Consider the following 113,838-nt stretch of genomic DNA (forward strand, 5'->3'; position numbering starts at 1 on the left):
GGTCAGCTCGGGCAGTTCGCGTATCGCCCACAGTGCGCGGAACGAGGCCCAGGCCGCGTTCCGCGCGGCCTCCAGCGTCCAGGAGCCGACGAGATGGGTCAGGGGATCGGCGACGTCGAGCACGTCCGGCCCCGGCATCAGCTCCTCGCGGATCCGCTCCTCCAGGGCGACGAGCGTCTCGCCGATCCGGTGGAAGTCCCCCTGGAGGGCGCACGGCTCGACCTCCAGCGCCCGGCAGGTGTCGACGAGCGCCAGCGCCAGGTCATGACCGATGTGGGCGTTGATACCCGCCAGCGCGAACTGCAGCGGCCGGACGGCCGGATGGCCGCGCAACTGGAACAGCGGCCGCCAGCAGGCGGGCTGCCGACGCCCCCGCGCGGCCTGGTCCACGGCGCGCAGATAGCGCTCGGCGAAGCGCACGTCCAGCTCGGCCGTGGCCGTACGGTCCCGGAAGCCCCCGGCCGCCGCCCGCCGGCCGACCTCCTCCGTGACCGCCAGATACACCCGGTTGAAGACGGCCACCCCGTCCTTCGGCGGCAGCGCGGCTTCCAGTGCCCGCATCCGCGCCAGAACCCCCTCGATGCCGGCGGCCGCCGCCGGCTGTACCCGCGTCATCGTCATACGCACAGAGTGACAGACGAACACGGAGAGTAGGCGGTCTGGTCTGATGGTTAACCAGAACGGGTGAACGAGCGGGCCATCAAGCCTCACCGCGCGCGGGAGCCCCGCCCTCGGCGGCCCCTCCCTCGACCGGGTCGTAGCTGCTCGTCCCCTCGTCCAGCAGCGGCTCCTGCGCCTTGAGGTGTGCCGGGGCCAGGGCGCGCAGGACGTGGTAGCCGGAGAGGACCACGATCGTGCCGAGCGCGATCCCGCCCAGCTCGAAGTTCTTCCCGAACTTCAGGGAGACGCCGCCGATGCCGATGATGACGCCCGCGGCCACCGGCACCAGGTTCAGCGGATTGCGCAGGTCGACCTTGTTGTGGACCCAGATCTGCGCGCCCAGCAGGCCGATCATGCCGTACAGGATGACGGTGATGCCGCCGAGCACCCCGCCCGGGATCGCCGCGACGACGGCCCCGAACTTCGGGCAGACGCCGAAGAGCAGCGCGAAGCAGGCCGCGGCCCAGTAGGCGGCCGTGGAGTAGACGCGGGTGGCGGCCATCACGCCGATGTTCTCGGAGTACGTGGTGTTGGCCGGTCCGCCGACCGCCGTGGAGAGCACCGTCGCCACGCCGTCCGCCGCGATCGCCGGGCCCAGCTGGTCGTCCAGCCGGTCACCCGTCATCTCGCCGACGGCCTTGACGTGCCCGGCGTTCTCCGCGATCAGCGCGATGACCACCGGCAGCGCCACCAGCGCCGCCGACCAGCCGAAGCTCGGCCCGTGCAGCGAGGGCAGGCCGACCCAGTCCGCCTTGGCCACCCCCGACAGGTCCAGCCGCCAGTGGTCGACGGCCTCGACGCCGCCGTTCACCGAGTGGATCTTGCCGAAGAACCGGTCGGACACCCAGGACAGGGCGTAGCCGAAGAGCAGGCCGAGGAAGATCGCCACCCGGGACCAGAAGCCCCGCAGGCACACCACCGCCAGCCCCGTGAACAGCATCGTCAGCAGCGCCGTCCACTGGTCCTGCGGCCAGTACGTCCGTGCCGTGACCGGCGCCAGGTTGAAGCCGATCAGCATGACCACCGCACCGGTGACCACCGGCGGCATCGCCGCGTGGATGATCCGCGCGCCGAACCGCCGCACCAGCAGGCCGGCGAGGAACAGCACCACGCCGACCACCAGGATCGCCCCGGTGACCGCCGCGCTGTCGCCGCCCTGGGCCCGGATGATCGCCGCGACTCCGACGAAGGAGAGGCTGCACCCCAGATAGCTGGGCACCCGGCCCCGGGTCGCCAGCAGGAACAGCATCGTGGCGACGCCCGACATCATGATCGCGAGGTTCGGGTCGAGGCCCATCAGGACGGGCGCCACGAAGGACGCCCCGAACATCGCCACCACGTGCTGGGCGCCCAGCCCCGCCGTCCTCGGCCACGAGAGCCGTTCATCCGGTCTGACGACGGCGCCGGGGGCGGGGGTGCGCCCGTCCCCGTGCAGGGTCCAGCGGACGCCCAGGCCCATGACTGCTCCCAAAATGTTCGCGTTGTGATGATCCGGACCATGCTAAGCGCGGCCGACGGGTGCTCCCGCGCGCCCGGAGTCCGGCCGGGGGCTGTGTGCCGGGTCCGCTCGCGGTGTTGCTGCGATCGGCGCAATTAACACCTCGTAGGGCTGTATGGCCACGCTTGCCAGATGTTTATCGGTTCATGCGAGGTATGCGTCCGGTGTCCGATTTCCTGCAATTCAGGAGACACACATGCGCAAGCACGTCGGCCGCACCGCGGCCGCCGCGATCATCGCCGCCGCAACCGTCGTTCCGGTCGCCGGGGTCGCTCAGGCCGCGCCGCAGATCGCGTCCGGCAACCAGGTCCAGGGCTGGGACGACGACCATGACTGCGACCGCGGCCGGGACCACGGCCGCGACCGCGACCGCGACAAGGGCCGTGACCACGACAAGGGTCGCGACCGCGACAAGGGCCGTGGCGACCGGGACAAGGGCCGCGACCGAGACCGGGACTGCGACCGGGGTCGTGACCGCGACCGGGGCCGTGACCGGGACTGCGACCGCGACCGCGGACGCCACCACGAGGACTGCGACCACCACTCCCACCACATCTACCGGCACGTCTGGACCCACCACAACAACTGGTGGAACTGGGGCGGCAACTGGTTCGGTGGCTGGGGTGGCCACAACAAGTGGGGCGGCCACCACAACCGCTGGGGCGGCGGCGGCTGGGGCGAGGAGGACTGCGGCGGCGGTGGCCGCTGGGGTGGCCACCACAACCGCGGCTGGGATGACGACGACTGCGGTGGCGGCCACCGGGGCGGCCACCACGAGCGCTGGGGCGGCCACCACGGTGGCTGGGAAGACGACTGCGGTGGCGGCAAGTGGGGCGGCCACCACGAGCGCTGGGGCGGCGGCGACTGCAACCGCGGTGGCGGCCACTGGGGTGGCGGCATCTTCGGCGGCATCGTGATCTGACCCCTCGCGCCTGAACAGTCCCCCTCCACCGCGGGCCGTCGTCGCACCCTCCGGGGTACGGCGCACGGCCCGCGGCGGCGTGCGCGGCGGCCCGCCGCCTCAGCGGCGCTCGACGGCCGGCGCGGCCCGGTCCGCCGACGCGGCGCGGGCCGGGGCGCGCAGCACGCCCGCGCCCGCCACCAGCCCCGCGGCCCCCGCCGTCACCACGGCGAAGGACATCGTGAGCGAACCGGCGTTCGCGATCTGCCCGATGACGGCCGGCGCCACCAGCCCCGAGGTGTAGGTGATGGTGGCCACGCCCGCTATCGCCCGGCTGGGCTCGGGCCCGCTGCGCCCCGCCGCCGCGAAGGCCAGCGGCACGACGACCGCGATGCCCAGCCCCATCAGGCCGAACCCGGCGATGACCGGCACCGCCGAACCACCGGCGACCACCAGCACCCCGCCGGCCGTCGCCAGGACGCCCCCGGCCCGTACGGCGCGCACCGGCCCGAAGCGCCGCACCGCCGCGTCACCCGCCAGCCGGGCCGCCGCCATCGTGCAGGCGAAGGCCGTGGTGCAGCCCGCCGCGACGCCGGCGCCGGAGCCCACGACGTCCCGCAGGTAGACCGCCGACCAGTCCAGGCTCGCGCCCTCCGCGAAGACGGCGCAGAACCCCACCGCCCCGATCGCCAGCGCCGAGCGCGGCGGCAGGGCGAAGCGCGGCGGGGGATGCTCCTCCGGCTCCGCCCGCAGGTCCAGCACCCAGTGACAGACGACCGCGCCCAGCAGGACGAGGACGCCGGCCGCCACCCCGAGATGGACCCGCGCGTCCGTACCGGCGTGCGCGGCGACGGTGCCCGCCGCCGAACCGGCGAGGGCGCCGACGCTCCACATCCCGTGCAGCCCGGACATGATCGACCGCCCAAGCCGCTCCTCGGTGCGCACTCCCAGCGCGTTCATCGCGACGTCCGCCAGCCCGGACGTGGCCCCGTACACCGCCAGTGCCGCGCAGAACGCGATCATGCCGGGGGCGAGGGCGACCGGGACCAGCGAGGCGCACCACAGGGCGAGCAGGGCGCGCAGCGCGGTCCGTGAGCCGTAGCGGTGACTTATCCGCCCCGCGAGCGGCATCGCGAGCGACGCGCCGATCGCGGGCAGGGCGAGCGCCAGGCCGAGCCGGCCGGAACCGATGCCGAGGTGGTCCTGGAACCAGGGGACGCGGGTGGCGAAACTGCCGGTGACCGCGCCGTGGACGGCGAAGATCGCCGCCATCGCGACCCTGGCCCGGCGGACCGCCGGGGGAGTGCCCCGCTCTCCGCGTCCCGTGCTGCCGTCCATACGACCCCTCCTCGGCATCGGCCCGTCGTCCGGACCTCAGTCCATCAGCAGGCGCCGAGGTCCTGCCATACGCCCCATTCGCCGGTGGTCCCGGGCTCCTCGCCCTTGGTCCACCACTTGGCCTTCCAGTTGTGGGACTTCCAGGAGACGGTGGCGCCGCCGTTGTAGGCGGTCGCCGCGTCCCAGGCGGGGGCCGCGCAGGCGCCGCCCGTCGGGGTGGCGGTGGGCGTGCCGGTCGGGGTCGCCGTCGGGGTGGACGTCGGGGTGGGCGTCGGGGTGGCGCCGCCGGGGTCGACCACGGTCGTGCCCCGGGCCAGGTCGCCGGCCAGCGCGTACGTCGTCCCGCCGACGGTCACCGTCCAGTTGGACGGGGTGGCGGCCGGGAGGTAGTAGACGAAGTCGACGACGGCCGTGGCGCCGGGGGCGAGCGACTGGTAGGAGGGGAGCTTCAGGGAGACGCGGTTGTAGTCGCCCTTGAGGCCGCCGATGTTGTTCGCCGCCGTGTGGTCGCTACGGACGACCTTCAGGCCCCAGCCGGACTGGTCCTTGGCGTTGCCCGGTGCCGAGTTGCCGTAGTCGAACTGGAACTCGGATCCGCCGGGGATGGTGGTCTTGCTGTTGTTGGTGATGCGCAGCTTGGGGCTGATGGGGTAGTTGGAGTCGCCGAGGGGGAAGTCGGTGAGGCTGACGTCGATGTCGAGGGCCTGGGTGGGCAGGTCGGTGGTCGCGCGCCGGGCGCCATAGGCGGGGGCGGACTTGAAGGCGTCGTACATCGCCGAGGTGAGGGTGCTGCCGGGCTCGTACTGGCCCTTGGCGGCGTTCCAGCCGTAGTCGCCGGCGAGTTCCCAGATCATGGTGCCGCCGAGGCCCTTGTCCACGACGTACTGGGCCTTGGCCTTGACCGACTGCTCGTCCTCGGTGGAGAGGAAGACCTTCTTCTCGGCGTTCCACAGCCAGGGCGCGGTGAGCGTGGCGTCGTAGCGGCGGGCGTAGCTGCCGGTGAGCTTGGTGCCGGCGGGGAAGCCGTAGCGGGTGAGGTAGTCGCCCGCGACGCCCTTCTCCAGGTTCTTGGCGTGCCACATGGGGTTGGAGCCGGCGGGGGACTCCTTGCCGGCGTCGTCGAGGTCGTGCCAGAGGTTGTCGATGCCGACGGCGCCGTCACCGCAGGTCGTCAGCCCCGAACCGGCCGGGCAGGCGGTCGTCTTCGCCTGGCCCCACAGGCCGTCGGTGCCGCCGGTGACGTTCTTCCAGCCGCGGGTGTAGTACGGCAGGCCCAGGTTGACCCGGCCGGGCGGCAGGGCGCCGCGGAAGTAGTGGTAGGCCCAGTCGCCGTTGAGGTAGCCGATGCCGCCGTACTGAGCGGTGGTGTAGACGCCCCACTTGGCGAGTTCGGCGTCCTTTCCGTCGTCGTAGAGCGCGGCGTTCGGGCCGACGAATTCGTTCCAGGCGCCGTGCAGGTCGTACGACATGACGTTGACGTAGTCCAGGTACTTCGTGGCCTGGTACGTCTCCATGCCGCGCAGGAGGTATCCGGAGGAGGGCGCGGCGACGGAGAGCAGATAGTGCTTGCCGTCGGCGGCGCCGGCCCGGTCGAGCTTTTCGCGGAGGGTCTTCAGCAGTGCCGTGTAGCCCTTGTTGAGCCCGCCGCGCCGGGCGTTGGCGAGCGCCCAGTCCTTGGGGTTCCCGGCGTCCTTCATGGAGGTCGGGTACTCGTAGTCGATGTCGACGCCGTTGAACCCGTACTTCTTGACGAACGCGACGGCGGAGTCGGCGAAGGTGTCGATGCCCGCCTGGTTGACCGATCCGTCGGCGTTCGTCGCCGTCTTGTAGAAGCCGCCGGAATCGACGCGCCTGCCGTTCTCGTCGATGTATCCGCCGGTTTCCGCCCAGCCGCCCACGGAGATGAGAGTCTTCACGTCCGGGTGCTGTTTCTTGAATTTGTTGAGCAGGTTGAAGTGGCCCTTGTAGGGGAGGGCCGGGTCCATTTCCGTGCCCGCCGTTCCGGGCCAGGTCATTCCGGTCGCGGGATTGTCGGGGCCGTCCGCGCCGACGGATATCTTGTCGTCCTGCCCGACGTGCGCGAAGGCGTAATTGAGGTGGGTGACCTTGTCCCAGGGGATGTCGGGGGCCAGATAGGCGGGGGTGCCGTCCTTGCCGGTGCGCCAGCCGGTGAAGTAGCCGATGACGCGGCGCTGGTGGTCGGCGCCCATCTTCTCGCGGCCGGCGGTGTCGTAGACCGAACAGTAGGGGACGTCGACGCCCGGGGTGGTGTAGAGGCCGTCGGGGCGACAGGCGGACTGGTCCTGGGCGTGCGAGGCGGTGGCCGAGAGGGTGCCGACGAGCAGTCCGGCCAGCGCGGTGCCCGCCGAGGCGAGCGCGAGGCCGCGGCGGGCGCGGCGGGGGTGTCCGGTGGGTCTCTTCAGGGACAACACGAGCGTGTTCCTCACAGTGGGGGCTCTTGCGAGCGCGGTGCGTGGGGGGCTTGCGACGTGCTGTGGCCCGTGGTGTGCGCCGACCGGCGGGCCCTTACTCCTCGGAGGTGTGGCAGAGGTTAAGAGGACTAGACCAGTGCGTCAATAGGTCCGGACCAACGTCCCTTATTCCTCCGTCGCCCTCGGTGTGAGCCTCGGCGCACTGTGTCAAGTCCCCATGGACATCGCGCCGCCGCCCGGCGTACGCTCGGAACGTCCGGCCTACGGATCAAGAAACCGCAGGTCAGGCGCCTTGTACTATTGAGCGAACAGTTTTTACGCAGCGCACTCCGGGGTCGGTGAAAATCCGAACCGGCGGTTACAGTCCGCGACCCGACCGCAGCCGGCGGCCGGTTGACCAGGTGAAATTCCTGGACCGACGGTTAAAGTCCGGATGGGAGGCAGTGCGCGGCGGGCACGCATCGGCACCACCGCCACAGGTGACGCGGATGGGTGGCGGTTCCACCGGTTTCACCACTGGCACCGCCGTACCCTCTCCCGTCCCCCGTCGGACGGTTCCCGCTGCTGTGGTCCCGCTCATCGTCGTTCCTTACGACGCCCCGGAGTCCGTTGCCCGATGAGGCAGGAGGACCCCGGTGGCCACCGCGACCGAAGCAGACGCGATGCGACGCGCCATCGCGCTCGCCGCCCGCGCCCTCGGCTCGACCAGCCCCAACCCCGTCGTCGGCTGTGTCGTCCTCGACCCCCACGGCCGGGTCCTCGGCGAGGGCTGGCACCGGCGGGCCGGCGGCCCGCACGCCGAGGTCGACGCCCTGCGCGCCGCCACCGACGCCGGCCACGACCTCCGGGGCGCCACCGCCGTCGTCACCCTCGAACCCTGCAACCACACCGGCCGCACCGGCCCCTGTGCCCAGGCCCTCATCGAGGCCGGCGTCGCCCGGGTCGTCTACGCGGTCGCCGATCCGAACCCCACCGCCACCGGCGGCGCGGCCACCCTCGCCGCTGCCGGCGTCGACGTCGAGGGCGGCCTGCTGGCCGCCCAGGCGGCCGAGGGCAACGCCGCGTGGCTCACCTCCGTGCGCCGGGCGCGCCCCTTCGTGGTGTGGAAGTACGCCGCCACCCTCGACGGCCGCAGCGCCGCCGCCGACGGCACCAGCCGCTGGATCACCTCCACCGAGTCCCGCGAGGACGTCCACCGGCTGCGCGCCGAGGCCGACGCCGTCGTCGTCGGCTCCGGCACCCTCCGGGCCGACGACCCCCACCTGGCCGTACGCGGCGGACCGCTCCGCCGGGGCACCGTCACCCAGCCGCTGCGCGTCGTCGTCGACACCCACGCCACCGTCAAGCCCGGCGCCCGTGTCCTGGACGACGCCGCGCCCACGCTCGTGGCCGTGGCCGAGGACGCCGACACCCGCCACCTCACCGGCGTCGAGACCGTACGGCTGCCGCGCGCCGAGGACGGCACCGGCCTCGACATCCCCGCGCTGCTCGACGTCCTCCACCGCCGCGAGATCCGCTCCCTCCTGCTGGAGGGCGGACCCACCCTCGCCGGCGCCTTCCTGGCCGCCGGCGCCGTCGACCGCGTCATCGGCTACCTGGCCCCCGCCCTGCTGGGCGCCGGACCGGCCGCCCTCGGCGACGCCGGCATCACAACCATCGCCCGGGCGCTGCGCCTCGACGTCACCGACGTCTCCCGCCTCGGCCCCGACCTGCGCGTCACCGCCACCCCCCTCGCTCCCGCCACCGCTCCCGCCACCGAGGAGAACTGACAGTGTTCACCGGAATCGTCGAAGAACTGGGCGAGGTCGTCGCCGTCGAGGAGCTCGGCGACAGCTCCCGCTTCCGGCTGCGCGGCCCCCTGGTCACCGAAGGCGCCAAGCACGGCGACTCCATCGCCGTCAACGGCGTCTGCCTCACCGTCGTGGACACCGAGGACGGCGAGTTCACGGCCGACGTGATGGCCGAGACCCTCAAGCGCTCCAGCCTCGGCGCCCTCTCCGCCGGCTCCCGCGTCAACCTCGAACGCCCCATGGCGCTCGGCGGTCGCCTCGGCGGCCACCTGGTCCAGGGCCACGTCGACGGCACCGGCACCATCGTCGAGCGCGTGCCCGGCGAGCACTGGGAGATCGTCAAGATCGCCCTCCCGGCCCCGCTCGCCCGCTACGTGGTGGACAAGGGCTCCATCACCGTCGACGGGGTGAGCCTGACGGTGGTCGAGGCCGGTGACGACTGGTTCACCATCAGCCTCATCCCCACCACGCTCGCCCTGACCACCCTCGGCGTCAAGCGGGCCGGCGACCCGGTCAACCTCGAGGTGGACGTCCTCGCCAAGTACGTCGAGCGACTGCTCGGCAAGCCCGGCGCCGGAGCGAACGCCGCTGAGGAGGTCGTCGCGTGAGCGCCCTCGACTGGCTCAGCCAGGAGGCCTTCTCGGCCTTCGGCCAGAAGGTGATCTGGTCCGACATGATCGGCAACACCATCGGCCTCGCCGCCCTCGCCCTCGGCTGGCGCCGCTCCATATGGACCTGGCCCGCCCAGCTGCTGTCCGGCCTCATCCTCGTCACCGCCTACGCCTCCGCCCACCTCAGCGGTGGCGTCGGCAAGCAGCTCCTGGTCATCGGGGTCGCGGCGTGGGGCTGGCGGCAGTGGACCCGGGGCAGGCGGCAGGCCCAGGACGGCTCCCTCGCCATTCGCTTCGCCACCTGGCGCGAGCGCGCCGTGCTCCTCGCCGGCACCGCCGTCGGCACCGTCGCCGTCGGCGCCCTCTTCACGGCCGTCCCCGAACTGTCCTGGAACCCCTGGCCGGACGCGTACATCTTCGTCGGCACCCTCGCCGCGATGGTCGCCCAGGCCCGGGGGCTGGTGGAGTTCTGGTTCGCCTGGCTGCTCGTCGACGTCGTCGGCGTCCCGCTCGCCTTCGACAGCGGGCTCGCCTTCTCCGGCCTCGTCTACGTCGTCTACTTCGCCCTCGTCCTGTGGGGCATGCGCGACTGGTGGCTGCGCTCGCGGATGAGCGGCGCGGCCACGGCAACTGTTACGGAAGGAGTGGCGGCATGACCGCCCTGCAGAGCTGGTACGCGAGCGACGAGATCGTCCTGGACCCCGTCGAGCGCGCCATCGCCGACGTCGCCGCCGGCCGGCCCGTCGTGGTCGTGGACGACGCCGACCGCGAGAACGAGGGCGACCTCATCGTCGCCGCCGAGAAGGTCACCACCGAGATCGTGGCCTTCATGATGAGCGAGTGCCGCGGCCTGATCTGCGTGCCCATGGAGGAGCCGGACATCGACCGGCTCGACCTGCCGCAGATGGTCACGCGCAACACCGAGTCCATGCGCACCGCCTTCACCGTCTCCGTCGACGCCACCCGCGCCCACGGCACCGACACCGGCATCTCCGCCGCCGACCGCGCCGTCACCATCCGGCTGCTGGCCGACCCCGCCGCCATCCCCGGCGACTTCGTCCGCCCCGGCCACGTCTTCCCGCTGCGCGCCAAGCCCGGCGGCGTCCTGGCCCGCAACGGCCACACCGAGGCCGGCGTCGACCTCGCCCGCCTCGCCGGGCTCCGCCCGGCCGCCGCCATCGTGGAGATCGCCGGCGAGGACGGCGCCATGCTGCGCCTGCCCGAGCTGGTCCCCTTCGCCCGCAAGCACGGCCTGTCGATCATCTCCATCGAGGACCTGATCGCCTACCGCCGCGCCTCCGAGCCCACCGTCCGGCGCGAGGCCGAGACCCGGCTGCCCACGGCCTTCGGCGACTTCACCGCCTACGGCTACCGCTCCACCGTCGACGGCGTCGAGCACATCGCGCTGGTCGCCGGCGAGCTCGGCGACGGCGAGGACGTCCTGGTGCGCGTCCACTCCGAGTGCCTCACCGGCGACGTCTTCGGCTCGCTGCGCTGCGACTGCGGACCGCAGCTCCACGCCTCCCTGGAGCGCATCGCCGACGAGGGCCGGGGCGTCGTCCTCTACCTGCGCGGCCACGAGGGCCGAGGCATCGGCCTGCTGCCCAAGCTGCGCGCCTACCAGCTGCAGGAGGACGGCCACGACACACTCGACGCCAACCTGGAGCTGGGCCTGCCGGCCGACGCCCGGGACTACGCCGCCGGCGCGCGGATCCTCACCGATCTCGGGGTGCGCTCGCTGCGGCTGATGACCAACAACCCCGACAAGACCGCCGCCCTCGTCCGGCACGGCCTCAAGGTCAACGGCCGCGAGCCCATGCCCGTACAGGCCGGCGAGCACAACCTGCGCTACCTGCGGACCAAGCGGGACCGCATGGGACACGACCTGCCCTGGCTGGACGGCGAGCACGTGTCCGCCTGCGGCAACCAGTGATCGACAGACAACGAAAGAGGAGACGGTACGTGAGCGGCAAGGGCGCCCCCCAGCTGAGTGTGAAGAACTGCCAGGACCTCCGGGTGGCGGTCATCGCGGCACAGTGGCACGAGAAGGTGATGGACGGTCTCGTCGACGGCTCCCTGCGGGCCCTCCACGAGCTCGGCATCGACGAGCCGACGCTGCTGCGCGTCCCCGGCAGCTGGGAGCTGCCCGTCGTGGCCAAGGTGCTGGCCGGCCGGGGCTACGACGCCATCGTCGCCCTCGGCGTCGTCATCCGCGGCGGCACCCCGCACTTCGACTTTGTGTGCCAGGGCGTCACCCAGGGCTTGACCCAGGTCTCCGTCGACACCGGCGTCCCGGTCGGCTTCGGCGTGCTGACCTGCGACACCGAGGAGCAGGCCCTGGACCGTGCCGGGCTGGACGGCTCCGCCGAGGACAAGGGCCACGAGGCGGTCACCGCGGCCGTCGCCACGGCGGTCACCCTGCGCTCGGTCTCCGAGCCCTGGCACTGACCCGGGGCGGGAGCGGCGTAGGGTAGGGGGACCATGTCCAAGAAGACGTTCGAGGAGCTCTTCGTCGAGCTCCAGCAGAAGGCCTCCGGCGACCCCGCCACCTCCCGCACCGCCGAGCTGGTGGGCAAGGGCGTTCATGCCATCGGCAAGAAGGTCGTCGAGGAGGCCGCCGAGGTCTGGATGGCCGCCGAGTACGAGGGCGCCGAGGCCACGGCCGAGGAGATCTCCCAGCTGCTGTACCACCTTCAGGTGATGATGGTGGCCCGGGGCATCTCCCTCGACGACGTATACGCTCACCTGTAGATCCACCGGATCCACGGACCACACCCCACCCGTTCTTCTCTCCGTACAAAAGGAAAACGACCTCATGCTGCGCATCGCCGTTCCCAACAAGGGTTCTCTCTCCGAGCCTGCGTCGGCGATGCTCCATGAGGCCGGCTACCGCCAGCGCAAGGACCGCAGGGAGCTCGTCCTCGTCGACGCCGAGAACGACGTCGAGTTCTTCTTCCTGCGGCCCCGCGACATCGCGGTCTACGTCGGCTCCGGCCGTCTCGACATCGGCATCACCGGCCGTGACCTGCTGCTCGACTCCGGCTCCCAGGCCGAGGAGATCATGCAGCTCGGCTTCGCCGGCTCGACCTTCCGCTACGCCACCCGCCCCGGCACGGCCAAGGACGTCAGCGAGTTCGGCGGCATGACGATCGCCACGTCCTTCTCCGGCCTGGTCACCAAGCACCTCGCCGACAACGGCGTCGACGCCTCCGTCGTCCACCTCGACGGCGCCGTCGAGACCGCCATCCAGCTCGGCGTCGCCGAGATCATCGCGGACGTCGTCGAGACCGGCACCACCCTGCGCAACGCCGGACTGGAGATCATCGGCGAGCCGATCCTCAAGTCCGAGGCCGTCGTCATCCGCCGCCACGGCGCCCCCGCCGACGACCCCAAGGTCCGGCAGTTCCTCCGCCGGATGCAGGGCGTCCTCGTCGCCCGCCGCTACGTGATGATGGACTACGACATCCGTGTCGAGCACGTCGAGCGCGCCGTCTCCCTCACCCCCGGCCTGGAGTCGCCCACCGTCTCCCCGCTGCACCACGAGGGCTGGGTCGCCGTCCGCTCGATGGTCCCCGCGCAGGACGCCCAGCGCATCATGGACGAGCTCTACGACCTGGGCGCCCGCGCCATCCTGACCACCGGCATCCACGCCTGCCGCATCTGACGGCCCCCCAGGACCCCGAGCGCTCAGGACCCCCTCACGACCCGAGGAAGAACACCGACGTGACCTCCCCCGTGCCGCCCGCCGCACCCCACCGGCTGCCCGTCACCTTCCGCCCGACCCGCACCCGCGCCGTGCTCCTCGGCATCGGCGTGGTCCTGGTCGTCGTGCTCACGGTGATGTCGCTGCTGCTGGAGTCGTTCACCACGGGGGACCGGGTCACGTTCATCACCACCGGGCTGCTCGGGCTCGGGGTCCTGGCGCTGCTCAGCCGGCCCAAGGTCGTCGCCACCGAGGACGGCGTCACCGTCACCAATCTGACGACCGTCCGCCGGCTCGCCTGGGCGCAGATCGTGCGGGTCAACCTGCGCTCCGGCGACTCCTGGGTCCACCTCGACCTCTCCGACGGAACGAGCCTGCCCGCCATGGGCATCCAGACCGGCATCGACAGGCAGCGGGCCATCGCCGACGCCCGAGCCCTGCGCGCGCTCGTCGACGCCCACGGAACCGTCCACTCCGCGGACTGACGCGCGACCCCCACCGTTTCCCCGCATGAACGATCCCGTTCATGACGTGAGCGATCCGGTTCACGACCTGACGATGCCGTCGACGGTTCCTTGATTACTCTGGTGCCACGGGCACACACGTGCCCGCCCCGCACCGGGGACACCCGCGAACCGAGGAGTGACGTACTCCGGCAATGGACGGATCGTCCTGTAGTACCTGCGCCGCCCCCCTCAGCGAGGCGGCGTCATGAGTATCACCGTGTCTCTACTGCTGCTCGTGGCAGCGCTCCTGCTGATCCTGGCGAACGGCTTCTTCGTCGCCGCCGAGTTCGGGCTCGTGACCGTCGAGAGGCCGGAGGCCGAGCGGGCCGCCGCCGACGGTGACCCCCGGGCCCGGACCGTGGTCGCGTCGCTGCGCGAGCTCTCCTTCCAGCTCTCCGGCACCCAACTGGGCATCACCATCACCTCCTTGGTGGTCGGCATGCTCGCCGAGCCCGCGCTCGGCAGGCTGCTCACCGGCCCCCTCGCCGCCACCGGGCTGCCGGCCTCCGCCGCGCCCGGTGCCGCCGTCGTCACCGGCATGCTGCTGGCCTCGGCCGTGCAGATGGTCGTGGGCGAGCTGGTGCCCAAGAACTGGGCCGTCTCCCGGCCGCTCCAGGTCGCCCGCTTCGTGGCCGGCCCCCAGAGCGTCTTCGCCCATCTCTTCCGGCCCGTGATCACCGGGCTGAACACGGTCGCGAACCGGCTCGTCAAGGCCCTGGGCGTGGAGCCCGCCGAGGAGCTGGCCTCCGCCCGCACCCCCGGCGAACTCGTCTCGCTCGCCCGGCACTCCGCCCGGGCCGGTGCCCTGGAGCAGGACACCGCCGACCTGTTCGTACGGACCCTCTCCCTCGGCGGGCTGACCGCCCAGCACGTCATGACCCCCCGGGTGAAGGTCAGCGCCCTCCAGTCCGGCGCGACCGCCGAGGACGTCCTCAACCTCACCCGCGCCACCGGCCTCTCCCGCTTCCCCGTCTACCGGGAGCGCCTCGACGAGGTCGTCGGCATGGTCCACCTCAAGGACGCGCTGGCCGTACCCGGCCACGAGCGGCTGCGCACCCCCGTGACGCGCATCGCCGTCGCCCCGATGCTCGTCCCCGGCACCCTGCCGGTGCAGCCGCTGCTGGAGCGGCTGCGCAGCGAACAGCCGATAGCCGTGGTCGTCGACGAGTACGGCGGCACGGCCGGGGTGGTCACCCTGGAGGACATCGTCGAGGAGCTCGTCGGCGAGGTGCGCGACGAGCACGACGCGCTCGACGCGGGCCGTCCGGCACTGGTACAGGTGCCGCGCGGCGACGGGCACGTCGTCTGGGACGCCGACGGCGACTGCCGCGTCGACGCGCTGCGGCGCATCGGCCTGGAGGCGCCCGACGGCCCCTACGAGACCGTCGCCGGTCTCGTCGCCGGCCTGCTGGGGCGCATCCCCGCCCCGGGCGACGGCGCCGAGCTGCCCGGCTGGCGGCTGAAGGTCCGCCGCGTCGGGCACCACCGCGCCGAGCGGGTGCGGTTCGTCCGTACGGACATCCCGGCGACCTCGGCGACCTCGGCGGGGGAGCGGCGATGAACGTGCTGCAACTCCTCTTCGCCGTGCTGCTGGTGCTGGCGAACGGCTTCTTCGTGGGCGCCGAGTTCGCGCTCGTGTCCGTACGGCGCAGCCAGATCGAGCCGAAGGCCGCCGAGGGCTCGGGCCGCGCCCGTACCGTCCTGACCGGGCTGGAGAGCCTGCCCGAGATGATGGCGGCGGCCCAGTTCGGCATCACCATCTGCTCCCTGACGCTGGGCGCGGTCGCCGAGCCGACCGTGGCCCGGCTGCTGGAGCCCGCCTTCCACGCGATGGGTCTCCCCGAGGGGCTGATCCACCCGCTGGGCTATGTGATCGCCCTGGCCCTGGTGGTCTTCCTCCACCTGGTCATCGGCGAGATGGTGCCGAAGAACCTGGCCATGTCCGCCCCCGACCGGGCGGCGCTGTGGCTCGGCCCGGGCCTGGTGACCTTCGCCCGGCTGTGCCGGCCGGTCACCCGGCTGCTCGGCGCCTGCGCCCACGGGGTGCTGCGGCTCTTCCGCGTCGAGCCCAAGGACGAGGTGGAGGCGGTCTTCACCAGCGAGCAGCTCAACCGGCTGGTCGACGACTCCCGGCAGGCCGGCCTGCTGGAGCCCGAGCAGCAGGAGCGGCTGGAGGACGCGCTGGGCCTGGGCAGCCGCCCGGTCACGGACGTCCTGCTGGACCCGGCGACGCTGGTGACGGTCGACCCGTCGGTCACCCCCCGCCAGGTCGAGGAGCTGACGGTCCGGACCGGCTACTCCCGCTTCCCGATATGCGCCTCCCCGGGCGGGGCCTTCATGGGCTACCTGCACGTGAAGGACGTCCTCGACCTGGAGGACCGCGAGCGGGCGGTGCCGCAGCACGTCTGGCGCCGCGTCCAGACGATCCGCGCCGAGCTGCCGCTCGACGACGCCCTGACCGTGATGCGGCGGGCCGCCGCGCACCTGGCCGCTGTCGCGGACTCGTCGGGGCGGGTGCTGGGGCTCGTCGCCCTGGAGGACGTTCTGGAGATGCTCGTGGGCGAGGTGCGGGATCCGGCGCACCGGGTGGTGCCGGTGGCGGTTCCCGAGCAGCGGGCCGCTGTCATGACGGGCTGACGGCGGTCCGGCACCGCCGGGCCGGTAGCCGGTGGCTGATCGCCGTCGCGGCGGAGGGCATGCCCCGGTCCCGCCCTTTCACCGTTTCCCGGGGCTGCGCCCCGGACCCCGGGGGTCTGGGGGCTTGCCCCCAGGAAACGGGAAGGGGCGGGACCGGGCCCGTCACGGCGCCGGATCCTGTGGCGCGTCGCCCTGCCGGCGGCGGGGTGACCCCCACCCCGGCCCCGAGAGAACCTCCCCGTACGCCTGCATCAGATCCGGCAACCGCAGCGTCGCCAGATCGTCCCGCGTGGGCGTCCCCGCGTACCCCGAGAGCCGCAGATCCCGGTACGCGCAGCTCTTCTCGTACAGGGTGCGCAGGAAGCGACCGTTGCCGAGCTCGTCGATCCAGCCCTGCTCCACCACGTGGGCGCTGATGCTGCGCAGTTCCTCCAGTGCCTCCTCGTCCCAGGCGTCGCCGTTCTCCGCGGCCAGGACCTCGCCGATGCTGGTGAGTTCGGCGGGGCGGTAGCTGGGGAAGTCCACTCGGGTGGTGAAACGGGAGTGGAGGCCGGGGTTGGCCGCCAGCAGGCGGTCCATGCCCTCGGGGTAGCCGGCCAGGATGACGACGAGGCGGTCGCGGTTGTCCTCGGCGCGCTTGAGCAGGACCTGGAGGGCCTCGTCGCCGTAGGCGTCGCCCTTGCTGTAGCCGGAGTTGGAGAGGCTGTACGCCTCGTCGACGAACAGCACCCCGCCGAGCGCGGAGTCGATCAGGTCGTTGGCCTTGACGGCCGTCTGGCCCAGGAACTCGCCGACGAGATCGGCCCGCTGGGCCTCGACGAGGTGGTCGCCGCCGAGCAGCCCCAGGGCGTAGAAGACCCGCCCGAGGATCCGGGCGACGGTGGTCTTGCCGGTGCCGGAGGGGCCGGAGAAGACGAAGTGGCGCTTGGGGGGCTGGACGGGCAGCCCCTGGCCGGCCCGCAGCCGGGCCATGTGCAGCTGCGCGGACAGCGCCCGCACCTGGCGCTTGACGGGTTCGAGGCCGACCATCCGCTCCAGTTCGGCGAGGGCCTTGGCCAGCAGCACCGGGTCCGAGCGGCCGGGCGCGGGCGGCGGGCCGCCCTGGGCCGGGACGCGGAACTTCTCCCGTACGCCGTCGGCCTCGACGGGGGCGTTGCCCGGCGTGCCGCCGGGGGCGGGATCCGGATCGGTGCCGGTCAGCAGGTCGAGGGGGTCGGTGAACGGCTGGGGCTCCGGTTCCACGCCGGGCTCCTGCGGCTCGGGGGCGACGGGCCCGCCGAGCGGTACGGGCGCCAGGTCCACTGGGACGTCGTCCAGGCCGTCCCCGTCGGCGATGGCGGTCAGCCGGGCGGCGGTGTCCATGAAGGTCGGGTCCACCCGGTGGACGGCCCGATAGAGGGGGAGGGCGGCGGCGCTGCGGCCCGTGCCCTCGTGGGCGCGGGCGAGCCAGTAGCGCAGCTCCTTGCGCTGGGGCTGCTCGCTGCGGCAGCGCATCAGCGCGGCGGCCAGCAGCGGCTCGGCCTGCCCGTACATCTCCAGGCGCACCCGGGCCATGCCGCCGAACAGGCCCGCCTCGATGCCGAGCAGCGCGTCGTCGAGGAGGGGCTCGGTGTGGCGGACGAGGTGCTCCCAGTCCTTGACGAGATAGGCGCGGCAGGCGTGGAGGAAGCGCACCTGGGCGTCGGTCTCCACGGGCGGGCAGCCGGCGAGGGCGCGGTCGAGCTCGGGGACGTGCCGGCTGTCGAGCCAGTGCGAGGCATGGGCGAGCAGCAGATCGCGATGGCTCTCCAGCACCGGCTGTACCCACCAGCCCAGCCAGTACCAGGAGTTAAGGGGCCGCCGGTGGCGGGCGCGCTGCTCTCCGAAGCGGTCGCGGTGCCGGTACATCCGCAGCAGCGCGGTGGTGGTCTCCGCGCGCAGCGCGTGGAGGCCGAGCCAGGCGTCCGCCATCCCCGGATCGGCGCGGACCGCCGCCCGGAACTCCTTCTCGGCCTCGGTGTACGCGCCCATGGTGTAGGCGTCGACGGCGCGCAGCCAGGCGAGATCGGCCGGGGCGGGCGGGCCCTGCATGCCGAGATCCATCACGTCCCCCACAAACCTGCCCCCGTAGCGTGCCGTGCCGACGGGCGAGTGCCTTGGCCGCGCCTTTCCGAACCGCTGTGCTGTGGACGGGAGTTGACCATCAATGCCGACGCGTCCCGCGCGGCCGGCCCGGGGCCGCCCGCCGTCGGGTGCGCCGTCTCGCATCGTACCTGCGCGATCGGTGTCGGCCGAAGGGTGTGGAGGAGCGGTTCGCGGCACGGGAGTGAGCCGGGGGCGGCCGGGAAAGCGATCCGGAGAGCGATCACCCAGGGTGACTCCGTACGGCGGTGCGAGGGAACAAACGGCGCGAATCGCCGGGCGGGGGCAGTACGAAGCCCCCGATCACGGGGGAACAACCGGGGGCTTCGCGTCTGCAAGCGGCCTTGGGGGGCCGCACATTGAGAACGTAAGTCCTGTAAGCCCCCTGGGTCAAGCCGAGTTGGGGCAGTAGGCGGGGAACCTACGCACCCTTGGCGCGGTTCGGGCGTGGGTGTGCACGGAGAGTGAAGGGAAGCGCTGGTCAGTCGGTTTTCGGATGCCTCTCCAGCACCTCGTATCCCTCGTTGCGCTGGAGTACCAGTAGTCCTGCGTAGGGCCGGGACGGGTCGGCGGCGAAATGCGCGCGCTCCGCTCGCTTCCAGCCGTCCCAGAATTCGGTCAGTTCGGGGCCGTCGCGGAGTTGACCCCTTTCCCAGGAGCCCTCATGCGTCAACTCCATCCACAGCAGGCACGCCAGAAACGGCCTCAGTTCCGCGCGTCCCGCGCCCACGCCCTCCAGCAGGACCACGGGCGCGGCGGGCAACTCCCGTTCCTCCGGCGTAAATCGGCGTGCCACCCAGTCGTAGGCGCGGTACCGCGCTGTCTCGCCGCGCGCGAAGGGCTCCAGTACCCACGACCTCAGCCGCCCGGTCCACTCGAACAGCTCCTCGTGCGTGGCGAGGTCGTCGAGGTGGAGGACAGGGGCGCCGCCCAGGGCCGCCGCCAGCCGTTCGCTGAAGGTGGTCTTCCCGGAGCCCGCGTGCCCGTCCACCGCCACCAGCCGCACGGGGCCGACGGACGGGGGCAGCGCGCTCAGCCGGCGGGCGAGGCCGCCCAGCGTGGTTCGTTCGTTCACCGCACCACCCTAGGTCCGCACCCCGCCCCCAGGTCCGCACCCCGCCCCCCTACGACCGCCATCGGCGGTATGGGGGACGCGCCGTGCGGGAATCACTGGCCTGGGCCGTCCGGTGGCGCGATAGTGGTCCGGCCCGCCGGGCCGGTCCGGCAGCCCGCGGCACCGACCACACACGACTGGGGGCCACATGTCCAGCAGACCCACACCGCGCCGCACCGTGCTCACCGCCGCCCTCGCCCTCACGGCCGTGACCGGGCCGCTCGCCTCGGTCTCCGCCGCGAGCGCGCCGGCCGGCGGCTCCGCCCGCCCGGAGGGCTCCGTCGACTACGGGGCCTGGTCCACCTTCCCCCAGTGGTCCGGCGGAAAGGGCGCGGGCACCGAGGTCGTCCGCGGCGACCGCCCCGGGCTCGTCATCGACCGTCCCCTCGGCCACGTCGACTACACCGACCCGCACACCGGCACCACGGCCCGCTGGGAGTACGCCACCTGGCTCTCCCCGCTCCGCCGCCTGGACACGCCCGCCACGGAGATCGTCGTCTCCTGGAACGCCCGCACCCCCGCCGGCACCTGGCTCCAGGCCGAGCTGCGCGCCTCCTACACCGACGGCACCCGCACCCCCTGGTACGTGATGGGCCGCTGGACCTCCGGCGACGCGCCCGGCGACATCCGGCGGACCTCGGTCGACGGCCAGGGCGACAAGCGCAGCAGCGTCTCCACCGACACCCTCGCCGTCGACGACCGCGCGAGCGGCACGCGCCTGGCCGCGTACGAGCTGCGGCTCACCCTCTACCGCCGGCCCGGCACCCGGCTGAGCCCCACCGTCTGGCGGCTGGGCGCCATGGCCTCCGACATCCCCGACCGCTTCACGGTGCCCGCCTCCCGGCCGGGGGAGGGGACGGGCCACCGGCTGCGGGTCCCGCGCTACTCGCAGGAGATCCACAAGGGCCAGTACCCGGAGTACGACAACGGCGGCGAGGCGTGGTGCAGTCCCACCTCCTCGCAGATGGTGATCGAGTACTGGGGCCGGCGGCCCTCGGAGCGCGACCTGGCCTGGGTCGACCCCTCCTACGCCGACCCCCAGGTCTGCCACGCGGCCCGGTACACCTACGACAACCAGTACAAGGGCTGCGGCAACTGGCCCTTCAACGCCGCCTACGCCGCCACGTACCACGACCTGCAGGGCGTGGTCACCCGGCTCCGCTCGCTGAACGACGCGGAGCGGCTGATCCGCGCGGGGATCCCGGTCATCACCTCGCAGTCCTTCCTCGCCACCGAGCTCGACGGCGCCGGATACGGCACGGCGGGCCATCTGATGTGCGTGACCGGTTTCACCGAGAGCGGCGACGTCATCGCCAACGACCCGGCCAGCCCCTCCGACGCGGCGGTCGAACGCGTCTACAAGCGGCGGCAGTTCGAGAACATCTGGCTGCGGACCAAGCGCCACAACGCCCAGGGGCAGGTCAGGAGCGGCTCGGGCGGGGTCTGCTACCTCTACTTCCCGGTGCGCCCGACGACCCGCCAGACCCGTGCGCTGGCCTCGGTCGGGGTGCGCTGACCGGCCGGTCCCACCGGGGCCGCCGTCCGGCCCCGGTGACGATCCCTCTCATCACGGACCCCCCACGTGTACCGCACATACACCCTCCATGTGATCATTTGCAGCGGTGGCCGGTAAGCGGCCGATAGCGATCGATTTCGTGATCATCGACACGTCCCGCCACCACCGCAGTCGCGGTGAACCCCTGGGGCGGAAGAGATGCATGTCACGCGATCGGGTGGTTTCGAACCGCTGTGGAGAACAACCCGCAGGAGGCGAAGGTGGCCGGTGGCCGAATGCGGATGAGCCATTTCCGCTTGACGCTTCCATTCGAACGAACGATCAGTAGCCTCTGCTCATCACCCCCCGACACCCTTGTGATGAGCTGGAGACACAGTCTGATGGAGCGTCCCACCAGGGCCCCCCGGGGCAGCGGCCCGTTCTCGTCCCACGCGTCGGGTCTGCCGAGGGTCACGTCGGAGAAGAAGCGGTACGGCATCGACCGTGCGGTTTGTTCTTCGTCGCTGACGCGCCCTCAACAGGACGTCATGACGGTGACCGCGGCCCGCATCCGGAAGCGGAATCCCATACGGACGCGGCACGCCGGGGCGGGGTGGCAGCCGTGACCGGACGGTTCAGTGGCAGAATGCTGCCCGTGAAGCAAACCGCCTCCCCGGTTTCGTACGCCGCGAGGGAACCGGCCATCGGGACCGCCCGCTGCGATCTGCGTGACGACCGGCTGCGGCGGTTCGCCGCCATATGGAGCCGGGCGGTCCACCCGACGCTGTCCGCCCCCGTCTCCCGGGCCGAGTTCGAGCGCCATCTCGTGCCGCTGGCCGCCGTGCTCCGCGACGCCCTCCACGCCCGGCCGTTCGACCCCCGCCCCGCCCATGACGTCGGTGCCGCGCTCGTCGCCGCGCACTGCACCGAGGCCGCGGCGCTGCCCCAGATCCTCGGCGTCATCGACGCCTATCTGGTGCTCTACCTGCCGCCCGGTCACCCCATGCCCGCCGAGGAGAGCCGCGCCCGCTGCTCCCGCCTCCAGCACGCCGTGGCCGCGGGCTTCGCCCAGGCCCTCGCCGAGCACGCCCGCGCCGAGGAGGAGGCCGCCACCAAGGCGGCCCGCGCCGCCCTCGCCGAGGCCGAACGGGCCCTCCACACCAGCGAGGCCCGGTTCCGCGCCGTCTTCGAGGACACCTCCGTGGGAGTGGGCATCGCCGACGTCGACGGCCGCATCATCGACGTCAACGGCGCGCTCCAGGGCATGTTCGGCAGCCCCGGCCGCAAGGTGACCGGCCGCAACGTCGGCGAGCTCGTCCACCCCGACGACGCCCCCGAGTTCTGGAGCCTCTACCGCGAGCTCGTGCGCGGCGACCGCGACCACTACCGCGTCGAGAAGCCGTACTACCGCAGCGACGGCAGCGTGGTGTGGACCGACATGTCGGTCACCCTCCTGCGCGACGCCGCCGGCGAACCCCAGTACCAGCTGGCGCTGATGGAGGACATCACCGAGCGCCGCCAGCTCCACGCGCGCCTGCGCTACGAGGCCACCCACGACCCCCTCACCGGCCTGCCCAACCGCACCCTTTTCTTCGAACGCCTCGACCAGGCGCTGGAGACCGGGGCCGGCACCGGGTCCGGCACCAAGTCCGGCACCGATTCCGCCGAGGAGGGAGCCGGCCGCTTCGGCCTCTGCTACCTCGACCTCGACGGCTTCAAGGCCGTCAACGACAGCCTCGGCCACGCGGTGGGGGACCGGCTGCTCGTCGCCGTCGCCGAACGGCTGCGCGCCTGCGCCACCGGGCCCCGGGAACTCGTCGCCCGCCTCGGCGGCGACGAGTTCGTCGCCCTGATCACCGGCCCCTCCGCCCCCGGCGAGGCGACCGCGCTGGCCCGGCGGATGCTGGCCGCCCTCGCCGAGCCCGTCCACCTCGACGGCCGCGACCTGTCCGTACGGGCCAGCATCGGCATCGTCGACGGCGCCGCCGGCGAGCTCGGCGCCGCCGAGGTGCTGCGCAGCGCCGACATCACCATGTACCGCGCCAAGGCCGCCGGCGGGAACCGCTACGAGCTCGCCGACGCCGACTCCGACGCCCGCGCCATCGCCCGCCACGGCCTCACCAACCGGCTGCCCGCCGCCCTCGACAACGGCGAGTTCTTCATCGAGTACCAGCCGCTGGTACGGCTGGAGGACGGCACCGTACGGGGCGCGGAAGCGCTCGTCCGCTGGCTCCACCCGGTGCACGGGGTGCTCGGCCCCGACCGCTTCATACCCCTCGCCGAGAGCACCGGCCTCATCGTGCCGCTGGGCCGCTGGGTCCTGGCCGAGGCCGCCCGCCAGGCCCGCTCCTGGCACACCGACGGCCCCGACGGCACCCCCTTCCGCGTCAACGTCAACCTCTCGCCCTCCCAGCTCCGCTACCCCGGCCTCGTCGCCGACACCGTCGCCGTGCTGGAGGACGCCGGCCTCGACCCCTCCGCCCTGTGCCTGGAGGTCACCGAGAACGCCCTCATCGGCGCCGACGAGGAGGAGCTGCGCCCGCTGCGCCAGCTCGCGGACCTCGGCGTCGACATCGCCCTCGACGACTTCGGCACCGGCTACTCCAACCTCTCGTACCTGCGCCGGCTGCCCGTCAGCACCCTCAAGTTCGACCGCTCCTTCACCCGCGGCATGCAGTGCGCCCCCGCCGACCCCGTGGACGTGAAGATCGTCGAGGGCATCGTCTCGCTCGCCCACACCCTCGACCTGTCGGTCACGGTCGAGGGCGTGGAGACCGGCACCCAGGCGGACCACCTGCGGCTGCTGGGCTGCGACACGGCCCAGGGCTGGTACTACGCCCGCCCCGGCCCGCCGGACCGGCTCCACACCCTCTCCCTGGCGGACGCGGCCTCCGTCTGATGGACGGAGGCCGGTGGACGGAAGCCGACGGCGGTGGCTCAGCCGGGCGGGGGCGTGGCGGCGGCCCCGTCGAGGGCGCGTGCCTCCCGGTCCGTCAGCAGCCGGGAGCGGATCAGGAAGCGCACCCCCTCCGGAGCCTCCAGCGAGAAGCCGCTGCCCCGCCCCGGCACCACGTCCACCGTCAGATGGGTGTGGCGCCACCGCTCGAACTGCTCGGCCGACATCCAGAAGCGGACCGGCTCCGCCACCCCGTCGACGACCAGCTCGGCCAGGAGCACGTCCGAGCCGCCCGTGCGGAACTCACCGCGCGGGTAGCACATCGGCGAACTGCCGTCGCAGCAGCCGCCCGACTGGTGGAACATCAGCGGCCCGTGCCGCTCGCTCAGCCGCCGGACGAGCTCGGCGGCGGCGGGGGTGAGGGCGATCCGCGAGACGCCCTCCCCGTTCCGGTGCCCGTACCCGCTCATGGGTGGCGCCCGTGCTGCCGGCATAAGTGCGGATTCATGGAATATCCCTCCTCCATGTGCGCCCACGTGCTGAGGGACGACAGCCTGCCCCGAGCCGGGAGCTGATCGCCAGAGGAACGCACGCCGCCGCCCGCCGGCGGCCTCACCCCGGGGCCGAGTACCAGTCGAACTCGTGCCCCATGAGCCGGTAGGTCCCCGCCGGCCGGATGAGTGCCCAGTCGTAGTCGGGCATCACGTCCAGGGACCGCTGGAAGTCCGCCAGCGCCTCCTCGGTGCGCCGCTGGGCGCAGTACACCGCGCCGCGCCGGGCCAGCGCCCAGTCGTTGTCCGGCTGGATGCGCAGGGCGTGGTCGAGATCGCGCAGCGCCTCCTCGAACCGGCCCTCGCGCCGGTGCACCTCCCCGCGCCCGGCCAGGCACCAGTCGTAGTCGGGGCGCAGCTCGATGGCCCGGGTGAGGTCGGCGAGCGCCTCGTCGTTGCGCTCCATCAGCCGGTACGTCGCACCGCGCACCGCGTGCGCCCACCACGAGTCCGGCTTGAGGCGCAGGGCGTGGCCGCAGTCGGCGAGCGCCAGCTCGTAGTGGCCGGTGAACCGGTGGGCGCAGGCCCGCCCGATGAACAGCCGGGAGTCGTCGGGCCGGTGGCCGAGCGCGCGGGTGAAGGCCGTGAACGCCGCCTCGGGCTGCCGGGTGGCGAGGTAGGACCAGCCGCGTTCGGCGTGGGCCCAGTGGAGTTCGGGGTTGATCTCGATGGCCCGCTGGAGGTCGGTCAGCGCGTCGCCGTAGCGCCCCATGAGCCGGTGGGTGGCGCCCCGGCCGGCCAGGGCCGCGGGGTCGCCGGGGGTGAGCTCCAGGGCGCGGGTGAAGTCCGCGCGCGACGCGGCGAGACGGGACATGGCCCGGTAGAGGATGCCGCGGCCCGTGAAGACGCGCGGGCAGGACGGATCCAGTTGCAGGGCGTCCCGGTAGTCCGCGAGCGCGTCCTCGGCGCGCCCGGCCCTGCGGTGCCGCTCCGCCCGGGCCACGAGCGCCGTGACCCGCTCGTCGGTGTCCAGGCCGGGCTCGCCCAGCAGGACGTCCAGGGCGGGGGTGACGTCGGCGTGCTCGTCCGGCAGGGCCGCGAGGAGCCGCTGCCCGAGACCGCGGGCCCACTCCAGGTCCGCCGTCTCCCCGGCCTGGGCCAGCATGTCGGCGCACCGCCGGATCCGGGGCGGCTCGGCGGCACAGGCGTCGACCAGGAAGCGCGTGACCGTACGCGGGGAGATCCGGGGGAAGGCGCACAGGTGGTGGTACCGCTCCTCCAGGGCGTACTCCACCCAGCGGTCGTCGGCCCACCGGTCCTCCGGGGCCAGGGCCTCCTCCAGCCGAAGCCGCCACTCCTCGAACGTGCCGGCCAGTGCCCGGTGCCGGTCGTACCAGCGCCGGGGCGAGTGGTGGCGCTGGCGGCGCAGGAAGGCCGCCCGGATGGGCTCGGTGTACTGGTAGGTGCCGCCCTGGTCGGTGACGAAGGGGCGGGTGCGGAGCCAGTCGAAGTGACCGGCGGCCTCGGGCTCGACGGCGGCCCGGTACACCTCCTCGTCGAACCGGCGGGGCAGGGCGCACGCCGCCGCGGCGGCGTGCCGGACCGGGTCGGTCTCGTCCTTGAGGGCGCGTTCGACCGTGGCGTCGCTGACGTCGGCGATGTGCGGGTCGTCGGGGCCGTTGCGGGCCATCAGGACCAGCTGCCGGGGCAGCCGGCCGGACTCGCGCAGGATCAGCCGGACGCTGTGCTCGTCGCCGATGCCCTTCGCGGCCAGCAGCTGCCGGGCCTCCGCCTCGGTGAAGACGTCGAGCGGCATGTGCTGGACGACGCCGAGCTGGTCGCCCCAGCCGGCGTGGCCGAGCGGCTGCTGACCGGCGAGGGCGAGCACGGCGTTGCCGGGGAGCGCCCCGTGGACGTCGCTCAGGAGTAGCTCGCGCAGCCAGTCGTCGAGCACCGGCGCCGTGCGCTCGTAGTCGTCGAGGAACAGCGCCACCCAGCTCCGGCGGGCCGCGACGTCGCGGAGGTCCTTGGTGAAGGCGGGCGTGAGCGTGCGCACCGGGGACATCACCAGGTCGACGTCCTCGCGGTTGTGGAAATGGCCGCCGAGCCACTCCCGCAGCCGGTCCGCCGCCTGGGCGACCTCGGTGGCGTCGGCCGCCTCGGCGACGAACCCGAGACCGGGCACCAGCCCCAGCGACGCCAGCCCGATCCGCGCCGCCACCCGGCTGGAGGCGGAGGGGGAGCCCTCCCGCTCCCGGCCGGGCGCCGGCCGTTCCGCGTGGGCGAGGGCGTCCGCCTCGCGCAGCTTGCGGTGGTAGGTGGCGAGGAGACCGTCGAACTTCCGCAGGGGGCAGCCCTGTCGCGCGAGCTCCGCGCCGATGGCCGCCATGGTGTCGACGACGGTGCGGGCCGCGTCGGTGACGTACGCGGTCAGGGCCTGCTGCGCCCGCGCGCCGCTGATCATCTGCTGGAGCAGAAAGGTCTTGCCGACGCCGCTGACGCCGTGGAGGTGGAAGACGAAACGGTGGGAGGGGTCGTCGGCGGGCTGCCGCAAGTTCTCCTGGAAACAGGCGAGCTCGGCCTGGCGGCCGACGAGTCCCGAACGGTGTTGACGGGCTATCAGTTCCTGTAGTGACGTGCCTTGCTCCGGCATCGAACCCCCCGTGCCGAGTCGGTACGGGCCAGTATGCGCGCCGGGGCGAACGGTGGCGGACGCAGCGAAGCGCTCCGGACCGGAATCCGGGGCGCGCGGTGAATGTGCGAGTGGAGTGGTGTGGCCTAGGTGTCGGAGGTGCCCTGGCCCTGGCTTTGGCCCTGGCCGTCGGAGGAGCCCTGGGTGTCGGGGGTGACACGGGGCTCGGGCAGGGTCCGGCCGGTCCCGGTGAGATAGGCCGAGACCACCAGGTTGGCGGTGTACTCGTGCTGGGCGCGGTCGTACTCGCCGCCGCAGGTGATCAGGCGGAGCTCGGCGCGGTTGGTGTCGCGGGAGCCGTAGACCTTGTCGTCGTCCCAGTGGTCCTTGTCGACGACGGTGATGTCGTCGACGGTGAACTCGGCCGTGGAGCCGTCCACCCGGGTGACGTTGATCTTCGCGCCGCGCTTGAGGGAGCTCAGCTCGTAGAAGACCGCCGGTGAGGTCTGGGTGTCGACGTGCCCGACGAGCACGGCGGTTCCCGTGCTTCCGGGCGCGGGGCCGTCCTGGTACCAGGAGACGGCGTTGGGCCGCTCGTACGGGGGCGGTTCGACGCCGCCGCGCGGGTCGAGCCCGTGCCCCTCGATCGGGGCCTTCAGCCCCACCGCCTTGATGGCGAGCACGAGGGGGCCCGCCCCCGGCAACGGTTCGTGTGCCGGGGGCAGGCCGCGCGCAGGGGGGCGGCCCTCGGTGGCCACGGCACCGGGCCTGGGGGCCGAGGCTATCGGCTCCTCCACGGTGTCGTGACCCCAGAGCCACAGGGCCAGCAGCAGAGCCACCCAGGCCACCCCGGTCAGCAGGCGGCGGTTCGAACCGCCTGTGCGCGCTTCTGACATGACGCCGGTTCGCTCCCTGTCACCGCTTGGCCGCGTTGACGCGGCGCCGGTACCAGATCAGCCCACCGGCCATACCCACCGTGGCGCCCGCGAGGGCGAGCGCGGGGGCGTCGACGGACGTGGACTCGGACGCGGCCACCGGCGCCGTGGCGCCACCGCCCGTGTGGTTGCGGCCGTGCGGGCGCTCGTGCTCCCGGCCGTGGTCCTCACGCCCGTGGTCACGACCGTGCTCGTGGTCGCGCCCGTGGTCCTCGCGCCCGTGGTCACGGCCGTGGTCCTCACGTCCGTGGTCACGGCCGTGGTCCTCACGCCCGTGGTCGTGGTCCCGGCCGTGTTCGCGGCCGTGGTCCTCGTGGTCCCGGCCGTGGTCACGCCCGTGGTCGTCCCGACCATGGTCGTCGTGGTCGTCCCAGTCGTGGTCGCGCCCGTGGTCCCGGCCGTGTTCGCGGCCGTGGTCCTCGTGGTCGCGGCCGTGGTCGCGCCCGTGGTCGTCGTCGCAGTCGTCACGGTCGCGATCGCGGTCGTGACGGCCGTGGCCGTGGTCGTGGTCACCACGGCCGTGGTCGTCGTCGCAGTCCTCGTCATGACCGGTGTGCTGCACGACGCTGCTTTGGGGCGGCTTGACCGGGGTGTTGGAGGAGCCGAGGGCATACGCGGCGGGCGCCGCGCAGACGGCGACTGCCGTCAGGGTGCCGCAGAGAGCGGTACGGATTGACTTCATTGGGTGTACCTCCTTCGTTTCCGAGGTTCACCCCGCACTCCGGACGGAGCATCCGCAGGGTAGTCGTATTGCTCCATTCGGTAAGCAACATGGGCCGGTCGGGGGAGAGGGCCGGGCTCCGCGGCTGAATCCGGGGCCCGCACGGCGTGGCGGAGGCGCGGGAAGCGCGGGCGGAGGTATGCCGTCGCGGCCCGACAACCGCCACCCCGCGCGCCACCCGGGAGCGGGGCGTTCGGGCCCTCGGCGGCGTTCCGGCTGCTGGGGAGGGGTGGCGAAGGCATGGCGAGGCATGGCGGACGGTGGGCGTTTGACGTGGCCCGTTGTGGCCGGATTGCCTTCGTCGCAGGTCAAAGGGGTAGCAGGCGCTTGACCAATTGCTACAGTGACGTGCGCGGTCAGCCGGCGCCGCCGGGCGGCCGCGGGCGACCGAACTCCGCGGAACGATCGGCGGAGGCCAGTCTCTCGTACGGAACGCGAAGGGCCCGGCTCCGGATGTCGCCGAGAGCCAGGCCCGTCCCGTGCGAGGCATCGTGTGGACCCGGCCGACCTAGCACCGGCCGGGTCCACACCTCCAGGTGGGACCGACCCGTCGTCCGGAACCGCCCCAGCCGGTACGCGTCAGCGCAGCAGCTGGTCACAACACCGCGCGATGGCGGCAACCGCGTTCACAAGCACGGCCGAGAGCGTCACCCAGTCCCGCGGACCCTGACGATCCGGACCGGGAGGCCGTCCCCGACGCCTCCTCCTGCTCCTCGGCTTCCCCATCAGCCGGCTCCTCACCTCTTGACGATCCCGGGTACGCGCCGGGGCCCCGCCCGGCCGGGCGAGGCACTCAGGGGAGGCAGAGCCGTTGCTCCCAGTAGCCTAGCGGGCGCGGTGAGTTGAACGATCCGCGTGGGGGATTTCGCCGCCGGGTGGGCCGGGTTGCGGCATGATGGAAGATTTTCGCGGGCGCGGCGGGTCCCGGCGGGGCGCGTCCGCGTGACGACCGTGCCGTGTCCACGTGACGGCGGCGGCGCGTACCCCACAGGGTGAACCGGCCCAACTCCTCCCGCACAGCAGCACCTTGTTTCCGCTGCATTACGCCATGCTGAGCTGAGCGTTCGCGTGGGCGACACGCTGCGCGGCCACACTGCGGCGACAGCCCGCGCCACGACATGGAGAGGGCAGGGAGGAAAGTGGTGAAGATCAGACGCACGCGCCGGTCGGTGCTCACCGCCGGCCTGGCCACACTGGCACTCGTTCTGCCCGCCACGGGCCTGCAGGCCGGGGCCCAGGCGGTCGTTCAACCCGCCGTTCAATCCTCTGTTCAACCCGCCGTACAGCGACTCCCCTTGGGGGACGCGAACCTTCCCGAGACCCGCACCACCACCCAGGTGGCCCCGGGTGTGACCTGGACCCGGATCAAACGTGGCCGCCCCGACGCCCGTGACCACTGGACCGTCGAGGTCGCGCTGCTGAAGGACGAGAGCGCGGCGCGCTCCCTGGCCGACCGGCTGGACGACGCCGGCTTCGACCCCTCCGTCAGCCGCGTGGACGAGCGCCCCCAGGACCTGCCCTCGAACCAGCCGTGGGGCTGGCGCGTACGGGTCGGCGAGCTCGCCGACCAGGGGGCCGCCGCCCGGCTGGTGAAGGACCTGCGCGCGGCGGGCTTCAACCCCACGCACACCTACTTCACGGGGGAGGACGGCACCGGCCGCACCGGCCCCTGGGTCGTCGACGTGCTGCGGGTCTCCGCCGCGCAGCGGCAGCGGGTCCAGGTCCGGCAGGCCCAGGACCGGGTGCCGGGCGGCGAGACGCTGGCCGACATGGTCAAGCACATGGGCGGCATCGCCGGGATCAACGGCAGTTACGGTTCGGACGAGGAGGACGGCACCTTCGGCGACGTCGCCGGCCTGTCGGTCGTCGGCGGCAAGCTCGTGAGCGAGGCGGTCCAGGGGACCAGCGCCCTCGTCCTGCCCTCCGACCGGCGCGCACGCCCCTCCGTCCAGCGGCTGAGCACCAACCTGCGCCTGCGCTCCGCCGACGGCGCCCAGCGCGAACTCGACGGGCTGAACCGCTCCCCGGGCAAGATCCGCAACTGCGGTGGCACCGGGGGCGACGTCCCCACCGAGCGGCCGCGCCACGACGTCCTGTGCACCGACGACTCCGAGGTCATCCAGTACACCGACTTCTTCTACGGGCCCACGCACGCCGGTGACGGCGTCGCGGTCGTCATCGACAAGAACGGCAAGGTGCTGGAGGTGCGCGACCGGCGCGGCGGCACGTTCCCGTCCGGCACGACGCTGCTCGCCGGCACGGGCGACGGCGCCGACTGGCTGCGCGCCCACGCCCGCAAGGGCCAGGTGGTGAACGTGACGGCCACCGTCCTCGACCGCGACGGCCGGCCCCTGACGGACACCGCCGGACGCGCCATGGACGTCGCCTCGGGCGGCCCGCAACTGCTCCGGAACGGCCGTATCGACATCCCCGCGGACGCCGAGGGCTTCAACTACCCCGACGACCCCGGCTTCTTCGACTACTTCGGCATCCACCGGCACCCGCGCAGCCTCGCCGGCGTCACGGACGACGGCTCCCTGCTGTTCGTCGCCGTCGACGGCCGCCGCCCGGGGTACAGTTCGGGACTGACCTTCCGGGAGAGCGCGGCCGTCATGCGCTCCCTCGGCGCGGTGAACGCCCTCAACCTCGACGGGGGCGGATCCACCACGATGGTGGTCGGCGGCCGGCTCATCAACAGGCCCTCCGACAGCACGGGTCCCCGGCTGATGGAGAACGCGCTGATCATTCGCTGACGGCGCCCGGGTGGTGACCGTGGTCCTGACGGGCGCGCTCCCGTCAGGACCACGTGTGCCGGTGATGGTCAGCGGGCGACCGCTTGTCCGCCGGATCGGTCGGCGGAATCCATGAAGCGGAGCATCCGGCGGTTGATCTCGTCGGCGTGGTCGATCTGGGGGCCGTGGCCGGTGTTCGAGACGATCTCGGCGCGGGCCCCCGGTATCAGCCGCGGAACGCGCTCCACCTGCCGCTTCGGGTGCACGAGGAGGCTCCGCTTGCCGAGCACCAGATACATGGCGGTGCGGATGGTGCTCAACTCCTCCTCGGACAGGGGCAGCGGAGCCGGGCGGCGGATGCGGTAGGCGCGGATGCCCGCCCTGACCATCGCGCGGAGTTCCGGCTCGATGAGCACGGGCTGCTCCAGCCAGCGCGCGAGCCGGGGGCGCAGCGCCTTGGGCGCGAAGGTCGCGAAGAGACTGATGAAGATCCAGACGAAGAAGCGCAGCCCCACCTTCTCCAGCCCACCGGGATCGAGCAGGGTGACGGAGGCGAGCCGGCCGGGCCCGCGGTGCGCCTGGTTCAGGGCGAGCCATCCGCCGTACGAGGCGCCGACGAGGTGGACGCGGTCGAGGCCGAGCCCGGCGAGCGTCTCGTCCAGCCAGCGCGCGGCGTCCTCGGGTCGGTGGATGGGCTCGCGCTGCACGCTGCGGCCGGGGTCGCCCGGCGTGTCGATGGCATAGACGGGCCGTTCGGCGCTGAGCGCGGACGTGTTCGGGTACCACATCGCGGAGCAACTGCCGGCGCCGTGCACGAGGACGACCGGGGTGCGGGAGGCGCCGGCCGGGTCGTCGGGCCCGTAGCGGTAGACGTGCGTCGTCCCGAAGGAGGTCTCCACGTCCGTCTCCGCGACGGCCGTCGCCCCGAGGGCGAAGACGGCGTCGCACGTCGCGAAGTAGCGCTCCCGCAGGGCGTCGTTGACGTAGCGGCCGACGTCGGGGCGGTTGCGGGCGGGGATTCGGTCGCGGGCCGTGGTCTGGGGCACGGGTGGCCTCCTCGGTAACGATCACCTGGTTCGTGATACGACCGTACCATCAACTTGATACGGCGGTACCATAAAGAGGTAGTGGTCACTGAGGACCCTTGTCATCGAAGAGCGGAGTCGAACGATGCCGAAGCGCGTGGACCACGCGGAACGGCGCACCGAGATCGCCGAGGCACTCCTCCGCGTGGCCGGCCACCGCGGGCTGCACGCCGTGCGGATGCGGGACGTGGCGGCGGAGGCGGGAGTGTCGCTGAGGCTGGTGCAGTACTACTTCGAGACGAAGGAGAAGCTGCTCCTCTACGGTCTGGAGCACCTGACCGAACGATTCGGCGAACGGGTGGCCGCCCGCCTCCGGGCGGCCGGCGACGCCCCGGGCCCGCGCGCGGTGATCGAGGCCATCCTGCTGGCGTCCCTCCCCACCGACGAGGCGAGCCGCACCTTCCACCTCGTCCACACCTCGTACGCCGTCCTCGCCGTGACCGACGAGGCCCTGGCCGCCCAGCCCTTCATCCGCAGTCCCGAAGCGGCCGAGAACCACCTGACGGAACTCCTCCGCCAGGCCCAGGAAGCGGACCTCACCCACCCCGGGGTGGACCCTCGCCAGGACGCGATCGCCCTCCTGGCCCTGTCGGCGGGGCTGGGCACGAGCATCCTCGTGGGCCACCGCACCCCGGAGTCGGCGGTGGCGGTGCTGGAACGGCAACTGGACGGGATCTTCGCGGCGTGAGAAATCCGTGGCGCGGTTACTGCTTCTTCGGCGAATAGCTCACCAGAAGGTCCTTCGGCAACGGTCCGGATCTCGGCGTGTGCGGTGCTCGGGCGGACAGGCGCGCCCTGTGAGGAGGCCGACACGCGACTGGCCGAGGGGATCCCGCTCGGTTGGCCGCCGACCGGCGCGCCACTACGGCCGTGCCGGCGCCCGCTCCGCACACACCCGCCGTCCGCGAACCCCGGGAGACGGCGGTGCAGGGCGTCGAAGGGGAGGGGCGGCCAGGGCCACTAGGCGTTGCTCCACCCGGCTGTGCTGGAATACGAGTCGAGCAGGTCCACGACGAAGACCAGGGTCGAGCCCGGCGGGATCAACGGCGAGGGCGACTGCTTGCCGTAGCCGAGACGCGGGGGAACGATGATCTCGCGCCGACCGCCGACCTTCATCCCCCTCACCCCCCGGTCCCAGCCCTTGATGACCCTGCCGCTGCCCAGAGCGAACTTGAACGGCTCGCCCCGGTCCCAGGAGGCATCGAACTCCTTCCCGGACTCGAAGGTCACCCCGACATAGTGGACCCTGACCACCATGCCCGGCTCCACCTCGGGCCCGTCCCCGACGACCAGGTCCCGGATGGTCAGCTCGGTAGGAGCGTCACCCTCCGGAACGTGGACTTCGGGCTTCGTCAGTTCACTCATTGCAGCCTCATCACTCTTCATCGAAAGCTCCGCCCGGAGACCAGCCGGACACGCGGGCCCCTCGTGCAGCAGATGGCCACGCTACCGAGAATGCCGATTGCCGGAGCACGGTAAATCCAGCGGCCGCATGTGGTGATCTTTCGCGTAGCCGATGCACGCGACCCCGCACGCACGGGTCGCGCAGCAATCGCCGGCTCTGGCGAATATCAGTGGCCTGGCCCACGACTGGGAGTGGGCGGCAGGCCGTCATGAGCCAGGGGGAGACCCGCCTGGACCTGACAGTGCTCGGCTACGAGCGGGTGAGGCTCTCGTGGTCCCACTGTTCGAGCAGCACTTCCGCGGGTAGGGCGCTGCCTTGGGGAGCCAGGAGCTGGACCGGCATGTCGTCGGAGGCGCATGTGAGTAGTTGCTCGGCGATGAGGTGGGGAACAAGCAGGGCCGTGGTGCCGGCCTTCCGGTTGAAAGCCACTTGGTAGGTGGCGATGACCGATGCTTCCCATATGGTGAGGGGGTCGCGTTCCGGCTCGCTGTGATGGGTTCGGGGGAGGGCGGGTGCCTTGACGGCTACCAGCTGCCATGGCGTGCTGGCGGGGCTGCCGGCTTGTTCGCGTGCCTGGCGGATCCAGTCGGCGGTGAGCTGGCGGAAGGCGGAGTGGGCTTCGGGCTTCCCCTTACGGCGACGCCCGAATGCGTCGCTGACGACGGTGTACACCGAGAAGTGCTGATCTTCCAGGCGCCGCCAGGACCAGGCAGCTCGGCGACTCCACTCGTACCACGCTCGCCGGAAGGTCTTCTCCGCCTCCGCTCCCAGCCCGGCGAAGCCGGGATCGCCGGAGAACCGTGGCGCGGGCAGGACGCGTACGGCAGCCGCCTCCAGCAGATGGGCCGGCTGGACGAGGGCCACGAAGGCCCGACGCTCTGCGTCGAGGACGCCAGTGAGGCGACTCTGCAGGCCGTCGGCCCACGGGGCGAGGAAGGGGTACTCGGCTACCGCCTCGTTGCTCCGGGCTAGGTAGGAATGCAGTCGGCGCCAGTGCTCATGGCGTCCGGAGCGCAGGTCGCGGGCGCGGTCGTAGCGCTCCCATTCCTCGTCGCGCCCAGCCTCGTCGTCTTCCTCTTCCTCTTCCTCGTCGCTGGCGTCATCTGCGTGGGGCGGGTAATCGCCGGTGGCGAGGGCCATGGCGGCATCGCGCTCGGCCTCGACGTCCTCCTCGTCCTCGGGCTCCCGGTCCAGCCAGATGGTGAGCGAGTCCACCTCGTTGACCGCTGCACCGAGCGGCAGGATGGGGCTGTCCGTGGGTAGAGGCCACCGGCAGTTCGCGCAAAGCCGCTCGACGGCTTCGCCGAACGGGATGTCGATCTGGTTTACGGAGGCGGCCGACCGCAGAGTGCGGCACTCTGGGCTCCCGTGGAGCTTGCCCTTGCCTGTTGCCGAGGCGTGGCAGGTGATGAGGATGTCCCGGGTCGGTCCCAGGGGAACCTCGGGCTTGAAGATCGAACCGAGCATGACGTGCCGGAGCTCACCGAGAGTCGAGGACATGTCGGTAGGTTATGTGCAGGCGCTGACAGTCCGCCGGGTGATCGGTTCCCTCCGCTCTGCGGTGAGTAGACAAGGTGGTGGGTACGCCGCATCGCGGGCTGCGCGGCGGGCAACGATCGGCTTCATGCGGAAAGGGCCTCCGGCCGCGCTTTGCGCAGGTCGGAGGCCCTTTCCGGCGCCTCTAGAAGAAGCCGAGCTTCTTCGGCGAGTACGACACCAGAAGATTCTTCGTCTGCTGGTAGTGGTCCAGCATCATCCGGTGTCCCTCCCGCCCTATGCCCGACTGTTTGTAGCCGCCGAAGGCGGCGTGGGCTGGGTAGGTGTGGTAGCAGTTGGTCCAGACGCGGCCGGCTTGGATGGTGCGGCCGGCGCGGTAGGCGGTGGTGCCGTTGCGGGTCCAGACGCCGGCGCCGAGGCCGTAGAGGGTGTCGTTGGCCAGGGACATGGCGTCGTCGAAGTCGGTGAAGGACGTGACGGCGACGACCGGGCCGAAGATCTCTTCCTGGAAGACGCGCATGCGGTTGTGGCCCTCGAGGATGGTGGGCTGGACGTAGTAGCCGCCCGCGAGTTCGCCGCCCAGGTCGGCTCGGGTGCCGCCGGTGAGGATGCGGGCGCCTTCCTGCTTGCCGATGTCGAGGTAGGAGAGGATCTTCTCGAGCTGGTCGTTGGAGGCCTGGGCGCCGATCATGGTGTCGGTGTCCAGGGGGTGACCCGGGATGATGGCCTCGGTGCGGGCCTTGGCCGCTTCCAGGAACGTGGCGTAGTGGCCGCGTTGGATGAGGGCGCGGGAGGGGCAGGTGCAGACCTCGCCCTGGTTGAGGGCGAACATCGTGAAGCCTTCGAGGGCCTTGTCGAGGAAGTCGTCGTCCGCGGCGGAGACGTCGTCGAAGAAGATGTTCGGGCTCTTGCCGCCCAGTTCGAGGGTGACCGGCTTCAGGTTCTCCGAGGCGTACTGCATGATCAGGCGGCCTGTCGTGGTTTCGCCGGTGAAGGCGATCTTGGCCACGCGGGGGCTGGAGGCCAACGGCTTGCCCGCTTCCACGCCGAAGCCGTTGACGATGTTGACCACTCCCGGCGGGAGCAGGTCCGCCACCAGGTCCAGCCAGACGTGGATCGAGGCGGGGGTCTGTTCCGCCGGCTTGAGGACGACCGCGTTGCCCGCCGCCAGCGCCGGGGCCAGCTTCCAGGCCGCCATCAGGAGGGGGAAGTTCCACGGGATGATCTGGGCGACCACGCCCAGCGGCTCGTGGAAGTGGTAGGCGACGGAGTCCTCGTCGAGTTCGGAGAGGCTGCCCTCCTGGGCCCGTATCGCACCCGCGAAGTAGCGGAAGTGGTCGATCGCGAGGGGGATGTCGGCGGCCAGGGCTTCCCGGACCGGTTTGCCGTTGTCCCAGGTCTCCGCGACGGCCAGGAGTTCGAGGTTCCGCTCCATGCGGTCCGCTATGCGGTTGAGGACGAGGGCGCGTTCCGCGGGGGAGGTGCGGCCCCACGCCGGGGCCGCCGCGTGGGCGGCGTCCAGGGCGCGTTCGACGTCCTCGGCCGTGCCCCGCGCGATCTCCGTGAACGGGCGGCCGTCGACCGGGGACGGGTTCTCGAAGTACCCGCCCTGCTTGGGCGGTACGTACTCGCCCCCGATCCAGTGGTCGTACCGCGGGCGGTACGTGACGATCGCGTCCGGGGAGCCGGGGTTGGCGTAGCGGGTCATGGCGGCCCTTCGGGTGGGTGGGGTTCGTCGCGCGTTCAGGGGTCGTTCGGTGCGCGCGTCACGCGACGCTAGTCCTCGCCACGTTGCGCGAACGTTGCCCGCAGCCGTCCCGTCCGCGCCGCCACCCGGCCCCGGTGCCTCGCGTCCTCGGGGAGCGCGGCGAGCAGGCGCTCCCACACCTCCAGGTCCTCCTCGCCCCACGGGCTGTCCGCCCACAGCTGGAGCGCCCCCGCGTCGTCGCCTCCCAGCACCGCCCTGCGCAGCCGGTCCTCCAGGAGCCGGCGCATCCGGCGTATCCCCGGCGCTTCGGACTGGGGGAGCAGCGGGCCGGCGTAGGTCCGCAGCGCGCCGCTCAGGTCACCCGCCGCGAGTTCGCGTTCGACGTCCGCCGCGTCCGTCTCCACGGGGACGCTCAGCCGGTACGGGCGCGAGTGCAGCAGCCCGCCCACCAGCCGCCGCAGCCGGGAGAGTTCCGCCCGGAGGGTCACCGGTGGCACCGGGCGTTCCCCGTAGAGGGCGAGGGAGAGCTGGTCGCCCGTCAGGCCCGCCGGGTTGGCCGCCAGCAACGCCAGGATCTCGCTGTGGCGTCTGCTCAGGCGTAATCGGCGCCCGTCCGCCGTCGTCAGGAGCGCCTCGTCCCTGCCCAGGGCGGACAGCGTGGGTTGGCCCCCGGTGGGGCCGGTCGTCAGGTGTGCCTCGGCCGCGCGGGCCGTCGCCTGGACCAGGGCCAGGCTGTGCGGGCCGGCCAGGTGGTCGCCGCCGGTGATGTCCACCGCGCCCAGCAGCCGTCCGGTGACCGGGTCGTGGATGGGTGCCGCGGCACACGTCCACGGCTGGACCAGGCGGTTGTAGTGCTCGGTGGCGAAGATCTGCACGGCGTGGTCCAGAGCGAGGGCCGTGCCCGGGGCGTTGGTGCCGGCGTGCCGCTCGTCCCAGCGGGCGCCCGGGACGAAGTTCATCCGCTCGGCGCCCCTCCGCACCCCCGCGTGCCCCTCCACCCACAGCATCCGGCCCGCCGCGTCACAGACCGCGAGCAGATGGGCGCCGTCGTCCGCGATGGTGCCGAGCAGTTCGCGCAGGAGCGGCATCACCCGCGCCAGCGGGTGCGCGCGCCGGTAGCGGTCCAGTTCGTCGTCGGTCAGCTCCACCGGAGCCATGAACTCCGGACCGGGCAGCACGGCCGCCGAGCGCCGCCACGAATCCGCGACGACCGCGCGGACCCGGGGGCTCACTACCCCGTCCGAGACGAACGCCGAGTGCGCGCCGCCCATCGTCCGGCTCCGCTCGGCGGGGTCGGCGCCGGACGCCATCGCCAGCCAGGGGTTGACCACGTGGACCCTCCCGGAGGTCGGCCGCCTCCGTGACCATACCGCCGGGCGGTGGCTTGTCGAACGCCGGACGAACCGGAGGAAGCGGTGGGGAGGGCTGCCGTCGGCGGTCGGTGGGTAGGACACGGACAGCGGAGAGTTGCGGTGGACACGTCACAGCGGTGACGCTGCTGCCACCCGTCACGACCTCCGCACGCACATCAGAGACTCCCGAAACGGAAACACAGTGAACCGTAAGGTACTTCTCGACATAGCCGAGCGAACCCTCGCCGCCTACGTGACCACCTTCCTCGGCATCATCATCGCCGACGGGTTCGACCTCACCAGCATCTCCGCGCTCAAGGCCGCGGCCGTCGCCGCGCTCCCCGCCGCGCTCTCCGTGATCAAGGGCGCGATCGGCAGCCGTTTCGGGGACAAGAACAGCGCCGCCTGGCTGCCCGAGCGCGACAAGGCGGGCGGCGGGGCGGCCGCCGGTCCTGCCGGCGGCCGGTAGCGGCTCCTCGCCGCGCCCCTGCGGAAGCCGGCATTTCACACGGGGTGTGCGCGGCGCACCCGCGCCCACCCCCTCGCACACGCTCCCGCCCGGGCCGCCCGCGCGGTTGACTCGAGAACGCGAGTCCCACTGGCGCGACGGGACCGGTGCCGCCGGTCATTCCCCCCGAGCCTGGCGGCCCGCCGCCCCGTACCGCCGGGCGGACGGTACGGGGCGGAGCCGTGCGCCCGGGCGGGGGGTCGTACGGGCGTCAGCGCGCCCCCCGCTATCGGCCCGCGCCGGGCGGGTGCAACGATGTCTCCGTCATGAGAGCAGGGCACCAGCAGACCGGACAGGTCCCGCGCGCGCTGCGAGCCGGTGTGTTCGCAGCGGTCTGTGTGCTGCTCGCGGCCCTGGGCCACGCCGTGATGTCCGGCACCACCGTCCCGTGGTGGGCGATAGCCGTCGCCTTCACGACGACGGGCGGCTGCGCCTGGTTCCTGGCCGGTCGCGAACGCGGCCCCCTGCTGATCACGCTCGCCACGGTGGGCGCGCAGACCGGGCTGCACTCCTTCTTCACCGTCGCCCAGAGCGTTGCCGCTCGCGCGGTGGACGCGGGGATGTCCGCGTCCTCGGCCGTGTCGTCGGGCGCGTCCTCGGGCGCGTCCGTGTCCGCGTCCGACGCCGTCTGCGGTGGGTTCGCGGGCTCCGCGTCCATGCCCATGCCCATGGACCACGGGGGCATGCCGCCCATGAGCCACGGCATGGGCGGTATGAGTGGCATGGGTGGCATGGGTGGCATGCACGCCGGCCACGGTGCCCTCGGCATGTGGTCCGCCCACGTGCTCGTCGCCCTCATCTGCGGCATCTGGCTCGCCGGCGGTGAACAGGCCGCCTTCCGGCTCGGCCGGACCATCGCCGCGCGGCTGCGCGGCCCGCTCGTCCTCCTCTTCCACGACGTACCGGCGCGGCCCCGGCCGCCCCGCGTGCGGGCCGGTTTCGGCCGCGCCGCGCAGCGGCTGCGCCAGCTGCTCTACGCCCACGTCCTCGCCACGCGCGGTCCGCCCGGACCCGTCGTCGCCGTCGCCTGAGCCCCTTCCGGGCCCGCGACCGCGACCTACCGGGCCGAATCACCTCACCGGGCCCCGCCGCCGTCCGCGGGCCACGCCTCGCCGTACGGCCGGGCGCCCGGATTCCAGGAAGGACCCAGGGCGATGACCCCTGCCCTCACACCGGCGGTCCGCTCGTGCGGGACGCTGCCGTCCGGGACACACCCGGCCGAGACGCATCCGTTCGGGACGCTCCCGTCACACGAGCCCCAGACGCGCCGTGAGCACCTTGAGCCGGTGCACCCGTTCCTCCCAGTCGCGGCATTCGGCACAGCCCCGAAGGTGCGCGTCGAGCGCCGCGCCGGACACCTCCGGCGGCAGGTCCTCGCCGTCGGCGCGGGCGGATATGGCGGTACGGACGTCAACGCAGTGCACCCCGCCATCGTCCCCGGCACCGGGCCGGCCGCGACCACCGGGGGCCGCCGTGCGTGACGACGAGACCGTGACCGCCTGGGCGCTGGCGGCGCGCGGCGGCGACGCCGACGCGGTGGAACGATTCATCCGCGCCACCCAGACCGACGTCCGCCGGTACGTGGCACGGCTCAGCAACGACCCGCAGGGCGCCGACGACCTCGTACAGGAGACGTTCCTGCGCGCCCTGCGCTCGCTGCCGCGCTTCGAGGGCCGCTCGTCGGCCCGCACCTGGCTGCTGTCCATCGCCCGCCGCACCGTCGTGGACCGGCTCCGCTTCCAGGCGGCGCGGCCCCGGCTGTCGGACACGGACGACTGGCAGTCGGCGGCCGAGCGCACCCAGTCCCCGGCGCTGCCCGGCTTCGACGAGGGCGTCGCCCTCTCGCAGCTCCTCGACCGGCTGCCGTACGAGCGCCGCGAGGCGTTCGTCCTGACGCAGCTGCTCGGCCTGCCGTACGCGGAGGCCGCGGTCGTCGCGGGCTGCCCGGTCGGTACGGTCCGCTCGCGGGTGGCGCGGGCGCGCGAGGCGCTCATCGTGCAGTTGGACGCGGCCGAGCGGGGGGCGTCGGCGGTACGGGCGACGGCGGTACGGGTGCCGGCGCTCGCCGGGTGATTGCCCGCCGGGTGACCGGCTGACGAAGTGAGGGGCTGTGGTGCCGGCAGGCACCACAGCCCCTCACTCGTTCCGGTTCGGGTCAGTGCTGTGTGAGCGGCCTGTTGCCGGGGCGGACCACCACCGCGTCCACCCGTACGACGCCGCTCTTCCGGAACCGGAACACGAACGGGAGCCGCTCGCCGACGCGCACCAGGGGCGGCCGGTAGACCATGACGTCCAGCTCGTGCGGGGACATCTCCACCGTGCCGCGGGCGGGGACGGTCGTGGACGCGATCATCTTCATCTTGCCGGCGCCGTTCTTTACGACCGTACGGCTCAGCATCGCGCCGCCCGCTGTGGGAACGTCGACGCCGATGAGCTCGTCGTCCGCGTCGCCGGTGTTGCGCAGGCGGAACATCGCCGCCGTGCTCTCGATGCCGAAGGGCTGGAAGACCCGGCCGTCGTCCACCGTCACGGACGCGGGGCGGCCCGCCGCGCCGGACGCCGTCCAGGCGGTCAGCCCGCCCAGGGCCACGGCGCAGGCCGCGACCGGGACGAGGGCCGCTCGGGCGGTGCGGAGGAGGGAGTTCTTCGTGTCGTTCATCGCAGCGTCCTCCGCTTGTTCGCAGTGGTGCGCGCGGTGCGCGGCTGCCAGCCGCGCAGCCGCAGGCTGTTGCCCACGACCAGCAGCGAGCTGGCGGACATCGCCGCCGCCGCGACCATCGGGCTGAGCAGTCCGACCGCGGCGAGCGGCACGGTGACCATGTTGTAGCCGAAGGCCCAGAGGAGGTTGGACCGTACGGTCACGGAGGTGCGGCGGGCCAGCCGGACGGCGTCGGCCAGCGCGCCCATGTCCTCGCGGACGAGCGTCACGTCGGCCGCCCCGATGGCGGCGTCCGTGCCGCCGCCCATGGCGATGCCGAGGTCGGCGCCGGCCAGGGCGGCGGTGTCGTTGACCCCGTCGCCGATGACCGCGACCCGGTGGCCGCGCTCGCGGAGCGTGCGGACGAGCTCCGCCTTGTCCTCGGGGGTGGCCCGGGCGTGGACCTCGGTGATGCCCAGCTCGTCGGCCACGGCGTGGGCCGCCGCCGCGCCGTCGCCGGTGGCCAGCACGGGGCGCAGGCCGAGGCGCTTGAGGTGGTCGACGGCGCGGTAGCTGCCGGCGCGGACGGTGTCGCCGAGGGCGATCACGGCTCGGGGCTCGCCGTCGACGCGGGCCAGGACGGCGGTCCGGCCGGTTCGCTCGGCGCGGGACAGGGCGTCGGCCAGGGGGGCGGGGAGTTCCGGTCGGTCGGGTCGGTCCTTCCCGTCCGGACGCGTCACCTCCACCACGTGGCCCTCCACCAGCGCCCGTACGCCCACGCCCGCCGTCGCCGTGAAGTCCGTCGCCGGCGGCAGGGGCGCGTCCTGCGTCGTCGCCTCGCGCCCGTGGGCGTGGATCGCGCGTCCCACCGGGTGCTCCGAACCCGACTCCGCCGCCGCCACCAGGCGCAGCGCCTCCGCGTCGCCCGTGACCTCCGTGACCGTCATCGAACCGGTCGTCAGCGTGCCCGTCTTGTCGAGAACCACCGTGTCCACCCGGCGCAGGCCCTCCAGGGCCTGTGGGCCGCTCACCAGGATGCCCAGGCCCGCACCCCGGCCCGTGGCGGCCAGCAGGGCGGTGGGGGTGGCGAGGCCCAGGGCGCAGGGGCAGGCCACCACGAGCACCGCGACCGCCGCCGTGACCGCCGCCTGGGGGGCGGCGCCCGCACCCAGCCAGAAGCCGAGGACCGTGACGGCCACGGCCAGCACCGCCGGGACGAAGACGCCCGCGACCGCGTCCGCGACGCGCTGCACCCGGGCCTTGCCCGCCTGCGCCTCCTCCACCAGCCGGGCGATCCGGGCCAGCTGGGTGTCCGCGCCGACGGCCTCGGCCCGTACCTCCAGCAGCCCGCCGGAGTTGACCGCGCCGCCCACGACGGCCGTGCCGGGAGCGGCCTCGACGGGCGCGCTCTCGCCCGTGACCAGCGACAGGTCCAGCGCCGAGCTGCCCGCCACCACCACACCGTCGGTGGCGACGCGCTCCCCGGGACGTACGACGAACACGTCGCCCACCCGCAAGCGGGCGATGGGAACGCGCCGTTCCGTGCCGTCCGCGTCCCGGACGACCGCGTCCTTCGCCGCGAGCGACGCCAGCGCACGCAGCGCCGAGCCCGTGCCGCGCCGGGCCCGGGCCTCCAGCAGCCGGCCCGTCAGCACGAACAGCGGTACGCCGACCACCGCTTCCAGGTAGACGTCCGCCGTACCCCCCGTCATCGAGGGCACCAGCGTGAACGGCATCCGCATCCCGGGCCGCCCGGCACCGCCGAGGAAGAGCGCGTACGCGGACCAGCCGTAGGAGGCCAGGACGCCGAGCGAGACCAGGGTGTCCATGGTGGCGGCCGCGTGCCGCAGCCCGCGCAGCGCCCGCTCGTGGAACGGCCAGGAGCCCCATACCGCGACCGGCGAGGCCAGGACGAAGCACAGCCACTGCCAGTTGTCGAACTGGAGGGCGGGGACCATGGAGAGCACCAGGACCGGCACCGACAACAGGGCGGTGACGATGAGGCGGGTGACGGCGGGTCCGTCCGGCTGACCGATCTCCTCCGTGGCCTCGGCGTCCGTCGCCGTCGCCGGCTTCTCCGGTTCCGGCAGCGCGGCCGTGAATCCCGCGCCCTCCACCACCGCGATCAGGTCCGCCACCGGCACCGCGGCGGGGTGGCTGACGCGCGCCCGGCACGTCGCCAGGTTGACGGTGGCGCTCACACCCTCCAGCCGGCCGAGCTTCTTCTCGATGCGCGCCACGCACGCGGCGCAGGTCATCCCGCCGATGATCAGCTCGGTGACGACAGTGGCGACAGCGGCAACGGTGGCATCCGTGGCGTCCGTGCCGCCGGTGGCGTCCGTGCTCGTCGACGTACTCATCAGTGGCCCATTCCGGGCATGCCGCCCATGTTCCCGTCGTTGCCGCCGCTTCCGCCATCCGAACCCGTGGTCGCACCGCCGACGCGGTGGAGGCCCGGCGCGACGGGACCGGCGGCCGAACCGGCCGCGTAGGAGACGCCGAAGAGAACGGCCAGCAGCAGGACGAAGCCTGCCAAAGTGGCATAGGGGAGGGGACGTGCCAGACGTGCGGTCATCGCCGCATCGTGGCACGGCGCGAGCCCGTGTCCCGGCGCTTCGGCCACTTCCCGGCGCGTGAGGATTGTCCCTTTCCCGGCCGGGAACCAGAGCGCCTCCGCGCCCGACTACCCGGAGATCGAGGCCCCCTCCCCGAACCCGGCGAGCCCCTCGCCGAAATGGCCGGGAACTCACCCCCGGAGGCGTACGACTCCTCAAGGGTCCATCACTTCGCGAGGAGACTCCCACCGTGCCGCTGCCCGACCCCGTGCCCCTCTACGGCCCCGAGTACAAGCGCGATCCGTACCCGCTGTACGCACGGATGCGCGAGGCCGGCCCCATCCACCGGGTGCTCTTCCCCAGCGGGGTCACCGCCTGGCTGGTCACCGGGCACGCCGCCGCGCAGCGGACCCTCGCCGATCCCCGGCTGGGCAAGAACCACGAGCTCGGCAACGACCGCTGGCGCGCCCGAGCCTCGATCATGCCCGAGCCCCAGCACTCCCAGCTCCAGGTCCACCTCCTCCACCAGGACGCGCCGAAGCACACCGCCATGCGCCGCCTGATCACCGATGCTTTCGCGCCACGGCGCGTGGAGGCGCTGCGGCCGCGGTTCCAGGAGATGGCCGACGCTCTCGTCGACGCCATGCCCATCGACGCGATGCCCACCGAAGGGCCGGACGGCATCGACCTCGTGCGGTGCTTCGCCGCCCGCTTCCCCTTCCAGGTCCTCGCCGAGGTCATCGGCCTGCCCCCGCACCTCGCCGCCCGCTTCCGCCGCGAGTGGGGCAAGGTCGTCGCGCCGGTCGGCCCCGCGGACCCCGGCCGCCCGGCCTACGAGGCGCTACTGCGCGGCCTCCAGGAGTACATCGCCGAGGTCGTCGCCGACCGGCGCGAGCACCCCGGGGACGGCCTGCTCTCCCGGCTCGTCACCGCCCGGGACGAGGGCGAGCTCAGCCCGGAGGAGCTCGACTCCATGATCTTCCAGCTGCTCGTGGCCGGTCAGGAACCGGTCACCAACCAGATCACCACCGCGCTCGTGGCCCTGACGCGCCACCCCGGGGCCCTGGAGCGGCTGCGCGCCGAACCCGCGCTCATGCCCCGCGCCGTCGAGGAACTCCTCCGCCTCGACAGCGCCTTCGAGCTCACCACCTGGCGCTTCCTCGCCGAGGACGCCGAGCTGCACGGCACGCGCGTCCCCGCCGGCGACTCCGTGATCGTCTCCCTCTGCGCGGCCAACCGCGACCCCGAGCGCTTCCCCGACCCCGACGTCCTCGACCTCGACCGGGCCCAGGGTCCGCACCTGGCCTTCGGCCACGGCACCCACTTCTGCCCGGGCGCCGCCCTGGCCCGCATCGAACTCCAGGTCGCCCTCGGCACGCTGATCGCCCGGCTGCCCGGGCTGCGGCTCGCCGTGCCCGACGACGAGCTCGAGTGGATCCCCGCCGTCCTCGGCCGGGGCACGGCCGCGCTGCCCGTCGCCTTCGACACGTCCGGCACGTCCACCCCCGCGCCTGTGCCCGCGCCCACCCCCGCATGCCCCCGCGACCTGAAGTGGCCCCGCACGTGATACCCGCCATGACCGCCACGGCCCGCGCGGCCGCCACCTCCCCCGAAGCCCGGATCCTCCGGCTGCTCCTGCCCTTCCACCGCACCACCGGGGCGTCCTCCCCGGACCCCGCCGACCATCCCGAACAGCTCGCCCAGATACGCGAGTTCACCGACGCGAACGAGCCGGTCGTCCTCACGCTCCCCGGCTTCCCCTGCAAGTCGCCCAATCCGGCCAAGGTCCTCGGCCATCTGCCCGACGAGGGCGAGCGGCTCTCCCTGGCCTTCCTCGACCGGCTCTGCGACCGCGTCGGCGAGGTGTACGCCCCTGGCGCTCGCCTGGTCATCTGCTCGGACGGGCACATCTTCGGCGACCTCATCCACGTGCCCGACGAGCACATCGACGCCTACGGCGACGAACTGCGCGCCCTCATCGAGCGGGAGGGCCTCACCCATCTCGACACCTTCGACCTGCGGCAGGTCCACGGCGATCTGCCGCACGACGAGAAGCGCCGCCTCGTCGTCGACGCGTACGCGCCCTCCCTCGACTCCCTGCGTGCCCTGACCCGTGCCGATTTGGAGACGGCCCGGCTCTACCGGGGCATCACCCGGTTCCTGGTGGAGGACACGGCGGACTTCGAGGGCAGCCGGTCGGCGCTGCAGCGGGAGTGCCGCGCACGGGCGTACGGGGTGATCGCCCGCAGCCGGGCGTGGGGCGATCTCATCGCCGATCACTTCCCCCGGTCCGTGCGGCTGTCCATTCATCCGCAGCGGCCCGGCTCCGCCAAGTTCGGGATCCGGCTGCTGGACGCGGACGACGCGTGGGCCACGCCCTGGCACACGGCGGTGCTGCGGACGCCCGACGGCGCGGCGCGGCTGGTGCGGCGGGAGGAGGCCGAGCGGGCGGGACGGCTCGTCCTGCGGGACGGGCGGCCCAGCCACTACGTGGCCGGTTCTCTGCCGTGTGGGTGAAGGGGCGAGCAACCCCTCGGGGGTGTGGAGAGTCTCAACCGGCACCATGCCACTCGCGACTTCCACGGAGGACACAGTGAAGCGTGCTGTACGTACCCGCGTCGCGGCGGCCGCGCTGCTCGCCGCCGCCACGAGCGTCACCGCGGTGGTGGCGGGCACCGGGACGGCCGTCGCCGCCCCCGCCGCCGCGTACAACCAGGAGTGCGGCGCCGGATACAAGCAGGTCAACCAGCTCCCGATCCCGGACCGGGGGACGGTGTTCCTGGCCTACAACGCCGCCACCGGCAAGAACTGCGTGGTCACCAAGCGGAACGCCTCGACCGGCTCGCCGCTGTGGGTGGGCTCCTGGATCCAGCGCAACACGGAACTGAAGTCGAAGCAGGAGCAGTACGGCTTCTTCACGTCGTACTCGGGGCCGGTCTACCTGGACGCCAAGGGCAAGTGCGTCGACTGGGGCGGCGAGATCGACGGCTATGTCGTGGCCCGCTACAAGACGAACTGCGGCACCCTGGCCCCCACCGGGCAGCAGAACCGCTGACGCGACGAAAAGGCCGTCGGCCGGGTTTCCCGGCCGACGGCCTGGAGTCGCCTCGTGGGGGTGTCCCTTACCTGAACAGGCGGTCCGCGCTCGTGGCCATGCGGTGGGTGCCGCTGTGGCGGTTGACCCAGTCACGGATGAGGCTGACGGCGTTGGCGCACTTCCAGTTGTCGTCGTACTCGCGCACACCAGTGAAGGCGCCGTAGCCCGCGATGATGCCGTCCACCCGCGCGTCGCCCAGGAGTTTGTCGACGTACCAGGGGTCGTTGTAGGTGGTCGTCCAGGACAGCGTGGCCGCGATCCGGCCGGCGGCGCGGTCGCCGGCGCCCTTCTTCAGCTCGGCGCACGTGTTGTACGTGGCTTCCGTGCAGTTGCCGAAGCCCTTGGTGATGTCGCTGTCGCCGTAGTCCATCGCCCGGTGACCGGCCGGGAACCCCGGACCGGACCGGTTGAAGGCACCCTGGGCCTGGTCGCGGGTCCCCGTCGTCGTGATGCCCTCCAGGCGGCCGAGCCTGCCCTCCAGGCTCTTCCAGCCCCTGCCGCCGACGTCCGGGGTGCTGCCGCCGTGGTACTCGTAGAAACCGTAGAGGACCTGGATCCCGGCAGCCGTCAGCCGCTGCGCCTTGTCCCGCAGGCCGGCCACACTGCACCCGCGGTTCTGCGCCTCCCCGCAGTAGTTCGGGTCCTTGATGTCCAGCCACACCAGCGCCAGCCTGCGTCCCGCGTTCGCGTGGGAGATGATGCGGTCCATCATGCTGTCGAAGCTGGGGCCCCGCCGGTTGTCACCGGCCGAGGAACAGTCGTGATAGGCGCGCCATTCGTTCGGGTTCCACCAGGCGCACACGTCGATCTCGATGGCGTTGGCGCCGTGCTTGAGCGCGGCGTCCACGCCGTCCAGGGTGTCGACCCGGTGCGCGATGGCGTAGATCGCGTGCCGCTGATCGGCCGCTGCCGCCGGGGCCGTGCCGAGCCCCGTCGCGCCGACGACGATCCCGCACAGCGCCGCCAGCAGCGCCAGTAACTTCCTCGGGCCGGCACGGTGTCGAAGGTGAGTGGTCAAGAAACGTACCCCTTCAGGTCGGTCATGACGGTGTCATGTCGGTGTCCCGACGGACGCCCCCGAGCCTGCCGGTGTCCCGGCCGCGTCCGCCAGGGCATTCCAGCCGTTTCGGGACGCCGGAACGCGGAAACGGACGGTGACCCGGGGGATGCGAGCCGCCTGGAACGCGGGAACGGGACGCGGGAACAGGAGGGGTCCTCGTCATCACCCTGCCCTCGTCAGACGGCCGTCGTCAGATCCGCCCCCGCCGGCGCCCTGTGGTCGAACGCGATCAGCGGGTCACCCGTCAGCGGGTGTTCCACCACCGCCGCCCGCACCCCGAACACCTCCGCCAGCAGCTCCGCCGTGAGCACCTCGCGGGGCGGGCCCGAGGCGACCACCGCGCCGTCGTGGAGGACGTGGAGCCGGTCGCAGACGGAGGCGGCCGCGTTGAGGTCGTGGAGGGCGAGGAGGGTGGTGCGGCGCTGGGCGCGCAGCAGGGTCAGCAGCTCCACCTGGTGGCGGACGTCCAGGTGGTTGGTCGGCTCGTCCAGCACCAGCACCTCGGGGGACTGGGCCAGCGCGCGGGCCAGCAGGACCCGCTGGCGTTCGCCGCCGGAGAGCGCGGAGAAGCGGCGCCGCGCCGCGTGGGCCATGCCCACGTGGGTCAGGGCCTCGCTCACCACGTCGCGGTCGGCGGCGTCCTCGCCCGCGAAGGCCCGCTTGTAGGGGGTGCGGCCCATGGCGACGACCTCGCGCACCGACAGCTCGAAGTCCGTGCCCCGCTCCTGCGGCAGCGCCGCCACCCGCCTGGCGCTCTCGACGGCCGACAGCTCCCGGATGTCCGCGTCCCCGACCAGCACCCGGCCCGCGTGCGGGCGCAGATGCCGGTAGACGGTGCGCAGCACGGTCGACTTGCCGCTGCCGTTGGGGCCCACGAGGCCCGCGATCTCGCCCTCGGCGGCGAGCAGGTCGACCCCGGAGACCACCGTCCGGCCGGACAGCCGGACCTCCAGGCCCTCGACGGAGATCCTCATGGCCGCTCCAGACGTCGGTCCAGCAGGTACAGCAGGGTCGGCGCGCCGATCAGGGAGGTGACCACGCCCACCGGCAGCTCCTGGTCGGGCAGGGCGGTACGGGCCACCAGGTCGACGACGGTGAGCAGGACGGCGCCGAACAGCGCGGCCACCGGCAGCAGCCGGCGGTGGTCGCCGCCCACCAGCATCCGGCAGGCGTGCGGGACCATCAGGCCCACGAAGCCGATCGCCCCGGACACCGACACCAGCACGCCCGTCAGCAGGCTCGTGGCCACGAACAGCTCGCGCCGCAGCCGGGTGACGTCGACGCCCAGGCTCGCGGCCGTCTCGTCGCCCATCAGCATCGCGTTGAGGGCACGGGCCCGGGCCAGCAGCACTGCCGTGGTCGCCACGACGGCGGCGGCGGGCAGCGCGAGGGTCGCCCATTGGGCGCCGCCGAGGGAGCCCATCAGCCAGAACAGCGCGCCGTGGGTGCGCTGTTCGTCGCCCGCCTGGAGCACCAGGTAGTGGGTGAAGCCGGACAGGAACTGCCCGATGCCCACCCCCGCCAGCACCAGGCGCAGCGGCCGGAAGCCGCCGCCGCGCCGGGCGAACGCCCACACCAGCGCGAACGAGGCGAGCGCCCCGGCGAACGCCGCCGAGGACAGCCCGATGCCCAGCGCCCCGCCCGCGCCCGCCCCCAGCACGATCGCCGAGACCGCGCCCAGCGAGGCGCCGCTGGAGATGCCCAGCAGGTACGGGTCCGCCAGCGGGTTGCGGACCAGGGCCTGGACGGCCGTGCCGACCAGCCCCAGGCCCGCGCCCACCACGGCCGCCAGCAGCGCGCGCGGCACCCGCAGCCGCCAGACGATCAGGTCCTGGGTGCCGGGTGCGGGCTCCTGCCCGCTCACTCCGCGCACCACCGCCGACCACACCTCGCCGAGCGGCACCCGCGTCGAGCCGAGGCACACGGACGCGGCGAGCGCCGCCACCAGCAGGACGCCCAGGGCCGCGCAGGCCCACCCGGCGCCCACGGTACGGACGCCCGGCTCCCCCTCCTCCGCCGTCCCGGCGGTGGCGAGCGCCGTCATCTACTTGACCCGGTCCGGGTGGAGGGTGTGGGCGATCTCCCGCACGGTGTCCGCGCTGCGCACCCCGCCGATGGTGGTGCGCTCGGAGTTGATCCGCACGAAGTGCCCCTCCTGGACGGCCTTGAGGCCGGCGGTCGCGGGGAAGGTCCTCAGGAACTCGGCGGCCTCGTCGAAGGCCTTGTTGTTGGCCTCCTCGCTGCCCCGGTTGCGGACGGCCAGCTGGATCCAGTCCGGGTCCTTGGCCACGACGTCCTCCCAGCCGACGGGCTTGAAGTCGCCGTCGCAGTCGGCGAAGACGTTCCGCCCGCCCGCCATGCCGATCACGGCGTTGGCCACCTGGCGGTTGCACACGGCCATCGGCTGCTTGGTGCCCGCGTCGTAGTCGAAGAGGAAGTAGGTGGGCCGCTTGTCGGCCGGCACGTCCTTGAGCGCGTCGCGGACCCCGTCCGTCTTCTTGCGCATCCCCGTGACCAGCTCGGTCGCACGGGCCGAGGTGCCCGTCACCTTGCCGAGCTCCTCGATGTCGGCCTCGACGCCGGAGAGGTCCGTGCGGGGGGCCTTGGCCATGGAGGCGCAGGCCGTGGACTTCAGGAAGACGTGCTTGATGCCCGCCGCCTTGAACTCCTCGGCAGTGGGGGCGTCGCCCATCTTGCCCATGTTCTTCATGGAGGAGAACGCGTCCACGTACAGGTCGGCGCCCGAGCCGAGCAGCTTCTCCTTGGGGATCACGCTCTTGCCGAGCACCGGCACCTTCGCCCCCGCCTCGGTGTACTCCCGCGGCAGCGCGCCCTTGCCGGGCGGGAAGCCCGTACCGGCGACCTTGTCGCCCGCGCCCAGCCACATCAGCAGCTCCAGGCCGGCGGCGTTGCTGGTGACGATCTTCTTGGGCGCCGCGTCGAACGTCGTCTTCATCCCCATGCAGTCGGTGACGGTCACCGGGAAGCCGGCCCGCGCCGAGGCGGCCGCCCCGGCGCCGTCGGTCTTCTCCGCCTCACCGCCACCGCCACCACAGGCCGTCGCCGACAGGGCCACAGCGGCCAGCACACCGCACCACGCACGAGGGCGCATCAGTAACTCTCCACAAGCTCGACGTTCCGGGGCCATTGCAGCGGACCCGGACCAGATAGTCGGACCGCGCGTCCACCTGGTTCCCGCGTGTCGCGAGGAAGAGTGAAGAGGAACGGCGCCACCGGCCTACGCTGCCGTCATGAGCGTCCCCAGCGCCCCCCTCGCCGAGATGCCCACCGACTGGACCCGTGCCCTGGCGATCGTCGCCCACCCCGACGACCTGGAGTACGGCGCCTCGGCCGCCGTCGCCGCCTGGACCGATGCCGGCCGCTCGTGCGCCTACCTGCTCGCCTCCTTCGGGGAGGCGGGCATCGACGCCCTCTCGCCGAACGAGGCCGCGCCCCTGCGCGAGGCGGAACAGCGGGCGAGCGCGGCGGCCGTGGGCGTGACGAGCGTGGAGTTCCTCGGCCACATCGACGGCGTCATCGAATACGGGCTGCCGCTGCGCCGCGAGTTCGCCGCCGCGATCCGCCGCCACCGCCCCGAGCTGGTGCTGACCCTCAACCACCACGACACCTGGCCGGGCGGTGGCTACTGGAACACCCCCGACCACCGGGCCGTCGGCAGGGCCGCGCTGGACGCCGTCGCCGACGCGGGCAACCGCTGGATCTTCCCCGACCTGGTCGAGGACGACCTGCCGCCGTGGAACGGCGTGCGGTACGTGGCCGTCGCCGGCTCCCCGCACCCCACCCACGCCGTCGACGCGGGCGCCGGCTTCGAACGGGCCGTGCGGTCCCTGCTCTGTCACCGCACCTACATCGCGGCGCTCACCGAGGAGGAGCCGGAGACGTACTGCCGGACGTTCCTGACGGGCACCATGGAGGCGGTCGCCGAGCGGTTCGGCGGCCGGCCGGGCGTCGCGTTCGAGCTCCTCCGCCGCTGAGCTCCCTCTCACCGCCGTCCGCCGGAGCCCGTGCCGGACCCCGGCGCCCGCTCCACCACCAGCACCGCCACGTCGTCCTGGAGCCTGCCGCCCGTGTGCGCGGCGAGGTCCGCGCGCAGCCGCTCCAGCAGCTCGGGGGTGGGCAGGGCGGCCCACGCGTCCAGCCGCTCGGCCAGCGGGTAGAAGCCGCCGTCCCGGTCGCGCGCCTCGGTCACCCCGTCGGTGCAGGCCAGCACCCGGCAGTCCGGGGGCAGCGTGACCTGCTGCCGGGACCGGGGCGCGTCCACCAGCTCGCCGAGGCCCAGCGGCAGCCCGGGCTCCGCCGCGCGCAGCTCGCGCACCCCGCCGTCGGCGCCGATCAGGAAGGGCGACGGGTGCCCGCAGTCGACGAACACCACCGGCACCTCGCCGGGCGCCCCGTCCCGCGCGGCCGGGTCCTCCTCGGTGCCCATGACCAGCGCCGTGACGAACTCCTCGGCCGCGTGGGCGTCCGCCGTGCGCGCCTGGTACTCCGCCGAGCGGTGGTAGCGGGTCAGGCCCTGTTCCATCGCCGCGACCCCGCTGTCCAGGTCCCGCCGGTGGTAGGCCGCCTCCCGGAACGCGGTCAGCACCGCCGCCCCGGCCCCCAGCGTGCCGAGCCCCTTGCCCCGCACGTCCCCGATGAGGACCCGGGTGCCGTACGGGGTGTCGACGACCTCGTAGATGTCGCCGCCGACCAGCGCGTCCCGCTGCGAGGAGACGTAGAAGCCGTCGACGACCACGCTGTGGGTGCGCAGCGGCAGCGGTCGCAGCAGGGCCCGCTGGGCGGCCTCGCCGGTGGCCCGGACCCGTTCCAGCAGGGCGTCGCCGTCGCGCCGCAGCCGGGCGACCGCGATGGCGGCGCCCACGATGAGGATGTTGCCCAGCACCGACCCGACGCGGTTGACGGGCGAGGACTCGGCGGTCAGCACCCCGTGGTGCGCCACCATCAGGAAGAAGTCGACGAGCCCGACGAACACCGTCTGCCGGTAGGTGCAGACGGCGGCGGCCGTCACCGGGGCCAGCGCCGCGTAGACGTCGAGCCGCAGATAGGCCGGCGTCCTGAGGTCGACGACCACGACGGCCACGAGATAGGCCAGGACCAGTGCGAACGGCAGCAGTCGGCGCGACACCGCGGCTCGTACCTCCGCGCGGGTGGGGGAGCGGGACACATAGACATTTCCAGACTTTCGCCGTGAATGCCCGTCGCCCGCCGCCGTGTCGTGACGGCCCGCCGTCGAAGAGCCCCCCAGAGCTCCCGTCAGAGCTTGCGGTACGTCCGCGCGTCGTCCGTCGCGGCCAGGACCGCCGCGAGGTCGCCGCCCGCCGAGGCCGTCACCACGGCGGCCACCGCCCCCTCGACGAACGGGGCGTCCGCGATGCGCGTGTCCCCGAGCTCCCCGGCGTCCAGGAGCTCCTTGACGGTGAGGACCGCGCTGCCCATGTCGCACAGCACGACCGCGCCCGCGCCCTCGTCCACCCGCGCGACCGCCCGGCGCACCAGCTCCGCGCTGGTGCCCACCCCGCCGTCGGGCAGCCCGCCCGCCGGGGCCACCGGCGCCGGGTCGCCCGCGCCGAACAGGGCCTTGGCCAGCGCGGCCGTCGACTCGGCCACGGCCTTGCTGTGCGAGACCAGCACCACGCCGACCCGCCCGGCGGGCCGCTCGCTCACGGGGGCATTCTCCTGAGCCGCTTCCCCCTCCGGGGCCACGGCGCACAGCTCCGGGTCGGTGGCCTCGAACAGCGCGGTGACCAGCAGCGCGGAGGACGTGGCGCCCGGGTCCTGGTGGCCGACGCTGCGCTCGCCCAGATAGCTGGCCCGCCCGCGCCGGGCGCGCATCGGCACCGTCGCCTCCGCCCCCGCGCGGGCGGCCCGCGCGGCCGCCTCCAGCGCCGTCGTCACCTCGCCGCCCTCCAGAGCCTCGGCGTAGGCGTCGGCGGCGGGCTGGAGCGCGTCGACCATCGTCTTGTCGCCGGGCGCGGAGTCGCCGAGCCGCCGTACGCTCGCCACCGCCGCCGCCAGCGCCCGGCCCAGCGTCTCGGGCGCGACGACCGCGTCCTCGCCCAGCACCTTGCCCATCCGGCGCAGCACCGTCCCGTACAGCGGCCCGGCCGCGCCGCCGACGGTGTTCGTCAGGTGCGCGCCGACGGCGGTCAGCAGGGCGCCCGGCGTGGCGGGCGGCTCGGCGGCGACGGCCTCGGCCGCCGAGGTGAAGCCGCGCTTGAGGTTCGCCCCGTGGTCGGCGTCGCCGATGGCGGCGTCGAGGTCGGTCAGGTGCCGGGCCTCGGCGACGACGACCCGGGTGGCGCGGTCGAGGAAGCGGCGGAAGAAGTCCAGGTCGAGCGGGACGGTCATGACGGCGGCTCCTCGGCGCTGGGGCGGGCTGAACGATGATCGACGCGGCCCAGGGTAGCCCCGGCGGCCGACGACGGGTCAGCGCTCCTCGTCGCGCACCCGCAGCGCCAGGAACAGATCCGCCAGGTCCTCCGCGCACCCCACGTCCCGGCCCGTGAGGGACTCCAGCTTCGCCAGCCGGTTGCGCAGCGTGTTGACGTGGATGTGCAACGAGTCCGCCGCCCGCCCCCACTTCATGCCCGATGCCAGGAACGCGTCCAGGCTGCGCAGCAGTTCGCTGTTGTGCGTCGCGTCGTACGCGATCGCCGGCCCCAGCACCGCGTCCGCGAAGTCCCGGCGGGTCTGCGGGTCCACCAGGGCCAGGACGAGCCGGTAGGAGCCCACGTCCGCGAACGACACCACGCGCGGGCCCCGCCGCCGCGACCGGGCCACCCGGGAGGCCTCCCGCGCCTGGAGCAGCCCGCGCCGCAGCTCCTGGTGCCCGGCGGCGACCCGGCCCACGCCGATGCGCGGCCCGGGCGTGGTGGACCCGGGCCCCAGCGCCGCCGCCAGCCCCTCCGCCAGCCGGGCCGGGTCGGTGTCGGCGGCGGGCAGGCTGACGATCGCCACGACGTCCTGCCCGCTGCTCGCCGCCACGGACGCCAGGCCCCGGGCCACGAAGTGGTCCGTGACGGCCGCCGTGTCGGGCAGCGGCCACGCGGCGCGGCCGGGGGAGTCGGGGACGATGACGGAGAACACGGCCAGCGCGCTGTCCGGATTGACGCCGAACGACCGCAGCCGCGCCACCAGTTCACCGGAGCGGTGCGGCCCGCTCTGCACCATGTCGAGGATCTCCCCGGCGAAGCGCATCTCGATCGCGCGCAGCGCCTGCCGGTGCGCCAGCTCCACCGTCAGGAAGCGGACCCCTTGCTCCAGCACCAGGCGCTCGGCCGCGCCCAGCTCCGCCACCGGGAGGCCGTAGACGACGGCGAGGTCGAAACCGGCGACGCCGCGCACCGGGATCACCGTGGCGTCGGCGCCCGAGGCCAGCCGCAGCGGGTACTCCGCGTACTCCTCGCCGTCCGCCCCCAGCCGGTCCGCGACCGCCCGCACGTCCTGCTCCGCCGGCGGCCGGCCCACGGAGTCCAGGACGGTGCCGAGCCCGTCCACCAGCGCGACCGGCGTCCGGGCGGGCCCGGCGAGCACCGCCAGCACCCCCCGCAGGCCGTCGCCCGCGGAGACCGCGCGGGTCAGCGCGTTGCTGTGCCGCAGGGCGTCCAGCAGGTGCCGCTGCCGCTGCTCGGCCTGGGCGCTCGCCACGGCCCGGGTGACGGCGGTGAACGGCACCTCGACGGGCAGCCGCAGCAGCGGCAGCCCGGCCTCCCGGCAGGCCGCGACGAGCTCGTCCGGCACGGCGGGCATGTCCGTCCGCAGCCCGAAGACCAGCCCGGCGGCGCCCGATCCGGCCAGGCGGCGCACGTACGCGGCGCAGTCCTGCCGGTCCAGCCAGAGCCCGTTGGTGAGCACCAGCTCGTCCGGCCCGGCGTAGGGGCCGGGATCGGGCAGCTCGGTCACATGGGCCCAGCGGACCGCGCGGCCGGTGTCCCCGGTGCCCGGCACGGCCTCCAGGCCGAGCCCGGGGACGCCGAGCAGGTCACGGACGCGCAGCGTCGTCGCGTGCGGGTCCTGCCCCGCCGGGGGCGGCTGTCGGTGCGGGGGGTTCGAGGGAGCGGTCACCCGCCGGACACAACACAGGAGGCCGGGGCCCTGTCCACCGCCCCCGGCGGGCGGCGGCCGGAATCAGGCCACCGGCCCGCACCGCCCCGGCCGCGCCCCGCCGCGCCAACTGGACGATCCCACAGTCGAATGCCGCATCCGTGGAGATCCCTCCACTGTTCGCGGGGCCTTCGGGCAGCTGAGATCTTTGTCGTGAAACAACCCCCCGCCCTCCTCGCCCGTGACACGCCGTCACAGCTGTTCAGCCGGTCCATGACGGCGGTGCTGCTGTGCACCTTCAGCGGCTTCACGGGCTTCTACCTGCTGCTGGCGACCGTGCCCGAGTTCGCCGCCGACACCAGCGGCCGGCGGGCCGCCGGCGGAATGGTCACCGCGCTGCTGATGGGAGCCACCGTCGCCGTGCAGCCCGCGATGCCCCGCGTCATCGCAGCCGTCGGCCACCGGACCGTGTTGCTGGCCGCCATGGCCCTCCTCGGCGCCCCGGCCGCCGTGCCGCTCGCCACCGACGGCCTCCCGGTGACCCTGGTCTGCGCCGTGCTGCGCGGCGCCGGCTTCGGCATGTTCGTGGTGGCCGGCAGCGCCGCCGTCGCCGAGCTGGCGCCGCCCGGCCGCCGCGGGACGGCCACCGGCTGGTACGGGTTGGCCACCGGGCTCGGCGGGGCCGTCGGCACGCCGCTGGGGGTACTGCTGGCCCACCGGTACGGCTACGGGCCGCTGTTCACCGTCGCGGCCCTGGCACCCGCCTGCGGCCTGGCCGCCGCCCTGGCCGTCACCGCGCCCCGCCCGGCGCCGCCCGGCCGCGCCCGGGTCGTCGCGGGCCTCGCCCGCCCGGCGATCCTGCGCCCGCTCGTGCTGCTGACGGCGGGCACCATGGCGTCCGGCACCGTCGTGACCTTCCTGCCGCCCGCCGCGCCGCGCGACCCCGTCTGGCTCACCCCGCTGGCGCTGCTCTGCCTCCAACTGTCCGCCGCCGCCAGCCGCTGGGCGTCGGGTCGCCTCGGCGACCGCCACGGCCACCGCGTCCTGCTGCCGCCCGCGACGCTGCTCGCCGCCCTCGGCGTGCTCGGCGGCGTCGCCACCCGGCACACCGGCGCGCTGCTGGTGCTCATGGTGGTCTTCGGCACCGGATTCGGCGCCCTGCAGAACGCGACGCTGGTCCTGGCCCTCCAGCGCGCCGGCGACTCCAGCGTCGGCAGCGCGCAGTGGAACCTCGCCTTCGACGCGGGCCTCGGCCTCGGCGGCTTCTGCGTCGGCCTCGTCGCCCAGTACGCGGGCTACGACACCGGATTCGTGCTGGTCGCCGTCGTGCTCGCGGCGCTGGCGGCGGTCGCCGTCGCCGACGTCCGGGACCGGGAACTCCCGCCGCCCGCCGCCGGCGCCGGGTAACGGCGCCGGGTCCTGAAACCTGCCGGAAAGCGATCGGCTTGATATCGAGCCCGTCCCGGCCGGGGAGATCGTCCTCCGAGCAAACTGATTGCACACTGAATCGTCGCGGTGCCGGCATCGGCGTATCGGAACGGCGACGGCCGTCTTGACGCGTGCGTGACCGGCGCGGGCGGAAGGAGGGAATCAGATGCTGGGAGCCGTGCCCGATGCTCCGCTGCGCGGACGGGAAGCCGAAGTCGATCGGCTGACCTCGCTCATCGGGCATGTCATGGCCGGGCGCTGCACATTGATCACCATCGAAGGACCGCCGGGCTGCGGGAAATCCCGGCTGCTGCGCGAGTCCATGCGCATTGCCGAGGATTTCGGGCTGTCGGTTTGCGCCAAATACACCGACGGCGCGTGCTCGGTCGGCGGACCGTCGCGGCGGGACCCCGAAGACCCCCACCGCCCCTATGCCGTGGCGGTCGACAACGCCCACCACCTCGACCACGAGGACGTACGGGCCCTCATCGCCCGCGAGGGCGGGCCGGACGGCCCGGCGCGGGTGTGGATCCTCGCCCGGCGCGCGTCCGCCGGGGCCCCGCCCCTGGAAGGGGTGCTGCTCAGCCCCACCGCCGGCACCGAACGGGTCAAGCTGGGCACCCTGCCCCCCGGCCCGGCGATGGCCCTGGCCGCCGACGCCCTCGGCGCACCGCCCGACGCCGGGCTGGCCCGCGTCCTGGGCCGGGCCGGCGGGCATCCGCGCCGGCTGCTGGAACTCGCCCAGGGAATGCTGGAGGAGGGCAGCATCGCCGTGGACGGATACCGGGCCCGGCTGGTGACCGACCGGTTGCCGCGGCGCCTGGTGGAACGCGTCGAGAGTTCCCTCATGGGATATTCACCGGAATTCCGCCAGATGGTCAGGGTCGCGGCCGCGCTGGGAAATGAGGTCTCCTTCGAAAAGGTCGCCCGAGTTCTGAACGAGGCGCCGACGGCGTTGTTGCCGACCCTGGACGAAGTGGTCGCGGCCGGGGTTCTGGAGAACAGCGCCGGACGGCTCACGTTCCGCGACGAGTTGTTGCACCGGCTCATTACCGGCTGGATGCCCGAAACCGTTCGCGACGCCTTGCGCGGCCAGGCCTCCGGGCCACCGCGATCCACGGCTCCCGCCCTTCCGGCGGAGCCGGAGGCCGCGCCCTACGGGGAGCACCTGAGCGACCAGGAGGCCGTCATCGCGGGCCTGGTGCACGAAGGGCTCACCAACCGGCAGATCGCCCGCCGGCTCGGGCTCTCCCCGCACACCGTCAACTACCACCTGCGGAAGGTCTTCCGGAAACTGGGCGTCGCCTCCCGCGTCGACCTGACCCGCGTCGTGCGCGGCGGCACCGGCAAGGCCCCCGGCCCCGCTCCCGCCCTGGCCCCACCGGCCTAGAGGAAGAGGCCTGGACGGGGAAGACGGCCTGGACGCCGACGGCCGCACCGCCCCCTGCCAGGGGGCGGTGCGGCCGCTCAGCCGGTCACCACGCCGGCCCGTGCGCCCTCCCGGCGGGCGGGCCCGGGCCCGTACCAGCGCCGGGCCTCGGTGAGTTCGAGGCCGAACTGGTCCAGCGTCCTGGCCACGATGTGCGTCACGATGTCGGACACGCTCCGCGGCCGGTTGTAGAAGGCCGGCACCGGAGGGGCGATCACCGCGCCCATGCGCGTGAGCGCCAGCATGTTCTCCAAGTGGATCTCGGACAGCGGCAGCTCGCGCGGCACCAGCACCAGCCGCCGCCGCTCCTTGAGCGTGACGTCGGCGGCCCGGTGCACCAGCCCGTCGCCGAACCCCGCCCGCACCGCGGCCAGGGTCTTCATGCTGCACGGCGCGATGACCATCCCGTCCGTGGGATAGGAGCCGCTGGAGATGACCGCCGCCTGGTCGCCCGGCCCGTGGACGTGGTCGGCCAGCGCCGCCACCTCCGCCGCCTTCCAGTCGGTCTCCATCTCCAGCGTCGCCCGCCCCCACTTGGTGAACACCAGATGGGTCTCGACGTCCAGCGACCGCAGGGCCTCCAGCAGCCGGATCCCGATCACCGAACCGGTTGCCCCCGTGATCCCCACGACCAGTCGGCGTGCTCTCGGCTCAGCCATGCGCGGCACCGGGGAAGCTGCGGGCGTGCCGCTCCCGCAGGGCGAAGGGCACGGTGGCGTCGACGACCGTACGGCTCCCGGTCGCCTCCCGGCCGCGCGCGGCGGCCCACGCCTCCCCCTGCGAGGGGTCGAGCCCGACCCGGGGGAAGCCCGTGAAGTGCAGGGCGTCGGCGGACAGGTCCGCGCGCGTGGTGACGGCCCACAGCACGTCCTCGGCCGAGTCCGGCGCCACGTCCTCGTCGACCAGGACGACCACCTTGGCGAACCGGTGCCGGTCCAGGACGTCCTTCGCCATCGCCCGCACCCGCTCGTCGTCCGCCGGGCCCGACTTGCGCACCTGGAGCACCAGCAGGAACATCCCGCCGCCGGCGGGGGAGTAGTGGGCGTCGCGCAGCAGCTCGCCGCCCGCCCCCGACAGCCCCAGCGCCACCGCGCCCGCCAGCCCCAGGATCAGCGACTGCTCCCGGCCCGGCCCGATCACCGCCGGGAACACCGGCGCCTCACGGGACGTCACCGCCGTGACCGTGATCGCCGGAAGGGACTCCGCCGCGTTGCCGTCGTAGCCCAGCACCTCCGGCAGCGAGTGCCCAGGGGCCCGGCCCGGCAGCGCCTCCGGCGCGGTCGTCCCGTCGAAGTACCCCTCCAGGACGACCTCCGACTCGGCGAACACCGGCACCGGCTGGCTCACCGCCGGGGCCAGCGTCACCGGCCCGCCGGCCAGCGCGCCCGCCAGGGCCGTCTTGCTCGTGCCGGCGGGCAGGAAGTCGCTGCCCACCGCCGACGCCACCACCACGGCGGGCGGCGCGCCGAGGTTCACCGACACCGGCAGGCGCTCGCCCCGCTCCACCGCCTCGTGGTACATGGCCAGCAGCCGGCGGCTGGGCAGCATCCAGATCACCAGCTGGTTCCGGTCCCGGACGAGCATCCGGTGGACGGCCGTGGCCTCGCGGCCGGTGCGCGGATCGTGGGCGTACAGCAGCCCGGTGGTCAGGTACGGGCCGGCGTCGCGCTCGGTGGCCCACAGCGCGGGCAGCGCCCCGAGGTCGACGTCCTCGCCGCGCCGCACATGGGGGAAGGGCGAGCCCTCCAGGCGCTTGGGCTCCTCGCAGGCGGCGAGCAGCCGGGCGACGGTGTCCTCGTTGACGCGCCGGGGCAGGCCGGGCAGCCAGCGCCGCAGGCGCTCCGCGTCGCCGAACGCCCCGAGCACCACGGGCATTCCGGCGGCCGCGTCGGTGACGCGGGTGTACAGCGCGATGTCCTCGGCGCGCGAGGAGGACGTGGCGGGGATGCCCGCGTGCCGCGCGGCGTAGTGCGCGGCGATCTCGTGCCGGGTGAGCGGCAGGTCGTAGGTGTGGTGGGCGTGCGGGTCCTCCTTCCGGGCCGCCGCGAGGGCGGCCCGGAAGGACAGGCCGGGAAGGCCGGGAAGCGCCGTCATGATGTCTCTCCCCGCCCCGTCACCGGACGGCCGGTTCCGGGAGGATCTCCCGGCGGGCCGCCTCGGGCTCGTGCCACCAGGGGTCCAGACCCGGCGGGTTGTTGAAGCCCTCCGCGATCCGGCTCGCCAGCCCGGGCTGCCGCTGGGCGGCGTCGAGCAGGTCCACCACATGGGCGGGCGCCGGGGGCAGCAGACCGTTGGTCCAGCGCGTGACGTGCCGCGCGTACTCCCAGAACCGCTCGAACGTGGCCGTCATCCACTCGGCGTCGAAGGGCTCGTCCCCGTGCGCGAGGATCTCCCGCAGGTAGACGTCGGCGCACTTGGCGGCGCTGTTGGAGCCCTGGCCGGTCAGCGGGTCGTTGACGACGAGGACGTCGGCGACGCCCAGGACCCGCCGGCCCGAGGGCAGGGTGGCGACCGGCTTGCGCACGGTCGGCGTCAGCCGCCCGGCGAGCACGCCGCCCGGGTCGGTGAGCACCGCGGCGGCGGCCCGCTCGGCCTCCCAGGGCAGGAACTCGGCGAGCAGCTTCTTGGTGACGTCCAGGTGCTCCTCGGGGGAGCGGACGTCCGCGAAGGCGTCCAGGGGGCCGCCGGGCACGCCGTTGAGGAACAGGCAGTCGCAGGGGCCGCTCTTCGTCAGCGCCGGGACGATGAAGTACTCGCCGACGCCCGGTATGAGGCTGGCCGAGCAGGCGACGAAGGAGTCGCGGGGGCGCAGGCCGTGGACGTAGGAGACGGCCGCGACGCGCTGCGGGGCGGTGAACGGCGAGCGTTCCGCGTCGCGTTCGAAGATCCCGGCGATCTCGCCCTTGCCGGCGGCGACGAGGACGAGGTCGTGGCTCGCGGCCAGCTCCTCCAGCTCGGCCACGCCCGCCTCGGCGATCCGCAGCTCGCCTCCGGCGGCCGTGAACTCCTCCAGCCAGGCGGCGACCTTGACGCGCTGGTCGACCGACTGGCCCGGAGCCGCGAGCCGGGCCTCGAAGTCGATGGCCTTGACGGCGCCGGGGGCCACGGTGAAGGACAGGCCCTCGATGGCGGGCGCCTCGCCCCGCCAGTGGTCCAGGCCCAGGCGGCGCTCGGTCTCCAGGGCGTCGGCGAACATGATCTGCGTGGACATCACCCGGCCGTCGAGGACCTGCCGCGCGGTCCTGTTGGAGACGAGGGTGACGTGATGGCCGGAGCGGCGCAGGCCGAGGGCGAGCTGCAGGCCCGCCTGGCCCGCCCCCACGACGGCGATCGACCGCGTGCTGTGCTTCATTGCTTGGCTGTCCTTTCCGGTTCCACGGATTCCGGCCGGCCGGCCGTGTCGTCCGCCGCCTGGTCCGCCTCGGGGGTGCTCTCCGTCGTCATGTGGAGGCCCAGTACGCCGCCGATGATCGCCACGAGGCACACGACCTTGCCGACGGTGATGCTCTCGCCGAACAGCAGGGCCCCGAAGACCACCGCGCCCACCGAGCCGATGCCGGTCCAGACGGTGTAGCCGATGCCGACGTCGAGCGTCCTGAGCGCGAGGCTCAGCAGGTACACCCCGCCGCCGCCCGCCACCGCGGTGATCAGCGACGGCACGAGGCGGGTGAAGCCCTCGTTGGCGGCGGAGCTCAGGGCGAAGACGATCTCGAAGGCGGCCGCGATCAGCAGGAGCGTCCACGCCTTCGCGCTCTCGGTGCGTCGTTCGCCCATCAGGCCGCCCCCATCGACTTGAGGCCGACCACGCCGCCGATGATGGCGGCGAAGCACAGCAGCTTGGCGGGCGTGATCTTCTCCTTGAAGATCACGGCACCGAGGACGACCGTGCCCAGGGCGCCCACGCTCGTCCAGATCGTGTAGCCGACGCTCACGTCCAGCGTGCGCAGGGCGAGGCTGATGAAGTAGATGCCGCCGACGATGCCGACCAGGGTGATCAGCGAGATCCACAGGCGGGTGAAGCCCTTGGAGGCGTTCGCGCCGAGAGCGAAGACGATCTCGAAGGCGATGGCGATGAGAAGGTAGATCCAGGCCATGGAGTGGTGACTTCCGGGTGGTTTCCGGGTGTTTCCGGGTGGTTTTTCGGGGCGGTCTACGGTGCGGGGACGGGCGCCTCGTCGGCGAGCGAACCGCTGCCGGAGATCGCGGCCCCGGCGGCCCCGTCGGCGAACATGCAGGGGTGCTTGGCGCGCATGCGCGCCATCAGCCGCTCGTACGGCACGTCGGCGTGGTCGCCGTAGTCCGTGAGGAACTCCATCTGCCCCCCGCCCTGGGCGTCGTAGGGGTGGTACACGCTGTCGGCGGTGCCGTCGAACTCCAGCGGCGTCATCCCGTACAGGCGGCACAGCAGGCCGTTGAAGACCGGGGTGACGCGCAGCCAGCGGCCGTCGAGGCGGACGGAGACCAGGCCGTGGTGGAAGACCTCGCCGCCCACCATGCGCCGCAGCCGCTCCGAGGCCAGGTGGTTGCGCACGTCCGCGTAGACCAGCCGGCTGGGGACGCCGACCGAGCGGACCGCCGCCGCGTAGAGCACGGACTTGTGGAGGCAGAAGCCCTTTCCGGCGCGGGCCACCGAGCTCGCCCGCAGCGCGGCGCGCTCCAGGCTGGTGCCGTAGACCTCGTAGTCGACGCCGTCGCGCACGGCGTAGTAGAGCCGGACGGCCTTCCCGGCGGCGGTGGTCTCCTCGAGGGCCCCGGACCGCGCGACGAAGTCGCGGACCTCCGGGGAGTCGTGGTCGAGGAATTCGGTGGGACGCAGAAGTTCCGCGAAGTCTGGTGTGCTCATCGTCCTCAAAGACCCATCGTGGTGGCGATGCGGGAGTACTGGATGTCGGTGGTGCCCGAGTAGATCGTTCCGGCGACGGCGTTGCGCAGGTCCTGCTCCAGGCCGTACTCGGCCATGTAGCCGTAGCCGCCGAAGGTCTGCACGGCCGCGACGGCGGAGGCCAGATTGCCCTCGCTGGCCAGGAGCTTGGCGGTGGCGACCTCCACCGTGGCGTCCTCGCCCGCCTCGACCTTCCGCGCCGCCTCGTACAGGGCGGTCCGGGCGGTGTCGGTGGCGACGCGCATCCGCGCGATCCGGTGGGCCACGGCCTGGTGGGAGCCGATCGGCCTGCCGAACTGCTCACGGGTGCGGGCGTATTCGACCACGCGCTCCAGGCGGGCCCGCATCTCGCCGACGTTCACGACGAAGGAGCACAGGACCTCCCACTTCATCACGTGGTCGAAGACGACGAAGCCCGTGCCGACGCGGCCGATGACGTTCTCCAGGGGCACCCGGCAGTCGTCGAAGAACAGCTCGGAGAGCGGGGAGGTGCGCAGGCCCATCTTCGCCATCGGACCGCCCACCGTCAGGCCGGGCCGGTCGCGTTCGACGACGACGGCCGTGATCCCGAAGGGGCTGCCGCGCTCGCCCGTCGAGACGTACACGACGAACACATCGGCTATGGGGCCGTTGGTGACGAACGCCTTGTTGCCGTTGAGGACGAGGTGGCCGTCCTCGACCCGGCCCGTGGTGCGCAGGGAGAGCATGTCCGAGCCGGCCTCCGGCTCGGAGATCGCGTGGGCGCCGATCACCTCGCCCGCGCACACCGCCGGCAGGAACCGCTCCTTGAGCGCGGGCGAGCCGAAGCGCTGGATCGGCACACCGGTGCTCACCATGTGCGTGGTCGCCGAGAAGCTCAGGCCCGCGTCGCGGCATGCCTGACCGAGGCCCTCCAGGACGTACAGGGTGGTGGTGAGGGACTGGCCCAGGCCGCCCCAGCGCTCCTCGAAGGGCAGCCGGAACAGGTCCGACTCGCGCAGCAGCTTCCAGTTGTCGTGCGAGAACTCGCCCGTGCGGTCGCGCTCCAGGTGCCCCTCGCCGAGCCGTTCGCCCAAGGCCGCGATCGCGGCCCGCAGTTCTCGCTGATCTTCCGACCAGTGCATCAGGTATCGACCTTCTCGGTGTGGTCCGGACGGGGAGGCCGGAGGGGAGAAGTGCCCGGCCTCCCGTCCACGGGCGCTCTAGTAGTGGGAGAAGCCGCTCTCGTCGAGGCTGTGCACCTCGTCGCCCCGCAGCGGCGGGTTGAAGACGCTGATCAGGTGGAGATCGGTGTCGGGATCGGCGATGAGGAAGTGGGCGTCGTGCTCGTCGAGGGCGTAGAGCACGCCGGGCTCGATGGTGAGGCTCTTCGAGCCGTCGGCGCTGACGACCTCGCCCCGGCCGCTGATGCAGTAGCAGGCCTCCAGGTGGCGGCGGTACTGCAGCCGGGACTTGGTGCCGGCCCGGACGAGCGTGTCGGCCACGGTGAATCCCATGCCGTCGGACTCGGTCAGCAGCCTGCTGCTGCGCCCGTTCCCCCACTCGACGGTCTGGACCTTGTCCTTCTCACGCGTGAACATGGTGGCTCCTCGTCTCTTCGAAAGCGGTGACGAACGCGTCGATGGCGTTCACGGAACGGAAGTCGCCGGGGGTGATCTCGACCTGGTCGAGCGGGACGCCGTAACGGGTGGTGACCCAGTTGACGACCCGGACCACCTGAAGGCTGTCGATCACGCCCGTCGCCAGCAGGTCGTAGTCGGGATCGAGCTGATCGGCGCTCAGGTCCGGCAGGAACTCCGAGATCAGGAAGCGCTTGATTTCCGCGGGGCGGTTCATGCCCTGTTATCCCTTCAGCCGCCGTACGTCGCCGACGGCGGCGCGGTCGTTCTTTCCGGTGGGGCCCTTCGGCAGGGCCGCGTCGGTGACGCGGATGTCGCTGGGTATCGCGGTTCTGGCCAGCCGCCGGGCGCAGTGCTCGCGCAGGGCGAGGACGTGGAGGGCGGAGCCGGGGACGCGGCGCACGAGGGCCTGGAGCCGTTTGCCGGCCGCCTCGTCGGGCACGGTGACGACCACGGCGTCGGCCACCTCGGGGTGGGCCAGCAGCGTCTGCTCGACCTCCTCCAGCGAGATCCGCAACCCGCGCACCTTGACCTGGAAGTCGGTGCGCCCGACCAGGTGGAGGGTGCCGTCGGCGGTCCGCCGGACGAGGTCGCCGCTGCGGAACCAGACCCGGGGCCCGTCCGCGTCGGCGCGGCGGACGAACCGGTCGGCGCCGCGCGCGGGATCCAGGTAGCCGTGCGCCTGGAAGGGGGTGTGCACCAGCAGTTCGCCGGTGCCGGGCCCTTCCAGCGGCCGCCCGTCCTCCCCGAGGACCAGGGCGCGGACGCCCGGCAGCGGTCTGCCGAGCGGCAGCGGGCCCGCCGTCTCCGGGTCGGCGGGCAGCAGCGGCCCGGCGTCGAGGATCAGGCTGTCGTTGGTCTCGGTGCAGCCGTAGACATTGGCGAAGGAGGCGTCCGGGAAGAGCCCCGGCAGCCGGGCGAGCAGCCGCGGCGGCACCGCGTCACCGGTGAGGACGACATGCCGCACGGACTTCAGCGGCTCCGCGGGGTCCGCGCCCTCGGCGAGCAGCCGGTAGAGCAGCGGCACGCCCTGCACGAGGTGGACGTCATGGGCGGAGATCAGCTCGCGGAGGTGCGCGCCATCGGTGGCCCGGTCCGGGTCGACGAGCACCACGCGGCCGCCGGCGGCCAGGGTCGACCAGACCTCCAGGAGGCACAGGTCGAAGTTGAGGGGCGCGTAGTTGAGCACCGCCGTGTCCGGCCCGAGGCCGAAGTGCTCCGCCGCCCAGGCGGTGAAGCGGCCGACGGCGTCGAGCGGCAGGGGCACCACCTTGGGCGTCCCGGTGGAGCCGGACGTGGTGAGCAGCAGGCCCGTTCCCTCGGGGACGGCCGGGGCGTCCGCCCGGGGCACGACCGTCTCGACGCCGAGCCCGCCGGGCCCGTCGTAGGAGGGTTCGGCGGTCAGCACACGGTCGATGCCCGCGCCGGCGGTCAGCTCGCGCAGGGTGTCGGCGCCGAGCTCGGCGGAGGGCAGCAGCACGGGGCGGCCGTCGCGCAGCGCGGCCACGAGCAGGGCCAGGGTCTCCGGGGTTCTGCGGGCGGGTACGCACACGGGTGCCGCGCGGTCACCGCCCAGGTGGCGCAGCCGCTCCTGGAAGACGCCCGCGAGCGCGCCCAGTTCGCCGTACGGGACGGCCGTGCCGCGCCAGATCAGGGCGGGGGCCTCGGGGGTGCGCCGGGCACGGTCGTCGAAGGCGGCGGTGAGCGGGCTCATGCGGGCACGCCCGTCGTGGCGCCGGTCGCGTCGATCTCCCGGTAGCCGCCGTCGAAGTAGACCAGCGGGCGGCCGGGGACGCTGCCGGTGGCGACCACCCGGCCGATGAGCAGGGCATGGTCGCCACCGCCCACCACGCTCTCCAGCCGGCAGTCGAAATAGCTGAGGGATCCGCTGACGACCGGGGCGCCGGTGACGAACGATTCGGTGGCCACGGACGGGAAGGAGCCGATGGCCCTGCCGTTGCCTCGGGTGGCGAAGTGGCGGGAGACGCGCTGCTGGTCGTCGCGGAGCACGCTGACCGCGAAGACCTCGGTGGCGAGGACCGCCGTCACCAGCGGGCTCATCCGCCCGATGGACACGGACACCATCTGCGGCTCCAGGGAGAGCGACCCGAATGCCGAGACGGTCTTGGCGAACACTTCGCCGCCATTTCTTGTCGCGACCACCGTGACACCGGACGCGAATTTACCGGCCGCCGCGCGGAATTCCCGCTCCGGGCATTCTTCGGGCTGTGCCCGCACCCGGGATGTCGGGGGTAATGCCATCACTGTCACTGCCATTCCGTGAGGGCTTTTCTCGGGGACGTCCATGACTGTACGAGGTGCGGTGAAGCCGCTTCCACTACCTCTTCGGGTAGTGCCGCCCGGCTACCCGTCCGAGTGGTGAGGGGCTCCGTGGGGACCGTATCGGCGCAGGTCGAGGCCGTTAATCAGGGTACCGGCGGGGGCGGTTGTACAGATCTACACGGAAGGGGCCGTGATCATGTGCGAGTGTCCATTGTGAAGGGCCCCCGCCCTGTTTAGGGTCCCTTTCATGACTGCATCCTGGCTTGGCCCCGGAAAGGCCGCGGCGGTGGCGCTCACATTCGATGTGGACGCCGAGACCGGTGTGCTCTCCATGGGCGAGAAGTACGCACGGCACGCGATGACGATGACCCATCAGGCATTCGGCCCCGATGTCGGCGTGCCGCGCATCCTGGGAATTCTCCGCGAACTCGGCGTGCCCGCCACGTTCTTCTTCCCGGGCTGGGTGGCCGAGCGCCGCCCGAATCTGGTGGCACAGGTGGTGGAGGCGGGCCACGAGGTGGCGCACCACTCCTACAGCCACGTACCGGCGACGTCGATGACGTTCGCCGAGGAACGGAACGACTTCGAGCGCGCCCTGGAGGTCTTCCAGAAGCAGGACGTGCCCGTGTACGGCCACCGGGCCGGGCTGTGGGAGGCGAGCTGGCAGACGGCCTCGCTGGTCGCGGAGTACGGGCTGGCCTACGACTCGTCGATGATGAACGACGACCGCCCCTATCACGTGCCCACCGAGCGGGGCGACGTGGTGGAACTGCCCCCGCACTGGTCGCTGGACGACTGGGAGCAGTACGCGTTCCTGCCGGCGCCGCAGATCGGGTCCATCATCGAGGACCCGCAGAAGGTGCTGTCGATGTGGAAGTACGAGCTGGACGCGATGCGGCGCTACAACTCGCTGTTCATGCTCACCAACCACCCCTTCCTCACCGGCCGTCCGGGCCGCGCGGAGGCGCTGCGCTCCCTGATCGAGTACGGCATGTCGCACGGTGACGTGGAGTTCCTGACGTGCCGGGAGATAGCCGAGCGCGCCAAGGCCGACACCTCCCTGGCCACCCGGCCGCTGGCGCCGCCGGAGATCGAGCCGGGGCTCTTCCCGGCGGAGTGAGGAACGACGAGCGCCTCCCGTCCGGGACTGCCGGACGGGAGGCGCTTTTTCGGCGGGATCGGTTCGGGATCAGTTGATGGACTTGATCAGCTCACCGTCGGCCGTGTCGCCGCTGAGCTCCCAGAAGAACGTGCCGCCCAGGTTCTGCCGGTTCTTGTACGCCATCTTCCCGGCGATGGTCGACGGGGTGTCGTAGCTCCACCAGTTGTCGCCGCACTTGGCGTAGGCGGTGCCGCCGACCGTGCCGGTGGCCGGGCAGGTGTTCTTGAGCACCCGGTAGTCCTCGAAGCCGGCCTCGTAGGTGCCCTTCGCGGGCCCGGTGGCCGTGCCGCCGGGGGCGGACTGGGTGACGCCGGTCCAGCCGCGCCCGTAGAAGCCGATGCCCAGCAGCAGCTTGGACGACGGGATGCCCAGCGACCGCAGCTTGGTGAGGGTGGCGTCGGTGTCGAACCCGGTCTTCGGTATGCCGTTGTACGACGTCAGGGGCGAGTGGGGGGCGGTGGGGCCCTTGGCCTCCCAGGCGCCGAAGTAGTCGTAGGTCATGGGGTTGTACCAGTCGACGTAACGGGCGGCGCCCGCGTAGTCGACAGCGTCGATCTTGCCGCCGGCGGAGGCGTCGGCGGTGATGGCCGCCGTCACCAGGCTCTTGCCCCCGAACCTGGCGCGCAGCGCCGCCATGACGTCGCGGAAGGCGGTGCGGCCGCTGGTGTCGCAGGTCAGCCCGCAGGCGTTGGGGTACTCCCAGTCGATGTCGATGCCGTCGAAGACATCGGCCCAGCGCGGGTCCTTGACCAGCCCGTAACAGGACTCGGCGAACGCGGCGGGGTTCTTCGCCGCCTCGCCGAAGCCGCCGGACCAGGTCCAGCCGCCGAAGGACCAGACCACCTTGAGGTTCGGGTGGAGCTTCTTGAGCTTGCGCAACTGGTTGAAGTTGCCGCGCAGGGCGCCGTCGTCCCAGGTGTCGGCCTTGCCGTCGACGCTGCCGGCGGCGTCGTAGAACCTGTCGTAGTCGGCGTAGGCGTCGCCGATGGCGCACTTGCCGCCGGTGACGTTGCCGAAGGCGTAGTTGATGTGGGTGAGCTTCGCGGCGGAGCCGGATGTCTCGATGTTCTTCACATGGTAATTGCGCTCGTAGACGCCCCAGTCGGTGAAGTAGCCGACCACGCGTCGGCCGGCCGAGGTGTCCGTGGTGTCGTCGGCCGTGGCCGGGCTCGCGGTGAGGCCGCCCGCGAGCAGGGCGGCCCCGGCGGCCACCGTCGTGAGCCAGGTGCGGGCGCGCTTGCGGAGCGGTCCGGGCATTCCGTGCGGTCTGTGCATGAGGTCTCCTCGGTGGGGGAGGGACGTGCTCTTGGCATGGACGCGTTGAACAGTGGGGAAACCGTAGGAGGACTAGACCAATACGGTCAATGGTTCGTACCAAAGCTCCCGGCAAGTTGTGCAAGATTTGCCGACCGGTGACGTCGCGCCCGCGAACGGGCATACTCCAACCGCCACAGCCGCAGGTCACGCGAGCTCGGGACCCGGCGCCGGACCATCGGCTGGGCATCCACGGCAGCGTCGCCCCCACCCTCGGGCGGCCGTCGCCGCAGCGCCCGACAGGGAGGAGCCGCCGCCATGACCGATCACGGACCGCAACCGGTGGAGCGTCAGCTGCCCACCGAGGAGTCCCGCGACCTGATCTCGCTCGTGCGGGACCTGACACAGCGGGAGATCGCGCCCACCGCCGCCGAGGAGGAGGACGCCGGGCACTTCCCGCGCGGGGTCTTCGGGCTGCTCTCCGCCTCGGGCCTGCTCGCCCTGCCGTACGCCGAGGAGTTCGGCGGCGGCGACCAGCCCTACGAGGTCTACCTCCAGGTGCTGGAGGAGCTCGCCGCCGCCCGCCTCACCGTGGGCCTCGGTGTGAGCGTCCACACCCTCGCCTGCCACGCCCTCGCCGGATACGGCACCAAGGAGCAGCGGCAGACATACCTGCCCGCCATGCTCGGCGGGGGACTCCTGGGCGCCTACTGCCTCTCCGAACCGGCCGCCGGCTCCGACGCCGCCGCTTTGCGCACCCGTGCCACCCGCGTCGGCGACACCTGGACCATCGAGGGCACCAAGGCCTGGACCACCCACGGCGGCATCGCCGACTTCTACACCGTCCTGGCCCGCACGGGCGGCGAGGGCCCCCACGGCATCACCGCGTTCCTGGTACCCGGCGACGCCCCGGGCCTGACGGCCGCGCCCCCCGAGCGCAAGATGGGCATGAAGGGCTCACCCACCGCCCAGCTGCACTTCGACGGGGTCGAGGTCGCCGACGCCCGTCGCCTCGGCGACGAGGGCCAGGGCTTCGCCATCGCCCTGTCCGCCCTCGACTCCGGGCGGCTCGGCATCGCCGCCTGCGCCGTCGGCGTCGCCCAGGCCGCCCTCGACCAGGCGCTGTCCTTCACCCAGGAGCGACGGCAGTTCGGCCACCCGGTCGCCGACTTCCAGGGCCTGCGGTTCATGCTCGCCGACATGGCCACCCAGATCGAGGCGGGCCGCGCGCTCTACCTCGCCGCCGCCCGCCTCCGCGACACGGGCCGGCCCTTCGCCAAGCAGGCCGCCATGGCCAAGCTCTTCTGCTCGGACACGGCGATGCGGGTCACCACCGACGCCGTGCAGCTCATGGGCGGCTACGGCTACACGGCGGACTTCCCCGCGGAGCGGTACATGCGCGAGGCGAAGGCTCTGCAGATCGTGGAGGGCACGAACCAGATCCAGCGGATGGTGGTGGCGAGGCACCTCGCGGGGCCGGAGTCGCACTGACGGGCGAGCCCCGAAGGGGCGCGGGGAACTGCGCGACCGACCAAGGACGGCCCGCAGCCGCCCGCGGGGCGCTCAGCGGCTCAGCCGAGCAGCTCCGCAAGCTCCGGCACACGCTCCTCGGCCGTCGGCCCGCCGACACCAGCCGTGTCCTTGAGCCCGGTCGCCGTACCGATCACGACCACCGGCCCGCCGCCAGCAGGGGCGTGCCGCAGCACGCGGCGGGCCGCCGCGACGCCCACCGCCGACGACGGCTCCAGGAACAGCCCGCGCGCCGCCAGCGCCCGGTGCTCGGCCATGAACTCCTCCGTGGGCACGGCGAGCGCCGTCCCGTCCGCGCCCCACAGCGCGTCCAGCCCCTGCCACACCGGACGGCTCTCGCCGAGCGAGAACGCGGGGGAGGGCAAGGGGTCCAGCGACACCCGCTCCTGCTCCGCCCGTCCGGCGAGCGCCAGGGCCGCGGTGTAGGGGGCGGCGCCCGCCGGTTCGGCCGCGACCAGCCGGGGCACGCCGGCCACCAGCCCGGCGGCCCGCAGCTCCCGGAAGCCGCGGGCGATCCCGGACAGCAGATCGGCCCGGCAGGTGGGCACCACCACGGCCCCCGCGCCCTCGCGGAGACCGGGGACGTCCCGGGCGAGCTCGTACGCGACGGACTTGTAGCCCTCGTTGGCATAGGCGTTGCCGCCCGGGGCGGGAGTGGCGTAACTGGTCAGCGGATACCAACCGAACCGCTCGACGGCCTCGCGCATCGCGGCGTTCCGCGCGGCCGTGCCGTCCCGGACGACCCGCACCGCGCCCAGCGCGTCGATCTGCGCCCGCAGCGGCCCGGGGACCTCGCCCGTGGTGAACACCACGCAGCGCAGGCCCGCCCGGGCGGCGTACGCGGCGACGGCCGCGCCCGCGTTGCCCGAGGAGGCCGCCGCGACCGTGTCCGCGCCGGCGGCCAGCGCCGCCGCGACGCCCACGGCCATCGCCCGGTCCTTGTGCGAACCGGTCGGGTTGGCGCCCTCGTACTTCACCCACAGCCCGTCCGGCCCGCCCTCCGGCAGGGACACCAGCGGCGTGCCGCCCTCGCCGAGCGTGACCGGGTCGCCGACGGGCGCGGACAGCGCCGAGGGCCAGCCCCACGGCCCGCCCGGGTACCTCTCCAGGGACAGCCCGGACAGATCCGCGAGCGGTGGCACCGGGTTGGCGCCGATCCCTTCCTCCCGGCACGCCGCGCAGCCCGAGAAGTCCTGGGCGGCGGCACCGCAGCGCGGGCAGTGGAGGGGTATCGGCAGCGGCACGCGGACTCCTGAAGGGTCGTAGGGCCTCGCGCGCGTGGCGCGCGAGGCTCCGACCGTAGCAGCCCGCCCCGGCGCCGATCCGCCGTCAGGAGCGGCGGCCGCCCTGCTCCGGCACCCGCAGCGGGCGCGAGCCCGGCCCCCCGATGTGCGAGAACGGCTGCGTCCGCCAGTCCAGGCTCTCCGGCAGCGTCAACAGCAGCGCCGCGTCCAGGTCCTGGGCGCCCTGGGACTCGTCGGCCGGATGGGCCTCCTCCGCGCCGCGCCCCGAGCCCGGGCAGACCGTCAGCCCGAACGGATCCCACGGGGACGGGCACAGCGCGTGCTCCGGGAGCACGTCCTCGTCGGCGAGGAGCGCGATGGGCCGCGCGCAGTCCGGGCACATCACCCGGAACATCTCGTAGGTCTCCTCGTACGGACCGCCGTCGCCGTCGGTTTCCAGGCGTTCCAGGCTGGGCATGGTGTGTTTTCCCCCTCGGATGGACCGGCCGGGCACCTCGGCCGCGGCCACAGCAAGCACTTCCCGTACGACAAGGCGGGTAATCGCCGCGCGTGGGAGGACACGGGTGCGTGTCTGTGGCATTGGTCACACGCTCCGTGCGCCTGTGGCGCCGTCGACTGTGCCCGGCGCGCCATGAACCAGTAGGTTGACCCGCGTGGAGGAGTTGGACAAAGAGATCGTGGAGCTGCTCGTCAAGGACGGGCGGATGAGCTACACCGACCTGGGCAAGGCCACCGGCCTGTCCACCTCGGCGGTGCACCAGCGTGTGCGCCGGCTCGAACAACGGGGCGTCATCCGCGGCTACGCGGCGGTCGTCGACCCCGAGGCCGTCGGGCTGCCCCTGACCGCCTTCATCTCGGTGAAGCCCTTCGATCCCAGCGCGCCCGACGACATCGCGGACCGGCTCGCCGAGATCCCCGAGATCGAGGCGTGCCACAGCGTGGCGGGCGACGAGAACTACATCCTCAAGGTGCGGGTCGCCACACCGCTGGAGCTCGAGCACCTGCTGGCGCGGATCCGCTCGCTGGCGGGGGTCTCGACGCGGACGACGATCGTGCTGTCCACGCCGTACGAGGCGCGGCCGCCGCGGGTGGGGTGACCGGGGCGGAGCCCCGGTTTCGGGAAGGGGCGGGTCAGGGGAGAGACTCATCCTCATGACCGAGCGACCGGACAAGACCGTGCTGTTGCGCGGCGGAGACGTCTACAGCCCCGCCGATCCCTTCGCCACCGCGATGATCGTGGAACAAGGCCGCGTGGCCTGGGTCGGCTCCGAGGGCGCCGCCGACTCCTTCGCCGACGGCGTCGACGAGGTCGTCGACCTGCGCGGCGCGCTCGTCACCCCCGCGTTCACCGACGCCCACGTCCACACCACCGCCACCGGTCTCGCGCTCACCGGCCTCGACCTCACCGGCGTGCCCACGCTCGCCGCCGCCCTGGACCGGGTGCGGGCGTACGCCGCCGCGCGCCCCGCCGACCGGGTGCTGCTCGGGCACGGCTGGGACGCCAGCGCCTGGCCCGGGCGTCGGCCCCCGTCCCGCCGCGAGCTGGACGAGGCCACCGGCGACCGGCCGCTGTACCTCACGCGCGCCGACGTCCACTCCGCCGTCGTCACCACCGCCCTCCTCGACCTCGTCCCCGGCGTCCGCGAGCTGTCCGGCTTCGCGCCCGACGCCCCGCTGACGGGCGACGCCCACCACGCCGTGCGCGCCGCCGCGCACGCCACCGTCGGCCCCGCCCAGCGCGCCGAGGCGCAGCGCGCCGCGCTCGCCCGCGCGGCCGCGCTGGGCATCGGCTCGGTCCACGAGTGCGCCGGGCCGCTGATCTCCTCCGAGGACGACTTCACCGGGCTGCTGCGGCTGGCCGCCGAGGAGCCCGGCCCCCGGGTCACCGGCTACTGGGCCGAGCGGATCACCACCCCCGAGGCGGCCGGCCGGATCCGCGCGCTGGGCGCGCTCGGCGCCGCCGGCGACCTGTTCGTGGACGGCTCGCTCGGCTCGCACACCGCCTGCCTCCACGAGCCCTACGCCGACGCCCCGGGAAGCACGGGCTCCGAGAACCTGGACGCCGCCGCCGTCGCCGCCCACGTGGCGGCCTGCACCGAGGCCGGGATCCAGGCCGGTTTCCACGCCATCGGCGACGCCGCGCTCACCGCCGTCGTCGAGGGCGTGCGCGCGGCCGCCGAGAAGGTGGGCCTGGAGCGCGTCCGTGCCGCCCGGCACCGGGTCGAGCACGCCGAGATGCTCACCCCCGAGCTGATCGCGGGCTTCGCCGAGCTCGCCCTCACCGCCTCCGTCCAGCCCGCCTTCGACGCGGCCTGGGGCGGGGAGGAGGGCATGTACGCCGAGCGCCTGGGCCCCGAGCGGGCCCGGACGCTCAACCCGTACGCGGCCATGCTGCGCGCCGGGATCCCGCTCGCGCTGGGCTCCGACAGCCCCGTGACCCCCCTCGACCCCTGGGGCACGGTCCGGGCCGCCGCCTTCCACCGCACGCCGTCCCACCGGGTCTCGGTGCGGGCCGCCTTCACCGCGCACACGCGCGGCGGCTGGCGGGCGATCGGCCGGGACGACGCGGGCGTCCTGGTGCCGGGCGCGCCCGCGGACTACGCGGTCTGGGAGACCGGCGACCTCGTGGTCCAGGTGCCCGACAGCCGGGTGGCGAACTGGTCCACGGATCCCCGCTCCGGCACCCCCGGCCTGCCCGACCTCACCCCGGGCGCCCCGCTGCCGGTGTGCCTGCGGACGGTCGTGGGCGGGCGGACGGTCCACGCGCGCCCGAACGGGTGACGCGCCAAGATCCACGTACCGCCGAACGACGTCCCCGGGGCCGCACCCGCAGGGCGCCATCTACCGTACTGACCTGCTGATTTGGGCGACACACGCAGGTCGCGAGGGTGTTGACACAGTGCGGGCGGCGGCCGGTAGGTTCTCCGCTGTCCACCAAGGACGTCCGACCGGGGAACCTCCACGCAGTCGTCGAACGCCGCTGGGCCATGGGGCGGTGCGCCGGGAAGGCGCCCCGCCACTGGGAGCCAGGCTCAGCGCACGGGGGCGAGGGACGGTTCGGCCGGGCCGGCAGGTGCGACCCGGGTGGGGCCCGGACGTTCAGTAGACAACGGCTCTCGGCCGACCGCAGCCGGCGGTTCCGAAAGTCGGCCCGAAGGACACCGGGCCCCCATTCCGACCCGTGCGCGGGGGCGGTGCCGTCGCCCCTCGGGGCCGCGAGGGCCCCCGACCGAGGTACGGTCGTCAGCTGACACCCCTGCCAGCTCCAGGAAGAAGCGACCGTGCCCTCGGGTCCCGAAACCACACCGGAAGCCACCCTGGCCCCGCCGCCCCCGGCCCCCGTGCCGCGCCCCGGCCGGGCCGTCCGCCTGGCCCGGCTCGTCCGCCGCGAGGCGCGGCGCACGGCTCTCGCGGCCGTCGCGGGCGTCGCTCTCACCGCCGCCTTCCCCCCGTACGGCCTGTGGCCGCTGTCGGTGGTGGCGGTGGCCGCGCTCGCCGTGCTGACCCGGGGGCGCACCGCCCGCCAGGGCGCCTGGACGGGCTTCGCGTTCGGGCTGCCGTTCTTCTTCTTCCTGCTGCGCTGGCTGCACGTGGTCGGCTACGACGCCGTGCTGGGCCTGTCGGTCCTCCAGGCGGCCTTCCTGGCCGTGCTCGGGGCCGGGCTCGCGCTGACCTCCCGGCTGCCCGTGTGGCCGTTGTGGGGGGCGTGCCTGTGGATCGCCGAGGAGTGGGCGCGGGACCGGGTGCCGTTCGGCGGCTTCCCCTGGGGCCGGCTGGCCTTCGCCAACACCGGCTCCCCCTTCACCCCGCTCGCCGCGCTGGGCGGGGCGCCGCTGGTGAGCTTCGCGGTGGCCCTGGCCGGCGGGCTGCTGGCGTACGCGCTGCTCGCCGCGTGGCGGCTGCGGGGCGGCCTGCCGGGCGTCCGGGCCGTGCTGCCCGCCGCCGGGGCGCTGGGGACGGCCGTGGTGCTCGCGCTCGCGGGGTACGCGGTGCCCGTGCCCACGAAGGCGGACGACACCGTGAACATCGCGATCGTCCAGGGCAACGTCGAGAAGCCCGGCATGGACTTCCTCGGCCGCCCGCTGATGGTGCTCAACAACCACGTCGACGCCACGCTCCAGCTGGCCCGGGACATCAAGGCCGGCAAGGCGCCCAAGCCCGACCTGGTGATCTGGCCGGAGAACTCCTCCGACCTCGACCCCTTCCAGTACGCCGAGGCCTACGACCGCATCCAGGAGGCCGTGCGGGCCGTGGGCGTGCCCGTCCTGGTGGGCGCCCTCGTCGATCACCCCGGCAAGAGCGGCTACATCGACAACAAGGGCATCGTCTGGGACCCGGTGACCGGCCCCGGCGCCTCCTACGCCAAGCAGCACCCGGTGCCCTTCGGCGAGTACGTGCCCTTCCGGGACCAGCTGAGCAAGGTCATCACCCGGCTCCAGCGCGTCCCCCGCGACTTCTACCCGGGCGACCACACCGGGGTGCTGCAGGTCGGCCCGGCCCGGCTCGGCGACGTCATCTGCTTCGAGGTCGCCTACGACGAGATCGTCCACGACACGGTGGCCGCCGGCGCCCGCGCCCTGGTCGTCCAGACCAACAACGCCACCTACGGCCGCACCGGCCAGCCCGAGCAGCAGCTGGCCATGAGCCGGCTGCGCGCCGTCGAGCACGGCCGGGCCGTGGTGACGGCCGCCACGAGCGGCATCAGCGCGGTCGTCGCCCCCGACGGGCGGGTGCTCCGGCGGAGCGAGGAGTTCACCCGGGACGTGATCTCCGCGAGCATCCCCCTGCGTGACGGCACGACCGTCGCGGACCGCGTCGGTGCGGGCCCGGAATGGGCGCTCGCTATGGTGGGTCTTCTGTCCTGCGCGGCGGCGGTCCTGACCTCCCGTCGGGCACGGGCGGACGAGACCTCGAACCGGAAGGGCCAGTAGTGCCAGAAGTGAACGACGGTGGTCAGCGGAGATTCGGTCCGCTCGGCACGACCTTGGTGATCATCCCGACCTACAACGAGGCGGAGAACATCAAGCCCATCGTCGCCCGGGTGCGCCAGGCCGTGCCGGAGGCGCACGTCCTCGTCGCGGACGACAACAGCCCCGACGGGACCGGCAAGCTCGCCGACGAGCTGGCCGCCGAGGACGAGCACGTCAAGGTGCTCCACCGGCAGGGCAAGGAGGGGCTCGGCGCCGCCTACCTGGCGGGCTTCCGCTGGGGTCTGGAGAACGGCTACGGCGTGCTCGTGGAGATGGACGCCGACGGCTCCCACCAGCCCGAGGAGCTCCCCCGGCTGCTCACCGCGCTCAAGGGCGCCGACCTGGTGCTGGGCTCGCGCTGGGTGCCCGGCGGCCGGGTCGTGAACTGGCCCAAGTCCCGCGAGTTCCTCTCCCGGGGCGGCTCCACCTACTCCCGGCTCATGCTCGACGTGCCGATCCGCGACGTCACCGGCGGCTACCGGGCCTTCCGCCGGGAGACCCTGGAGGGGCTGGGCATGGAGGAGGTGGCCTCCCAGGGCTACTGCTTCCAGGTCGACCTCGCCTGGCGCGCGGTCAAGGCGGGCTTCCACGTGGTGGAGGTCCCCATCACCTTCGTCGAGCGCGAGCTGGGCGACAGCAAGATGAGCCGCGACATCGTCGCGGAGGCGCTGTGGCGGGTCACGTCCTGGGGCGTGGGCTCCCGGGTCGCCAAGGCCACCTCCAAGGCCCTCGGCAAGGAGCGCTGACGGCTCGTCCCGCCGGGCCCGGTAAGGGATCCATAAGCGCGCTCCGGCCGTTCGTCCGCCGTCCGGGCACACTTGAGGCATGACGTTCGGAGCGCAGCAGGAGCAGCAGCAGACGTTGAACAGCCGGCCGCCGGGGCGCGGCCGGGCCCGCAGGCTCGTTCCCCTCGGGGTGGCCGTGTGGGCGGTGCTGGAGATCTGGCTGCTGGTGCTGGTGGCGGGCGCGGCGGGCGGGCTCACCGTGTTCGCCCTGCTGGCCGGAGGAGTGATCGCCGGCGCGTATGTGATCAAGCGGGCCGGGCGGCGGGCCTGGCAGCGGCTCAGCGGCTCGTTCCAGCAGGGCGCGGCCCCTCAGCCCCCACAGGGCGGCGAGGGCGGCGGGAACGGCCTGACGATGCTGGGCGGCCTGCTGCTCATGGTGCCGGGGCTGATCTCCGACGTGGCCGGGCTGCTCTGTCTCTTCCCGCCGACGAGGGCGCTGATCCGCAGGACCGCCGAGCGGAAGCTCACCGGCTACGCGGCGCAGGCGGCGCCCGGCACGCTCGGGGACGCCTTCCAGCAGGCGCAGCGGGCCAGGATGCGGCAGCCCGACGGCAAGGTCGTCCAGGGCGAGGTCGTCCGCGAGGACCGGCCGCCGGCCCCCCGCCCGGACGACCCCCAGCTCCCGCGCTGAGCGCTCCGCGCCGGTAGCGGGGGCGTACGTCTGCGGGCCGTCCGTGGCTGGTCGCGCAGTTCCCCGCGCCCCTTCGGGGCACGAAAGGGCCCGGGCCACTGCTTTCGCAGTGGCCCGGGCCCTTGGTCGTGCAATCGGTCGTGCGATGGAAACGCGCGGAGACCGCCGTCAGGCGGACTTGCGCGTGTCCCGAGGATGCACGGCGATGTTCATGGCGCCGGAGCGCAGGACGGCCAGCCTCTCGGCCAGCACCTCCTCCAGCTCCTCGCGGGTGCGCCGCTCCATGAGCATGTCCCAGTGCGTGCGCGCGGGCTTGCCCTTCTTCTCCTCGGGACCGTCGCCGTCCACCAGGAGTGCCACGGCGCCGCACGCCTTGCACTCCCACTCCGGCGGAATCTCCGCCTCTACCGAGAACGGCATCTCAAATCGATGGCCGTTCGGGCATGCGTACTCCACCGCCTGGCGCGGGGCCAGATCGATGCCGCGGTCGGTCTCGTAGCTGGTCACCACAAGTCGCGTGCCGCGGAGAGCTCGCTCACTCATGAATTCGTGCCTCCCGGGCTTGTCGCCCACAGGACAGGTGTCGCTGTCGTCGTCATCCGGTCAACGTCCGGTCGGCGGTGAAGATTCCCCGTTGAGGGACATGCGTCGCCCGTCGTGCCGCCCCTTGTTGTACCCACCAGCGCCCGTTTTGTCACATCTGGCAATAGATGTCACCCTGTGCTGTTGCTACTTGAGCGCGCAGTAACGGTCCGTCCGGCGGGTCGAAGGCGTACACTACCGGCCCGCCGGTTTCGCGCCTAAACCGGGTCCGGTGCGTCCTGGGTGGACCTGGCCGGATCCGGGGTCTCCGGTACCGCCGCCGAGCGCGCCACGGGCACCGTCGGCCGCCGTTCCGCGGGGGCGAAGAAGCGCAGGAAGAACTGGGCCAGGGGCCCGATCCCCACCGCGAAGAGCACCGTGCCGACGCCCACCGAACCGCCCAGCGCGAAGCCGGTCGCGAGCACGGCCACTTCGATCAGGGTCCGCACCAGCCGCACCGACCGGCCCGTCCTGCGGTGCAATCCCGTCATCAGCCCGTCGCGCGGGCCCGGGCCGAAGCGCGGCGTGATGTACAGGCCCGTGGCCACCGCGCACAGCGCCACCGAGAACAGCAGCAGCGGAATCCGTATCCACAGCGAATGGGGGGTGGGCGTCACGCTCAGCGTGGCGTCCATCACCAGGCCGATCATCAGTACGTTGGAGACCGTGCCCAGCCCCGGGCGCTGCCGCAGCGGGATCCACAGCAGCAGCACCAGTGCGCCGATGGCGATCACCACCGTGCCGATCGACAGGCCCGTGTGCCGCGCCACGCCCTGATTGAGCACGTCCCAGGGGGCCAGCCCCAGCCCGGCGCGCAGCTGCAGCGCGCAGCTCACCCCGTACAGCACGAGCCCGCAGTACAACTGGACGAGACGGCGGCCCAGCCCCGGACTCCGGGACGGCGCGGAAACGGGCGCGGACAAGAGGTACCCCCCTGTGGTGGTGCGAGTGGCCTTGACGTGACAGTCTGTGGACTGGATCGAACATTGATCCATAGCCAATCCCGGAAAGGTGGACTGCACGAGATGACCCAGTGGACCTCTTCGGTGGGGGCACCGCAGCTGGCCCGCCTCCTCGGCTCCCCCCACGCCCGTGACACCGTGACACCGCTCGGCGGCCGGCGCACCCCCGCCTACCGGTCCCTGGCCGACCGCGTCCGGCTCCTCGTCCTGGAGGGCCACGTCCCCGTGGCCGCGCGGCTGCCCGCCGAGCGCGAACTGGCCACCGCCCTGTCCGTCAGCCGCACCACCGTCGCCGCCGCCTACGAGGCCCTGCGCGCCGAGGGCTTCCTGGAGTCCCGGCGCGGCGCCGGCAGCTGGACCGCCGTGCCCGCCGGGAACCCGCTGCCCACCAGGGGCCTGGACCCGCTGCCGCCCGAGGCCGCCGGCTCCGTCATCGACCTCGGCTGCGCCGCCCTCACCGCCCCCGAGCCCTGGCTCACCCGCGCCGTCCAGGGCGCCCTGGAGGAGCTGCCGCCCTACGCCCACACCCACGGCGACTACCCGGCCGGCCTGCCGGCCCTCCGCCAGGCCCTCGCCGACCGCTACACGGCCCGCGGCATCCCCACCATGCCCGAGCAGATCATGGTCACCACCGGTGCGATGGGCGCCGTCGCCGCGATCTGCCGGCTGATGGCGGGTCGCGGCGAGCGGGTCGCCGTCGAGTCCCCCTCGTACGCCAACGTCCTCCAGCTCATGCGCGAGGCCGGCGTCCGGCTCGTCCCCGTGGCGATGGCCGGCGGCCTCGCCGGCTGGGACCTGGCCGCCTGGCGCCAGGTCCTGCGCGACGCCGCGCCCCGCATGGCCTACGTCATCGCCGACTTCCAGAACCCCACCGGCGCCCTCGCCCCCGAGGAGCAGCGCCGGGAGCTGGTCGAGGCGTGCCGGGCCGCCGGCACCCTGCTGGTCGCCGACGAGACCATGTCCGAGCTCGCGCTCGACCCGGACCTCGAACTGCCGCGTCCCGTCTGCGCCTTCGATCCCGCGGGCAACGCCGTCATCACCGTCGGCTCGGCCAGCAAGTCCTTCTGGGGCGGCCTGCGCATCGGCTGGGTGCGGGCCGCGCCCGAGGTGATCCGCACCCTGGTCGCCGCGCGGGCCTACGCCGACCTCTGCACGCCCGTCCTCGACCAGCTCGCCGTCACCTGGCTGCTCAACACCGGGGGCTGGGGCGAGTCCCTCGACATAAAGCGCGTCCAGACGCGGGAGAACCGCGACGCGCTCGTCGCGGCGGTCCGACGCCACCTCCCCGACTGGGAGTTCACCGTCCCCCGCGGCGGCCTCACCCTGTGGGTCCGCACCGGCGGCCTCTCCGGCTCCCGCATCGCCGAGGCGGGCGAGCGCCTGGGCGTCCGGGTGCCCTCCGGCCCCCGCTTCGGCGTCGACGGAGCGTTCGAGGGCTACGTCCGGCTGCCCTTCACCGTGAACGGCGCCGTCGCCGAAGAGGCCGCCACCCGCCTCGCCGAAGCCGCCCGCCTGGTGGCGAGCGGCGCGACGGCGGCGGTGGAGATGCCGCGCACGTTCGTGGCGTGACGGACGCCCCCGGTCCCGCTCACCCCGTGGGTGAGGGCGCGGCCGGTTGCGGCAGCAGCGCGAGCACCGCGCGCCGCTGCGCCTCGGCCGTCTCCTCGTCGTAGGGGTCCGGCGTGGCCGGCACCTGGAGCCGGTGCACCGGGCCCGTGCCGATCCGCGCGTAGCCGCGCCCCGGCGGCACGTGGTCGGCCGGTGTGGTGTGCGAGGGCGCGCCGAGGACGGCCGTCACCTGTTCGGGGGCGACCGCGCCCAGGACCGCCCGGGCCCGGGTGTGGGCGAGGACCGCCTCGGCGAGCCGCCCCACGCCCTCCAGCTGTTCCCCCACCGCGACGGTGACCTGCGCCGTCCGCCCGTGCCGCAGCGGCACGGCCAGCAGGTCCTGCGGATCGGGCCGCCCGTCGCGCGCGGCGAGATGGCTCAGCGCCCCGGGCCGGTCCACGACGATCCACAGCGGGCGCCGCACATCGGCGGGCAGGGCCCGCCCCTCCCGCCGGGCGCGCCCCGCGGCGAGGAGCCGCCGCTCCGTCTCGTGGGAGGCCCACTCCAGGACGGCGAGCGCGCCCGGCAGCGAGGACTCGACGGCCAGCACCCCCGCCCGACCCTCCAGGCAGGCGTACTCGCCCGCGCCCCCGCCGTCCACGACCACCACGTCGCCGTGGAGCAGCGCCTGCAGGACGACCGAGCGCAGCAGCGTCGTGACCCCCGCCGAGGGCTGGCCGAGGGCCAGCAGGTGCGGCTCGGTGGAGCGCGGGCCGGTGCGCCAGACGACGGGCGGCGCGTCGTACGTCTCCTCGCCGGCCGTCACGGGCACGGTCCGCAGCACGGCGGACGGGTCGGTGAAGCCCAGCACGGTCTCGCCGGGCGCGGTCACGAAGCGCTGGGCCCAGACGTCGGTGGGCAGCACGGGCAGGACGCCCAGGACGAGGCGGTTGGCGGCCTCGTCCCAGTCGAAGCGGTACTCCGGGCCCCGGCCCGCCTTGACGTGCAGCAACTGCTCGATCCTGGCCCGGGCGCCCTCCTCGCCGTCGGTGAAGTAGCCGGGGTAGCGCAGCCGGAGGCTGGTCAGCCGGCCCAGGCCGTCGAACGCGTACTCCTCGAACGCCTGCCGCCAGTCGCCGCCGGGCGCGTAGAGCGGCCTGGGGTCCTGCGGGGCGGAGAAGTAGGGCACGAGCGCCTCGTAGAGCGCCTGGAGCCGGTCGCTCTCCGCCTCGCCCGGCTCCGCCGCCTTCCGCGCCCCGCCCCGGTCGCGCCCCGCCCAGGCGCCCGCCGCCAGCAGGGCCGCCGTGCCCAGGGTCGGCCCGTAGGGGACGAGCGCCACGATGGCCAGGCACGAGGCCACGAGCAGCAGGGTGGGACCGCGGCGCTCACGTGGCATCCGCCCCCAGCCGTGGCGCCCCGTGGTGGCCAGCGACCGCAGCCCGCGGGCGACGACGAGCAGCGGGTAGAGCGTGTCCCGGGCGTTGTCGGCGAGGCCGCGCGCCAGCTCCCGGCCCGGGGAGGGCGCGGCGGGCCCGGTCGGGATGCGGGGGAGTGCACGCCGGCCCACGTCGTTCTCCTAGGACTCCTAGAACTTGATGCCGCCCAGCAGGCTGGCGAGGCTCGCGCCGCCCGCCTTGATGCTCGGTGCGATGCCCGTTCCCGCGAGGTAGAAGCCGAACAGCGCGCAGACGAGTCCGTGCGAGGGCTTGAGGTTGTCCTTGCGGAAGAACAGGAATACGACGACACCGAGCAGTACGACGCCCGAGATGGAGAGGATCATGGGAATCTCCTGGGAACTGGGGGCGGTCACCACAAGTTCCTCCAGCTTCACAGAAAGTATTTTTTAAGCAACTGGGGATACACCCGTACGGAGGATGACAAAACATGACCGAGCCGACACCCGCATCCGAAGAGCCCGCGCACGACCCGGAGGTGCTCCAGCTGGCGGCCAAGGTCTTCGACCTGGCGCGGCACGGCGACACCGATACCCTGGCCGCATATGTGGATGCTGGAGTTCCGGTGAATCTCACCAATGACCGGGGCGACTCGCTGGTGATGCTCGCCGCCTATCACGGCCACCCCGAGACGGTCACCGCCCTCCTGGAGCGCGGCGCCGACGTGGACCGCCCCAACGACCGGGGCCAGACCCCGCTGGCGGGCGCGGTCTTCAAGGGCGAGACGGAGGTCGTCCGCCTCCTCGTCGCCCACGGCGCGGACCCGGCCGCGGGCATGCCCTCGGCCGTCGACACGGCGGCCATGTTCGCCCGCCAGGACATGCTGGACCTCCTCCAGGGCAACTGACCGGACGCGCCGGCCGAGGGTGCGGGGACGGGGTGACGGGCCCTCAGCACCGCCGGCCGGCGCGGACGTCGGCTCGCGGGTCGCCGTTGGGCCGCGGGTCAGGGGAGGAACCCCAGCACCGTCTCCACCGTGTCCGCCTCCTCCGCCCCCTTGTCCTCCCGGTACCGCACCACCCGCGCGAATCTCAACGCCACGCCCTCCGGATATCGCGGAGACCGCTGCAACCCGTCGAACGCGATCTCCACCACCAACTCCGGCCGCACCCACACCGCGAACCCGTCGTCGCTCACCGCCAGGGACCTCAGCCGGTCCGTCTGCCAGGCCAGCATCTCGTCCGTCAGCCCCTTGAACGTCTTGCCGAGCATGGCGAACGAGCCGTCCGGGCGGCGGGCGCCGAGGTGGAGGTTGGACAGGAAGCCCCGGCGCCGCCCGTGTCCCCACTCGGCCGCGAGGACCACCAGGTCCAGCGTGTGCACCGGCTTCACCTTCAGCCAGGCCGCGCCCCGGCGGCCCGCCACGTACCCGGCGTCCAGGGACTTGAGCATCACGCCCTCGTGGCCGCGCCGCAGGGTCTCCTCCGCGAAGTCCCGGGCCGCGGCCCGGGCGGCCGCCTCCGAGGGGTCCGCCACCACCAGCCGCCGCACCCGCAAGGGCTCGGGCACCGCCTGCGCCAGCACGGCGTGACGTTCGGCCGTCGGCAGTGACAGCAGTTCCCTGCCCTCGACGGCCAGCACGTCGAAGAAGACCGCTGACAACGGAAGCGCCGACCCCGCACCGACCGTCCGCGTCCCGATCCGGCCCGCGACGTCCTGGAACGCGTGGGGGCGGCCCGTCGCGTCCAGGGCGACGGCCTCGCCGTCCAGGACCACCGACGACACCGGCAATTCCAGCGCGGCCCCCACCAGTTCCGGCAGCCGTCCGGTGATCTCGTCCAGCGTGCGGGTGAAGACGCGTACGTCCTCGCCGGCGCGGTGCACCTGCACCCGGACCCCGTCGAGCTTCTCCTCCACCGCGCACGGCCCCAGCCGGTCCAGTGCCTCGTCGACGTCCTTCGCGCTCTGCGCCAGCATCGGCAGCACCGGCCGCCCCACCTCCAGGCGGAACTCCGCCAGCGCCGCCGGGCCCCCGGCCAGCAGCGCCCGGGCCACCGCGCCCAGCGAGCCGCCGAGCATCACCGCCCGCCGCACCTCCTCGGGCGCCGCCCCCGACGCGGCCGCGAGCCCCTCCACGGCCAGCGCGTCCAGCGCGCCCTGCCGCAGCTCGCCGCCGATCAGCCGCAGCAGGAAGTGCTGCTCCCGTTCCGTCGCCGCCCCCAGCAGCCCGTCCAGCAGCCGCTTGCGCTCGGTCCGCGCGCCCTTGCCCGCGACGGCGGCGATCGCCGTCAGCGCCCGGTCCACGTCCCCCACGGTCAGCGAGGGCACGGCGGCCGGGGCGGGCAGGTCGCGCAGCGTGCTCCAGCCGACCCCCGTCCTGCGCTGCGGCAGCCGCCCCGCCAGATACGGGATCACCACCGGCGCCTCGTCCGGGCCGGCGGCCCGGAACACCCCGGCCAGCACGGCGGTCTTCGCCGACCGGGAACGGGTCGCCGCGATCTCCTCCGACGCCCGCGCCACGTCGATCAGCAGCATGTCTTCATCGTGCGCCGCGGGCGTTCACGGCGCAGGTCAAGAATCGGGCCCGGCTTCCCCCGCCGCCTGGTTCCCGCCCACCCGCGCCGCCTGGTTCCCGCCCACCCTCCCGGCGTTGTCGCTGATCCTGATCAGCAGCGCCACCATCAGCCAGTTCGCCACCAGCGACGAACCGCTCTTCGCCAGGAACGGCAGTGCCTTGCCGGTCAGCGGGATCAGCCCCATCACCCCGCCCGCCACCACGAACACCTGCAGCGCCAGCGCCGCCGCCAGGCCCACCGACAGCAGCTTGCCGAACGGGTCGGCCGAGCGCAGCGCCGTGCTCAGGCCCCGCTGCGCCAGCAGCGCGTAGAGGACGAGGACGAACATCGTGCCGGCCAGCCCCAGGTCCTCCCCGACCGTCGTGAGGATGAAGTCGCTGCGGCCCGCGAAGCCGATCAGCTCCGGGTGGCCCCGGCCCAGGCCCGCGCCCGTGACGCCGCCGCTGCCGAAGCCGAACAGCGCCTGCGCGGCCTGCGGGGAGAACGTACTGCCCGGCTCGAACGCCCCGAAGGGATGGAGCCAGGCGTCGACCCGTCCCTTGACGTGGGGCTCCAGCGAACCGACCACCCCCGCGCCCACGACGGCCATCAGCACGCCGCACACCACCCAGCTGGTCCGCTCGGTGGCCGCGTAGAGCATCACCACGAACAGCCCGAAGAAGATCAGCGAGGTGCCGAGGTCCCGCTCCAGGACCAGTACCAGCAGGCTCAGCACCCACACCGTCAGGATCGGCCCCAGCTGCCGGCCCGGCGGCAGCCGTACGCCCAGCACCCGGCGGCCGGTCAGGGCCAGGGCGTCGCGGTGGATGACCAGATGGCCCGCGAAGAACACCGCGATCATGGTCTTGACGAACTCGCCGGGCTGGAAGGACAGCGGCCCGATGAAGATCCACCGCTTGGCGCCGTAGGTGTCCCCGGGGAAGAACGCGGGCGCCATCAGCAGCACCAGCGCCACGGCCATCGTCAGGTGGATGTAGCGCTGGAGCCGGCGGTGGTCGCGCAGCAGCGCCACCACCAGCACGCACAGCCCCACCCCGATCACCGTCCACATCAGCTGCCCCGAGGCGGTGGACTCGGCGTGGTAGCGCGCGCGGTAGGCCGGGTCCAGCCGGTACAGCAGCACCAGCCCGAACGCGGAGAGCAGCACCGCCAGCGGCAGGATCAGGGGATCGGCGTACGGGGCCCAGCGGCGCACCGCCAGATGCGGCACGATCGCCAGGCACACCATGCTCCCCGCGAACCCCGGCAGCCCGCCGGGCACGCTCCCCGTGGTCGCCAGCCCGGTGTACACATAGCCGAAACAGCTGATGAGCACGGTGAGGCCCAGCAGCAGCGCCTCGGCGCGCCGACGCCGGTACGCGGTGGCTCGTACGGTTTCCACGGTCACACCGGCCATGGTGATCGGCGGGTGCTGAAAGAAACCTGAGATTCCTGAAGGCTCGTTCAGAACTCCCGCGAGCGGCGCTTCCCGGCCGGTTCGTCCGCCTCCGGCAGCGGGAAGCGCGCCACCAGGAGGGCGCCGCCGTCCGTCCGCGAGTCCGCCCGGAGGTCCCCGCCGTGCGCCCGCGCGATCTCCCGGGCGATGGCCAGCCCCAGCCCGCTGCCGCCGCTCTCCCGGTCGCGCGCCGCGTCCAGCCGCACGAACCGCTCGAAGACCCGCTCCCGCTGCCCGGGCGGGATCCCCGGCCCGTCGTCGGCCACCTCCAGCACCGCGCACCGGCCCGTCTCCCCCTCCGTGACGTACGCCCGCACGGTGACTTCCGAGGCGGCGTGCCGCAGGGCGTTGTCCACCAGGTTGGCCAGCAGCCGCTCCAACTGGGCCGCCCGGCCGCGCAGCGGTACGGGCGCGGGGGCGTCCACCGCGACCAGCACCCGGGGCGCGGGGCGGCGGGCGGCCTCCTCGGCGGCCAGCAGCGCCAGGTCGACGGGTTCCGTCGCGCCCGAGGGCACGCGCGCGTCGAACCGGGCGAGCAGCAACAGGTCCGCCGCGACGCGCTGGAGCCGCACGGTGTCGGCCAGGGCCGCGCGGACCGACTCCGGTGTCGGCCCGCCGGGCGCGCCCAGCGCGACCTCCAGCTGGGAGCGCACGGCGGCCACGGGGTTGCGCAGCTCGTGGGAGGCGTCGGCGACGAACTGCCGCTGTCTGCCGACCGCCTGCTCCAGCCGGTCCAGGGTGGCGTTGACGGTCCGCGCCAGCCGGGCCACCTCGTCGTCCGCCGGCGGCTCCGGCACCCGCCGGTCCAGCTCGCTGGCGGTCACCGCCGCCAGCTCGGTACGGATCCGGGTCACCGGCCGCAGCGCCAGCCCGGTGACCGCCCAGCCGAGGCCGGCGGCCGGCGCGATCAGCAGGGGCGCGGCGGCGAGCAGCCCCATGGCGATGGTGTGGGTGGCGTCGTCGACGTCGCTGAGGACGGTCAGCGCGTAGACATAGCGCTCCTCCGCCCCCGGCGACGTGGCACGGACGACCACCAGGTCGCCGCGCTGGCCGCCCATGGCCCGGGTCACGGTGGAGGCGGTGTCGGCACCCGGCGCGGGCCGCAGCGCGGCGAACCGGCGGGCCAGGGGCTCGGCCGACGGCCGGGTCGTGGCGATCACCGTGCCGCGCGGGTCGAGGACGAGCACGACGTCGACGCCGTCCCGGGGCGCGGGCAGCAGCGCGGGCAGCGGCCCGGCGTCCGCCCGGGCCGCCACCTCGCGGGCGGCCAGCTCGGTGCGGCCGCTCACGTTGTCCAGCAGGTTGGCGCGCAGGACCGTGTAGAGCCAGGCCCCGCCCGCCGCGAGCAGCAGCGCCATCGCCAGCGCGGCCGCCGCCGCGCAGCGGCCGCGCACGGTACGGGGGGACCTCGGCGGGCGGGGCTCAGCCACCGTCGGGCGCCATGCGGTAGCCGGTGCCGTGCACGGTCAGGATGGACCGGCGGCCGAACGGCGCGTCGATCTTCCTGCGGAGCGACGAGACGTAGACCTCGACGATGTTGGGGTCCGTCCCGCCGGGGGAGTCCCACACCTCGTCGAGGACGTCCCGCTTGGCCACCGCCTGTCCCTCGGCGGCCATCAGACAGCGCAGCACGGCCAGCTCGCGCGCGGTCAGCTCGATCTCCCGCCCGCCCCGGCGGCAGCGCCGCCCGGCCGTGTCCAGCTCCAGGTCCCCGGCCCGCAGCACGGGGCTGCCGGCCGCGCCCCGGCGGCGGCCCAGCGCCCGCAGCCGGGCGAGCAGCACCACGAAGGAGAACGGCTTGGTCAGGTAGTCGTCGGCGCCCGCGTCGAGCCCCTCCGCCTCGTCGTACTCGCCGTCCCTCGCCGTCAGCATCAGCACCGGCGTCCACACGCCCAGCCGGCGCAGCCGCCCGCAGACCTCGTAGCCGTCGAGACCCGGCAGCATCACATCCAGGATGATCACGTCGTACGGGCCGGCCAGGGCGGCCTCCAGGCCCCGGTGCCCGTCGTGGACGACGTCCGCCCAGTGCCCCTCGGCGGCCAGCCCCCGTCGCAGGGTGTCCGCGAGACCCGTCTCGTCCTCGACTATCAAGATGCGCACGCCCCAAGCCTCACATAACCGACGGAACGCAACTCCTGCACCGCCATCCGGGGTCACGGTGCGTGATGTCGCGCACACTTAGTGGAAGGGACGTAACCGGGTGGTGTCGCGGCGGGTTGACGCACCGGCACCGCAGGATCGACGACGCAGGACGGAGCAGTGGTTCAGCCATGAGCAAGCGCCAGAAGGGCCGCCGACACCGCAGGGTCAACCGCACGCCGCGCCCGGTGGGCCTCGGCCGCCCCGCCGCCCGGCCCGGACCGAGGCCGGAGCACCGGGCGGAGACACGCCCCGAGCCACGCACGGAAGTACGCGCGGAGGCGCGGCCGAGGGCGGTCCCCGAGCTCGGCCGCCACGAGGCACGCACCTGGGACGGGCTGCTGGCCCGTGGCGCCGAGGGCGCCTCCGTCGACGAACTGTGCGTCGCCGTGGGCTATCAGGCGCGCACCATCCTCAAGCACGTCACCGGCCTCGCCGGCCACGGCCTGGCGGAGCTGCGCGAGGAGCGCTGGTACGCCACGGCCGAGGCCCTGGAGAGCGGCGGCCACGGCACCGGCCGGCAGCCCGTGGCCGCCGGCCGCTGACACGCTCCGGGCCGGGGGGATCCCGCACTCCCCCGGCCCGGGGTCCTCTCTACCGCCCCGCCGCCGAACGCGCGGCCGCGCGGCCCGCGTTCGGCGCGCACGCCCACCGTCGTGTCGGCGCCGGGTCGGTGGCCACGGTCGTCACGACCCCTCCGGCATCCGGTAGGGGCGGTAGCCGACGCGCAGCCGCGTCGCGTCGAAGGCGTACGGCAGCGGCCGCTTGGGCCCCAGCCGCACCCCGGCCACGGCCAGCTCGCCGCCGCGCAGGAACTCGGCGACGAACCCCGTGGCCAGCAGCAGCGCCAGCTCCATGCCGCTGCACCGCGCCTCGCCCCGGCCGAACGGGCTGACCGCCCAGTCCCGCTCGGCCGTGCCGTCCAGCCACTTCTCGGGCGCGAACCGGTGCGCGTGGTCGACGCGCTCCGCGTCCCGCGCGTGGAACGCGGCGGGCACCAGCACGTTGACGCCGCCCGGGGCCACCGCCGACCGCCAGCGGGTCTCGGCGGTGGTGCGCCGCGTCAGGTTCGGCACCGGCGGCCACAACCGCGTCGCCTCCCGCACACAGGCCCGCAGATAGGGCATGGCCAGGTACCCGGGCACCGTGTGGGCGCCGTGCGCCCGGTCCGCGTCCCGCACCTCCTCGGCGGCCCGCCGGTAGTGCGCGGGGTGGGTCGCGAGCAGGGCCAGCGTCTGCGCCACCGCCGCCCGCAACGGGGCCAGCGCCATGAACCAGTGCGCGACCTGCCCCTCGGGAGCCGTCTCCGGGCCCCGGGGCGCGGTCCGGAACAGCCCGCCGAGGCTGCGCGGATCGGCGTCGCACAGGTAGCGGGCCTGTCGCTGCATCATCCGGCGCCGCAGCCGGCGGGTGCGCGCCGCCCGCCAGCGGCGGGCGCCCATCCAGTTGGCCTCGGCCAGCAGTTCGTCCAGCAGCCGGGAGAACTCCAGGTCGTCGGCGGCCGCGTCGCCCAGGAAGCAGCGCCGCCCCACCCGGTCGAGGCCCTCGCGCAGCCGGTCGGCCGGTAGCCCGGCCTCCGCCTCCGGGCCCAGCAGCGCCCGCGCCTCCTCGCCCACCACCCGCAGGAAGTGTCCCGCGAGCCGGTGCGCCGGGCAGCCCGCGTCCAGCACCGCGTCGTTGAAGGCGCGCCGTGCCGTGCGCTGCCGGCCGTGCGAGGCGATCAGCGCCTCGGGCTGCACGGCGGCGAAGCCGCTCACCTTCTCCCAGGTGTCCACCGCGTAGATCTCCACCGGCCCGGCCAGCACCTGCCGGGCGTCCTCGGCGTCCAGCACCAGCAGCGTGGGGCCCGAGGTGCCGCGCACCACGACCGGTCCCTTCCCGTGCCGCCGGCGCAGGGCACGCATCAGCTCCGCGCCGCGCCGGCCGTGGTCCAGCCGGGCCACGAGCCGGGCGACGCGCGGCCGGGGCCGGAAGACGCCCCGGAGGTAGTCGGGCAGGAAGTAGCCCAGCGTCAGCCGCAGGTTCTCGCCCCGGGAGGCGACCGGCAGGGCGGTGCCCGCCGCGTCCTCGACGGCCGTGGTGCCGGAGGTCTCGCTCGTCCGGGTCACGCCGGCACCTCCCCCGGCTCGGCGAGGGCGGTGGGCGGCGAGGTGCTCTCCGGGGGACTTGTCACGGAAACGGGCATGATGCAGCTCCATGCGGTGGGGGGCCGGTGGAAGACGTGGTGGAGCGGCCGCGCGCGAACGGACGCCGCCGCGCGCGGCACCAGGAAGCGGGACGTGTCAGAGGACGGGCGGCACGGTGGTCACCGGGGCCTCGATGAGGACGGGGCCGTCCGGGCGGGCCGTGGCGGCGCCGACCAGCTCCGCGAGGTGGGCGGGGTCCGTCGCCCGGTGCGCGGGCACCCCGTAGCCGCGCGCCAGCGCGCACAGGTCGAGCCCGGGGACGTCCGGGGCGTTCGCGAAGCGGCCGAACGACTTCAGGACCGCGTACTCGCGGTTGGCGGGAACCACGAACGTGACGGGCACCCGGTAGGCGGCGGCCGTCCACAGCGCGGTGATGGCGTACTGCGCGGAGCCGTCGCCCACCAGCGCCACCACCGGCCGCTCCGGGCGGCCGAGCCGCGCCCCGACGGCGGCCGCCAGGCCGAAGCCCCGTCCGCCGCCCGTCGCCGCCAGGAAGGAGCCGGGCCGGTCGACGCGGACGTGGTCGCGGAACGCCTGGACGGTGGAGGGCGACTCGTGGACCCACACGGTGTCGGCGGGGGCCGCGCCGGCGATGGCGGCGAGCGCGATGGACGCCGACATCGGCTCCCCGTCGGCCTCCGGGATCTCGACGGGGGTGTCGTCGGCGCGGTGCGCGGCCTCGTCGTCCCCGCGTTTGTCCACCAGCTCGCACAGCAGCTCAAGGGTGGGCCGCAGCCCCGCCACCAGCGCGTCGCCGACGGGCGCCCGGGCGGCCTCGCCGGGGTCGCTGGTGAGCAGCGTCAGCGCGGTGCCCTCGGGGAGCAACGGGCCGGGGACGTAAGGGTGGTAGCGGAAGACGGGCGCGCCGGCCACCAGGACCAGGTCGTGCCCGGCGAGGGTCTGCGCCAGCGGCCCGATGGCCGGGGGCAGGACGCCCTGGTAGAGCGGGTGGGTCTCCGGGAAGCCCACGCGCCCCTCGACCGGCGAGGCCCACACCGGCAGCCCGCGCCGCTCGGCGAGCGCCACGACGGCGTCCCAGGCCCCCTCCGCGTCCACCGCGCCGCCCGTCACCAGCACGGGATCGACCGCCGTCATCAGCTTGCGGGCGAGCGCCTCGACCTCGGCGCGGTCCGCCCGGGCGGCCCCGCCGACCCGGCGGGCGGCGGCGTGCCGGGCGGCCCGGGCCCCGGCCGCGTCGAGCTCCACGTCGAAGTCGTCCATCGGGAGGGAGAGGAACACCGGGCCGCGCGGCGCGCTCTCGGCGATGTGGAACGCCCGGGCGAGCGCGGCCGGCACGTCCTGGGGGCGCGGCGGCTCGTAGGCCCACTTCACGGCGGGGCGCGGCAGGAGGGTGGCGTCGACGTTGGTCAGCAGCGCCTCCATGGTCATCATGGCCCGCACCTGCTGCCCCGCCGTCACCACCATCGGCGTGCGGTTGGCGGCCGCCGTGACGATCGCCCCCATGGCGTTGCCCACCCCGCACGCGGAGTGGAGATGGACCAGGGCCGTGCGCCCGGTGGCCTGGGCGTGGCCGTCGGCCATCCCCACGACCACGGCCTCCTGCAGGCCGAGGACGTACCGGAAGTCCTCGGGGAAGTCCTGGAGGAAGGGGAGCTCCGTGGAGCCCGGGTTGCCGAACACCGTCGTCGCTCCGCGGGACCGCAACAGCTCACGAGTGGCTGCGCGTACGGTCGTCATCGCCTGGCACCTCTTGGGATCCGTGGGCCGATCGGGGGAGGGGAGCATTGCCCGTTCCCGCCCGCCGTAGCCACGACCCCGGAAGATCACCTGAGTATTCATCCGAGCGGGTGAATACGCCCTGGCCTGCGGGATGTTGCCGCCGGGCGGGTTCTAGCGTCCCCCGTATGCCAGATATGGATCAGATCATCCGACGGATTCGCAGAGACATGAACACCGAGCTGCGCAAGCGGGCGAGGCGGGCCCTCGACGGGCCGTCGGGGTGGGCCGTCTCGGGCGAGGCCGTCACGGGTGGGGGCGTCACGGGCGAGGCGGGGGAGCGCGGCGAGGGCGCGCGCCCCGGCGGAGAGGCGGCCGCGCCCGCCGCCGCGCCCGCCGTCAGCGGGCCCGACCGGCAGGGCGAATGACGACGGCCCCGCCGTCCGGGGCAGCGGGCGGCGGGGCGTCGAGGACGAGGGGAAGGGCGGGGGTCAGCGGCGGCCTCCCGCGGTGCTCCTGCCGAGGGTGTCCTTGCCGGGAGTGCCCCTGACGAGGCCCATGCGGGCGCAGGCGAGGGCGACCAGGCAGCACACGACGCCGATGACGACATTGCTGACGATGGCGCGGGTGATGAAGGCGGTGACGAGGGTGTGGCCTGCGACGACCCAGGGGGAGACGATCGTCCAGACGGCCAGACCGACGGCGGCCCAGCTCATGGCATGGGTGCGTTCATAGGCGGAGCCAAAACCTCCGACCAGGCATGCGAAGGCTATGCCCACGATCAGATTGTTGATGGCCAGGTTGGTGGCGAAGCTGAAGCCCACGATCCATGGCGAGGCGGCCAGATAAACGCCGCTGAGGAGCGCGAGGGCCTCGACGGCCTGGGCGGCGGGAGTCGCCGTCGTCTCCTCGGAGTGGGCGCGCAGCGCCAGGATGTCGGGGTGGGTTTCGATCCGGGGCGACGTAGGGGCGGTCACGTCAGCCACCTTCTTTCCCTAGGGGCCCTATGGGTTCGGACTGGTGCCATTTTACCCCAATTACCCTTTAATTCACCTAAATGGGCGGTGTATCGAGCGAGGGAAGGGGGAAGGCTTACGGGTCAGAACCGAACGGCAGGGGGAGGCGACCCACCGTGGAAGAGTCCGCAGGAACCGAGGAGCGCACGCGCGCCCGCACGGTCCCCGACGCCCCGGACAAGGCGGCACCCCCGCCCGCCGAGGACGATCCGGAGGGCGCGGAGGCCGCCGAGTCCCACATCGTCCGCGGCATGGACTGAGGGACCGACCTGACGCTCACGGGACGTTTCCCGGGCGGAAAGATCCACGTGGCCCGTCGGGCGTGCGGAACGCCGACAACAGCCGTATGCGTGTCGTCATCGTCACCGAATCGTTTCCGCCCGACGTCAACGGCGTCGCGCACTGCGCCTGGCAGACCGCCCGGCACCTCGTGCTGCGCGGCCACGAACCGCTGGTCGTGGCCCCCGCCGCGCCCCGGGGCGCCGAGCCCGGGGCCGGCGCGTCCGCCCCCTGCCCGGTCGTCCGCGTACGGTCCGTCGCGCTGCCCGGCTACGCGGAGGTCCGCGTCGCGCTGCCGGGCCGGCGGCTGGCCGCCGCGATCGGCGCCCACCGGCCCGACGTCGTCCACCTCGCGAGCCCCTTCGTCCTCGGCGCCCGCGCCCTGCGCGCCGCCGGGCGCCTGGGGATCCCGGCCGTCGCCGTCTACCAGACCGACCTCGCCGGCTACGCCCGGACCTACGTCGGCGCGGGCGAGACCTACGCCTGGCACCGGCTGCGCGCCATCCACGGCGCGGCCGACCGCACCCTCGCGCCCTCCGCCGCGGCCGTCCGCGACCTGGTGGCGCACGGAGTGCCCCGGATCCGGCTGTGGCGGCGCGGCGTGGACTCCGAGCTCTTCCACCCCGCCCGGCGCGACCTGGAACTGCGGCGCGCGCTCGCGCCCGGCGGCGAGCTGATCGTCGGCTACGTGGGGCGGCTCGCGCCCGAGAAGCGCGTGGAGTTGCTGGCCCCCGTCTGTGCCCTGCCCGGCGTCCGTGTCGTCATCGCGGGCGACGGGCCGCACGCGGCCCGGCTGCGCTCCCTGCTGCCCGGGGCGCGCTTCCTCGGCACCCGCACCGGCGACGAACTCGCCCGGGTCTTCGCCTCGCTGGACGTCTTCGTCCACACCGGCCCCCAGGAGACGTTCTGCCAGACCATCCAGGAGGCCCAGGCCAGCGGCGTCCCGGTCATCGCGCCGGCGGTGGGCGGGCCCCTCGACCTCATCGACCACGCCCGCACGGGCCTGCTGGTCCGCCCCCGCGACCCCGAGGCCCTCCTCGACGCGGTCCTCACGCTCGAGGCCGCGCGCGGCACCCGCGACGCCTACGGGCGCGCCGGGCGCGCCACGGTTCTGACCCGCACCTGGACCGCGATCGGCGACCAGCTCCTCGACCACTACCGCGAGGTCCTCGCGGAACGGTCGGGAGGACGGGCGGGGGCGCCCGATGTCCGCCGCGACGGTGCCCGGCCGGGATGGCGGGGCCCGGCGGTGCCGGGCCGGCGGTGACCGGCCGGTTCGGCACCGCCGGCCACCGCCGCGCGGGCCGATCGCCGTCGCGGCGGGGAGGGTGCCCCGGTCAGCCCCGCCGCGCGACGAAGCGGATCGGCGTCCCCGGACGGGACTGGGCGGCGCCCGGGAGGAACGGCCCGGGGACGACGCCGATGACGGGGTAGCCCCCCGTCGTGGGGTGGTCGGCGAGGAAGACGACCGGCCGCCCGTCCGGCGGCACCTGCACAGCCCCCCGCACCAGCCCCTCACTCGGCAGCTCACCGCCCCGGGCCCGCGGCAGCCCCGGCCCGTCCACCCGCAGCCCGATGCGGTTGCTCGCGGACGACACCCGGAAACCGCCCCCCGCCAGCACCCCCACCGCCTCCGGCGCGAACCAGTCCGCCCGCGGCCCGGGAACGACCGGCAGGACGAGCTCGCCGAGCGGCAGCGCCCCGCACGGCACGGCGTCGACGCCCGCCGAGGCCCCGGACGGCGCCCCCAGCGGCAGCCGGGCGCCGTCGGAGAGCGGCTCCGGGCCCAGCCCCGAGAGCAGGTCCCGCGACCGGCTGCCCAGCACCGGCGGCACCGCGACCCCGCCCGCGAAGGCCACGTACGAGCGCAGCCCCGCCGTGGCGGCGCCCACCTCCAGGACCGCCCCCGCCGGCACCCGCACCGGCGCGCCCCACGCCACCGGCCGCCCACCCGCGCGTACCGCGCAGGGCGCGCCCGTCACGGCGACGGTCACGGCCGCGTCGGCCCGTACGGCGCAGCCGCTGAGGGTCGTCTCCAGCGTGGCGTGCTCGACGGGGTTGCCGACCAGGCGGTTGGCGAGCCGGTGGGCGGGCTCGTCGAGGGCGCCGGAACGCGGGACGCCGAGGTGGGCGTGGCCGGGCCGGCCCAGGTCCTGGACGGTGGTGAGCGCCCCGGCCCGTACGACGGTGAGAGCGTTCACGCCCGTCGCCCCCGTTCCTCGAAGCGGACCCGCGTCCCCGGCGCGAGCAGCGCCGCGGGCTCCCGTTCCGGGTCCCACAGCGCCGCGTCCGTCCGGCCGACGATCTGCCAGCCGCCGGGGGAGGAGCGCGGGTAGACGCCGGTGTACGGGCCGGCCAGCCCGACCGCGCCGGCGGGCACGGAGGTGCGCGGCGTGGCCCGGCGCGGTACGTGCAGACGCTCCGGAAGGCCGGTGAGGTAGCCGAACCCCGGCGCGAAGCCACAGAAGGCGACGCGGAATTCGATGCCGGAATGAACGCGCGCCACCTCGTCCTCGCTCACACCCCACAGCGTGGCGACCTCCGCGAGGTCGGCCCCGTCGTAGCGGACGGGCAGTACGACGAGGGGCGCGTCGGCGGCGGCGACGGGGGGTATGTCCCAGCGGGGCAGCGCGGCGGCGAGGCCGCGCGGGTCGGCGAGCCCGTCCAGCAGGACGGTCCGGGCCGCCGGCACGATCTCGCGCACGGGGGGCAGGGCGCCCGCGTCGCGGCGGCGCAGCAGTTCGGCGTGGAGGGCCTGGGCCTCCTCGGTGGTGGCGACCTCCACGAGCAGGGCGTGCCGCCCGACGGGCAGGACGCGCTGTATGCCGTTGCCGCAGGCGGCGCTCACGCGAACGCCTCCACCGCTATGCCCGCCGTCTCGAGCGCCGCGCGCACCCGCCGGGCCAGCAGCGCCGCCCCCGGGGTGTCGCCGTGGACGCACAGTGAACGCGCCCGGACGGCGATGTCCTCACCGGTGAGCGCGGTGACGTCCGCGTCCCGGGCGATGCGCACGGACCGGGCGACGACCGCGTCCGCGTCGTGGACCACGGCCCGCGGGTCCTGGCGCGGCACGAGCGTGCCGAGCGCGGTGTAGGCGCGGTCGGCGAACGCCTCGGCGACGACGGGCAGTCCGGCGCGCCCGGCCGCCTCGTGCAGCCGCGACCCGGGCAGGCCCAGGACGGGCAGCGCCCCGCCCGCGCGCAGCACCCCGCGCACGACGGCCTCGGCCTGCTCGGCGTCGGTGACCACGCGGTTGTAGAGCGCGCCGTGCGGCTTCACGTACGTCACGTCCGTCCCGGCGGCCCGGGCGAAGACGCGCAGCGCGCCGATCTGATAGGTGATCTCGTCGGCGAGTTCGTCCGGGGGCACGTCCATGGCACGGCGGCCGAAGCCCGCGAGGTCGCGGTAGGAGACCTGGGCCCCCACGCGCACCCCGAGTTCGGCGGCGCGCTCGCACACCCACCGCATGGTGGAGGGGTCGCCCGCGTGGAAGCCGCAGGCCACGTTGGCGCTGGTGACGACCGACAACAGGGCGTCGTCGTCGGTCAGTCGCCAGCGGCCGAAGCCCTCGCCGAGGTCGGCGTTGAGGTCCATCGGCGTCATCGGTCGGTCTCCCGCATCGCGTCGAGGACGATCGCCAGCGCGTCGTCCAGATAGGTGGTCAGCTCCGCCTCGGCGCGCTCGTGGGCGCCTTCCGCCAGCAGCCGGGCGATCGAGCGGTTGCGGGCGACGAACGGTTCGTGGAAGCGCCGCGGCGAGGGCATCTCGTGGAAGGCGAGCCGCAGTTCGGCCAGCAGGCGGTCCATCGCCTCCTCGACGCGGACGCTGCCGGTGAGGGCGGCGAGCGCCCGGTGGAAGCGCAGGTCCGCCGAGCCGACCCGCCGCCAGTCGCCGTCGGCGGCGGCCCGCTCGGCCTCGGCCACGGCGGCCGTGACGGCCCTCCGCGCGGCGCTCGGCGCACCGGCGGCGGCCCGGACGCCGGCGGTCTCCAAAGCCGCCCGCATCCGGTAGATGTCCCCGACGTCGACGGGCTCCAGGACCCGGACGAACACCCCGCGATGGAGGAGGTGGACGACGAGGTTGTCGTGGACGAGCAGCCGGAACGCCTCGCGCAGCGTGTTGCGGGACACCCCGAGCTCCCGCCCCAGGGCCTCCTCCGACAGCTGGGTGCCGGGCGGCAGTTGGCCGTCCGCGATCCGGTCGCGCAGCGCCGCGGCGGCGCGCTGGGCGCCGGAAGCGGTGGTCCGTGCCATGGACTCTCCCACGGGCTCGACGGATATCCGGTTCGGCGGCGCCGGTTCGCCGACCGATCCGGCTGATTCGGCGTCACCTATTGAGGATTGTTGAACAATATCTTAGCGTCCTCCGCAGTCGCCTCACCTCGTCGAGTGAGGTCCGAGAATGCGGAAGGCCCCCACGCATGCTCGTACTCCTGGGCGTCCTCGTGGTCGTGGCGGGCTTCGCCACGAGGCGCAACCCCCTGCTGGTGGTCGGCGCGGCCGGCATCGCCACCGGCCTGCTGGGCGGGTTGTCGCCGCAGCGGATCCTCGCCGACTTCGGCACCGGCTTCGCCTCCAGCCGCGCGGTGACCGTCTTCGTCATCACCCTCCCCGTCATCGGCCTGCTGGAGCGCCACGGCCTCCAGGAGCGGGCCCGGCACCTGATGGGCCGCTTCACCGGGCTCACCGCGGGCCGTTTCCTCGCCCTCTACCTCCTGCTGCGGCAGCTCACCGCGGCCCTCGGGCTCAACGGCGTGTTCGGGCAGGCCCAGACCGTCCGCCCGCTCGCCGCGCCCATGGCGGAGGGCGCGGCCGAGCGCCGCCACGGGCCGCTGTCCGCCGGCGCGCGGGAGAAGGTGCGCTCGTACGCCGCGAGCGCGGACAACGTCGGCCTCTTCTTCGGCGAGGACGTCTTCCTCGCGGTCGGCTCGATCCTGCTGATCACCGGATTCGTCAACACCACCTACCACACCCGGCTGGAGCCGCTGGACCTCGCGCTGTGGGCCGTGCCCACCGCGCTGTGCGCCCTCGCCGTCCACGGCTGGCGGCTGCTGCGCCTGGACCGGACCCTCGCGCATCCGCCGATATCCCCCAGGGAACCGGAGGGCGCGGCCAAATGATCAAGGCGGAGTGGTTCTACTGGCTCGTCGGCGGCGTCCTCCTGGCGATGTCCGCCCAGATGCTCGCCGACCGCACCAACCCCCGGCGCCTGGGCACCGCCGCCTTCTGGGGCCTGCTCGGCGCGGGCTTCTGCTACGGCACCTGGGTGGCCGACGGCAGCGCCCCGCCCGAACCGCTGGGCGCCGCCGTCCTCGTCATGGCCTGCCTGGCGGGCTTCGGCCTCACCGGCCGCAGTACGCCCCGCACCGCCGGCCCCGAGCGGCGGGCGGCCGGTGCGCGGCGGCACGGCAACGCGCTCTTCGTGCCCGCCCTCGCCGTTCCCGCCGTCGCCCTGGTGTGCGCGGTCGGGCTGAAGCGGCTGTCCGTCGGCGGGCAGCCGGTCCTCCAGAAGGGCAGCGAGACCGTCCTGGGGCTGGGCGTCGGCGCCGTCGTCGCGCTCGTCCTCGGCATGGTGATGCTGCGTGAGCGGCGGCTGTCCGTACCGCTGCACGCGGGACGCTCGATGCTGGAGTCCGCGGGCTGGGCCATGCTGCTGCCGCAGATGCTCGCCACGCTCGGCGCCATCTTCGCCGACGCGGGCGTCGGCAAGCAGGTGGGCCGCCTCACCGCGGCCGTCCTGCCGGAGGGCTCGGTGTTCCTCGCGGTCGTCGTCTACTGCTGCGGCATGTTCCTCTTCACCGCCGTCATGGGCAACGGCTTCGCGGCCTTCCCCGTGATGACGGCCGCCGTCGGCTGGCCGGTCCTCGTGGAGCAGGCGCACGGGAACGCCGCCGCCGTCCTCGCCGTCGGCATGCTCGCGGGCTTCTGCGGCTCCCTGGTCACGCCCATGGCGGCGAACTACAACCTGATCCCGGCCGCCCTCCTGGAGCTGACGGACCAGTACGGGCCCATCAAGGCCCAGCTGCCCACGGCGTTCGTCCTGCTCGGCTGCAATATAGGCATCATGTCCGTTTTCGCGGTCTGACGGGCGGTACGCGGCTTGACGGACGCAGCCGGAGGGCCGCCGTCCGCCCCGGCCGGGCCCCGCCCTAGACTTAGGGGGCCGCGGCCGGGCGACCCCCGTGCCGTTTCGTCCGTTGTCGGTGCGACCGCCTACTCTGTGCGACGTGACTTCTGCAGCCCCGGCGGCCGTTCCGCCCCAGCTCAACGGGCCTTCCCGGCCGGCCCCGGGCCCGGCCGCCGACGAGGGCCTGGCCCGTCGGCTGCGCGCGCTCGCCTGCACCGCGCCGCTGCACGACCTCGACGTGCGCAAGGCCAACCTCGCGGGGGAGTTCGGCGTCTACGCCATGGCGGAGGTGGCGCTGGCCGCCATCGACCTCGTCACGCTCAACATGGACTTCGACACCGGGGCCGACCACGAGCAGATAGTGGCCAGGCTCCAGCCGCGCGTCGCCGCGCAGGCCCCCGAGCGGCCGGCCGCCGAGCACGAGCGCGTCGCCCGCTGGGTCCTGGAGAACCTCATCAACGTCGGCAGCGTCGACCGGGGCTTCCGCGCCGTCTACGGCACGTTCGGCGCCGACGGCGCGTACGTCAGGCGGGACTACGACTTCAAGCTCATCGAGGAGGTCCCCGGCCCCGGCGGCACGGTCTTCCTGCGCACCACCGACGAGGCCGTCAACGTCCTGGTCGGCGCCCTCGACACGGACGTCACCAGCGCGCAGATCGCCGCCGAGGTCAAGCTGGAGGTCCTCATCAGCCGGGGCCGGCTCGCCGACGCCCAGCTCGCCGCCGAGCAGGCCCGCTACCGCACCGTGCAGTACGCGGAGACCCTCCGCAAGACCCTCGACGCCACCCGGCGGAACGTCCGCGCCGTCGACTGGCTCCAGGCCGTCCCCGACATGATCGCCGAGGCGCTCGACCACGTCGCCGACCGCTACCGCCACGAGAACGCGATCCTCACCAACATCCGCAAGGCGCGCGACGAGGCCGAGGCCGCCGTCGACCCGAAGACGGCCGAGCACAAGCGGCGCGCCGCCGAGCTCGTCGACATCGTCAAGGACTGCATCCGCCGGCACACCCAGCTCCAGTCCCGCCTCCTGGAGGCCGGCCCGCTCTTCCGCGCCGAGCAGGACCGGCAGGCCTTCGCCACCCCCGCCGCCCACGCCGGCCTCGACCTCTACGGCCAGCTCCTGGCCCCCGTGCTGCCGCTGCCCCTGGAGCGGGCGGGCCGGGTCACCGACGCCTTCTTCGCCCGGGGCACGGGCCTGCGCGTCCCGGCCTCGGTACGGGTCGGCGACCTCGTCGAGATGCTGCTGACGCCGCCCGTCGAGCGCGAGCACCTGGGCGCGGAGATGCCCGAGCCGGACCTGGTGGAGACGCCCGACGACAGCCGCTTCAGCGAGGAGCAGCTGGCGAGCGCCCTGGAACTGCTCGACCTGCCCGCCGACGCGCCCCGCCGCCTCTCCGGCCTGCTCGCCGAGGCCCGCCGCCGCGACCCCGAACTGCCCTACCTCGTCGCCCTGCTGGCCGTCCACGCCGCCAGCCCCTCCGTCGGCACGGCCTACCGCCAGGGCGAGCAGTCCCTGCTCTTCGCCGTCGATGACGGCACGCCGCTCGACGACCCCGAGTTCGGCGGCGCCGACCTCATCGTCGGCAAGGCCCTCCTGGACGCGGCGGGCATGGCGGCGGACCGCGCGGAGGCGTCGTGACCGCCGTGCGGCGGGCTCAGGGGACCGCCCGGCTCGGCACCGCCGGCCCGCGCCGTGCGGCGTCCCGCCGTTGCGGCGGGGCGGGGTTCCCCAGTCCCGCCCCTTCCCGTAACGGGGGGCAAGCCCCCCGCCCCCCGGGGGTCGGGGGCGGAGCCCCGGGAAACGGTGAAAGGGCGGGGCTGGGGCTCCTTCCCTCCCCGCCGCGACGGCGCTCGGCCCCCGCTACGTGTCCGGCGGTGCCGAACCGACCACACCCCACGCAAACCCTCAGCAGGAGCAAGCGAACGTGACTGAGTACGACGCCAACGACGTGGCGCAGCCGGAAACGCCGGAGCCCCCCGTCGCGAGCGGCGCCGCGCAGGTGACCCCCGCCGACGCCGCCGACGCCGCCCGCCTCATCGCCTTCGGCCTGCAGCCCAAGCTCCAGCCCGCCCGCGACGCCGAGTACGCCGACCTGCTGCGCCGGCACCGCGACGACCCCGCGTTCGCGCGCCTCGCCGACGCCGTCGCCGCCGGGCTCGGGCTCGTCGTGCTGGAGGTCTCCACCCGCGCCGGCATGGCCGTCACCGCCGCCGAGGACTCCGTCTTCGCCGTCCGCATGGGCGACTACGCCCGCCGGGCCACCGTCGACTCCGGTGACCGCTTCCTCCACGGCCTCGCCCACCTCGCCGTCGCGGCCATGGCCTTCCCGCGCCCCGAGGACCTCGCCGACGACGGCTACATCGGCCGTGTCACCGTCAACGGCATCGACGCGTTCGTCCGCCAGGCCTGCCGCCGGCTGGAGGAGCGGGCCGCCGAGCAGGGCGAGAACACCGACCCCACCAGCGACGCCCCCGGCCTGGAGGCCGCCTGGCGGGTCTACGCGCGCCGCAGCGCCACCGGCGCCACCAAGGACGCCCGCCGCCTCGCCGGCTCCACCACGGGCATCATCGCCAAGGCCGTCGCCTTCCTCGTCGACTCCGGCTTCCTCCAGCGCACCGGCGACGACGCGGGCGGCGCCTTCCGCACCACCGCCCGCTACCAGCTCCAGGTCCGCGACATGGCCGGCACCGCCGCCATGGCCGAGCTGCTGGAGCTGGGCGTCGTCCCCGTCGGGGACGGCACCCCCACCCTGCTCCCGCCGGACGACACCGACGACCTCGAACTGGTCGCCGACGCGGGCCTGCCCTTCCACGCGTAGCCGCCGAACCGCCCCAACCGTCAACCAGAGACAAGCAAACGAGAGTCCGCCGCCATGTACGAGCTGTCCCGGGTCCGCCTCTACTCCATCGGGCCCGCCGGCGCGCGCTACGCCGACACCGTGCTGGACCTGCGCGGGGTCGGCGCGCCGGTGCCGAACCCCGCGCCCACGCAGGCGGAGTTCTTCGAGGACGAGCCCGTCGGCCCGCCGCGCCGCCCCGCGCCCGCCGGCGTGCTCTTCCTGGAGAACGGCGGCGGCAAGTCCGTCCTCCTCAAGCTGATCTTCTCGGTGATGCTGCCGGGCCACCGCAACACCCTGGGCGGCGCCAGCTCCGGCGTGCTCCGCAAGTTCCTCCTCGCCGACGACTGCGGCCACGTCGCCCTGGAGTGGCAGCACGTCCTCACCGGCGAGAGCGTCGTCGTCGGCAAGGTCAGCGAGTGGCGCGGCCGCCAGGTCTCCAACGACCCCCGCAAGTTCGCCGAGGCCTGGTACTCCTTCCGGCCCGGCCCCGGCCTCAGCCTGGACTCGCTGCCCGTCGCCGAGTCCACCGCGATGCGCCCCAAGGCGGACGGCGCCTCCGGCGCCCGGGGACGCCGCCGCACCATGAAGGGCTTCCGCGACGCCCTCACCGAGGCCGGCAAGGCCTACCCCAACCTGGACGTGGTGTGGGAGGAGATCCACGAGCGCTGGAACGAGCACCTCGGCGAGCTGGGCCTGGACCCCGAGCTCTTCCGCTACCAGCGCGAGATGAACGCCGACGAGGGCGAGGCCGCCGGCCTCTTCGCCGTCAAGAACGACTCCGACTTCACCGACCTGCTGCTGCGCGCGGTCACCGACACCCGGGACACCGACGGCCTCGCCGACCTGGTGCACGGCTTCGCCCACAAGCTGGGCCGCCGCGCCGAGCTGACCGCCGAACGGGACTTCACCGCCGGCTCCCTCGACCTCCTCTCCCGGATCGCGGAGGCCGCCGAGCAGCGCGACCGGGCCCGGGGCGTCCACACCGGCGCCGAGCGCCGCACCCGCCTCCTCGCCCGCCGGCTGTCCGCGCGCGGCGCCGAGGAGCGCGGCCGCGCCGTCGAGCTCGCCGAGCGGGTCGCCGCCGCCGCGCAGGCCGTCACCGACGCCGAGACCGGGCGCGGCCGCGCCTCCCTGGTCGCCGCCGAACTCGCCTACCGCCACGCCTCCCTGGCGCTGGCCGCCGCCGAGAAGTCCGCCGCCGCCCAGCGCCGCGAGCTCAACGACGCCCGTACGCTGCACTCCGCCTGGCAGGCCGCCGAGACCGTGCTGCGCCACCGCGCCGCCGCCGACCGCTCCGCGCGCGTCGCCGCCGCCATCCACGAGGCCGAGCGGGACGCCGCCCCGGCGCTGGCCGCCCGCACGCTGGCCGCCGCCGAGCTCGTCCGGGCCCTGAACGCCGCCGCCGAGCAGGGCGAGCGGCTCGCCGACGAGCAGGAGGAACGGTCCGCCGCCCTCCAGGAGGCCGGCGAGGCCGCCCACCGGGACGCCACGTCCGCCGCCACCGAGGCCCAGCGCGCCCGCAGCGAAGCGGGCCACCTGCGCCAGCGCCTCGCCGAGGTCGAGCAGGAGACCGCCGAGGCGGTCCGCGCCGGCTGGATCGACGGCAGCGGCCCCGACGCCGACCCGGCCCGTGCCGCGCTGGCCGCCAGCGACGCCGAGAAGCCGGCCGTCGCCGCCTACGAGACCGCCCGCGAGAGCGCCCGGCAGGCCGCCGAGCGGGCGAAGGAGGCCGCCGCGGCCGAGGGCCGCGCCGAGCTCGCCGCCGCGCGGGCCGCCGACGCCGCCACGGCGGCGGAGGCCGCGTACGACGCCGAGCGCCGGGCGGCGGAGTCCATCGGCGCCGACCGCCGCCTCGTCGAACTCCTCGGCCTGCCCGAGACGACGGCCTCCGCCCAGCTCCCGGGCCAGCGCGGCACGGGCACCGCCGGCGCGCCCGGCGAGGGCGGGACGGCCGGCGAGTCGGGCACCCCGCACGGCAGCGCCCCCGGCGGTGCGCTCACCGCCGAGGAGCTCGACCGCAGCGCCGACGCCCTGCGCGAGCTGCTCGACGAGAACGTCGCCGCCGCCGAACGGCAGCTGTTCGACCTGCGCACCGCCGCCGCCGACGACTCCCGCATCCTCGGCGCCCTCGGCGACGGCGGCCTGCTGCCGCCCAGCCCCGACGTGCTGGCCGCCGTCGAGTACCTCGGCGAGCACGGCATCCCCGCCCTGCCCGGCTGGCGCTACCTCGCCCAGTCCGTCGACCCGGCCCGGCACGCGGCCGTCCTGGCCGCCCGCCCCGAGCTCGTCGACGGCGTCGTCATCACCGACACCGACTCCCACGCCCGGGCCCGCGAGGTGCTCGGCGCGGCCTCCCTGCTGCCGCGCTCGGCCGTGGCCGTCGGCACCGCCGCCGCGCTGCTCGCACCCGCCCCCCGGGGCGAGGGCGACGCGGGGGACGGCGTGTTCCTCGTCCCGCCGAACCCGGCCATGCACGACGAGCGCGCCGCCGACGAGGAGCGGCACGCCCTGCGCGAGCGGGCCCTGGCCCGCGACGAGGAGATCCGCGCCGTCGCGGCCCGCCTCGCCGGCGACCGCACCCTCGCCGCCCGCCTCTCGGCCTGGCGCGCCGGCTGCCCCGCCGGGCGGCTCGCCGAGCTGGCCGCCGAGGCCGGGCGCTGCCGCGCCGCCGCCGACACCGCCCAGGAGACCCTGGCCGAGGCCCGCACGGCCCGCGCCGAGGCCGACCAGGCCGCCGCCGAGGCGGCCCGGGAGCGCGACGAGCGCCAGGAGACCGCCCAGCGCGCCCGCCGCGTCGCCGACGCCCTCGCCGGCCTCGCCTACCGGCTGCGCGAGCGCGCCACCTGGCAGAGCAGGCTGCGCGAACTGGCCGAGGAGGCGGCCGAGGCCGAGGAGCGCGCCGAGATCTGCGTCGACCGCGCCCGCGCCGCCGACGAGGACCGCCGCGCCGCCCAGCGCGCGGCCGACGACGCCCACCGCACCGCCCGCGCCCTGCGCGCCGAGCGCGCGGAGATCGCCGGCGCCCCCGACGACGTCGCCGGGACCGCCGACGCCCCCACCGCCTCCCTGCCCGCCCTCCGCGAGGCCTACCGCGCCGCCTCCCAGGTCTACGAGAAGGTCGGCGTCGGCGCCGACCTGCGCGCCGAACAGGCCCGCGCCGAGAGCGACGAGAGCGCCGCCCGCGCCGAACTCGACCGCCTCACCAACAAGGTGCGCACCCGCGCCGCCCAGCTCCTGGAGGGCACCGACGGCGCCGACGGCCCGTCCCGCCAGGCCGCCGCCGCCCGCGCCGAATCGCTCGTGACGATGCTGGAGTCCCGCGCGTCCGCCGCCAGCGAGCAGCTCGGCCGGCTGCGCGGCGAGGCCGAGCGCCTCGCCCCCGCCGACGGCGAGGCCCACACCGAGCTCCCCGAGGAGCTCGTGCCCGACGGCGCCGAGCGGGCCAAGGAACTGCTGCGCACCGCCACCGGCGAACTCGCCGCCCGCACCGAGGCCCTGGAGGCCGCCCGCACCGCCCACGGCGACCTGCTGCGCGCCCACCGCGCCGCCGAGGACGCCGCGACCGGCTTCGACGACACGGCCGCGCTCCTGCGCGACCTGCTGCGCGACAACACCCCCGAGGACGACGCCGAGCAGCCCGAGCCGTACACCGGGACGCTGGAGGAGGCCCGGCAGGCCGCCGCCGAGAGCCGGCGCTCCCTGCGCGGCTGCGCGGGCGACCTGTCGGCCGCCGAGGCCGCCGTCCGCGAGGCGAGCGACGTGCTCATCCGGCACGCCAACTCCACCCGCTACGAGCACGTGCGCACCCCCGCCCGGCAGCAGATCCGCGAACTGCCCGCCGCCGCCCTGCCCGAGCACGCCACCGCCTGGGCCGAGGCCTTCGCGCCCCGCCTGCGCGTCCTGACCGACGAGCTGGAGCAGCTGGAGCGCAACCGCGACAGCATCGTCGACCGGCTGCGCGGGCTGGTGGAGTCCTCGCTGACCACCCTGCGCTCCGCGCAGCGCCTCTCCCGGCTGCCCGAGGGCCTGGGGGAGTGGTCCGGACAGGAGTTCCTGCGCATCCGCTTCGACGACCCCGACCAGGCCACGCTCACCGAGCGGCTCGGCGAGGTCATCGACGAGGCGACCCGCTCCGCCGTCAAGAAGAACTCCGACCTGCGCCGCGACGGCATGTCGCTGCTGCTGCGCGGCGTCCGGGCGGCGCTGCTGCCGCGCGGCGTGGCCGTGGAGATCCTCAAGCCGGACGCCGTGCTGCGCGCCGAGCGCGTCCCCGTCGGCCAGATGGGCGACGTCTTCTCCGGCGGCCAGCTGCTGACCGCCGCCATCGCGCTGTACTGCACCATGGCGGCGCTGCGCAGCAACGACCGGGGCCGCGACAAGCAGGCGCACGCGGGCACGCTGTTCCTCGACAACCCCATCGGCCGCGCCAACGCCACGTACCTGCTGGAGCTCCAGCGGGCCGTCGCCGACGCGCTGGGCGTCCAGCTCCTCTACACCACCGGCCTGTTCGACACGACGGCCCTCGCCGAGTTCCCGCTGGTCATCCGGCTGCGCAACGACGCGGACCTGCGGGCGGGCCTGAAGTACATCAGCGTCGAGGAGCACCTGCGCCCGGGCCTGCCCCAGCCCCAGGATCCGGACGCGGAGAAGGTGCACGGCGAGATCACGGCCACGCGCATGTACGTCCGCCCCTCCGAGGAGGCGGCACACGCCTGAGCAGGGTCGTGGGCCGACGCCCTGTGGTCGTCGGCCTACGGCCCCTCCGGGCTGACCGCCCCCGGAAACCGCGCCCGCCGGGCGCGGCGCACGGCACGTGCCGAACTGCTCGGCACCGACACCACGCCGTGCCGCTGGAGCCACACCTGCCGCGTCACCCACACATCGAGCACCGCCCACGTCGCGGCCACCGTCCCCGCCACCGCGCACAGCACGGCCGGCAGGACCAGCCACGTACCGGCGAGGCCGAACAGCACCGTCACCGTGGTCACCTCCAGCGTCCCCGCGATGACGAGGACCGCCCGCACGGCGGACGACCGCACCGGATCGGGCATGCGCGGCCTGCGCGCCGGCTCCTCGACCCACAAGGGCCTGCGTGCGCCCGATGCATGGGACGAGACGTCACGTTCCAGGTCCATGGCGGCTCACCTCCCCCTGTGGCTGCCCCGCACGGGTTCTCCCGAAGCGCCCGGAACAGCCCCGCCTCCCCTGTGAGGGAAGAGCGAACGGGACACCCCGAAGGTTCCCGCGGAACGGGGAGAAATCCGGCCGGACCGATGTGCCCCGGACGTACTGGTCTTCGAGCCGAGTACTTCGCAGTAGTAGGCTCACGGCGCATCACTGTCGCCACGATCTGTCGCCACGATCCGTCGGAACACCATCCCCGTGCGCCGGGGTTGACGTAGGGGAGGCCATGCGCTTTCGCGGGAAGTCGATCCGCCGGAAGATCGTGGCGCTGCTCCTGGTGCCCCTGGTGTCCCTGACCGGTCTGTGGGTCTTCGCCACCGTCATCACCGGCAACGAGGCGGTCCAGTTGATGGAGGCCGCCGATGTCATGCGGACCGTCGGCTACCCCGCCGGGGACATGGTCCGCACCCTCCAGAAGGAGCGCCGGCAGACCCTGGTCCACCTCGCCGACCCTGCCCGCGCCGACGTCCTCGACGAACTGCGCGCCGAACAGCGCGCCACCGACAAGGCGGTCGCCGCCTTCCGCGCCGGCATCCACGGCGACGTGCGCGAGGACATGAGCGCCACCGCCGCCCGGCGCTTCGGCATCCTGGAGAAGTCCCTCGACGGCCTCCCCGGCCTGCGCCGCAAGGCGGAGGACGCCGACCTCACCCGCTACGCCGCCTTCCAGGCGTACAACGACGTCATCGAGCCCTACTACGACTTCCTCGGCAGCCTCGCCGCCCTCCAGGACGCCGAGACGGACCGGCAGAGCCGCGCCATGGTGGGCCTGGGCCGCGCCCGCGAGGCCGTCGCCCGCGAGGACGCCCTGCTGGCCGCCGCCCTCGCCGCGGGCAGCATGAGCCGCCAGGATCTACGCGCGTTCTCCGACCACGTCGCCGAACGCCGGACCCTCTACAACACCCACCTCGCCGTGCTGCCCCCGGCCGAGCAGAAGACCTACGAGGACTACTGGCGCGGCACCAACGCCGAGGCGCTGCGCACCGCCGAGGACACCGTCGTCCTCGCCGGCTCCGCCCGGGCCCCCCACACCATCGACGCCCGGCGCTGGCAGAGCACCGTCACGCCCGTCCTCGACGACCTGGGCCGGATGAGCACCGAGGCCATCGACCGCTTCAGCGCCCGGGTGCGGCCCGTCGCCCTCGGCGTCATCACCAAGGCCGTCGTCGCCGGGATCCTCGGCCTGGTCGCCTTCGTCTGCACCGTCGTCATCTCCTTCCGCGTCGGACGGGGTCTCGTCAAGGACCTCCACCGGCTGCGCAAGGAGGCCCACGAGGCGTCGGGCGTCCGGCTGCCGGCCGTGATGCGCCGCCTCGCGGCGGGCGAGCGCGTCGACGTCGAGGCCGAGGTGCCCCGGATCGCCCGGGGGAGCGACGAGCTCGGCCAGGTCGGCCAGGCCCTGGACACCCTCCAGCGGGCCGCCGTCGAGGCGGCCGTCAAACAGGCCGACCTGCGACGCGGCGTCTCCGACGTCTTCGTCAACCTCGCCCGCCGCAACCAGATCCTGCTGCACCGTCAGCTGACCCTGCTCGACTCCATGGAGCGCCGCACCGAGGACACCGACCACCTCGCCGACCTCTTCCGCCTCGACCACCTCACCACCCGGATGCGCCGCCACGCCGAGGGCCTGGTCATCCTCTCCGGCGCCGCCCCCTCCCGGCAGTGGCGCCGGCCCGTCCCGCTCATGGACGTCGTCCGGGCGGCCGTCGGCGAGGTCGAGGCGTACGAGCGGATCGAGGTGCGCCGGCTGCCGCGGCTGGCCCTCGACGGCCCCGCCGTCGCCGACCTCACCCACCTCCTCGCCGAGCTCCTCGAGAACGCCACCGTCTTCGCACCGCCCCACACCGCCGTCCACGTCCTCGGCGAGCGCGTCCCCAACGGCTTCGCCCTGGAGATCCACGACCGGGGCCTCGGCATGGGCGCCGACGCGCTGCTGGAGGCCAACCTCCGCCTCGCCGATCCTGTCGAGTTCGAGCTGTCCGACACCGACCGCCTCGGCCTGTTCGTCGTCGGCCGGCTCGCCCGCCGCCAGGGCGTCCGCGTCTCCCTCCAGCCCTCCCCGTACGGCGGCACCACGGCCGTCGTGCTCATCCCGTCGGCGCTGCTCAGCGAGAGCGCCCCGGGCGGCACGCGGGCCGACCGGGAGGACACCGGCGGCCGGCCCGTCGTCCGGCCCCCGGCCCGCCGGGCGGTGTTCCCCGAGGAGACCCACCAGCAGGCCGCCGACGGCCCCCACGACGAGCGCACCCCCACCGGGGGCCTGCCCCGGCGCGTCCGGCAGGCCAGCCTCGCCCCACAGCTGCGGGAGCCCGTCCCGGCGGAAGCCCCCCGCACCCCTCCCGTCCCGGAGCCCGACCGCGACGCCGAGGAGGTGCGGGCCAGGATGGCCGCCCTCCAGCGCGGCTGGCAACGGGCACGGGAGGACAATGAGATGACGACGAGCACCACAGCACCAGGAACGACAACTGAGGGGGACGGTCGATGACCGCACACCAGGCCGCGATACGCAACACCCCGTCCGCGACGGGCGAGGCCCGCCCGGGCGCCGGATCCGGCGAGCTCAACTGGCTCCTCGACGACCTCGTCGAGCGCGTCGGCAGCGTCGGCAAGGCGCTGGTGCTCTCCAGCGACGGTCTGGCCAAGGGCAGCTCCAAGGGCCTGAGCCAGGAGGACGGCGAGCACCTGGCCGCCGTCGCCTCCGGCTTCCACAGCCTCGCCAAGGGCGTGGGCCGCCACTTCTCGGCGGGCGAGGTCCGCCAGACCATGGTCGAGCTGGACCGGGCGTTCCTGTTCGTCACCGCCGCCGGCGACGGCAGCTGCCTGGCCGTCATCGCCGACGCCGACTCCGACATCGGCCAGGTCGCCTATGAGATGACGCTGCTCGTCAAGCGGGTCGGCGCGCACCTGGCGACCGCTCCGCGCACCGGCGTCGCCGGCGAGTGACCGGCGGTATGACCGAGGACCCCACCGCGTTCCCGCGGCAGACACCCTCCGGGCCCACGGCCGGGACCACCGGCCGGTGGGGTCCGGCCACCCGCCCGGGCGGAGCCCGCGCGGGCGAGCACACCGCCCGGCGGGCCGAGGAGCACACCGCCCAGTGGTACGACGACGCGGCGGGCCCCGTGGTCCGTCCGTACACGATGACCCGGGGCCGCACCAAGGCCCCGGCCGAGGAGCGGCTCGACCTGATCGCGCTGGTCATCGCCGAGGATTTCCTGCTGGCCCACCCCGGCGGCGCCTACGCGATCGCCGACCGGACCCTCTCGCCGGAACACCTCGACATCGCCGACCTGGCCCGCCGCGAACCCCACTCCATCGCGGAGCTGGCGGCCACCCTGGACCTGCCGGTGGGCGTGGTCCGGGTCCTGGTCGGCGATCTCATCGACGCCGGGTACGTCCGGGTCTCCCGCCCGGTCCCGCCCGCGGAGCTGCCCGACGCGGGCATCCTCCGCGAGGTGATCGACGGCCTGCGCGCCCTATGAGGCCGACCGGCCCACGGCCGGGGCCGGAAGGGGGTTGAACAGACCACCGTCCATACGGAACGATCTCTACCGAGGGGGAGCACGGGGGGCACGACCACGGGGGAGCGCCATGCCGCACCGACCCTTGATTCGGAGGAAATCCCATGGTTTTCGGGCGCCCTGACCGCGGAATACGGAACCGGACCGCGCCGCTGACCCTCAAGCTCCTGGTCGCCGGCGGCTTCGGCGTCGGCAAGACCACGCTGGTCGGCTCCGTCAGCGAGATCAGGCCCCTGCGCACCGAGGAGCTGCTGACCGAGGCGGGCCGCCCGGTCGACGACCTCTCGGGCGTCGAGGCCAAGCGCACCACCACCGTCGCCATGGACTTCGGCCGCATCACCCTCCGCGAGGACCTCGTCCTCTACCTCTTCGGCACCCCCGGTCAGGACCGCTTCTGGTTCCTGTGGGACGAACTGGCCCAGGGCGCCCTCGGCGCCGTCGTCCTCGCCGACACCCGGCGGCTGGCCGACTGCTTCGCCGCCGTCGACTACTTCGAACGCCGCGGCATCGCCTTCACCCTCGCCGTCAACTGCTTCGACGGCGCCCCCCGCCACTCGGCCGAAGCCGTCCGCGACGCCCTCGACCTCGACCCCGAGGTCCCCGTGGTGATGTGCGACGCCCGCGAACGCGACTCCGTGAAGCGGGTCCTGGTCTCCGTCGTCGAACACGCCCTGGCCACCGGCATCACCGCCCGCCGCCCGGCGACGGTCTGAACCGTCCTCAGCGGACGGGGAAGTCGAAGTACGTGTCCGGGTACGGCTCACCGCGCAGCGTGTAGTGCCACCACTCCTCCGGGAGGTTGACGAACCCCGCCCCTTCCATCACCGACTTCAGCCGCAGCCGGTTGGCGCGCTGCCGCCCCTCGACCCGGGGATCGAGGGTGTGGGCGAGGGTGTCGAAGCAGTCGAAACCCGTCCCCATGTCCACGGAATTGTCGGGAAAACGCTGCCACCGCGGAGCGAAGCACGGCACGAGCGGCTCACCGGGCACAT

General features: G+C 73.9%; 103 protein-coding genes, 1 pseudogene and 1 riboswitch (2 of these 105 running past the window's edge). Of the genes and pseudogenes, 46 read left to right on the forward strand and 58 right to left on the reverse strand.

Annotated elements, in window-relative coordinates; all coding sequences use genetic code 11:
- Both IE096_RS21175 and IE096_RS21180 read right to left on the reverse strand, forming a co-directional pair.
- Positions 1–621, reverse strand: the 5' portion of a protein-coding gene (locus IE096_RS21175) for a DUF5995 family protein (RefSeq protein ID WP_189454037.1). Its footprint begins 72 nt before the window's first position; the window shows 621 of its 693 coding nt (coding positions 1–621); its start codon is at positions 619–621; its stop codon lies beyond the left edge, outside the window.
- 79 nt (positions 622–700) lie between these two features.
- Positions 701–2,119 (reverse strand): uracil-xanthine permease family protein, encoded by a 1,419-nt coding sequence (locus tag IE096_RS21180; RefSeq protein ID WP_189454039.1) that lies wholly within the window; start codon positions 2,117–2,119, stop codon positions 701–703.
- 235 nt (positions 2,120–2,354) lie between these two features.
- Here IE096_RS21180 and IE096_RS21185 point away from each other — a divergent pair, with 235 nt between their 5' ends.
- Positions 2,355–3,080 (forward strand): hypothetical protein, encoded by a 726-nt coding sequence (locus IE096_RS21185; RefSeq protein ID WP_189454041.1) that lies wholly within the window; start codon positions 2,355–2,357, stop codon positions 3,078–3,080.
- A gap of 99 nt (positions 3,081–3,179) precedes the next feature.
- Here IE096_RS21185 and IE096_RS21190 read toward each other — a convergent pair whose 3' ends face one another.
- Both IE096_RS21190 and IE096_RS21195 read right to left on the reverse strand, forming a co-directional pair.
- Positions 3,180–4,397 (reverse strand): MFS transporter, encoded by a 1,218-nt coding sequence (locus IE096_RS21190; RefSeq protein ID WP_189454043.1) that lies wholly within the window; start codon positions 4,395–4,397, stop codon positions 3,180–3,182.
- Positions 4,398–4,441: 44 nt separating this feature from the next.
- Positions 4,442–6,829 carry a chitinase C-terminal domain-containing protein gene (locus IE096_RS21195; protein ID WP_373298178.1) on the reverse strand — a complete coding sequence of 796 codons (2,388 nt, stop codon included), beginning with the start codon at positions 6,827–6,829 and terminating at the stop codon, positions 4,442–4,444.
- Positions 6,830–7,149: 320 nt separating this feature from the next.
- Positions 7,150–7,280: riboswitch (FMN riboswitch) on the forward strand.
- A 184-nt stretch (positions 7,281–7,464) separates the two neighbouring features.
- Here IE096_RS21195 and ribD point away from each other — a divergent pair.
- The 10 genes from ribD (at position 7,465) to IE096_RS21245 (ending at position 16,076) form a co-directional block, all read left to right on the forward strand.
- Positions 7,465–8,598 (forward strand): bifunctional diaminohydroxyphosphoribosylaminopyrimidine deaminase/5-amino-6-(5-phosphoribosylamino)uracil reductase RibD, encoded by a 1,134-nt coding sequence (gene ribD, locus IE096_RS21200; RefSeq protein WP_189454045.1) that lies wholly within the window; start codon positions 7,465–7,467, stop codon positions 8,596–8,598.
- A 2-nt stretch (positions 8,599–8,600) separates the two neighbouring features.
- Positions 8,601–9,227: a riboflavin synthase gene (locus IE096_RS21205; protein ID WP_189454047.1), complete on the forward strand. Its 627-nt coding sequence runs from the start codon at positions 8,601–8,603 to the stop codon at positions 9,225–9,227.
- Positions 9,224–9,886 carry a nicotinamide mononucleotide transporter family protein gene (locus IE096_RS21210; protein WP_189454049.1) on the forward strand — a complete coding sequence of 221 codons (663 nt, stop codon included), beginning with the start codon at positions 9,224–9,226 and terminating at the stop codon, positions 9,884–9,886. Before IE096_RS21205 ends, IE096_RS21210 begins: the two co-directional genes overlap by 4 nt.
- Positions 9,883–11,163 (forward strand): bifunctional 3,4-dihydroxy-2-butanone-4-phosphate synthase/GTP cyclohydrolase II, encoded by a 1,281-nt coding sequence (locus tag IE096_RS21215; RefSeq protein ID WP_189454051.1) that lies wholly within the window; start codon positions 9,883–9,885, stop codon positions 11,161–11,163. Before IE096_RS21210 ends, IE096_RS21215 begins: the two co-directional genes overlap by 4 nt.
- A gap of 29 nt (positions 11,164–11,192) precedes the next feature.
- The gene (gene ribH / locus IE096_RS21220; protein WP_189454053.1) at positions 11,193–11,678 is read left to right on the forward strand and encodes a 6,7-dimethyl-8-ribityllumazine synthase; all 486 of its coding nucleotides are present in this window, start codon (positions 11,193–11,195) and stop codon (positions 11,676–11,678) included.
- Between the two features lie 33 nt (positions 11,679–11,711).
- Positions 11,712–11,981 carry a phosphoribosyl-ATP diphosphatase gene (locus tag IE096_RS21225; protein ID WP_045932822.1) on the forward strand — a complete coding sequence of 90 codons (270 nt, stop codon included), beginning with the start codon at positions 11,712–11,714 and terminating at the stop codon, positions 11,979–11,981.
- Between the two features lie 64 nt (positions 11,982–12,045).
- Positions 12,046–12,894, forward strand: coding sequence for an ATP phosphoribosyltransferase (gene hisG / locus IE096_RS21230; protein WP_189454055.1), 849 nt, complete (start codon positions 12,046–12,048; stop codon positions 12,892–12,894).
- A gap of 59 nt (positions 12,895–12,953) precedes the next feature.
- On the forward strand, positions 12,954–13,418 hold the full coding sequence (locus IE096_RS21235; RefSeq protein WP_189454057.1) for a PH domain-containing protein: 465 nt from the start codon (positions 12,954–12,956) through the stop codon (positions 13,416–13,418).
- A 232-nt stretch (positions 13,419–13,650) separates the two neighbouring features.
- Entirely contained in the window at positions 13,651–15,000 is a 1,350-nt protein-coding gene (locus IE096_RS21240; protein WP_189454267.1) for a hemolysin family protein, read from the forward strand.
- Complete coding sequence (locus tag IE096_RS21245; protein WP_189454059.1) at positions 14,997–16,076, forward strand: hemolysin family protein; 1,080 nt, start codon at positions 14,997–14,999, stop codon at positions 16,074–16,076. The genes IE096_RS21240 and IE096_RS21245 overlap by 4 nt, the downstream gene beginning before the upstream one ends.
- Positions 16,077–16,238: 162 nt before the next feature.
- Here the strand turns inward: IE096_RS21245 and IE096_RS21250 are convergent, their stop codons facing one another.
- Together IE096_RS21250 and IE096_RS21255 are read right to left on the reverse strand one after the other, a co-directional pair.
- The gene (locus IE096_RS21250; protein ID WP_189454061.1) at positions 16,239–18,158 is read right to left on the reverse strand and encodes an AAA family ATPase; all 1,920 of its coding nucleotides are present in this window, start codon (positions 18,156–18,158) and stop codon (positions 16,239–16,241) included.
- A 520-nt stretch (positions 18,159–18,678) separates the two neighbouring features.
- Positions 18,679–19,272: a uridine kinase family protein gene (locus IE096_RS21255; RefSeq protein WP_189454063.1), complete on the reverse strand. Its 594-nt coding sequence runs from the start codon at positions 19,270–19,272 to the stop codon at positions 18,679–18,681.
- A gap of 187 nt (positions 19,273–19,459) precedes the next feature.
- Here IE096_RS21255 and IE096_RS21260 point away from each other — a divergent pair, with 187 nt between their 5' ends.
- Positions 19,460–20,827, forward strand: a complete 1,368-nt coding sequence (locus IE096_RS21260; protein ID WP_189454065.1) for a C39 family peptidase — start codon at positions 19,460–19,462, stop codon at positions 20,825–20,827.
- A 625-nt stretch (positions 20,828–21,452) separates the two neighbouring features.
- Entirely contained in the window at positions 21,453–23,705 is a 2,253-nt protein-coding gene (locus tag IE096_RS21265) for a putative bifunctional diguanylate cyclase/phosphodiesterase (RefSeq protein WP_189454067.1), read from the forward strand.
- Between the two features lie 38 nt (positions 23,706–23,743).
- On the opposite strand, the gene IE096_RS21270 is transcribed toward IE096_RS21265, so the two are convergent.
- From IE096_RS21270 to IE096_RS21285, 4 genes are all read right to left on the reverse strand, one after another.
- A complete protein-coding gene (locus IE096_RS21270) occupies positions 23,744–24,172 on the reverse strand; it encodes a DUF779 domain-containing protein (RefSeq protein ID WP_189454069.1) in 429 nt (142 codons plus the stop codon).
- 142 nt (positions 24,173–24,314) lie between these two features.
- A complete protein-coding gene (locus tag IE096_RS21275) occupies positions 24,315–26,846 on the reverse strand; it encodes a tetratricopeptide repeat protein (RefSeq protein WP_189454071.1) in 2,532 nt (843 codons plus the stop codon).
- A 125-nt stretch (positions 26,847–26,971) separates the two neighbouring features.
- Complete coding sequence (locus IE096_RS21280; protein WP_189454073.1) at positions 26,972–27,721, reverse strand: class F sortase; 750 nt, start codon at positions 27,719–27,721, stop codon at positions 26,972–26,974.
- Positions 27,722–27,740: 19 nt separating this feature from the next.
- Positions 27,741–28,442, reverse strand: coding sequence for a hypothetical protein (locus IE096_RS21285; RefSeq protein ID WP_189454074.1), 702 nt, complete (start codon positions 28,440–28,442; stop codon positions 27,741–27,743).
- 1,334 nt (positions 28,443–29,776) lie between these two features.
- Here IE096_RS21285 and IE096_RS21290 point away from each other — a divergent pair.
- Positions 29,777–31,234 carry a phosphodiester glycosidase family protein gene (locus IE096_RS21290; protein ID WP_189454076.1) on the forward strand — a complete coding sequence of 486 codons (1,458 nt, stop codon included), beginning with the start codon at positions 29,777–29,779 and terminating at the stop codon, positions 31,232–31,234.
- A 68-nt stretch (positions 31,235–31,302) separates the two neighbouring features.
- On the opposite strand, the gene IE096_RS21295 is transcribed toward IE096_RS21290, so the two are convergent.
- Positions 31,303–32,259, reverse strand: coding sequence for an alpha/beta fold hydrolase (locus IE096_RS21295; protein WP_229820443.1), 957 nt, complete (start codon positions 32,257–32,259; stop codon positions 31,303–31,305).
- A 124-nt stretch (positions 32,260–32,383) separates the two neighbouring features.
- Here IE096_RS21295 and IE096_RS21300 point away from each other — a divergent pair, with 124 nt between their 5' ends.
- On the forward strand, positions 32,384–32,986 hold the full coding sequence (locus IE096_RS21300) for a TetR/AcrR family transcriptional regulator (protein WP_189454078.1): 603 nt from the start codon (positions 32,384–32,386) through the stop codon (positions 32,984–32,986).
- Between the two features lie 272 nt (positions 32,987–33,258).
- Here IE096_RS21300 and IE096_RS21305 read toward each other — a convergent pair whose 3' ends face one another.
- The 4 genes from IE096_RS21305 to IE096_RS21320 all read right to left on the reverse strand — a co-directional run bounded on the left by IE096_RS21305 (position 33,259) and on the right by IE096_RS21320 (position 38,239).
- Positions 33,259–33,663 (reverse strand): FKBP-type peptidyl-prolyl cis-trans isomerase, encoded by a 405-nt coding sequence (locus IE096_RS21305; RefSeq protein WP_189454080.1) that lies wholly within the window; start codon positions 33,661–33,663, stop codon positions 33,259–33,261.
- A gap of 289 nt (positions 33,664–33,952) precedes the next feature.
- Entirely contained in the window at positions 33,953–35,203 is a 1,251-nt protein-coding gene (locus tag IE096_RS21310; RefSeq protein ID WP_189454082.1) for a hypothetical protein, read from the reverse strand.
- A gap of 181 nt (positions 35,204–35,384) precedes the next feature.
- On the reverse strand, positions 35,385–36,908 hold the full coding sequence (gene adh, locus IE096_RS21315) for an aldehyde dehydrogenase (protein WP_189454084.1): 1,524 nt from the start codon (positions 36,906–36,908) through the stop codon (positions 35,385–35,387).
- A gap of 68 nt (positions 36,909–36,976) precedes the next feature.
- Complete coding sequence (locus IE096_RS21320; RefSeq protein WP_189454085.1) at positions 36,977–38,239, reverse strand: GAF domain-containing protein; 1,263 nt, start codon at positions 38,237–38,239, stop codon at positions 36,977–36,979.
- A 223-nt stretch (positions 38,240–38,462) separates the two neighbouring features.
- Here IE096_RS21320 and IE096_RS21325 point away from each other — a divergent pair, with 223 nt between their 5' ends.
- Together IE096_RS21325 and IE096_RS21330 are read left to right on the forward strand one after the other, a co-directional pair.
- A complete protein-coding gene (locus tag IE096_RS21325; protein ID WP_189454087.1) occupies positions 38,463–38,729 on the forward strand; it encodes a holin in 267 nt (88 codons plus the stop codon).
- Between the two features lie 305 nt (positions 38,730–39,034).
- Positions 39,035–39,799: a hypothetical protein gene (locus tag IE096_RS21330; protein WP_229820445.1), complete on the forward strand. Its 765-nt coding sequence runs from the start codon at positions 39,035–39,037 to the stop codon at positions 39,797–39,799.
- Positions 39,800–40,015: 216 nt separating this feature from the next.
- On the opposite strand, the gene IE096_RS21335 is transcribed toward IE096_RS21330, so the two are convergent.
- Positions 40,016–40,192, reverse strand: a complete 177-nt coding sequence (locus IE096_RS21335) for a zf-HC2 domain-containing protein (RefSeq protein ID WP_189454089.1) — start codon at positions 40,190–40,192, stop codon at positions 40,016–40,018.
- Between the two features lie 49 nt (positions 40,193–40,241).
- On the opposite strand from IE096_RS21335, the gene IE096_RS21340 reads away from it, so the two are divergent.
- On the forward strand, positions 40,242–40,841 hold the full coding sequence (locus IE096_RS21340; protein ID WP_189454092.1) for a sigma-70 family RNA polymerase sigma factor: 600 nt from the start codon (positions 40,242–40,244) through the stop codon (positions 40,839–40,841).
- An 82-nt stretch (positions 40,842–40,923) separates the two neighbouring features.
- Here the strand turns inward: IE096_RS21340 and IE096_RS21345 are convergent, their stop codons facing one another.
- Genes IE096_RS21345 through IE096_RS21355 form a run of 3 tightly spaced genes read right to left on the reverse strand, consistent with a single transcriptional unit; the run spans position 40,924 to position 43,981 of the window.
- On the reverse strand, positions 40,924–41,427 hold the full coding sequence (locus IE096_RS21345) for a copper chaperone PCu(A)C (RefSeq protein WP_189454094.1): 504 nt from the start codon (positions 41,425–41,427) through the stop codon (positions 40,924–40,926).
- Positions 41,424–43,766 carry a heavy metal translocating P-type ATPase gene (locus IE096_RS21350; RefSeq protein ID WP_189454096.1) on the reverse strand — a complete coding sequence of 781 codons (2,343 nt, stop codon included), beginning with the start codon at positions 43,764–43,766 and terminating at the stop codon, positions 41,424–41,426. Before IE096_RS21350 ends, IE096_RS21345 begins: the two co-directional genes overlap by 4 nt.
- Positions 43,766–43,981: a hypothetical protein gene (locus IE096_RS21355; protein ID WP_126913254.1), complete on the reverse strand. Its 216-nt coding sequence runs from the start codon at positions 43,979–43,981 to the stop codon at positions 43,766–43,768. The genes IE096_RS21350 and IE096_RS21355 overlap by 1 nt, the downstream gene beginning before the upstream one ends.
- 230 nt (positions 43,982–44,211) lie before the next feature.
- On the opposite strand from IE096_RS21355, the gene IE096_RS21360 reads away from it, so the two are divergent.
- The 3 genes from IE096_RS21360 (at position 44,212) to IE096_RS21370 (ending at position 47,016) form a co-directional block, all read left to right on the forward strand.
- Complete coding sequence (locus tag IE096_RS21360; RefSeq protein ID WP_189454097.1) at positions 44,212–45,528, forward strand: cytochrome P450 family protein; 1,317 nt, start codon at positions 44,212–44,214, stop codon at positions 45,526–45,528.
- 8 nt (positions 45,529–45,536) lie between these two features.
- Entirely contained in the window at positions 45,537–46,478 is a 942-nt protein-coding gene (locus IE096_RS21365; RefSeq protein WP_189454099.1) for an L-tyrosine/L-tryptophan isonitrile synthase family protein, read from the forward strand.
- Between the two features lie 76 nt (positions 46,479–46,554).
- A complete protein-coding gene (locus tag IE096_RS21370; protein ID WP_229820447.1) occupies positions 46,555–47,016 on the forward strand; it encodes a spore-associated protein A in 462 nt (153 codons plus the stop codon).
- A 67-nt stretch (positions 47,017–47,083) separates the two neighbouring features.
- On the opposite strand, the gene IE096_RS21375 is transcribed toward IE096_RS21370, so the two are convergent.
- The 4 genes from IE096_RS21375 to IE096_RS21390 form a co-directional block, all read right to left on the reverse strand.
- Positions 47,084–48,076: a PI-PLC domain-containing protein gene (locus IE096_RS21375; RefSeq protein WP_189454103.1), complete on the reverse strand. Its 993-nt coding sequence runs from the start codon at positions 48,074–48,076 to the stop codon at positions 47,084–47,086.
- A 218-nt stretch (positions 48,077–48,294) separates the two neighbouring features.
- Entirely contained in the window at positions 48,295–49,092 is a 798-nt protein-coding gene (locus IE096_RS21380) for an ABC transporter ATP-binding protein (protein WP_189454105.1), read from the reverse strand.
- Positions 49,089–50,162 (reverse strand): FecCD family ABC transporter permease, encoded by a 1,074-nt coding sequence (locus tag IE096_RS21385; RefSeq protein WP_189454107.1) that lies wholly within the window; start codon positions 50,160–50,162, stop codon positions 49,089–49,091. The genes IE096_RS21380 and IE096_RS21385 overlap by 4 nt, the downstream gene beginning before the upstream one ends.
- A complete protein-coding gene (locus tag IE096_RS21390) occupies positions 50,163–51,230 on the reverse strand; it encodes an ABC transporter substrate-binding protein (protein ID WP_189454109.1) in 1,068 nt (355 codons plus the stop codon).
- Positions 51,231–51,369: 139 nt separating this feature from the next.
- On the opposite strand from IE096_RS21390, the gene IE096_RS21395 reads away from it, so the two are divergent.
- Positions 51,370–52,113, forward strand: a complete 744-nt coding sequence (locus tag IE096_RS21395) for a PIG-L deacetylase family protein (protein WP_189454111.1) — start codon at positions 51,370–51,372, stop codon at positions 52,111–52,113.
- An 8-nt stretch (positions 52,114–52,121) separates the two neighbouring features.
- Here IE096_RS21395 and IE096_RS21400 read toward each other — a convergent pair whose 3' ends face one another.
- The 4 genes and pseudogenes from IE096_RS21400 to IE096_RS31875 form a co-directional block, all read right to left on the reverse strand.
- On the reverse strand, positions 52,122–53,264 hold the full coding sequence (locus tag IE096_RS21400) for a PP2C family protein-serine/threonine phosphatase (protein WP_189454113.1): 1,143 nt from the start codon (positions 53,262–53,264) through the stop codon (positions 52,122–52,124).
- Between the two features lie 128 nt (positions 53,265–53,392).
- Positions 53,393–53,842: a dihydroxyacetone kinase phosphoryl donor subunit DhaM gene (dhaM, locus tag IE096_RS31540; protein ID WP_229820475.1), complete on the reverse strand. Its 450-nt coding sequence runs from the start codon at positions 53,840–53,842 to the stop codon at positions 53,393–53,395.
- A 21-nt stretch (positions 53,843–53,863) separates the two neighbouring features.
- A pseudogene (gene dhaL, locus IE096_RS31545) lies at positions 53,864–54,487 on the reverse strand (dihydroxyacetone kinase subunit DhaL); the annotation flags it as partial.
- A gap of 78 nt (positions 54,488–54,565) precedes the next feature.
- Positions 54,566–56,203, reverse strand: a complete 1,638-nt coding sequence (locus IE096_RS31875; RefSeq protein ID WP_189454117.1) for a PucR family transcriptional regulator — start codon at positions 56,201–56,203, stop codon at positions 54,566–54,568.
- A gap of 192 nt (positions 56,204–56,395) precedes the next feature.
- Between IE096_RS31875 and IE096_RS21415 the strand changes: the two genes are divergently transcribed.
- Positions 56,396–57,589, forward strand: a complete 1,194-nt coding sequence (locus tag IE096_RS21415; RefSeq protein ID WP_189454118.1) for an MFS transporter — start codon at positions 56,396–56,398, stop codon at positions 57,587–57,589.
- A 187-nt stretch (positions 57,590–57,776) separates the two neighbouring features.
- Positions 57,777–59,000: a LuxR C-terminal-related transcriptional regulator gene (locus IE096_RS21420; RefSeq protein ID WP_189454120.1), complete on the forward strand. Its 1,224-nt coding sequence runs from the start codon at positions 57,777–57,779 to the stop codon at positions 58,998–59,000.
- A 77-nt stretch (positions 59,001–59,077) separates the two neighbouring features.
- On the opposite strand, the gene IE096_RS21425 is transcribed toward IE096_RS21420, so the two are convergent.
- From IE096_RS21425 to IE096_RS21475, 11 genes are all read right to left on the reverse strand, one after another.
- The gene (locus IE096_RS21425; protein ID WP_189454122.1) at positions 59,078–59,698 is read right to left on the reverse strand and encodes a UbiX family flavin prenyltransferase; all 621 of its coding nucleotides are present in this window, start codon (positions 59,696–59,698) and stop codon (positions 59,078–59,080) included.
- Entirely contained in the window at positions 59,691–61,133 is a 1,443-nt protein-coding gene (locus IE096_RS21430; RefSeq protein ID WP_189454124.1) for a UbiD family decarboxylase, read from the reverse strand. Before IE096_RS21430 ends, IE096_RS21425 begins: the two co-directional genes overlap by 8 nt.
- Positions 61,134–61,152: 19 nt before the next feature.
- On the reverse strand, positions 61,153–62,391 hold the full coding sequence (locus IE096_RS21435) for a styrene monooxygenase/indole monooxygenase family protein (RefSeq protein ID WP_189454126.1): 1,239 nt from the start codon (positions 62,389–62,391) through the stop codon (positions 61,153–61,155).
- Positions 62,388–62,813, reverse strand: coding sequence for a DMT family transporter (locus tag IE096_RS21440; RefSeq protein WP_189454128.1), 426 nt, complete (start codon positions 62,811–62,813; stop codon positions 62,388–62,390). The genes IE096_RS21435 and IE096_RS21440 overlap by 4 nt, the downstream gene beginning before the upstream one ends.
- Positions 62,813–63,133: a DMT family transporter gene (locus tag IE096_RS21445; protein WP_126913236.1), complete on the reverse strand. Its 321-nt coding sequence runs from the start codon at positions 63,131–63,133 to the stop codon at positions 62,813–62,815. Before IE096_RS21445 ends, IE096_RS21440 begins: the two co-directional genes overlap by 1 nt.
- Before the next feature lie 56 nt (positions 63,134–63,189).
- The gene (locus IE096_RS21450; RefSeq protein ID WP_189454130.1) at positions 63,190–63,882 is read right to left on the reverse strand and encodes a transglutaminase-like domain-containing protein; all 693 of its coding nucleotides are present in this window, start codon (positions 63,880–63,882) and stop codon (positions 63,190–63,192) included.
- Positions 63,883–63,887: 5 nt separating this feature from the next.
- Complete coding sequence (locus IE096_RS21455; RefSeq protein WP_189454272.1) at positions 63,888–65,027, reverse strand: acyl-CoA dehydrogenase family protein; 1,140 nt, start codon at positions 65,025–65,027, stop codon at positions 63,888–63,890.
- 75 nt (positions 65,028–65,102) lie between these two features.
- A complete protein-coding gene (locus tag IE096_RS21460) occupies positions 65,103–65,480 on the reverse strand; it encodes an ectoine synthase (protein ID WP_189454132.1) in 378 nt (125 codons plus the stop codon).
- Positions 65,467–65,736, reverse strand: a complete 270-nt coding sequence (locus IE096_RS21465) for a phosphopantetheine-binding protein (RefSeq protein WP_189454133.1) — start codon at positions 65,734–65,736, stop codon at positions 65,467–65,469. The genes IE096_RS21460 and IE096_RS21465 overlap by 14 nt, the downstream gene beginning before the upstream one ends.
- 6 nt (positions 65,737–65,742) lie before the next feature.
- Complete coding sequence (locus IE096_RS21470; RefSeq protein ID WP_189454135.1) at positions 65,743–67,233, reverse strand: AMP-binding protein; 1,491 nt, start codon at positions 67,231–67,233, stop codon at positions 65,743–65,745.
- Positions 67,230–67,826: a flavin reductase family protein gene (locus IE096_RS21475; protein WP_308430368.1), complete on the reverse strand. Its 597-nt coding sequence runs from the start codon at positions 67,824–67,826 to the stop codon at positions 67,230–67,232. The genes IE096_RS21470 and IE096_RS21475 overlap by 4 nt, the downstream gene beginning before the upstream one ends.
- A 223-nt stretch (positions 67,827–68,049) precedes the next feature.
- On the opposite strand from IE096_RS21475, the gene IE096_RS21480 reads away from it, so the two are divergent.
- A complete protein-coding gene (locus IE096_RS21480) occupies positions 68,050–68,922 on the forward strand; it encodes a polysaccharide deacetylase family protein (RefSeq protein ID WP_189454138.1) in 873 nt (290 codons plus the stop codon).
- A 69-nt stretch (positions 68,923–68,991) separates the two neighbouring features.
- Here IE096_RS21480 and IE096_RS21485 read toward each other — a convergent pair whose 3' ends face one another.
- A complete protein-coding gene (locus IE096_RS21485) occupies positions 68,992–70,239 on the reverse strand; it encodes a glycoside hydrolase family 18 protein (protein ID WP_189454140.1) in 1,248 nt (415 codons plus the stop codon).
- A 297-nt stretch (positions 70,240–70,536) separates the two neighbouring features.
- On the opposite strand from IE096_RS21485, the gene IE096_RS21490 reads away from it, so the two are divergent.
- On the forward strand, positions 70,537–71,709 hold the full coding sequence (locus IE096_RS21490) for an acyl-CoA dehydrogenase family protein (RefSeq protein WP_189454141.1): 1,173 nt from the start codon (positions 70,537–70,539) through the stop codon (positions 71,707–71,709).
- A gap of 80 nt (positions 71,710–71,789) precedes the next feature.
- On the opposite strand, the gene IE096_RS21495 is transcribed toward IE096_RS21490, so the two are convergent.
- Together IE096_RS21495 and IE096_RS21500 are read right to left on the reverse strand one after the other, a co-directional pair.
- Positions 71,790–72,992, reverse strand: a complete 1,203-nt coding sequence (locus IE096_RS21495; RefSeq protein ID WP_189454143.1) for a threonine synthase — start codon at positions 72,990–72,992, stop codon at positions 71,790–71,792.
- 85 nt (positions 72,993–73,077) lie between these two features.
- Positions 73,078–73,449, reverse strand: coding sequence for a hypothetical protein (locus tag IE096_RS21500; RefSeq protein ID WP_189454145.1), 372 nt, complete (start codon positions 73,447–73,449; stop codon positions 73,078–73,080).
- 196 nt (positions 73,450–73,645) lie between these two features.
- Here IE096_RS21500 and IE096_RS21505 point away from each other — a divergent pair, with 196 nt between their 5' ends.
- The 5 genes from IE096_RS21505 to fxsA all read left to right on the forward strand — a co-directional run bounded on the left by IE096_RS21505 (position 73,646) and on the right by fxsA (position 79,378).
- Positions 73,646–74,089 (forward strand): Lrp/AsnC family transcriptional regulator, encoded by a 444-nt coding sequence (locus IE096_RS21505; protein WP_004948875.1) that lies wholly within the window; start codon positions 73,646–73,648, stop codon positions 74,087–74,089.
- A 55-nt stretch (positions 74,090–74,144) separates the two neighbouring features.
- Positions 74,145–75,773 (forward strand): amidohydrolase, encoded by a 1,629-nt coding sequence (locus IE096_RS21510; protein WP_189454146.1) that lies wholly within the window; start codon positions 74,145–74,147, stop codon positions 75,771–75,773.
- Positions 75,774–76,273: 500 nt separating this feature from the next.
- Positions 76,274–77,923 (forward strand): apolipoprotein N-acyltransferase, encoded by a 1,650-nt coding sequence (gene lnt / locus IE096_RS21515; protein ID WP_189454148.1) that lies wholly within the window; start codon positions 76,274–76,276, stop codon positions 77,921–77,923.
- Between the two features lie 8 nt (positions 77,924–77,931).
- The gene (locus IE096_RS21520) at positions 77,932–78,708 is read left to right on the forward strand and encodes a polyprenol monophosphomannose synthase (protein WP_189454274.1); all 777 of its coding nucleotides are present in this window, start codon (positions 77,932–77,934) and stop codon (positions 78,706–78,708) included.
- A 79-nt stretch (positions 78,709–78,787) separates the two neighbouring features.
- Complete coding sequence (fxsA, locus tag IE096_RS21525; protein WP_189454150.1) at positions 78,788–79,378, forward strand: FxsA family membrane protein; 591 nt, start codon at positions 78,788–78,790, stop codon at positions 79,376–79,378.
- Between the two features lie 168 nt (positions 79,379–79,546).
- On the opposite strand, the gene IE096_RS21530 is transcribed toward fxsA, so the two are convergent.
- Complete coding sequence (locus IE096_RS21530; RefSeq protein WP_004948858.1) at positions 79,547–79,921, reverse strand: RNA polymerase-binding protein RbpA; 375 nt, start codon at positions 79,919–79,921, stop codon at positions 79,547–79,549.
- A gap of 257 nt (positions 79,922–80,178) precedes the next feature.
- Positions 80,179–80,955 (reverse strand): membrane protein YczE, encoded by a 777-nt coding sequence (yczE, locus tag IE096_RS21535; protein WP_373298182.1) that lies wholly within the window; start codon positions 80,953–80,955, stop codon positions 80,179–80,181.
- Positions 80,956–80,985: 30 nt separating this feature from the next.
- Between yczE and IE096_RS21540 the strand changes: the two genes are divergently transcribed.
- Positions 80,986–82,491: an SCO1417 family PLP biosynthesis transcription factor gene (locus IE096_RS21540; RefSeq protein ID WP_189454152.1), complete on the forward strand. Its 1,506-nt coding sequence runs from the start codon at positions 80,986–80,988 to the stop codon at positions 82,489–82,491.
- A 19-nt stretch (positions 82,492–82,510) separates the two neighbouring features.
- Here the strand turns inward: IE096_RS21540 and IE096_RS21545 are convergent, their stop codons facing one another.
- Positions 82,511–84,037: a hypothetical protein gene (locus IE096_RS21545; protein ID WP_189454154.1), complete on the reverse strand. Its 1,527-nt coding sequence runs from the start codon at positions 84,035–84,037 to the stop codon at positions 82,511–82,513.
- Between the two features lie 18 nt (positions 84,038–84,055).
- On the reverse strand, positions 84,056–84,250 hold the full coding sequence (locus tag IE096_RS21550) for a hypothetical protein (protein WP_126913219.1): 195 nt from the start codon (positions 84,248–84,250) through the stop codon (positions 84,056–84,058).
- A gap of 104 nt (positions 84,251–84,354) precedes the next feature.
- On the opposite strand from IE096_RS21550, the gene IE096_RS21555 reads away from it, so the two are divergent.
- Positions 84,355–84,771 carry an ankyrin repeat domain-containing protein gene (locus tag IE096_RS21555; RefSeq protein ID WP_189454157.1) on the forward strand — a complete coding sequence of 139 codons (417 nt, stop codon included), beginning with the start codon at positions 84,355–84,357 and terminating at the stop codon, positions 84,769–84,771.
- A 98-nt stretch (positions 84,772–84,869) separates the two neighbouring features.
- Here the strand turns inward: IE096_RS21555 and IE096_RS21560 are convergent, their stop codons facing one another.
- The 4 genes from IE096_RS21560 to IE096_RS21575 are packed head-to-tail and all read right to left on the reverse strand — an operon-like array spanning position 84,870 to position 89,975.
- Positions 84,870–86,399 (reverse strand): ATP-dependent DNA ligase, encoded by a 1,530-nt coding sequence (locus IE096_RS21560; protein WP_189454159.1) that lies wholly within the window; start codon positions 86,397–86,399, stop codon positions 84,870–84,872.
- A 36-nt stretch (positions 86,400–86,435) separates the two neighbouring features.
- Positions 86,436–87,836 (reverse strand): FtsW/RodA/SpoVE family cell cycle protein, encoded by a 1,401-nt coding sequence (locus IE096_RS21565; RefSeq protein ID WP_189454161.1) that lies wholly within the window; start codon positions 87,834–87,836, stop codon positions 86,436–86,438.
- A 47-nt stretch (positions 87,837–87,883) separates the two neighbouring features.
- On the reverse strand, positions 87,884–89,305 hold the full coding sequence (locus tag IE096_RS21570; RefSeq protein ID WP_229820452.1) for a sensor histidine kinase: 1,422 nt from the start codon (positions 89,303–89,305) through the stop codon (positions 87,884–87,886).
- On the reverse strand, positions 89,298–89,975 hold the full coding sequence (locus tag IE096_RS21575; protein ID WP_189454163.1) for a response regulator transcription factor: 678 nt from the start codon (positions 89,973–89,975) through the stop codon (positions 89,298–89,300). Before IE096_RS21575 ends, IE096_RS21570 begins: the two co-directional genes overlap by 8 nt.
- A gap of 170 nt (positions 89,976–90,145) precedes the next feature.
- Here IE096_RS21575 and IE096_RS21580 point away from each other — a divergent pair, with 170 nt between their 5' ends.
- Complete coding sequence (locus tag IE096_RS21580) at positions 90,146–90,559, forward strand: hypothetical protein (RefSeq protein ID WP_189454165.1); 414 nt, start codon at positions 90,146–90,148, stop codon at positions 90,557–90,559.
- 141 nt (positions 90,560–90,700) lie between these two features.
- On the opposite strand, the gene IE096_RS21585 is transcribed toward IE096_RS21580, so the two are convergent.
- Both IE096_RS21585 and mdlC read right to left on the reverse strand, forming a co-directional pair.
- On the reverse strand, positions 90,701–92,122 hold the full coding sequence (locus tag IE096_RS21585; protein ID WP_189454167.1) for a cytochrome P450: 1,422 nt from the start codon (positions 92,120–92,122) through the stop codon (positions 90,701–90,703).
- A 174-nt stretch (positions 92,123–92,296) separates the two neighbouring features.
- Positions 92,297–93,898, reverse strand: coding sequence for a benzoylformate decarboxylase (mdlC, locus tag IE096_RS21590; RefSeq protein ID WP_189454169.1), 1,602 nt, complete (start codon positions 93,896–93,898; stop codon positions 92,297–92,299).
- Positions 93,899–94,107: 209 nt separating this feature from the next.
- Between mdlC and IE096_RS21595 the strand changes: the two genes are divergently transcribed.
- Positions 94,108–94,305, forward strand: a complete 198-nt coding sequence (locus IE096_RS21595) for a hypothetical protein (RefSeq protein ID WP_189454171.1) — start codon at positions 94,108–94,110, stop codon at positions 94,303–94,305.
- A 63-nt stretch (positions 94,306–94,368) separates the two neighbouring features.
- Here the strand turns inward: IE096_RS21595 and IE096_RS21600 are convergent, their stop codons facing one another.
- On the reverse strand, positions 94,369–94,854 hold the full coding sequence (locus tag IE096_RS21600) for an SPW repeat protein (RefSeq protein ID WP_189454173.1): 486 nt from the start codon (positions 94,852–94,854) through the stop codon (positions 94,369–94,371).
- Positions 94,855–95,009: 155 nt separating this feature from the next.
- Between IE096_RS21600 and IE096_RS21605 the strand changes: the two genes are divergently transcribed.
- Together IE096_RS21605 and IE096_RS21610 are read left to right on the forward strand one after the other, a co-directional pair.
- Complete coding sequence (locus IE096_RS21605; protein WP_189454175.1) at positions 95,010–95,153, forward strand: hypothetical protein; 144 nt, start codon at positions 95,010–95,012, stop codon at positions 95,151–95,153.
- 86 nt (positions 95,154–95,239) lie between these two features.
- Positions 95,240–96,439, forward strand: coding sequence for a glycosyltransferase family 4 protein (locus tag IE096_RS21610; RefSeq protein ID WP_189454177.1), 1,200 nt, complete (start codon positions 95,240–95,242; stop codon positions 96,437–96,439).
- 70 nt (positions 96,440–96,509) lie between these two features.
- On the opposite strand, the gene IE096_RS21615 is transcribed toward IE096_RS21610, so the two are convergent.
- The 4 genes from IE096_RS21615 to IE096_RS21630 are packed head-to-tail and all read right to left on the reverse strand — an operon-like array spanning position 96,510 to position 99,425.
- Positions 96,510–97,373 (reverse strand): 5-oxoprolinase subunit C family protein, encoded by an 864-nt coding sequence (locus IE096_RS21615; protein ID WP_189454179.1) that lies wholly within the window; start codon positions 97,371–97,373, stop codon positions 96,510–96,512.
- Positions 97,370–98,020 carry a 5-oxoprolinase subunit PxpB gene (pxpB, locus tag IE096_RS21620; RefSeq protein ID WP_229820454.1) on the reverse strand — a complete coding sequence of 217 codons (651 nt, stop codon included), beginning with the start codon at positions 98,018–98,020 and terminating at the stop codon, positions 97,370–97,372. The genes IE096_RS21615 and pxpB overlap by 4 nt, the downstream gene beginning before the upstream one ends.
- Entirely contained in the window at positions 98,017–98,775 is a 759-nt protein-coding gene (locus IE096_RS21625; protein ID WP_189454181.1) for a LamB/YcsF family protein, read from the reverse strand. The genes pxpB and IE096_RS21625 overlap by 4 nt, the downstream gene beginning before the upstream one ends.
- Positions 98,772–99,425, reverse strand: coding sequence for a GntR family transcriptional regulator (locus IE096_RS21630; protein WP_189454183.1), 654 nt, complete (start codon positions 99,423–99,425; stop codon positions 98,772–98,774). Before IE096_RS21630 ends, IE096_RS21625 begins: the two co-directional genes overlap by 4 nt.
- Before the next feature lie 167 nt (positions 99,426–99,592).
- On the opposite strand from IE096_RS21630, the gene IE096_RS21635 reads away from it, so the two are divergent.
- From IE096_RS21635 to IE096_RS21655, 5 genes are all read left to right on the forward strand, one after another.
- Positions 99,593–100,291 carry a DUF969 domain-containing protein gene (locus IE096_RS21635; protein ID WP_189454185.1) on the forward strand — a complete coding sequence of 233 codons (699 nt, stop codon included), beginning with the start codon at positions 99,593–99,595 and terminating at the stop codon, positions 100,289–100,291.
- Positions 100,288–101,256 carry a DUF979 domain-containing protein gene (locus tag IE096_RS21640; protein ID WP_189454187.1) on the forward strand — a complete coding sequence of 323 codons (969 nt, stop codon included), beginning with the start codon at positions 100,288–100,290 and terminating at the stop codon, positions 101,254–101,256. The genes IE096_RS21635 and IE096_RS21640 overlap by 4 nt, the downstream gene beginning before the upstream one ends.
- 142 nt (positions 101,257–101,398) lie before the next feature.
- Entirely contained in the window at positions 101,399–102,940 is a 1,542-nt protein-coding gene (locus IE096_RS21645; RefSeq protein WP_189454189.1) for a hypothetical protein, read from the forward strand.
- A gap of 310 nt (positions 102,941–103,250) precedes the next feature.
- On the forward strand, positions 103,251–104,120 hold the full coding sequence (locus IE096_RS21650) for a hypothetical protein (RefSeq protein WP_189454281.1): 870 nt from the start codon (positions 103,251–103,253) through the stop codon (positions 104,118–104,120).
- Positions 104,121–104,174: 54 nt separating this feature from the next.
- Positions 104,175–108,857, forward strand: a complete 4,683-nt coding sequence (locus tag IE096_RS21655) for a hypothetical protein (RefSeq protein ID WP_189454191.1) — start codon at positions 104,175–104,177, stop codon at positions 108,855–108,857.
- A gap of 35 nt (positions 108,858–108,892) precedes the next feature.
- On the opposite strand, the gene IE096_RS21660 is transcribed toward IE096_RS21655, so the two are convergent.
- On the reverse strand, positions 108,893–109,276 hold the full coding sequence (locus IE096_RS21660) for a hypothetical protein (RefSeq protein WP_373298184.1): 384 nt from the start codon (positions 109,274–109,276) through the stop codon (positions 108,893–108,895).
- A gap of 275 nt (positions 109,277–109,551) precedes the next feature.
- Here IE096_RS21660 and IE096_RS21665 point away from each other — a divergent pair, with 275 nt between their 5' ends.
- From IE096_RS21665 to IE096_RS21680, 4 genes are all read left to right on the forward strand, one after another.
- Positions 109,552–111,810, forward strand: coding sequence for a sensor histidine kinase (locus IE096_RS21665; RefSeq protein ID WP_189454193.1), 2,259 nt, complete (start codon positions 109,552–109,554; stop codon positions 111,808–111,810).
- Positions 111,807–112,268 (forward strand): roadblock/LC7 domain-containing protein, encoded by a 462-nt coding sequence (locus tag IE096_RS21670; RefSeq protein ID WP_126913200.1) that lies wholly within the window; start codon positions 111,807–111,809, stop codon positions 112,266–112,268. The genes IE096_RS21665 and IE096_RS21670 overlap by 4 nt, the downstream gene beginning before the upstream one ends.
- Positions 112,269–112,447: 179 nt before the next feature.
- Complete coding sequence (locus IE096_RS21675) at positions 112,448–112,807, forward strand: DUF742 domain-containing protein (RefSeq protein ID WP_229820481.1); 360 nt, start codon at positions 112,448–112,450, stop codon at positions 112,805–112,807.
- 143 nt (positions 112,808–112,950) lie between these two features.
- Positions 112,951–113,559 carry a GTP-binding protein gene (locus IE096_RS21680; protein ID WP_189454197.1) on the forward strand — a complete coding sequence of 203 codons (609 nt, stop codon included), beginning with the start codon at positions 112,951–112,953 and terminating at the stop codon, positions 113,557–113,559.
- Positions 113,560–113,566: 7 nt separating this feature from the next.
- Here IE096_RS21680 and IE096_RS21685 read toward each other — a convergent pair whose 3' ends face one another.
- Positions 113,567–113,838 carry the end of a M15 family metallopeptidase gene (locus tag IE096_RS21685; protein ID WP_189454200.1) on the reverse strand. Its footprint extends 514 nt past the window's final position, so 272 of the gene's 786 nt are visible here — the last part of the coding sequence; its start codon lies off the right edge, out of view — the gene reads right to left on this strand; it ends in the stop codon at positions 113,567–113,569.

The organism is Streptomyces abikoensis, from assembly GCF_014648775.1.
GTDB lineage: Bacteria > Actinomycetota > Actinomycetes > Streptomycetales > Streptomycetaceae > Streptomyces > Streptomyces abikoensis.

Bases quoted from the DNA above. Each gene is read 5' to 3' on its own strand.
- IE096_RS21425 (WP_189454122.1), bottom strand. From the start codon at position 59,698: ATGGCTGAGCCGAGAGCACGCCGACTGGTCGTGGGGATCACGGGGGCA.
- IE096_RS21595 (WP_189454171.1), top strand. From the start codon at position 94,108: ATGAACACCGAGCTGCGCAAGCGGGCGAGGCGGGCCCTCGACGGGCCG.
- IE096_RS21430 (WP_189454124.1), bottom strand. From the start codon at position 61,133: ATGACGGCGCTTCCCGGCCTTCCCGGCCTGTCCTTCCGGGCCGCCCTC.
- IE096_RS21490 (WP_189454141.1), top strand. From the start codon at position 70,537: ATGACCGATCACGGACCGCAACCGGTGGAGCGTCAGCTGCCCACCGAG.
- IE096_RS21180 (WP_189454039.1), bottom strand. From the start codon at position 2,119: ATGGGCCTGGGCGTCCGCTGGACCCTGCACGGGGACGGGCGCACCCCC.
- IE096_RS21420 (WP_189454120.1), top strand. From the start codon at position 57,777: ATGCTGGGAGCCGTGCCCGATGCTCCGCTGCGCGGACGGGAAGCCGAA.
- IE096_RS21300 (WP_189454078.1), top strand. From the start codon at position 32,384: ATGCCGAAGCGCGTGGACCACGCGGAACGGCGCACCGAGATCGCCGAG.
- IE096_RS21215 (WP_189454051.1), top strand. From the start codon at position 9,883: ATGACCGCCCTGCAGAGCTGGTACGCGAGCGACGAGATCGTCCTGGAC.
- mdlC (WP_189454169.1), bottom strand. From the start codon at position 93,898: ATGACGACCGTACGCGCAGCCACTCGTGAGCTGTTGCGGTCCCGCGGA.
- IE096_RS21365 (WP_189454099.1), top strand. From the start codon at position 45,537: ATGACCGCCACGGCCCGCGCGGCCGCCACCTCCCCCGAAGCCCGGATC.
- IE096_RS21385 (WP_189454107.1), bottom strand. From the start codon at position 50,162: ATGACGGCGCTCGCCACCGCCGGGACGGCGGAGGAGGGGGAGCCGGGC.
- IE096_RS21630 (WP_189454183.1), bottom strand. From the start codon at position 99,425: ATGGCACGGACCACCGCTTCCGGCGCCCAGCGCGCCGCCGCGGCGCTG.
- IE096_RS21660 (WP_373298184.1), bottom strand. From the start codon at position 109,276: ATGGACCTGGAACGTGACGTCTCGTCCCATGCATCGGGCGCACGCAGG.
- IE096_RS21640 (WP_189454187.1), top strand. From the start codon at position 100,288: ATGATCAAGGCGGAGTGGTTCTACTGGCTCGTCGGCGGCGTCCTCCTG.
- adh (WP_189454084.1), bottom strand. From the start codon at position 36,908: ATGACCCGCTACGCCAACCCCGGCTCCCCGGACGCGATCGTCACGTAC.
- IE096_RS21390 (WP_189454109.1), bottom strand. From the start codon at position 51,230: ATGCGCCCTCGTGCGTGGTGCGGTGTGCTGGCCGCTGTGGCCCTGTCG.
- IE096_RS21655 (WP_189454191.1), top strand. From the start codon at position 104,175: ATGTACGAGCTGTCCCGGGTCCGCCTCTACTCCATCGGGCCCGCCGGC.
- IE096_RS21635 (WP_189454185.1), top strand. From the start codon at position 99,593: ATGCTCGTACTCCTGGGCGTCCTCGTGGTCGTGGCGGGCTTCGCCACG.
- IE096_RS21345 (WP_189454094.1), bottom strand. From the start codon at position 41,427: ATGAACGACACGAAGAACTCCCTCCTCCGCACCGCCCGAGCGGCCCTC.
- IE096_RS21285 (WP_189454074.1), bottom strand. From the start codon at position 28,442: ATGAAGTCAATCCGTACCGCTCTCTGCGGCACCCTGACGGCAGTCGCC.
- IE096_RS21355 (WP_126913254.1), bottom strand. From the start codon at position 43,981: ATGACCGCACGTCTGGCACGTCCCCTCCCCTATGCCACTTTGGCAGGC.
- IE096_RS21530 (WP_004948858.1), bottom strand. From the start codon at position 79,921: ATGAGTGAGCGAGCTCTCCGCGGCACGCGACTTGTGGTGACCAGCTAC.
- IE096_RS21485 (WP_189454140.1), bottom strand. From the start codon at position 70,239: ATGCACAGACCGCACGGAATGCCCGGACCGCTCCGCAAGCGCGCCCGC.
- IE096_RS21670 (WP_126913200.1), top strand. From the start codon at position 111,807: ATGACCGCACACCAGGCCGCGATACGCAACACCCCGTCCGCGACGGGC.
- IE096_RS21260 (WP_189454065.1), top strand. From the start codon at position 19,460: ATGTCCAGCAGACCCACACCGCGCCGCACCGTGCTCACCGCCGCCCTC.
- IE096_RS21540 (WP_189454152.1), top strand. From the start codon at position 80,986: ATGACCCAGTGGACCTCTTCGGTGGGGGCACCGCAGCTGGCCCGCCTC.
- IE096_RS21550 (WP_126913219.1), bottom strand. From the start codon at position 84,250: ATGATCCTCTCCATCTCGGGCGTCGTACTGCTCGGTGTCGTCGTATTC.
- IE096_RS21460 (WP_189454132.1), bottom strand. From the start codon at position 65,480: ATGTTCACGCGTGAGAAGGACAAGGTCCAGACCGTCGAGTGGGGGAAC.
- IE096_RS21510 (WP_189454146.1), top strand. From the start codon at position 74,145: ATGACCGAGCGACCGGACAAGACCGTGCTGTTGCGCGGCGGAGACGTC.
- IE096_RS21190 (WP_189454043.1), bottom strand. From the start codon at position 4,397: ATGGACGGCAGCACGGGACGCGGAGAGCGGGGCACTCCCCCGGCGGTC.
- IE096_RS21395 (WP_189454111.1), top strand. From the start codon at position 51,370: ATGAGCGTCCCCAGCGCCCCCCTCGCCGAGATGCCCACCGACTGGACC.
- IE096_RS21475 (WP_308430368.1), bottom strand. From the start codon at position 67,826: ATGGACGTCCCCGAGAAAAGCCCTCACGGAATGGCAGTGACAGTGATG.
- IE096_RS21435 (WP_189454126.1), bottom strand. From the start codon at position 62,391: ATGAAGCACAGCACGCGGTCGATCGCCGTCGTGGGGGCGGGCCAGGCG.
- IE096_RS21310 (WP_189454082.1), bottom strand. From the start codon at position 35,203: ATGTCCTCGACTCTCGGTGAGCTCCGGCACGTCATGCTCGGTTCGATC.
- IE096_RS21555 (WP_189454157.1), top strand. From the start codon at position 84,355: ATGACCGAGCCGACACCCGCATCCGAAGAGCCCGCGCACGACCCGGAG.
- IE096_RS21580 (WP_189454165.1), top strand. From the start codon at position 90,146: ATGAGCAAGCGCCAGAAGGGCCGCCGACACCGCAGGGTCAACCGCACG.
- IE096_RS21305 (WP_189454080.1), bottom strand. From the start codon at position 33,663: ATGAGTGAACTGACGAAGCCCGAAGTCCACGTTCCGGAGGGTGACGCT.
- IE096_RS21380 (WP_189454105.1), bottom strand. From the start codon at position 49,092: ATGAGGATCTCCGTCGAGGGCCTGGAGGTCCGGCTGTCCGGCCGGACG.
- IE096_RS21185 (WP_189454041.1), top strand. From the start codon at position 2,355: ATGCGCAAGCACGTCGGCCGCACCGCGGCCGCCGCGATCATCGCCGCC.
- IE096_RS21280 (WP_189454073.1), bottom strand. From the start codon at position 27,721: ATGTCAGAAGCGCGCACAGGCGGTTCGAACCGCCGCCTGCTGACCGGG.
- IE096_RS21225 (WP_045932822.1), top strand. From the start codon at position 11,712: ATGTCCAAGAAGACGTTCGAGGAGCTCTTCGTCGAGCTCCAGCAGAAG.
- IE096_RS21440 (WP_189454128.1), bottom strand. From the start codon at position 62,813: ATGGGCGAACGACGCACCGAGAGCGCGAAGGCGTGGACGCTCCTGCTG.
- IE096_RS21565 (WP_189454161.1), bottom strand. From the start codon at position 87,836: ATGGCCGGTGTGACCGTGGAAACCGTACGAGCCACCGCGTACCGGCGT.
- IE096_RS21465 (WP_189454133.1), bottom strand. From the start codon at position 65,736: ATGAACCGCCCCGCGGAAATCAAGCGCTTCCTGATCTCGGAGTTCCTG.
- IE096_RS21245 (WP_189454059.1), top strand. From the start codon at position 14,997: ATGAACGTGCTGCAACTCCTCTTCGCCGTGCTGCTGGTGCTGGCGAAC.
- IE096_RS21450 (WP_189454130.1), bottom strand. From the start codon at position 63,882: ATGAGCACACCAGACTTCGCGGAACTTCTGCGTCCCACCGAATTCCTC.
- IE096_RS21250 (WP_189454061.1), bottom strand. From the start codon at position 18,158: ATGGATCTCGGCATGCAGGGCCCGCCCGCCCCGGCCGATCTCGCCTGG.
- IE096_RS21680 (WP_189454197.1), top strand. From the start codon at position 112,951: ATGGTTTTCGGGCGCCCTGACCGCGGAATACGGAACCGGACCGCGCCG.
- fxsA (WP_189454150.1), top strand. From the start codon at position 78,788: ATGACGTTCGGAGCGCAGCAGGAGCAGCAGCAGACGTTGAACAGCCGG.
- IE096_RS21470 (WP_189454135.1), bottom strand. From the start codon at position 67,233: ATGAGCCCGCTCACCGCCGCCTTCGACGACCGTGCCCGGCGCACCCCC.
- IE096_RS21560 (WP_189454159.1), bottom strand. From the start codon at position 86,399: ATGCTGCTGATCGACGTGGCGCGGGCGTCGGAGGAGATCGCGGCGACC.
- IE096_RS21350 (WP_189454096.1), bottom strand. From the start codon at position 43,766: ATGAGTACGTCGACGAGCACGGACGCCACCGGCGGCACGGACGCCACG.
- hisG (WP_189454055.1), top strand. From the start codon at position 12,046: ATGCTGCGCATCGCCGTTCCCAACAAGGGTTCTCTCTCCGAGCCTGCG.
- IE096_RS21275 (WP_189454071.1), bottom strand. From the start codon at position 26,846: ATGCCGGAGCAAGGCACGTCACTACAGGAACTGATAGCCCGTCAACAC.
- IE096_RS21445 (WP_126913236.1), bottom strand. From the start codon at position 63,133: ATGGCCTGGATCTACCTTCTCATCGCCATCGCCTTCGAGATCGTCTTC.
- IE096_RS21500 (WP_189454145.1), bottom strand. From the start codon at position 73,449: ATGCCCAGCCTGGAACGCCTGGAAACCGACGGCGACGGCGGTCCGTAC.
- IE096_RS21665 (WP_189454193.1), top strand. From the start codon at position 109,552: ATGCGCTTTCGCGGGAAGTCGATCCGCCGGAAGATCGTGGCGCTGCTC.
- IE096_RS21480 (WP_189454138.1), top strand. From the start codon at position 68,050: ATGACTGCATCCTGGCTTGGCCCCGGAAAGGCCGCGGCGGTGGCGCTC.
- IE096_RS21270 (WP_189454069.1), bottom strand. From the start codon at position 24,172: ATGAGCGGGTACGGGCACCGGAACGGGGAGGGCGTCTCGCGGATCGCC.
- yczE (WP_373298182.1), bottom strand. From the start codon at position 80,955: ATGGATCAATGTTCGATCCAGTCCACAGACTGTCACGTCAAGGCCACT.
- IE096_RS21265 (WP_189454067.1), top strand. From the start codon at position 21,453: ATGCTGCCCGTGAAGCAAACCGCCTCCCCGGTTTCGTACGCCGCGAGG.
- IE096_RS21610 (WP_189454177.1), top strand. From the start codon at position 95,240: ATGCGTGTCGTCATCGTCACCGAATCGTTTCCGCCCGACGTCAACGGC.
- IE096_RS21330 (WP_229820445.1), top strand. From the start codon at position 39,035: ATGAGAGCAGGGCACCAGCAGACCGGACAGGTCCCGCGCGCGCTGCGA.
- IE096_RS21625 (WP_189454181.1), bottom strand. From the start codon at position 98,775: ATGACGCCGATGGACCTCAACGCCGACCTCGGCGAGGGCTTCGGCCGC.